The 105,813-nt window shown below is 70.0% G+C and carries 63 protein-coding genes and 2 pseudogenes; 15 read left to right on the forward strand and 50 right to left on the reverse strand.

Features of this window, described 5'->3' with window-relative positions; all coding sequences use genetic code 11:
• Window positions 1-167: 167 nt before the first annotated feature.
• The 4 genes from DKT69_RS15160 to DKT69_RS15175 form a co-directional block, all read right to left on the reverse strand.
• Window positions 168-611: an SRPBCC family protein gene (locus DKT69_RS15160; RefSeq protein ID WP_109802201.1), complete on the reverse strand. Its 444-nt coding sequence runs from the start codon at window positions 609-611 to the stop codon at window positions 168-170.
• A 14-nt stretch (window positions 612-625) separates the two neighbouring features.
• The gene (locus DKT69_RS15165) at window positions 626-988 is read right to left on the reverse strand and encodes an ArsR/SmtB family transcription factor (RefSeq protein WP_109802202.1); all 363 of its coding nucleotides are present in this window, start codon (window positions 986-988) and stop codon (window positions 626-628) included.
• The gene (locus DKT69_RS15170) at window positions 985-1,446 is read right to left on the reverse strand and encodes an SRPBCC domain-containing protein (protein WP_109802203.1); all 462 of its coding nucleotides are present in this window, start codon (window positions 1,444-1,446) and stop codon (window positions 985-987) included. The genes DKT69_RS15165 and DKT69_RS15170 overlap by 4 nt, the downstream gene beginning before the upstream one ends.
• A gap of 647 nt (window positions 1,447-2,093) precedes the next feature.
• On the reverse strand, window positions 2,094-4,070 hold the full coding sequence (locus DKT69_RS15175; protein WP_438361838.1) for a heavy metal translocating P-type ATPase: 1,977 nt from the start codon (window positions 4,068-4,070) through the stop codon (window positions 2,094-2,096).
• An 82-nt stretch (window positions 4,071-4,152) separates the two neighbouring features.
• Here DKT69_RS15175 and DKT69_RS15180 point away from each other — a divergent pair, with 82 nt between their 5' ends.
• Complete coding sequence (locus tag DKT69_RS15180; protein WP_109802205.1) at window positions 4,153-4,539, forward strand: ArsR/SmtB family transcription factor; 387 nt, start codon at window positions 4,153-4,155, stop codon at window positions 4,537-4,539.
• 496 nt (window positions 4,540-5,035) lie between these two features.
• On the opposite strand, the gene DKT69_RS15185 is transcribed toward DKT69_RS15180, so the two are convergent.
• The 9 genes from DKT69_RS15185 to DKT69_RS15225 all read right to left on the reverse strand — a co-directional run bounded on the left by DKT69_RS15185 (window position 5,036) and on the right by DKT69_RS15225 (window position 25,439).
• On the reverse strand, window positions 5,036-6,205 hold the full coding sequence (locus tag DKT69_RS15185; RefSeq protein ID WP_161557845.1) for an LVIVD repeat-containing protein: 1,170 nt from the start codon (window positions 6,203-6,205) through the stop codon (window positions 5,036-5,038).
• Window positions 6,206-6,845: 640 nt separating this feature from the next.
• Complete coding sequence (locus DKT69_RS15190; protein WP_109802207.1) at window positions 6,846-7,469, reverse strand: LutC/YkgG family protein; 624 nt, start codon at window positions 7,467-7,469, stop codon at window positions 6,846-6,848.
• Window positions 7,466-8,908, reverse strand: coding sequence for a LutB/LldF family L-lactate oxidation iron-sulfur protein (locus DKT69_RS15195; protein ID WP_109802208.1), 1,443 nt, complete (start codon window positions 8,906-8,908; stop codon window positions 7,466-7,468). The genes DKT69_RS15190 and DKT69_RS15195 overlap by 4 nt, the downstream gene beginning before the upstream one ends.
• Window positions 8,905-9,639, reverse strand: a complete 735-nt coding sequence (locus DKT69_RS15200; protein WP_109802209.1) for a (Fe-S)-binding protein — start codon at window positions 9,637-9,639, stop codon at window positions 8,905-8,907. Before DKT69_RS15200 ends, DKT69_RS15195 begins: the two co-directional genes overlap by 4 nt.
• A gap of 2 nt (window positions 9,640-9,641) precedes the next feature.
• A complete protein-coding gene (locus DKT69_RS15205) occupies window positions 9,642-11,120 on the reverse strand; it encodes a rhamnulokinase (protein ID WP_236647933.1) in 1,479 nt (492 codons plus the stop codon).
• A 94-nt stretch (window positions 11,121-11,214) separates the two neighbouring features.
• Window positions 11,215-15,345, reverse strand: a complete 4,131-nt coding sequence (locus tag DKT69_RS15210; RefSeq protein ID WP_109802210.1) for a glycosylhydrolase-like jelly roll fold domain-containing protein — start codon at window positions 15,343-15,345, stop codon at window positions 11,215-11,217.
• Window positions 15,346-15,349: 4 nt separating this feature from the next.
• Window positions 15,350-17,887: an alpha-L-rhamnosidase-related protein gene (locus DKT69_RS15215; RefSeq protein WP_161557846.1), complete on the reverse strand. Its 2,538-nt coding sequence runs from the start codon at window positions 17,885-17,887 to the stop codon at window positions 15,350-15,352.
• A 44-nt stretch (window positions 17,888-17,931) separates the two neighbouring features.
• Window positions 17,932-21,120, reverse strand: coding sequence for a family 78 glycoside hydrolase catalytic domain (locus DKT69_RS15220; RefSeq protein ID WP_109802212.1), 3,189 nt, complete (start codon window positions 21,118-21,120; stop codon window positions 17,932-17,934).
• Entirely contained in the window at window positions 21,117-25,439 is a 4,323-nt protein-coding gene (locus DKT69_RS15225; RefSeq protein WP_109802213.1) for a glycosyl hydrolase, read from the reverse strand. The genes DKT69_RS15220 and DKT69_RS15225 overlap by 4 nt, the downstream gene beginning before the upstream one ends.
• Window positions 25,440-25,547: 108 nt before the next feature.
• Between DKT69_RS15225 and DKT69_RS15230 the strand changes: the two genes are divergently transcribed.
• Both DKT69_RS15230 and DKT69_RS15235 read left to right on the forward strand, forming a co-directional pair.
• Complete coding sequence (locus DKT69_RS15230) at window positions 25,548-25,895, forward strand: transposase (RefSeq protein WP_236647934.1); 348 nt, start codon at window positions 25,548-25,550, stop codon at window positions 25,893-25,895.
• The gene (locus DKT69_RS15235) at window positions 25,892-27,070 is read left to right on the forward strand and encodes an RNA-guided endonuclease InsQ/TnpB family protein (protein WP_109802215.1); all 1,179 of its coding nucleotides are present in this window, start codon (window positions 25,892-25,894) and stop codon (window positions 27,068-27,070) included. Before DKT69_RS15230 ends, DKT69_RS15235 begins: the two co-directional genes overlap by 4 nt.
• Before the next feature lie 134 nt (window positions 27,071-27,204).
• Here DKT69_RS15235 and DKT69_RS15240 read toward each other — a convergent pair whose 3' ends face one another.
• From DKT69_RS15240 to DKT69_RS15325, 18 genes are all read right to left on the reverse strand, one after another.
• Complete coding sequence (locus DKT69_RS15240; protein ID WP_109802216.1) at window positions 27,205-31,935, reverse strand: family 78 glycoside hydrolase catalytic domain; 4,731 nt, start codon at window positions 31,933-31,935, stop codon at window positions 27,205-27,207.
• Entirely contained in the window at window positions 31,932-35,894 is a 3,963-nt protein-coding gene (locus tag DKT69_RS15245; protein ID WP_161557847.1) for a family 78 glycoside hydrolase catalytic domain, read from the reverse strand. The genes DKT69_RS15240 and DKT69_RS15245 overlap by 4 nt, the downstream gene beginning before the upstream one ends.
• A gap of 161 nt (window positions 35,895-36,055) precedes the next feature.
• Complete coding sequence (locus DKT69_RS15250) at window positions 36,056-40,030, reverse strand: glycoside hydrolase family 78 protein (RefSeq protein ID WP_109802218.1); 3,975 nt, start codon at window positions 40,028-40,030, stop codon at window positions 36,056-36,058.
• A gap of 111 nt (window positions 40,031-40,141) precedes the next feature.
• Window positions 40,142-42,022: a LamG-like jellyroll fold domain-containing protein gene (locus DKT69_RS15255; RefSeq protein ID WP_146231089.1), complete on the reverse strand. Its 1,881-nt coding sequence runs from the start codon at window positions 42,020-42,022 to the stop codon at window positions 40,142-40,144.
• A complete protein-coding gene (locus tag DKT69_RS15260; RefSeq protein WP_146231090.1) occupies window positions 42,019-42,996 on the reverse strand; it encodes a family 43 glycosylhydrolase in 978 nt (325 codons plus the stop codon). Before DKT69_RS15260 ends, DKT69_RS15255 begins: the two co-directional genes overlap by 4 nt.
• Window positions 42,997-43,114: 118 nt before the next feature.
• Window positions 43,115-43,330 (reverse strand): helix-turn-helix domain-containing protein, encoded by a 216-nt coding sequence (locus DKT69_RS15265; protein ID WP_109802221.1) that lies wholly within the window; start codon window positions 43,328-43,330, stop codon window positions 43,115-43,117.
• A gap of 18 nt (window positions 43,331-43,348) precedes the next feature.
• The gene (locus tag DKT69_RS15270) at window positions 43,349-44,803 is read right to left on the reverse strand and encodes an L-fucose/L-arabinose isomerase family protein (RefSeq protein ID WP_109802222.1); all 1,455 of its coding nucleotides are present in this window, start codon (window positions 44,801-44,803) and stop codon (window positions 43,349-43,351) included.
• A gap of 134 nt (window positions 44,804-44,937) precedes the next feature.
• Window positions 44,938-46,989 carry a bifunctional aldolase/short-chain dehydrogenase gene (locus tag DKT69_RS15275; protein ID WP_109802223.1) on the reverse strand — a complete coding sequence of 684 codons (2,052 nt, stop codon included), beginning with the start codon at window positions 46,987-46,989 and terminating at the stop codon, window positions 44,938-44,940.
• Between the two features lie 61 nt (window positions 46,990-47,050).
• Entirely contained in the window at window positions 47,051-48,217 is a 1,167-nt protein-coding gene (rhaI, locus tag DKT69_RS15280; protein ID WP_109802224.1) for an L-rhamnose isomerase, read from the reverse strand.
• 94 nt (window positions 48,218-48,311) lie between these two features.
• The gene (locus DKT69_RS39000) at window positions 48,312-50,456 is read right to left on the reverse strand and encodes a family 43 glycosylhydrolase (RefSeq protein WP_201749681.1); all 2,145 of its coding nucleotides are present in this window, start codon (window positions 50,454-50,456) and stop codon (window positions 48,312-48,314) included.
• A complete protein-coding gene (locus tag DKT69_RS15290; protein ID WP_109802225.1) occupies window positions 50,453-51,088 on the reverse strand; it encodes an NPCBM/NEW2 domain-containing protein in 636 nt (211 codons plus the stop codon). Before DKT69_RS15290 ends, DKT69_RS39000 begins: the two co-directional genes overlap by 4 nt.
• A gap of 1 nt (window position 51,089) precedes the next feature.
• Window positions 51,090-52,427 carry a glycosyltransferase WbsX family protein gene (locus tag DKT69_RS15295; RefSeq protein WP_109802226.1) on the reverse strand — a complete coding sequence of 446 codons (1,338 nt, stop codon included), beginning with the start codon at window positions 52,425-52,427 and terminating at the stop codon, window positions 51,090-51,092.
• A gap of 73 nt (window positions 52,428-52,500) precedes the next feature.
• On the reverse strand, window positions 52,501-54,687 hold the full coding sequence (locus tag DKT69_RS15300; RefSeq protein ID WP_109802227.1) for a family 43 glycosylhydrolase: 2,187 nt from the start codon (window positions 54,685-54,687) through the stop codon (window positions 52,501-52,503).
• Entirely contained in the window at window positions 54,684-55,922 is a 1,239-nt protein-coding gene (locus tag DKT69_RS15305; protein WP_109802228.1) for a glycosyltransferase WbsX family protein, read from the reverse strand. The genes DKT69_RS15300 and DKT69_RS15305 overlap by 4 nt, the downstream gene beginning before the upstream one ends.
• A gap of 175 nt (window positions 55,923-56,097) precedes the next feature.
• On the reverse strand, window positions 56,098-57,087 hold the full coding sequence (locus DKT69_RS15310) for a substrate-binding domain-containing protein (RefSeq protein WP_109802229.1): 990 nt from the start codon (window positions 57,085-57,087) through the stop codon (window positions 56,098-56,100).
• 114 nt (window positions 57,088-57,201) lie between these two features.
• Window positions 57,202-58,287: an ABC transporter permease gene (locus DKT69_RS15315; protein ID WP_109802230.1), complete on the reverse strand. Its 1,086-nt coding sequence runs from the start codon at window positions 58,285-58,287 to the stop codon at window positions 57,202-57,204.
• Complete coding sequence (locus tag DKT69_RS15320; RefSeq protein ID WP_109802231.1) at window positions 58,277-59,278, reverse strand: ABC transporter permease; 1,002 nt, start codon at window positions 59,276-59,278, stop codon at window positions 58,277-58,279. The genes DKT69_RS15315 and DKT69_RS15320 overlap by 11 nt, the downstream gene beginning before the upstream one ends.
• Entirely contained in the window at window positions 59,275-60,801 is a 1,527-nt protein-coding gene (locus tag DKT69_RS15325) for a sugar ABC transporter ATP-binding protein (protein ID WP_161557848.1), read from the reverse strand. Before DKT69_RS15325 ends, DKT69_RS15320 begins: the two co-directional genes overlap by 4 nt.
• 224 nt (window positions 60,802-61,025) lie before the next feature.
• On the opposite strand from DKT69_RS15325, the gene DKT69_RS15330 reads away from it, so the two are divergent.
• The 4 genes from DKT69_RS15330 (at window position 61,026) to DKT69_RS15345 (ending at window position 73,400) form a co-directional block, all read left to right on the forward strand.
• A complete protein-coding gene (locus DKT69_RS15330; RefSeq protein WP_236647935.1) occupies window positions 61,026-62,108 on the forward strand; it encodes a LacI family DNA-binding transcriptional regulator in 1,083 nt (360 codons plus the stop codon).
• Between the two features lie 203 nt (window positions 62,109-62,311).
• Window positions 62,312-66,001 (forward strand): alpha-glucuronidase family glycosyl hydrolase, encoded by a 3,690-nt coding sequence (locus DKT69_RS39005; RefSeq protein WP_109802233.1) that lies wholly within the window; start codon window positions 62,312-62,314, stop codon window positions 65,999-66,001.
• Between the two features lie 100 nt (window positions 66,002-66,101).
• Window positions 66,102-69,701 (forward strand): alpha-glucuronidase family glycosyl hydrolase, encoded by a 3,600-nt coding sequence (locus DKT69_RS15340; protein ID WP_109802234.1) that lies wholly within the window; start codon window positions 66,102-66,104, stop codon window positions 69,699-69,701.
• Between the two features lie 204 nt (window positions 69,702-69,905).
• A complete protein-coding gene (locus DKT69_RS15345; RefSeq protein ID WP_161557849.1) occupies window positions 69,906-73,400 on the forward strand; it encodes a glycosylhydrolase-like jelly roll fold domain-containing protein in 3,495 nt (1,164 codons plus the stop codon).
• Window positions 73,401-73,629: 229 nt separating this feature from the next.
• Here DKT69_RS15345 and DKT69_RS15350 read toward each other — a convergent pair whose 3' ends face one another.
• Window positions 73,630-73,905 (reverse strand): hypothetical protein, encoded by a 276-nt coding sequence (locus DKT69_RS15350; RefSeq protein ID WP_109802236.1) that lies wholly within the window; start codon window positions 73,903-73,905, stop codon window positions 73,630-73,632.
• 138 nt (window positions 73,906-74,043) lie between these two features.
• On the opposite strand from DKT69_RS15350, the gene DKT69_RS15355 reads away from it, so the two are divergent.
• Window positions 74,044-74,436 (forward strand): MmcQ/YjbR family DNA-binding protein, encoded by a 393-nt coding sequence (locus tag DKT69_RS15355; protein ID WP_109802237.1) that lies wholly within the window; start codon window positions 74,044-74,046, stop codon window positions 74,434-74,436.
• 465 nt (window positions 74,437-74,901) lie between these two features.
• On the opposite strand, the pseudogene DKT69_RS15360 reads toward DKT69_RS15355, so the two are convergent.
• Window positions 74,902-76,267, reverse strand: a pseudogene (locus tag DKT69_RS15360) (pyridoxal phosphate-dependent decarboxylase family protein).
• A gap of 386 nt (window positions 76,268-76,653) precedes the next feature.
• On the opposite strand from DKT69_RS15360, the gene DKT69_RS15365 reads away from it, so the two are divergent.
• On the forward strand, window positions 76,654-77,109 hold the full coding sequence (locus DKT69_RS15365) for a hypothetical protein (protein WP_109802238.1): 456 nt from the start codon (window positions 76,654-76,656) through the stop codon (window positions 77,107-77,109).
• A gap of 53 nt (window positions 77,110-77,162) precedes the next feature.
• Here the strand turns inward: DKT69_RS15365 and DKT69_RS15370 are convergent, their stop codons facing one another.
• Window positions 77,163-77,792, reverse strand: a complete 630-nt coding sequence (locus DKT69_RS15370; protein ID WP_236647936.1) for a class I SAM-dependent methyltransferase — start codon at window positions 77,790-77,792, stop codon at window positions 77,163-77,165.
• 567 nt (window positions 77,793-78,359) lie between these two features.
• On the opposite strand from DKT69_RS15370, the gene DKT69_RS15375 reads away from it, so the two are divergent.
• The 3 genes from DKT69_RS15375 to DKT69_RS15385 are packed head-to-tail and all read left to right on the forward strand — an operon-like array spanning window position 78,360 to window position 83,417.
• Window positions 78,360-79,301 (forward strand): ABC transporter ATP-binding protein, encoded by a 942-nt coding sequence (locus DKT69_RS15375; RefSeq protein ID WP_109802239.1) that lies wholly within the window; start codon window positions 78,360-78,362, stop codon window positions 79,299-79,301.
• Window positions 79,298-80,656, forward strand: coding sequence for an ABC-2 transporter permease family protein (locus tag DKT69_RS15380; protein ID WP_109802240.1), 1,359 nt, complete (start codon window positions 79,298-79,300; stop codon window positions 80,654-80,656). Before DKT69_RS15375 ends, DKT69_RS15380 begins: the two co-directional genes overlap by 4 nt.
• A gap of 4 nt (window positions 80,657-80,660) precedes the next feature.
• On the forward strand, window positions 80,661-83,417 hold the full coding sequence (locus DKT69_RS15385) for an alkaline phosphatase family protein (RefSeq protein WP_109802241.1): 2,757 nt from the start codon (window positions 80,661-80,663) through the stop codon (window positions 83,415-83,417).
• Window positions 83,418-83,600: 183 nt separating this feature from the next.
• Here the strand turns inward: DKT69_RS15385 and DKT69_RS15390 are convergent, their stop codons facing one another.
• Entirely contained in the window at window positions 83,601-84,305 is a 705-nt protein-coding gene (locus tag DKT69_RS15390; RefSeq protein WP_236647937.1) for a TetR/AcrR family transcriptional regulator, read from the reverse strand.
• Window positions 84,306-84,507: 202 nt separating this feature from the next.
• Between DKT69_RS15390 and DKT69_RS15395 the strand changes: the two genes are divergently transcribed.
• Window positions 84,508-85,146, forward strand: a complete 639-nt coding sequence (locus DKT69_RS15395) for a DUF2306 domain-containing protein (protein WP_109802259.1) — start codon at window positions 84,508-84,510, stop codon at window positions 85,144-85,146.
• 272 nt (window positions 85,147-85,418) lie between these two features.
• Here the strand turns inward: DKT69_RS15395 and DKT69_RS38335 are convergent, their stop codons facing one another.
• Together DKT69_RS38335 and DKT69_RS15400 are read right to left on the reverse strand one after the other, a co-directional pair.
• The gene (locus tag DKT69_RS38335) at window positions 85,419-85,595 is read right to left on the reverse strand and encodes a hypothetical protein (RefSeq protein WP_161557850.1); all 177 of its coding nucleotides are present in this window, start codon (window positions 85,593-85,595) and stop codon (window positions 85,419-85,421) included.
• A gap of 209 nt (window positions 85,596-85,804) precedes the next feature.
• Entirely contained in the window at window positions 85,805-87,085 is a 1,281-nt protein-coding gene (locus DKT69_RS15400; protein WP_201749682.1) for a phospholipase D-like domain-containing protein, read from the reverse strand.
• Between the two features lie 153 nt (window positions 87,086-87,238).
• Between DKT69_RS15400 and DKT69_RS39795 the strand changes: the two genes are divergently transcribed.
• A complete protein-coding gene (locus DKT69_RS39795) occupies window positions 87,239-88,660 on the forward strand; it encodes a hypothetical protein (protein ID WP_236647939.1) in 1,422 nt (473 codons plus the stop codon).
• Window positions 88,657-89,697 carry an ABC transporter ATP-binding protein gene (locus DKT69_RS15410; RefSeq protein ID WP_109802243.1) on the forward strand — a complete coding sequence of 347 codons (1,041 nt, stop codon included), beginning with the start codon at window positions 88,657-88,659 and terminating at the stop codon, window positions 89,695-89,697. Before DKT69_RS39795 ends, DKT69_RS15410 begins: the two co-directional genes overlap by 4 nt.
• A gap of 277 nt (window positions 89,698-89,974) precedes the next feature.
• Here the strand turns inward: DKT69_RS15410 and DKT69_RS15415 are convergent, their stop codons facing one another.
• The 13 genes and pseudogenes from DKT69_RS15415 to DKT69_RS15470 form a co-directional block, all read right to left on the reverse strand.
• Window positions 89,975-90,247: a hypothetical protein gene (locus DKT69_RS15415; protein WP_109802244.1), complete on the reverse strand. Its 273-nt coding sequence runs from the start codon at window positions 90,245-90,247 to the stop codon at window positions 89,975-89,977.
• Between the two features lie 135 nt (window positions 90,248-90,382).
• Window positions 90,383-90,625, reverse strand: coding sequence for a type 1 glutamine amidotransferase family protein (locus tag DKT69_RS15420; RefSeq protein WP_109802245.1), 243 nt, complete (start codon window positions 90,623-90,625; stop codon window positions 90,383-90,385).
• Window positions 90,626-90,870: 245 nt separating this feature from the next.
• On the reverse strand, window positions 90,871-91,242 hold the full coding sequence (locus tag DKT69_RS15425; protein ID WP_109802246.1) for a hypothetical protein: 372 nt from the start codon (window positions 91,240-91,242) through the stop codon (window positions 90,871-90,873).
• Between the two features lie 448 nt (window positions 91,243-91,690).
• Entirely contained in the window at window positions 91,691-92,014 is a 324-nt protein-coding gene (locus tag DKT69_RS15430) for an STAS domain-containing protein (protein WP_109802247.1), read from the reverse strand.
• A 6-nt stretch (window positions 92,015-92,020) separates the two neighbouring features.
• Window positions 92,021-92,521, reverse strand: coding sequence for an ATP-binding protein (locus DKT69_RS15435; protein ID WP_109802248.1), 501 nt, complete (start codon window positions 92,519-92,521; stop codon window positions 92,021-92,023).
• A gap of 249 nt (window positions 92,522-92,770) precedes the next feature.
• On the reverse strand, window positions 92,771-95,926 hold the full coding sequence (locus DKT69_RS15440; protein ID WP_109802249.1) for a M36 family metallopeptidase: 3,156 nt from the start codon (window positions 95,924-95,926) through the stop codon (window positions 92,771-92,773).
• A 362-nt stretch (window positions 95,927-96,288) separates the two neighbouring features.
• Window positions 96,289-97,791, reverse strand: a complete 1,503-nt coding sequence (locus tag DKT69_RS15445; protein WP_109802250.1) for a CocE/NonD family hydrolase C-terminal non-catalytic domain-containing protein — start codon at window positions 97,789-97,791, stop codon at window positions 96,289-96,291.
• The gene (locus tag DKT69_RS37760; RefSeq protein ID WP_146231092.1) at window positions 97,763-98,305 is read right to left on the reverse strand and encodes an alpha/beta hydrolase family protein; all 543 of its coding nucleotides are present in this window, start codon (window positions 98,303-98,305) and stop codon (window positions 97,763-97,765) included. Before DKT69_RS37760 ends, DKT69_RS15445 begins: the two co-directional genes overlap by 29 nt.
• Window positions 98,306-98,623: 318 nt before the next feature.
• Window positions 98,624-102,388: a carbohydrate-binding domain-containing protein gene (locus DKT69_RS15450; RefSeq protein ID WP_146231093.1), complete on the reverse strand. Its 3,765-nt coding sequence runs from the start codon at window positions 102,386-102,388 to the stop codon at window positions 98,624-98,626.
• Window positions 102,389-102,618: 230 nt separating this feature from the next.
• Window positions 102,619-103,713, reverse strand: a complete 1,095-nt coding sequence (locus tag DKT69_RS15455; protein ID WP_109802252.1) for a LacI family DNA-binding transcriptional regulator — start codon at window positions 103,711-103,713, stop codon at window positions 102,619-102,621.
• A gap of 165 nt (window positions 103,714-103,878) precedes the next feature.
• Window positions 103,879-104,652, reverse strand: coding sequence for an SDR family oxidoreductase (locus DKT69_RS15460; protein ID WP_109802253.1), 774 nt, complete (start codon window positions 104,650-104,652; stop codon window positions 103,879-103,881).
• A 58-nt stretch (window positions 104,653-104,710) separates the two neighbouring features.
• Window positions 104,711-105,577, reverse strand: a complete 867-nt coding sequence (locus tag DKT69_RS15465) for an NAD(P)-dependent oxidoreductase (protein WP_255420202.1) — start codon at window positions 105,575-105,577, stop codon at window positions 104,711-104,713.
• A 9-nt stretch (window positions 105,578-105,586) separates the two neighbouring features.
• A pseudogene (locus DKT69_RS15470) lies at window positions 105,587-105,813 on the reverse strand (IS982 family transposase); the annotation flags it as partial.

Raw genomic sequence — 105,813 nt, forward strand, 5'->3', positions numbered from 1 at the left:
CACCCACCCCGCCCATGTCGACCAGGTCCAGGTCATCGCGGTCGAGAATCGCGGCGGCCAACTCGGCGGACAGGCCGTACGCCCCGACGGGCACGCCTCCGCCGATGGCCTTGCCGATGGTGACGACGTCCGGCACCGGGCCGTGGCCGTGCTTGGGCGTCGCCGGGTCAGTGCCAGTCGCTGATCTTCACGTCGCGCGGCTCGGGGGCACCTTCCCCGGTCTCGAGGAACTGCTTGAGGCTCATCAGGAAGGTGCCCCACTTGGTGCTGCAGTGGTGCATGAACTCGACCGGCTCACGCCAGCCCTCGTGCTTGAACAGCACGATCGTGTAGTCGCCGTCCTGACGGAGGTCCCACTGCACGCTGGTGCCGATCCACTCCTGCGGTCCGTCCACGACGTCCCAGCGGACGAGCCGGCCCGGATCCAGCTCGGCGACCTTCATGTCGAACCCGCCCGGCCCGAACCGGAACTCGATCACGCCGCCGAGGTCGGTCTCCCCCGACGTCTTCTCGGTCCACCAGCCGGACAAGCCGTCCAGGGTGGTGAGCGCGTCGTACACCTGCTCCGGCGAGGACTGCTCGACGCCGATGCGGTGAAGGATGTCTGCCATGCCCGTGTTCCTCTCTACTGCTTCTTCTCGGTCTCGTTGTTGGTGTCCTTGCCGCGCTGGATCGTCTCCGCGATGCGCTTGATGCGCTGGAGACGGGAGTCCCAAGCAGCGCCGACGTCGGCGAGCTGGGCGACCGCGCGGGCGAGCTGGGCCTGATCGACGCGGAACTGCTTCTCGCGGCCGGCGGTGGTGGCGTGCACCAGGCCGACCCGGTCGAGGACGACGAGGTGCTTCGTCACCGCCTGACGGGTCACGGGCAGGTGCTCGCTCAGGCTGGTCGCCGTCCCGCTGCCTTCGCTCAGCAGCAGGTCGAGCATCCGGCGCCGGGTCGGGTCGCCGACCGCCGACCAGAGGTCGTCGTCCACCATCACGCTCATGCGCCCGCTCCGACCTTCGCGGAGTACGCCGGCAGCCGCGGCAGGTAGAAGTCCCAGCCGGTGACGTGCGCGGCGTACTCGGCGGCGACCTTCGCCTCGTCCCAGCCGCGCTCACGGAAGCCGCTCTCGGTCATCCGCAGGAGCGTCCCGCTCCCGTCGGGCTCGAGCTCGAAGACGACCAGGAACGAGTTGCCCGGGCCGGCGGACTCCTCCTCCGCGTGGGTCCACCGGAAGGAGAAGAGCCGCGGCGGCACGGCGTCGACGACCGCGAGCTGCACCCAGGTGCCGCCCTGCGAGCAGTCCCCGAAGCCGATCCGCCCCGCTCCCCCGGGCACGGCCGGGAACTCCGCCTCGTCCGGCCACCACTCGCGCAGGTGCTCGGGACTGCTCACCACGTCGAAGACGACCTCGGGTGAGGCGTCGATGTGGATCTCCCGCTCGATCGTTCCGAATTCCATGCTCGCCACCTTCTGCAACGTTTGGTTGCGCATCACGCTAGCCGACCTGCCGGACATGCGCAACCGTTAGTTGCATGACGACGTGACCCGGCTCGGCGAGATCGTTGGCACAGAGAGGCGCGGGTCACCGGAGGTGTCCATGGCCCGTCGTCCCGCCGCAGTGCTGGCTGCCGATCGCCGGCGTCGCCGCGGTTCTCCCCTCCGCGCCGCCGGCTTTCGCAGCCGGGACCAGAGCCTCGTCCCGTACTACGCTCCCCCTCTCGCCGACCGGTGCACGGTGCACTCCTTCGGTGAGGGCGAGGCGCCGGAACTGACCGCCTACCCGGCCGACTCCAGGCCTCCGGGGTGCCGCGGTGTTCGGAGCCGTTGGGTGCAGTTGGCTGCCGTTCGGTACACGCGGCTGCTCCCACCCCGCTCCCCCGATACCGGCCCCGCCATCAGTAGATCCGGAGCAGTCCCGTCAGTCCGGTTCCCGCAGGCAAGGCCTGCGTGGATCACGCGTTCGTTGCCCCCATCGGCTTCGCCGCGGCCGGCCCTTCGCCCATGCAATGTGGCCCAGTGCGCCCGAACCGCTCCCGGGTGCCCGAATCAGCGCACGGCCAACGTGCAGGGCGTGGCCGCCGGTCTCGCCTGTCCGGCGCGGCGGCTCATCTACCGTCCCGTGCCCTACGCCAGGCGCGGGAGTGCAGCAGCCGCAGACCGTTGAGGCCGACGATGACGGTGGAACCCTCGTGTCCGGCGACGCCGAGCGGGAGTGGGAGGTGGCCGAACAGGTCCCAGGCGACGAGCACGGTGATGAACGTGCCGGCGATGACAAGGTTGGTGGTGACCAGGCGGCGGGCGCGGCGGGACAGGGCGATGACGGCGGGCAGTGTGGTCAGGTCGTCGCGGACCAGGACCGCGTCGGCGGTCTGCAGGGCGAGGTCGGAGCCGTGCCGGCCCATCGCCACGCCGGTGTCGGCGGCGGCGAGGGCGGGGGCGTCGTTGACGCCGTCGCCGACCAGCAGAACTCGCTGGCCGTCGCGCTGCAGGGCGCGTACCCGATCGACCTTGCCGGCGGGTAGCAGACCGGCGTGCACCTCGGTGATACCGGTTTCGGCGGCGAGCCGGCCGGCCGCTCCTGGATTGTCGCCGGTGAGCAGTACCGGCGTCGCGCCGGTCAACGTGGTCAGTGCGGTGACGGTGGCTGCGGCGTGCGGGCGGACCCGGTCGGCGAGGGCAAGGACCCCGGAGGGCACGTCGTCGACGATCACCACCACTGCGGTACGCCCGGCGGCCTGCGTGGTGCTGACGACCGTGTGCACAGGCGGATCCACGTGCGGGAGGTCGTTCAGAAGGGCGGGGCTGCCGACGCGTACGCGGCGCCCGTCGACGGTGGCGGTGACGCCTCGGCCGGGCGTGGAGGTGAAGTCGTGGACCGCGGGTACGGTCAGCGCCCGTTCGCGGGCGGCGGCAAGCACGGCGGCAGCCAGGGGATGTTCGCTGGGGTGTTCGGCGGCGGCGGCCAGCCGCAGCAGGGTGTCCTGGGTGTAACCGCCGCCGGGGACGAGGTGGATTTCCGCGATTCGGGGGGTGCCCTCGGTGAGGGTGCCGGTCTTGTCGAACGCGACCACGTCGGTGTCGGCGAGCTGTTCCATGACCACGGCGGACTTGACCAGGACGCCGTGCCGGCCGGCGAGGGCGATGGCCGACAGCAGCGGTGGCATGGTGGCCAGTACCACCGCGCACGGCGAGGCGACGATCATGAAGGCCATCGCTCGCAGCAGTGTCGGCTGCAGGGCCGCGCCGAGCGCCAAGGGGACGGTGAACAGGGCGAGGGTCGCCAGGACCACGCCGACGGAGTAGCGCTGCTCGACTTTCTCGATGAACAGCTGGGTGCGGGCCTTGGTGGCCGAGGCCTCCTCGACCAGGGCGACGATGCGGGCGATCACCGATTCGGCGGCCGGGCGGTGCACCCGGGCCAGCAGTGCGCCGGCACCGTTGACGGTGCCCGCATACACCTCGTCCCCGGGGTGTTTGGCTACCGGCAGCGGTTCGCCGGTGATGCTGGCCTGGTCGACGTCGCTAGCCCCGTCGATGACCAGGGCGTCGGCGCCGATCCGCTCGCCTGGCCGTACCCAGATGACGTCGCCGATGGTGATGTCCGTGGTGTCGACGGCTTCCTCGTTGCCGTCGTTGCGGACCCGGGTGGCCCGCTCGGGGGCGAGGTTGAGCAGCGCGCGGACCGAGTCAGCGGTCCGGGCTGTCGCGAACGCCTCCAGCGCGCCGGAGGTGGCGAAGATGACGATCAGCAGCGCGCCGTCGAAGACCTGCCCGATGCCGGCCGCGCCGAGCGCGGCCACGATCATCAGCAGATCCACGTCCAGGGTCTTCTCGCGCAGCGCCCGCAGCCCAGCCAGCGCCGGCTCCCATCCGCCGACGGCATAGCAGGTCAGGTACAGGGTCCACCACAGCGGTGCCGGGGCGTGCGCAAGCTGCGCGATGCCGCCGAGGGCGAACAGTACGGTGGCCGCCATCGCCCAGCGGACCTCGGCGAGGACCCACAGTCGGGTGCCCCATCGTCTGGGGGCGTGGATCGCTCTGGTCGCTGGCGGCGCGGGAGTGGTGTCGGCCGTGAGGGTCACGACGAACAACCTTACCTGCGTCACTTCGAAGGTACGAAGGCAGCTAGGCAGGCAGTCAGCGAAGGAACGCTAGGCTGGATGGGTGCACACCTCGTTGCCGGACTTCCAGATGCCCAACGACGAGCAGGTCCACCTGGCCGCCGAGGGATTCCGGCTGCTCGCCGACCCGACCCGGATCAAGATCCTCTGGGCGTTGCTGCAGGGCGAGTCGTCGGTCGCCTGCCTCGCCGACCTGGTGGGCGCCGCGCCCACCGCCGTCAGCCAGCACCTGGCCAAGCTGCGCCTGGCCGGGCTGGTGCGCGGGCGCCGGGAGGGCACCTTCGTCTACTACTCCGCCGCCGACGTGCACGTCCAGGCGCTGCTCGCCGAGGCGTTGTTTCACGCCGACCACACCGACCGCGACCTGCCCGACCACCCGCGCGGCGACCTGCTCCCCCATACCCGGCCCACCGCGCATCCAGCAAGCTGAGCCGTAGCGCGGGAAGGGCGGGGACCCGGCAGCCCTCCGGCCCGTGGGGCACGAGCTCCTCGAGACCCGATGACCCCGCGGGTGTTCGGGCGGCGGGTTGGTCCGGCTGGCGCGGCGTCAACCGCCTGCCGTCCGCGTGACCTCCTGCCCTCGTCAGCACCCTGAGGTTCACCCTGGTCCCGAGGCACTGCTGGTCGGGAAGGTCCGGCAACTCACTCATCAGCCGGGTTTGCTCTACGCCCACGTCATCACGATCCACCGCCACCCGGTCCCCCGTTTCGCCGGGCGTTTCCGCCGCAGCAGGAGGACGAGGGCGCCGAGGACGGAGACTTCCGTCGCGGTGAGGGTGTCGCGCGGGTCGGGGGACAGGTAGGGCCGCGACGTGCCGCGCTCCTCCGAGCGGCTCGCTGCCGCAGAAGTGCCTGTTGCTCTGCACGTGAACCAGCCGACGCCGGGCGGGCGGGAGCGACGCTCCCGCCCGCCCCTCGGAGCGCGGTCAGTTGAGCAGGAACGTCTGCGTCTGCGGGTTGAGCATCGGCAGTTGCTTTGCGCTGGCGGTCTCGCGCGTGCTCAAGCGCAGCACGTCGACCCCTCGGGAGATGTCGTTGGCGATGATCAGGCCGTTGTACCAGTAGGTGGACCACTGGTTGGACTGCATGTCGTAATAGCCGATCTCCTTCGGGCTGGTGGGGTCGGTCAGGTCGACCACCGAGGTGCCCGAGCCGTACGCGGAGGAGACCAGGATGTTGCGTCCGGCCACCGGTACGTAGTTGAAGTTGTGGTAGGTGCTGGGTTGATCGCGCGGGATCCGCAGGTGGCTCAGCGGCGTGGCGAGGTTGTCCACGGCGTACGTCCAGATCGCCCCGAAGGGTTCCTGCGCCGGCCCGAAGTACTCGTCGCCGAACGTCACGTACTTCCCGTCGTGGGTGAACGCGGCGCTGTGCCAGATGTCCACGTCGGGCGTGTCGATGTTGGCGGTGACCTGGGGTGCCAGCGGGTTGCTGATGTCCCACAGCTGCCCCTGGGACAGGCAGGCGGCGGCGGCGAGTTTGCGGGGGGTCAGCACTTGGATGTCGTGGCAGGCGAAGAAGTCGCCGGACGACCCGCTGAAGAGGTCGACCCCCTTGATGGTGGGCTCCGCGGCCACCCTCGCGGCGAGGCCAGCCGCGCGGTCCTTGCCCGGCACGTCGATGACCGAGATCCGCTCGAACGGGGCCTGGCAGTCGGGGCCGATGTTGCTGGCGCTCAGCGGGTACGAGGCGACGTAGATGTAGGTGCCGCCGTCCTCCCTGGGCACCAGCGTGTGGGTGTGCGAGCCGCAGTCGGTGCGGATCGCCTGCAGGAACTGCGGCGCGCTGGGGTCGCTGACATCGAAGACGCGCACCCCTTCCCAGGCGCCCGGGGTCGACGCGGTGACGTTGCGGGACCCCTCGCAGCCCGGCGTGCTCTGCGGGGTGTCCACCGACAGGAACAGCAGGTCCCCCCACACGGAGACGTCGCCCTGCGGTCCGTTGCAGTGCACATCGGCCAACTCGACCGGCTCGCCGGGCTCGGAGATGTCGATGATCCGGAAGCCACCGTAGTGACCTGCGTAGACAAGGTTGCCGGAGAAGGCCAGGTCGGAGTTGACACCGCCGGTGTGGGCCGCTGTGGAAAGCAGGTGCATGTTGCGGCTGTAGCCGTCAGCCGGGCTGCTCGGCGGCGGCGGCGGAACGGAACCGTCGTCCCAGGGCTCATGGGCCAGCACAGGGGAAGGCGCAGCGGCAAGCAGGGCTGCCACCCCCGCGACGACAAGCGATCGGACTTTGGTTGATCTCCGCATCGGACGCCCCCTCAAAGCAAATGTGTCCCTGATGTGTCATGGGACACCGTTCGGCGTCACATTGCCAGACATTTGCACAGGTCGCTACCCCGCGAGGGCGGCGCCATGTCGCAGCACCTGAGCGCAGGTACGGCAACGGGCTGTCAGGACTGGCTCCTGCCTACCGGGCTGCACGCCGCCGGTCCCGAGCAAGCCCTCAGCCTGCGCCTGCGGCCTCTACCTCGACGACCCCACGGCTTGGGGATACCAGCCCCGACGAATTAACGGCGAGCGGCGCTTAGCCCGGCCCGGGTGACGGTGACGAGGCGGTGGACGGCGTCCTGGCTGGGGATGGCGCCGGCCGCCGTAGCAGCGCCGACGTGGTGGTGGGATAGCAATTCAGCACACCCCGTTGCTCCCAGCCCGCTCCACCGCCCTTCATCGGTAGGCCGTGGACTCATGCGCCTACTTCCGCGGCCGCATCGCGCTGCCTACTCGTGACTCATCAAGCGCCGGGCGGGAGGTCGCCGCGAGGAACGATAACGACATGCAGGTTCCGGGGCCCGTGGACGCCCTCGACCCGGTTGAGTTCGATGTCGCTGGTGGCGGAGGGTCCGCTGATCCAGGTCTGCGGCCGGCGCGGGTCGAGCTGGTCGAGGGCGTCCGGCACGCCTGCCACGACCTGGTCGGTCCGCAGCACGCAGACATGCACGTCGGGCAGGAGCGTGATGACCCGGCGGCCCTGGTCCGGGGCTGCGTCAAGGACGACGGTACCGGTTTCGGCGATGGCCACGGCGACCGCGGTCACGACCCCGTCGCAGGCGGCGATTTGCTCCGTGGTGAGGTTCTCGTCGGTCACCGCGGCGACGGTGGCGGGCAGCCAATGCCGTGGCAGTCCGGGCGGGACCACGACGCGCCGGCCACCGAGGATCGCTTCGACTACCTGTGCGACCTGGCCGTCGGTGCATCGGTGCACGGTGGCCCGGTAGTCGGTGAGCCGGTGCACCAGCAGGTCGAGTTCCACTTCGGCACCGGCGGGCCGGTAGTCCCGTGGCACCTCGGCCGGTGCGGCCGCCCGGTCGCCGAGGGCAGCGCGGATTCGGCCGAGGACCCGGTGGCGTGAGTTCACAGCTCGGCCCACCACTCGCGGAAGGTCTGCGGTGGCGGCTGCGGCAGGTCGCGGCTGACGGTCCAGCCGGACAGCGGTGGTGGTAGGCCGCGACCGCGCCTGCCAACGACCTTGCCGAGCCGCGCAGCGCGCTGCGCCGCCGCGTACAGCGCCGGGTGGTCCATGGTGTACGCGGCGGCGGCCATCGCGATGGACTCGGCGGTGGGTCGCCGTCGGTCGGTGACGTGTTCGGCGCGTAGGTGGACCAGCAGCTCGGGAATGTTGATCATCACGGGGCAGGCGTCGAAGCACGCGCCGCAGAGCGACGACGCGAACGGCAGGGAGGCATTGTCGGCGACCCCGGTCAGCTGCGGGGAGAGCACCGCCCCGATCGGCCCCGGATAGACCGACCCGTACGCGTGCCCGCCGGTGCGCTCGTACACCGGGCAGACGTTGAGGCACGCCGAGCAGCGGATGCAGTGCAGCACCTGCCGGCCCACCTCGTCGGCGAGCACCGCGCTGCGGCCGTTGTCCAGCAGCACCAGGTGCACCTGTTGCGGCCCGTCGCCCGGGGTGACCCCGGTCCACATCGAGGTGTACGGGTTCATCCGCTCCCCGGTCGACGCCCGGGGCAGCAACTGGAGGAACACCTCGAGGTCCCGCCAGGTGGGCACCACCTTCTCGATGCCCATCACGGTGATCAGGGTGTCGGGCAGGGTGAGGCACATCCGCCCGTTGCCCTCGGATTCAACGACGGCGAGGGTGCCGGTCTCGGCGACGGCGAAGTTCGCCCCCGAGATGGCCACCGGGGTGTGCAGGAACGTCTGCCGCAGGTAACGGCGCGCGGCGGCGGCCAGGGCCGCCGGGTCGTCGGTGAGCGCCGGGTCCACCCCCGGCATCGCGCGCAGGAAGATCTCCCGGATCTCGGCGCGGTTGCGGTGGATGGCGGGCACCAGGATGTGGCTGGGCCGGTCGTCGCCGAGCTGGACGATCAGCTCCGCGAGGTCGGTCTCCACCGGGGTGATCCCGGCGGCTTCGAGGGCCTCGTTGAGGCCGATCTCCTGGGTGGCCATCGACTTGACCTTGATGACCCGGTCGCTGCCGGTCCCGGCGACCAGCTCGGTCACGATCCTGTTGGCCTCCACCGCGTCGGCCGCCCAGTGCACGGTCCCGCCGGCCCGGGTGACAGCGGCCTCGAGCTGTTCGAGCAGCTCGGGTAGCCGGCTCATGACGTCGGCTTTGATCGCCGCTCCGGCGTCGCGCAGCTGTTGCCAGTCAGGGGCTTCGGCGATGACCGCGGCGGACTTGGCCCGGATCGTGGTTGTGGCGTGCCGCAGGTTTCGGCGTAGCTGCGGGTCGGCGAGGCTGCGCCGGGCGGCCGCGGGGAAGGGCTGGTCGCCGCGCAGGTGCCCGACGCCACGGGGGGCCGTGGCCGGCATTCCGAGGAAGGTGCTGGTCATGACGCCTCCGTACTGGCCAGGATCTCGGCGAGGTGCACGGTGCTTACTCCTGCACGCAGCCGGGACAGGCCCCCACCGATGTGCATAAGGCAGGAGACGTCCCCAGCGGTGCAGACGTCCGCGCCGGTGGCGAGGACGTGGCGCATCTTGTCCGCCATCATCGCCGTGGAGGTGTCGGCGTTCTTCACGGCGAAGGTGCCACCGAAGCCGCAGCACTGCTCCGCCGCGGGCAGCTCCACCAGCGTCAAGCCGCGGACCCGCCGCAGCAACCGCAGCGGCCGGTCCCCCACCCGCAACATGCGCAGGGAATGGCAGGTCGGGTGGTAGGTGACCCGGTGCGGGTAGTAGGCGCCCACGTCCTCGATCCCGAGCACGTCGGTGAGCAGCTCCGACAGTTCGTAGGTGCGTGCCGACACGGCCTCGGCCTGGCTGGCGAGCCGCTCGTCGCCGGCCCGCCGGGCGACCATGGCGTGCTGGTGGCGCACCGACCCGACGCACGAGCCGGACGGGGCGACCACCACGTCGTACGGGTCGAAGGTGCGTACGTGCCGGCGCACCAGCGGCAGCGCTTCGTCCAGGTAGCCGGTGTTGACGTGCATCTGCCCGCAGCAGGTCTGGCCTTCGGGGAAAACGACCTCGTGGCCGAGGCGTTCGAGCAGCCGTACGGTGGCCTTTGCCGCCTCGGGGAACATGGTGTCCGCCAGGCAGGTGACGAACAAGGCGATGCGCATCCTTACCTCCCGATCCGTGCGGCGGCGGCCCGCCACGGCTCGTCGTTGCCCTGCGGCTCGTACACGGTCAGCTGTTGCGTGCTGCGCAGCAGCTGACGCAGCGCGCGCAGGTCCCCGTGCACCACGCCGGCGGCCCGGGCCTGCACAAGCAGGTTGCCGAGGGCCGCGGCCTCGACCGGCCCGGCCACGACGGGCCGGCGGCAGGCGTCCGCGGTGAGCTGGCACAGCAGCCCGTTACGGGCGCCGCCGCCGACGATGTGCACGGCGTCGACGCCGCGTCCCGACAGCCGTACCGCGTCGTGGACGGCGGTCCGGTAGGCGAGGGCGAGGCTGTCCAGGATGCAGCGGACCGTCTCGGCCTGGCTCTGCGGTGGTGTCTGGCCGGTGCGCCGGCATGCGGCGGCGATACGCGCCGGCATGTCGCCCGGCGGAAGGAACGCCGGATCGTTGGCGTCCACGACCGCCGAGAAGGCCGGTACGCGGGCGGCGTCGTGCAGCAGCGACGCCAGGTCGGCGGGGAGCCCGGCCGCGTTCCACGTGCGGATTGATTCCTGCAGCAGCCACAGGCCCATGACGTTGCGCAGGTAGCGGGTGGTGCCGTCGACGCCGCCTTCGTTGCTGAAGTTGGCGCGCCGGCTGTCCTCGGTCAGCACCGGCGTATCGAGCTCGACCCCGACGAGTGACCAGGTGCCGCACGACACGTACGCGAACCGCTCACCGGCCGCCGGCACGCCGACCACCGCGGAGGCCGTGTCGTGCGACCCGACGGCGGTGACCGGCACCGGACCGGTCAGACCGGTTTCGTCGAGGACGTCGGGCAGTAGTTCTCCCGCCCCGTCGCCGGGCTGGCGCAGCGGCGGGAAGAGGCCGGCCGACACGCCGGCCGCGGCGAGAAGCCGGTCGGACCAGGTGCGGGTCCGGACGTCGAGAAGCTGGGTGGTGGAGGCGTTCGTGACCTCGGTGCCGGCGATGCCGGTGAGCCAGTAGCTCAGCAGGTCGGGGACGAGGAGCAGGTTCCGCGCCGCGGCGAGCTGCGGTGACTCCGCGCACGCCGCGAGCTGGTAGAGCGTGTTGAACGGCAGGAACTGCAGCCCGGTGATCCGGTAGATCTCCTCTGCCGGCACGGCGGCGAGCACCTTGTCCATGGCACCGTCGGTGCGCCCGTCGCGGTAGTGCACCGGGTTGCCGAGCAGGGAGCCCCCCGCGTCGAGCAGACCGTAGTCGACCGCCCATGAGTCGATCCCGATGGAGGTGATCCGGCCGGCGTCCCGTCCCGCCGCCCGCAGCCCCTCCAGGACGCCCCGGTACAGCGCGAGGACGTCCCAGTGCAGGGTCCCTGCGACCCGTACCGGCACGTTGGGAAACCGGTTGACCTCGACGAGGTCCAGCCGATCTGGCGCCACCCGGCCAAGCATCACCCGCCCGCTGGACGCGCCGAGATCAACCGCGGCGATCGTCGCCGTGCCATCCACAACTGTCACGCCGTCACCTCGGTCCCGAGCCGGTCCGGTACCGCCGGACAGGGAGCGACCATGCCGACCACGCCGAGCGGGAACGTCGGTGCTGGATGCGGGCTCACTGCGGGTATCCCTCCAGCTCGACAATGCGGGAGTAGGCGTTGTCGTTGGCGGACCGGACGATAACGCGCAGCGCGGTCGCGGTGACCGGCTCGAAGGTTCGGCGCACCAGCCCGTCGGTGTTGCCGCGGATCTGCGCGACGGTACGCCACTGGCCACCGACCAGCGCCTGCACGTCGGCGTCGCGTACCCCCCACCCGCTTGCGGGGAACTGCGAGGAATCGATCGTGTACAGGTCGACCCGACCGACCGGCGCCCCCGCGGTGAAGTCGACGGTCAGTGTGTCGGGGAAAGCGCCCTGCGTCGCGTCGTTCCAGCCGTTCCCCTGGCCCCACCGCTGCGAGCTGCGGTCCCCGTCGATCGCCCCCTCAGGGCGGAAGGAGGGGTGGGTGGATGAGGCGCTGGCCTGGCCGAGCCGCGTCGCAAGGTCGACGGTCACCGGCACGTCCCGTCGCTCACCGCCGACCGTCACGGTGAGAGCACCGGTGCCGGGCACCGTCGCGTCCACCGGAGCAGTCAGCGTGACCTGGAGGGTCGCCTCGCCGGCGCGGTCGAACTTCACGTCGGTTCGGGCCGGCGTGACGGTCAGCCCACCGCTGGCGGCGAGCTCGACCGTTGCGGTGTCTTGGGAGCCGCCGAAGCGGCGTACCCGAACCTGCAGCTCACGGGATTGGCCCGGCGACACGCTCGGCGCCGCTGGCAGGCCGACGTCGTACACCGGCTCGTCCCCGACCGGTGCGAGCTCGGCGGAGACGGGCCGCTGCGGGCGCAGCGCCACCGGGCCGAGCAGGCCTGCCGGGCGGTGGTCGCCGTGCCGGTTGGCGAGGGTGTTCGTGACCCTCACCTGGATCTCGTTGCGTCCCGCGCGCAGCGCCGCAGTGATGTCCTGCCGGTACGGCTTCCACAGCAGCGGGTCGAACGCCTGCCCGTTGACCGTGACCTCCGCGACATCTCGCACATCGCCCAGGTCAAGGACGAATCGGCGCCCGTCGAGGGTGGCCGCGTCCAGGTCGACCGCTCGGGAGTACGTGGCCGATCCGGAGTACGCCGGGTCGATCGCGGTCCACGACCCGAGCGGCCGGTCCTGCGGCTGCGCGCCGGGTTTGTCCAGCCGCACCGTCCAGTCGCCGTTCAGCAGTACCGGGGTGAGCGGGTCGTCGGTGGCGAGCGTGCCGCCGAACAGCTGGCCGTCCCAGGCGCCGACCACCCGGTGGCTGCCCGGTGCGTCGAGCAGGGCGTCGACCCGCAGTGTGCCGGACGTGCCTGGGCTCACGGCCGTGGCGGTGATGTCGCCGGAGATCAGGTGCGGCACCGCGGCCGGCGGCCGCGCCGCGGACCGGAAGGCGACCACCACGGTCTGGTAGGGCTGCAGTTCCAGCGGTACGGCGGTGCCCAGGCGGCCGGGCGCGTTCCGGAAGGTCGTGGCGGTCGCCGTCCGTCCGGTTTCCGGTTGCCACAGCTCCGGAGTGCCCTTCGCGGGGAACGTCGCGGTGGAGCGGACGACCACCCCGCTCTCGTTGGTGACCAGGAACGCCTGATCCTTGCCGGTCTCGAGCCGGAGCACCCGCACCGCACGCTGAGCCGGTTCGAGCACGGCCGCGGCGACCCCCGCCGAGCGGGTCACCTCCCCGAGCCCGCCCGGGGCGGCCAGGCGCACGATGCGGCCGGCGCCGTATGCGCGCTCGCCCGGCGCGGTGCCGTCTCCGAACAGGGCCGTGAGTGCGTCGCGGAGTTCACCATCGCGGCCGGCGGCTTCCTCCCCTGGGAGGTCGCCGACCGCGACGAGCGTGCCGCCGGTGCGGACGAACTCGGTCAGCGTCCGGACGGTTGCCACATCCAGGGTCGGGGCCTGCGGGAGCACTGCGAGGCGATAGGACTGCTCCCCCACATGCAGCCGCCCGCCGCGCGCCTGCGCGCGGGCGCGGATCGCCGGGTCGCCGGCGAGCGCGCCCTCGTCGAGCAGGTCGAAGTCGACCTGCGCGTCCTCCAGCGCGTATGCGGCGGCGGTGAAGTCGCGGTCGATCGCATCCTGGGTGGGTGTGCCCTGCCAGGCCTCGGCGGCGCGCTGCGGCTGGATGAGCACGGTCTGGGCGGCGGCCCGGCCGCGGGCGACCTCCATCACCCGGCCGATCCAGTCCGTGAGTGGTTTGGCGGTGCGCCACCACGGGTTGCCTGAGCCGAACGGCGGTGGGTAGACGATGTTGTTCTCGTCGGTCCACATCGCGTGCATCACGGTCAGGTTGATTCCCCGGGCGGCGAACGCGCCGAGCAGCGCGTGCGAGAACTCGGGCGACACCTGCCAGCCCATCGCGCCGAACGCCTCCAGCAGGACGCGTTCCTGGCCGTTCTGGTGGGCGTCGCTCGCCGCGTACCGGGGCAGCATCGTGCGCCCGCCGGCCGCGTAGTGGTCGAACACGACGTCGGTGCCGGGCACCTGCGCCCACTGGTTCTCCTTGTGCAGGTCGCCGGTGCTCGCGATCTGCTCGGCGGGGCCGTACTCGTCCCAGAGCGGGTTGGAGATGTAGCCGACGTCGTGGTCGGCCATCCAGCGCGCCTGCTGGGCGTAGTACGCCTCGCCGAAGCGGTCGGCGACGGCGCGCCAGTACCGTCCGCGCTCGGTCCGCCCGTCGCGGCCGAGGTCGTCGAAGAGGGCCGCGTACGCCACACCGGGCTTGGTGCCGACGTCCTTCAGCGCGGCGTGCAGGCTCGGCGACCACGGTTTCTGTTGGAAGTGGGCGTCGGCGGAGGCGATGAACGGTTCGTCGTCCCAGAAGCCGCGCAGCACGGTGCCGAACGCCCAGGGGAACCGCCGGTAGTACTCGCCGGGCACGGCGTCCAGCATGCGGGCCACGGCATCGTCGTCCAGCAGGTCGAGGTAGTTCCGGCGGAACGACCACGAGTTGTCGTCGGCCAGCGGCTTCGCGGTGAAGGTGTCCACCCGCCACTGCCCGGCGGGCGCCGGCCAGGCCCGCCCGGCCGTCACGTAGTCGGTCAGGTCGACGAAGTCGCCGACGTCGTTCGAGCCGGCCGGTCGGGCGACCGCGGAGACCACCTTCGCCGCGGACTGCCGGGGTCGGAAATCGGTGAGGGCGGCCGTTCCGTCGAACGTCTGCCGGTACAGCGGCTGCCCACCGGGTCCGGTCACGGAGAACTCGTCGTACGTCGAACGCTGGTCGGCGACCGCGCGGACCCCGACGGTGCCGCGCGGGAAGGCGCCGTCGGTGGCCGATGGCTGGGCCTTGCCGTCCACGTACGGGGTGATCGTGTTCCCGGCGACCACCACCTTGATCTCGTGCTCGGCGGCTGGGTCCCAGCCGGGCACCCCGCCGGGGTTGCTGAGCAGGGTGAATGACCCGTTCTGCTGGCGCCAGATGTCGACGCCGCCGTCGTCGCGGCGGGTGTCGACGAGGTATCCGTTGCGCTCGTCGGTGGCGCGGACGACGATGCCGGCGGTGCCGCGGTCCAGGCGGGCCTGGGCGGTGAGCGTGTAGTCGCTCCACTCCGCTCCGGTCTTCAGCACCGCGACGCCGTTCAACGTGGTTGCGTCGACGACGAGGCGGCCGCCCACGACGTCCAGCCCGGTTGTGTCGCCGCCGAGGTCGACCTGTGCGGGGCCGGTCACGGTCCTGCTGGTACGTCCGAGCCCCGTCGGGCGCAGCTCGGGGTGCGGCTCGTAGGTCCGGTCGCCGACCTTGCCCCCGTTGATGACGAGGCCGCCGCCGCGGCCGCTGGGAAAGAAGTCGTCGTTGAACAGCCACAGGTGCATGCCGGTGCGCTGCGCCTCGCGCAGCGTGTGCTCGATGATGGCGAACCATTCCTCGCTGAAGAACGCCGGCTTCAGCGCGGTGGTGTCGAACGGGAACACGATCGCCTCGTACACGCCCTGCGCCCGCAGCTCGCCGAGCTGCCGGTCGACCAGCGCCGGCGTCACGGTGCCGTTCCAGAACCAGAGCACGCTCGGCCGGCTGTCCGGGCGCGGCTCGGCGAACCGCGCCGCGTCCAGGCCGCTCAGCGGCTGAGCGATCCCGTCCGGCTGGGCGACCGCGGCTGACTGGGGAACGGTGACGGTGGCGACCGAGCACAGCACGGCGAGCGCGGCCGCGGCGACTCGTCCGGCGAACGGCTGCATGGCGTTACTCCTCATCGGCGGGGTGAGCGCTGATCGTGTGGGCGCCGGCGGGCAGGCCGCTGAGGTAGACGTACCGGCCGTCGGTGTGGGCGCCGTACGCCTTGGCCTTGTCGCCGTTCCAGGCGAGCCGCCCGTCGACGATGACCGTCGTCGGGCCGTCGGCCGGGACGGCGATCGTGCCGGTGGTGCCCTGCGGGGTGGTCAGGTCCATGACAAAGCGGTCGCGTCCGCGGTCCTGGCGCCAGGACACCCAGATCGCGCCGTGCGGGGTCGGCACCCGGCCCTGCGCCCACTCCAGGTCTCCCGGATGCGGCTTCACCGTGTACGTGGCGAACCCGGGGCCGGCCGGCCGGACGCCGAGGACCTCGTTGGTGAGCAGTGCGGTGCCGCCGGCGGACCACGGGTGGGACATGCTGCCGTCGCCGTGCCGGTAGGGGCTGCCATCGAGGTTGATGTGTTCCCAGGCGCCGGTCGCCGGCGGTTCCTCGACCCCGTTGATCGGCTTGCGCTGGGCGAACTGGTAGACCCAGACGGTGCGCAGCAGGTGCCAGGCCTCGGCGTCGCGTCCTTCGTCGAACCGGGCGAGCGCCTCCCAGTAGTTCATGAACGGACCGACCAGTTGCGGCATCGACCCGGTTCCGGACTTCGAGCCGTACGCGGTCCAGAGCTGGTCCTTAAGGGTGTCCAGGGCCCGGGCGGCACGGTCGGCGGGAGCGACCCCGGAGAGGACCGCGAACACGTTGCCGTCCTGGGCGATGTTGCCGGGCTGGCCGGTGGACTGCCGGTAAGCCCCTGCGGTCTCGTTCCACAGCTGGTCGTTGACCCCGCGCACCACCTCGGGGATCAGCTCCCGCCAGTGGGTGGCCTTAGGGTTGTCGTTCTGCAGCTCGGCGAACGCCGCCGCGTCGCGCAGCACCTCGACGTACAGGGCGTTGACCTCGGTCTCCTTGCCGGAGTCGCCGTAGATCCAGTGCCCGCCCTGGTCGTAGAGGTCGAGCAGCCGGGTCCGGTCGTCGCTGACCGTCGCGATCCGCAGGGTGCGGTCGCCGGCGATCGGCTTCCCGTCGGTCAGGGCGGTGCCCTGCGGGTACGCGTCGGTGGAGTTGGTCCACCAGGCGACGGTGCCCGAGGGGTCGGACTGCTCGAGGTAGTAGGCGCCGGGGGCGGCCGCCTCCGGCAGGTCGATCATGAGCCACGCGTTGTCCACCACGTCCTCGAACCGCTTGCTCGCGACGAGTTGACCCGCGCCGGGTTGCCCGCGGTAGAGCGACAGCGTCATGTCCGCACCCGTGGTGTTGTACGTCGGGAACCTGCCACCGGCGGCGGTGAACGGCGACGTGGCGGTGAACGTCTGGCCCTGGGTGTGGCCGGGCAGCAGCTTCGGCGCCGAATCCTGCGCCTCGGTGCCCTCGAAACCCTCGGCGGTCAGCCGGGTCTCCAGGAACGCCATGGCTCTGGTGAACGTCGGCCACATCTCGGCGACGAATGCTGTGTCACCGGTGTAGAGGTAGTACTCCTGAAGCCCGCGCAGCCACCACAGGTGGTATTCGAGGAAGCCCTGGCAGACCGGGGCGCCCAGCCCGTTGGGCGAGCAGGCCGAGAGGTAGCCGTCGCCGCGCTGGGTGCGGGCGATGCTGCGCAACGAGTCACGCATGGCCTGCCGGTCGTCCGTGGAGACGTACGCGATGCGCCCGGTGATCGCGAGGTCACCGTTCCACACCAGCCGGTCGCGCTTGGCGCCGTCGACGATAACCCGCTCGCCCACACCGATCGTCTCGGTGCCGTTCTCGATGCCCTGGGTCGGGTCGATCGTGCCGTTGACGATCGTGTGCGCGCCCCCGTACCAGATCTTGTTCAACGCGTCGTCGGAGGAGAGGAACCAGCCGGGCAGCAGCGCGTCGCGGTCGGCCAGGTTGATGCCGGGCGCGGCCGTGTACCGGACACGGACGGCGTCGACGCTCACGCTGGACCCGGCGGGCGCTTCGGGCGCGAGCCGAATCATCAGGTAGCGGAACCCGCCGCGCAGCTCCGGGTCTTGCCAGGTGCCGGCACCGGCCGGTGCCTGCTCGTGCGGGCTTTCGAACCGGCGCTCGCGCTGTGGCTTGGACGCGTCGCCGTTGGCGATCCAGCTCGTCGTGCCGAAGGTGTCGCCCCAGTCGCCCAGGTAGCCGAGCGTCTCGCTGAATGCGAAGAGGGTTGTCGGTGCGGCGCCGGCGAAGTCGACGCTGAGGTAGCCGGAGACTTCGCGTCCGAAGTCGACGATCAACCGGGGGTCGGCGCCGGCACCGGTCTTGGTGATCTTCATCGGTTGTCCGTCGGCGGCCAGCACCCCGGCCGGGTTGGTGATCTCCCCGCCGCGGCTGTCCGCCGAGACCACCCGGAGCGGCGCGACGCCGCGGGTCTGCGGGGTGAGCACGTATCGCTGCCAGTCCCCGGGCGCCGGGGCGGCGAGACCACCAGATTCGGCGCTGGCCACACCCGTGCTGGCAACGAGTACGGCCGCGGTGGTCAGCGAGATGGCGGCGAAGCGGGTACGTCTCATGGTGGTCACCTCGTCGATCGCTTGCGGGAAGATGCGGTGGTCTGTCATCCGTTAGCGGCGGACTCGCGGCGCTGGTCGAGGAACACGGTCGTGCGTCCCGGTGCCACGCCGCTCAGTACGACGTGACCGTCGACGACGGTGCGGTCCGGGTGCGGGCCCGCGCCGATGACGCGGAAGGCCTGCGGCGGCGAGCCGTCGAGCGGCACCAGGATGCGGCCACGGACGTTCGGCGGCAGGTCGACGTCGAGCCGGTAGCCGTCGCGGTGGTCGATGCGCACCCCGACCGGTCCCCGGATCGTCGGCACCCGGCCCTGCGCCCACTCCAGCGGACCGGGCTGTGGTCGTACCTCCACCTGTGCCGCCCCCGGCGCCGTGACGGTGACCCCGAGGAGGCGACGCATCACCACGTTGGCGGGCGCCGAACCCCAGGCGTGCGAGAACGTCATGTTCGGCTTGAGCGCCGGGTCCCATGCCTCCCCGACGATCGTCGCGCCGAGATCGTCCATCAGGTGCAGCCAGCTCTCCCGGGCGCGGCTGGTCATGAGCGCGTACCCGGCATCGCCCCGCCCACCGAGGTAGAGCGCGTCGAGGAGGAACTGGGCGCCGTACACGCTCATCCGCATCCCGCCGGCGGCCAGCGCGGCGGCCAGCGCGGACACCTCGGCCTCGTCGGCCACACCCAGCGCGATCGGGAACGCGGTGGCGTGCTGGGCCCGGTGCGCGGTGCTGAGCCCGTCCCGGTAGGCCGCGGCCGGCCGATCGAGCAGCTGGTCGTTGACCGCCTGCCGGAGCCGTCCCGCCAGGTCGGCGAACCGGCGTTCCTCCTCGGCCTTGCCCAGGACCCGCGCCACCTCGGCGCACGTCGCGAACGCGGCGCACTGGAAGGCGTTGACCACCGTGTTGACGGTGGTGAGCACGTATCCGTCGCGGTTGCTGACCGGCCAGTCGACGAGGTCTGAGACACCGCCGATGGACGTCGGCTTGTCCAGCAGGCCGTCCGCGGCAAGGAACTCGTCGAAGTTCTTCGCGACGTACAGCGGCCAGTCGCGGGCCAGCTGATCCGCGTCGCCGGTGTGCAGGTAGTCCTGCCACGCCGACAGCACCGACATCAGCCGGTACTCGGATGGCCACGTCGGGCGCCGCGCGAGGTAGGAGTTCGACCAGCGGGCGAGCGCGTACGAGCGCTGTGTCGCGTACTCGGAGAGTTCGTTGACGTACGCGTCGCCCTCGTACGGCCCGCGCTCCCTGGTGGGGGTGTCCTGGTAGAGGTCCAGCCGGGTCGCCTCGATGGAGTAGCGACACATCTCCCAGACCCGGTTGAGGTCGTCGTCGGAGCAGCGGAAGGCGGCATCGTCCGCCCGCCACGGCAGCCGGATCGCGACTCCCCGTACCGCGCCGGTGAGATCCAGCGTCGGGTCCGTGATCAGCTCGGCGTAGCGGAAGCCCCGGTAGCCCCAGTGCTCCAGGTGCTGGGCGCCGTCCCGCAGGGTCCACACCTCGCGGTAGACGTTGCCGCCGCGCAACTGGTAGCGGACCGTGTCCGGCCCGGACAGCTCCTCCCCCAGCCGCACCTCCACGGTCTGGCCGGCGCGTGCCTCGGTGAGGTCGAGCGCGAGGCCGCCGACGATCTCCCGCCCGAGGTCGACGATCCATCGGCCGTCGCCGACCGGTCGTACCGCGGCCGGGGCGACCGTCTCGCGCAGCAGGTTCGGCGTCTGGGCCGGCAGTAGCCCCTCGATCGGCGCCCGCTCGGCTGCCGGCGTCCAGGACGAGTCGTCGAAGCCGGGGGACAGCCAGCCGACCGGCTCCTCCCGGGCGTCGATGAACTCCTGCGGGGCGGTGTAGTAGCCGCCGCGAAGGTCACCGGCGGGTGGGAGCCAGCGATCGCCGGTCCGGGCCCGCCAGCCCGCGCCGGTGCCCAAGGTGAGGCGGGAGCCGTCGGCGTATCGGATCTCCAGTTGGGCGAGGAAGCGCTTGTCGGTCGGTGTGTAGCAGAGGGCTGCGAGCGCGTTGGTCTCGCCGCGGCGCAGCAACGCGGTCACCTCGTAGGTGTGGTACCGGGGTTCGCTGGCCGGCGCACGCGTCGGGCCCGAACCGACGAACGCGCCGTTGACCCAGGCGGAGTAGACGTACTGCCGGATGGGATCCGGGGACTGTCCGGTCACGTAGAGGACCGCCGACTCGATCGGCTTGTCGGCCAGCCGCACCTCGGTGCGCAGCGCGGCCCAGTGCTCCGGTGCCGGGCCGGCCAGGAGTTGCTGGCTGCGGCCGACGGCCAGCGCGCCGTTCTGCACGGTCCCGCCGGGGAAAGCGCCAGGTCCGCGGGAGAAGTCCTCGGCGAGCAGCACCGTGCCGGACGGGTCGGTGAATGTGATGTCGTCGTACGTCTGTGACTCCGAGCCGCCGTTGCGGAAGCCGACGGTGCCGCTCGCGTACGTCGCGTCGTCGATCGTGTCGACCAGGTCGCCGTCGACGTAGGTGCGGATGCGCGTGCCTGCGAGCTCGATGTCGACCCGCACCGGGGTGCCGAGTGGGACGGCGCGGCCGATCGGGCGCTCGGCCAGCACCCGGTAGGCCCCGTTGACCTGCACGTGGGTCTTCAGCACACCGGCCGGTCCGGCGAGGAGCTGCCACAGGTAGTTGTTGCGGTCGTCGGCCGCCCGGAACACCAGGCCCGCCGACTTCTCCTTGATCACTGTCCTGACCGCGAACCGCCCGTCGCGCAGGACCGGCGGGGGCGGCGGCGCGGGGGCCCACACCGGGGTGGCCGCCCAGTCGGGGCCGATTCCGGTGGCGACGCGCTGCGGCTGCGACCACCCCGACGGCTTGTCGCCGTTGGTCCAGGTGCGCACCCGCCACCAGTACACGCCGCGTGGCTCCAGCGGCGGGCCCCCGAGCGACACGGCTGTCGACTCGGCCGAGGCGACCCGCTCACTGTCCCAGAGCAGGTCTTCGTCGAGCAGGCGGCCACGAGTGCGGGCGACCTGAACCTGGTAGGCGCTCTGCAACGCCTGCGGCCCGTTGGCGGGAACAACCCAGGACAGCCGCGGGTGGGGGTCGCCCACGCCCAGTGGGTCGTCGAGGAGCGCGGTGAGCAGCCCGCTGGGGACATCCGCGGGCGCCTGCGCCACGGCCGCCAGTGACATCAGCGGGTTGAGCCCGCCGAGCGCGGCGGCGGCGCCGCCGGCAACCCCGGTCTGCATGAACCGGCGGCGACTCATCGACGGGCTCATGCGCCACCTCCCGGGAGGATCCTGATCGCCTCGATGCGGATGTCGCCCTGGGTCGTCGTGGGATCGAGCCGCAGGCCGGTGAGCCGGGTGCCCTGGGCAGGAATCGTGATGGTGTAGGTGCGGGTGGGCCCGCCGGTCACGACGAACCTGGCGCTCTTGTCCTCGGAGAACCCGCCCTGCGCGGCGGTCGTCCAGAAGACCTGCCCCTGGCTGCTCACGGACGTTGACATGGTCACCTCGACGATGAGGCCTTGTGCCAGGTCCTGCGAGAGCGGTTGGCTCTGGACCAGGAACGGATCACCGCCGGTGGCGGAGGTGGCGAGCACGCCGCCGGAGACGGTGAACGGCGTCAGCTGGTTGGCTGCCGTCCAGCCCTCGGCGTCCCCGTCCCTGGCGAACTCCCACGCCACCAGAGAATGCGTCACCACCACCTGCACCGTCGCGGTCGCCGTGCGCCCGTCGTCGCCGGTCGCGGTCAGCCTCACCTCGTAGGTGCCGTCCGCGGTTGACTTCCCGGCGGTGACTGTCACGGTGGGCCGCAGCGTCACCGGCGTTCCTGACGAGGCGACGTCGTAGCGTTGCGATGCCGGTTGGACCGTCCAGCCGTCGGGCGCGGAGACGGCGAGCGCGCCGGAGAGCCGGTCCGGGGCTATCCCGTCGATCACCGCGGTGACCTGCACGCTGCCGCCGGGGAGCACTCGCGCCGACGCGGGCGCCGCCGCCAGGGCGAGCGACCGGACCTGCTCCCCCGCGCCGAGCGTGACGTCGAGGACGCGCTGCGGACGCAGGACCACCGGCCCGAGCAGGCCGGACGGATTGGCCCGGCCCTCGAACGCGTTGGTCTGGGTGTTGGTCACCCGCACCTCGACCGTGTTCGTGCCCTCCCTGAGCAGGTCGGTCACGTCCAGCGTGTACGGCTGCCAGTCGACGTGCCGCGGCGGCGATCCGTTAACCGAGACCGCGGCCAGGTCCCGCACCGAGCCCAGGTCGAGGAGCACGCGCAGCCCGTCGGTGCGGAAGCCGTCGGGGATGTCGACGTCGCGGCGGTATACGCCGGTGCCGGAGAACGCCGGGTCGAGCGCGGTCCACGACCCGAGCGGCCGGGCCACGGTCTGCGCGCCCTCCCGGTCGAACCGGAACTGCCACGGACCGTCGAGCGCGATCGGGGTGAGCGGGTCGTCGACCGTCACGGTCCCCCCGTACGTCTCCCCGCGGTACCGTCCGGTCACGTAGACGTCGCCGGGCTGGTCCACGGCGACCCGCGCCCGCAACGCCTCGCCGTCGACGGCGATCCCGGAAACGGGGGCGTTGCTGGCCGTGGCGTGCGGCGTCTGGCCGATCGGATGCGCCCCAGGCCGCAAGACCAGCCAGGTGGCCTGGTACGGCCGCAACTGCATCGCCACCGTCACCCGGTCGTCGGCGAGCCGGAACACGGGCGCGACGTCCGTGCGGCCCGTCTCCGGGTCCCAGATCTCGGGCACCTGCGGCACGCTGACCGTCACGTCGGTGCGTACGGTCGCGGCCGAGAGGTTGGTGACGAGCACCGCGTCGTCCGCCGCCCGCTTCACATGCCGTACCCGGATGTCGGGGCTGGCCGGCGAGAGGGTGACGCCGGGGTCGATCCGCTCCTTCAGCGTCGCGGCGAGGTCGGCGCGGGACGGCAGGTAGACGGCGAGGCCGCCGGCGCCGCTGGTCCTACGGGCGGCCGACGGCGCGGCGGGGTCGGTGCCGAACAGGGCCGCCAGCCGCTGGCGCAACTCGGCGTCCCGGCCCTCCGCCTCCCGCGTCGGCAGGCCGTCGACGGCCACGAGCGTGCCGCCCTGGGCGACCAGCCGCTCCGCAGCGGCGAGCGCCTCCAGCGACAGCACGGTCGTCTTCGGCATGACCAGGGCCTGGAAGGTCTGGTCGTGCAGCCGCAACCGGCCCTCGTCGACGGTGAGCCCGACGTTGAGGTCCGGGTCCCCGGCCAGCGCGAGTTCGTCGAGATAGTCGAAGTCCAGCTGCGCGGCGAGCAGTGCCTTGGACGTGCCCTTCCACGAGCCGTCGACCTCGCTCAGGCCGGGACCGTTGCCGGCGAAGCCGCGGACCGTCCACGGCGTTCCTTCGGCCATCACCGATGAGCTGGGATAGAGCAGGCCGACCGGGTTGACCGGTGTGGCTCCCCGGGCCGGCTCGACGAGCCGGCCGGTGAACGATGCGTACGCGCCGAAGCGCGGCCAGAACGTGTTCTGGAAGAACTCGCTCGGCTGCGACTCGTAGCGCCGCTGCCCGTCGATCGAGTAGTAGAAGGCGTGGTTGTCGATGAGGTCGACACCGCCGGCCACCTCCCAGGCGACCGTACGCTTCATCTCCTCCATCGACAGGTCCCACCCGAACGCGCCGAAGGTCTCCGCGAGGTTGCGCTTGCGGTCGAACAGGTGCGCCACCGACGAGTTCAGCTTCGGCGTGATGACGTTGGTGTCCAGGCCGCTGATCAGGTCCATGCCGGGTAGCTGGTAGTGCTTGCTCATCTCGAACCAGCTGCCGCCCTCGATCAGCCGGTGGCTGCCGAGGTCCTCCTCGACGAGCGGGTTGGAGATCAGCGCGATGTGGTGCCCCTCCGCCCAGTCGGCCAGCGGCTTGGTGTGCGCCTCGTTGTAGCGGTCGGACAGCGCGTCGTAGTAGTCGATCCTGGTCTTCGTGGTCGCCGCGCCGGTGTCGTACCAGAGCGCAGCAAGCCGCCCGGTGAGGTCGTAACCCGCGTTGCCGGTCAGGTATTCGCGGAACCCGGGCGTCCACGGGATGGAGCCGAGCGAGTCGGCGCCTCCCCGGTTGTCCGGGAAGTTGTTGTAGAAGCCCGGCTCGTCGTTGAAGATGCCCTGGATCGTCGAGCCGAAGTCGTCGCCGAACCGGCGCGCGTACGTCTCGTGGGTGATGTCGATGAACTTCTGGGTCGCCTGGGGGTTGAGCATGTCGACGTACGGCTGGTCGGGCTCGAGGTCCGGGTGGTAGTTGACCAGCGGCCGCTGCACGAGGTGCAGCAGGCACCAGTGGCCTTCCGGCACGTCCCAGCGCAGCCGGCCGTCGGCGCCCACCTTGCCGGTCAGCTCGACGGCCGAGTCGCCGTCAAGGGCGCTGCCGCGGGCCTGCCCGCTGGTCACGCAGCTGCCGTCGCCGCGCTTGCGCAGGGCGACGGCGGCGACGAGCGAGGACGCCGGCGACTGGGTGACGTCCCAGCGGGCGAGGCCGGCGGAAAAGTCGTCCGCCAGCAGGGTGGCTCCGCCGTCGAGCGCGGTGACCTTCAGGTTGTCGAAGCGGGCCCGTTCGTCCTGGCCGGAGCGCAGGCCGACGCGACCCTTGGCGAGCGCGCCGATGCGGGGGTCGCTGCGGCTGCCGACCTCGCGGCCGTCGAGGAAGAGCGTCACCGTGTCGCCGCGGACGTCGGTCGCGACGTGGTGCCGCTCGCCGTCGCGCATCGTCCTTCCGGCCGGGATGCGGGCGCCGACGAGCTGGTACGCCCCGTTCACCCGGACATGCACGCCGAACGTCGAGGCGGCCTCCGGGTTGTACGGGGAGGTCGTGGTCAGGTTGACCATGACGAGGTTGGCGGCGCCGCGGCTGTGCATGGTCCACCCGCCAGAAAGCGCGTCAACGGTCAGGTCGAACTCCATCCGGTAGCCCGACCAGTCGGCCCCGTCCTTGGCCAGGCCGACCTCTCCGCCGTTGACGGTGAGGACCCCTTCGCTGACTGACCAGCCGCTCGGCACCGACACCGGTACCGGCTGGTCGTAGTCGACCGGGCCGGTGACGTCCTTGGCGACCGGGGTGAGATACCACGGCAGGTAGTCGGGATCGGCGGGCACGGTCCTTCCGTCGACGTCGCCGCCGGAGACCGTGCGGCCGCCGGCGAAGCCGCTCGGCCAGTTGAGGTCGTCGTAGAGCCAGGCCTTCATGCCGCGGCGCTTGGCCTCCGCGAGGGCGAAACCGACCTTGTCGAAGTAGTCCTTCGACAGGTAGTAGCTGTTCTCGGTGACGCCGAAATCCCCGCCCAGCCCCTGCCGCGGATGGATGAAGAACTCCTCGATGCCCTTGGCCTTCATCTCGTCGAGCTGCCGGGACAACTCGTCCTCGGTGAGCTTGCCGTTCCAGAACCAGAAGGCATGCGGCCGATCCGTCGCCGGCGGGTTTGTGAACGTGGCCGGATCCAGCCGCCCGGTCTTCGCGTCCCACCCGGCCTGCCCGGTGCCGCTAGGGCTGGCCGCCGCGGCCAACGGAACGGTAGCTGCGAGCAGCAGCGCCGCCACGCCACCCGCCGTCCAGCTGATGAACCGTCGCGCCATCAGGATCGCGCGGAGGGGACCGGCGCCTTCAGGTGTCGGGTGGATCCGCGCTCCCTCCCTTCACTGCTAGTTGTGGACTGTCGGTACCTTGGTGGTGTGGTTCGTGGGGTGCGGGCTTCCGCCGGGGGTGGGTACGACCACGGGTACCACGTGGTGTGGTGCCCGGGGTACCGTCGAGTGCTGACCGGCCTGGTCGCGGTCCGCCGTGAGGAACTGATCCGCGCCAGGTGCGACGAGCACGGCTGGCGGGACTTACCGTCGTACATCGCGAGCCAGCTGAAGGGCTTCACGTCCCGGACGTTGGGGGAGGAGATTCCGTCGCTGCGGTCCCGGCTGCCGACCCTGTGGTTCGGGTCGTTGTTCGTGGCGACCGTCGGCGCGGTGTCCGCCGCGACGGCACGGCGGTACCTCGACACGCAGTACGAACGCCCCTGGCTTAAGGGCGGGCCGTCGTGAGGCGGGCGTACAAGTTCCTGTTGCGTCCTACCGTCAAGCAGGCCGCCGCCATCGCGGCCTGCTTGAACGATCACCGGCACCTGTACAACGCCGCCCTGGAGGAACGTCGCGAGGCGTACCGGCGAGCCCGCACCACGATCCGCTACGGCCACCAGTCCGGACAGCTCAAGGACATCCGCCGGACCGACCCGGACGGGCAGGGCCGTTGGTCGTTCTCGTCCCAGCAGGCCACCCTTCGCCGGCTCGACAAGGCGTTCGCGGCGTTCTTCCGCCGCGTCGAAGCCGGACAGACCCCGGGATATCCGCGCTACAAGGGCGTCGGCTGGTTCGACACCGTCGAATGGCCGAAAGACCGCGACGGGTGCCGGTGGAACTCTGCTCCCGACTCCGGACAAACCCGCGTCTACCTGCAAGGCGTCGGGCACGTCCGGGTCCACACCCACCGCAAGGTCGACGGCACCGTCAAGACGATCAGCGTGAAACGCGACGGGCGCCGCTGGTATCTCATCCTGTCCTGTGACCAGGTGCCAGTCGAACCGCTGCCCGCCACCGGCAGGGCGGTCGGTGTCGACATGGGTGTCGCCTCGTTCCTCACCACCTCCGACGAGATTGAGGTCGTCAACCCCCGACTCCTCGCCGCTTCGGCCGCCCGGCTCGCGGCCGGCCAGCAGGCGTTGGCCAGGTGCAAGCGTGGCTCCGGCAGGCGCCGTAAAGCCCGTGAGCGGGTCGCCGCCCTGCACGGCACGGTGCGCCGGCAGCGCCTCGACCACGCCCACAAGACAGCCCGGTGGCTGGTGCGCCACCACGACCTGATCTGCCACGAAGCGCTGCAGATCCGCAACATGACCCGCTCCGCCGCCGGCACCGTCGACACACCCGGTGTCAACGTGGCCGCGAAATCCGGGCTGAACCGTTCGATCCTCGACGCGGGTTGGGGGGTGTTCCTCACCGTGCTGCACGCCAAGGCTGAAAGCGCCGGACGTACCGTCGTCGAGGTCGACCCCCGCAACACCTCCCGCACCTGCCATGAGTGCGGACACTGCGCCCGGGAGAACCGCGTCACCCAAGCCGAGTTCCGATGCGTCGCCTGCGGGCATACCGCGCACGCAGACGTGAACGCGGCCAGGAACATCTTGCGGGCAGGGCTTGCCCGTCAGACCGCCGCGGCGGTCTGAGAAGCCGGTGCCTTCAAGCATCGGAGGAGTCACGACATCCCCTCTGGTCACTCGGACACTGTCGGCTGATCGGGTCCGTCGCCACCGGCTGCGGCGGTGCGGCGCCGACGAGCTCCCCGGCTGAACTCGGGCGCTCATGGTTTGACCTGCGCCCCGTACGCCTCGAGCTCGGCGAGTTGGAGCCGGTACAGGCCCCGCTGGGCGTCGTCGCCCGCCGGCTCGCCGAGCACCGTCACGTACACGCGGACGTAGCGTGCGGTCACGGCGCCGTCGAACGTGTACGCCTGCGGTGTCGTGCCCTGCTGCACGTGATCCGTTACGGTCCGGACGGCTTTCCACGTCGACCCGTCGTCGGACGTCTGGATCTGGAACGTGCGCGGGAAGGCGGCCCCGTCCGCCGGCACACCGTTGTCGTTCGGTGTCTGCGTGCGCGGATGGAGCACGACCCGGTCCAGGGAGGTCGGCGCACCGAGGTCGACCGAAAGCCACTCGACGGTGTCGCGGCTGTTCGCGGGCGGGTCGCTGGTGTAGCCCTTCGCCGAGTCCTCGCTGCGGCGTTTACCGTCCACGAGCAGGCTCTTGGACCAGTTGGCGACCTCCAGGCTGTGCGCGGCGGCGACCGGCCGGCCACGGGCCAGGTTTCCCAGCCTTACCGTGGCCGGCAGGCGCAGCTCATCCGTACGCCCCTCGGGCTGCAACGTCAGGGACAGGGCAATGTCCGCGCTCGCCGGTACGGCGGCCCCGGTTGGCGTCAGCCGGAGCTGCACGTCTGCTGCGCCGCCGGCCGGGACGCGCAGCTGCGCTGTCGCCGGTGACACCGTCCAGCCTTGGGGGGCGCTCGCCTCCGCCGTGCCCGCCAGTGCCACGTCGGCCGCGTTGGCCACCGGCACGTCGACGGTCACCGGCGTGCCGGGTTGATCGGGCCAGGCGCCGGCGCGGGGAGTCCCGACCGTGACGGCGGGCCGCACGGCGAGGAACTCGTCGTATGCGGTGTCCGCGGTGCCGCCGCCGGCGGTCCAGCCCAGCGTGAGATGCAGCGGGACGCTGTCGGCGGACGCGGACAGCGGCGCGGTCACGTCCAGCGGCACGGAGAAGGCGTCCCCGGGGCGGATGGCACCGGTGCCGGTGTCACCGCCGGCCCGGACCGTCCAGCCGTCCGGTGCGCCCGCCGCCACGCCCACGTCGCGCACCGGCGCCGCGCCGCTGTTGCGTACGACCGCGGTGAGCCGCGTCGTGCTGCCCGCGACGAGCGGCTCGTCGACCCCGGTCAGCTCGACGGTGATGCCGAGCAGCACAGCGGACGCCTCCGACAGCGCCTTGTGCAGCGCGGTGAGCGTCTGGCCCAGGCGCTGCCGATCCGCGTCGGGCAGCCCGTCCTGGCGGTCGAGCCACCGGGACATGTGCGCCTCGGCGGCCAGAGTCTGCTGCACGAGCTGGCCGGCCACGTCGATGTCGCCCCGCGCGGTCTTCTCCAGCGACTGGCGCAGCGCGTCGGCAATGCTGCGCGTGCGCGCGTCGGCGTAGCCGCGCTGACCCGGGTTGAGCTGCGCGTCGGTGACGGCGTCGCCCAGCGCCGAGGCGGCATCGGTCGCCGCGCCGATCCGGGCAGCCTGGGGGCCGGTTCGGAAGGCGTACGTGCCGGAGCCGACGGAGAACACCGCTCGCCCGCCTGCGAACTTGACGAACGTGACGCCGGGCGAGTCCGCCGCGGGCCGTCCGCTCTCGATCACGGCCCAGCGGTTGGCGGCGGGGACGGAGACCGTCGCGGTGGCCCCCACCGGCACGGTCACGTCCAGGTCGAGAGCGCCACCATCGCGCTTGCGCCAGCCGCTCGCCACCACGCCGCGTACCGTGTTGAGACGCGCCGACGCGGAGGTGAGGTCGCCGACCAGCTGGGGCGCCACGTCGAAGCGCTCGTAGCCGGGCGCGGTCGGCCGGATGCCCGCCAGGTCTTCGTAGAACCACTCGCCGATGGCGCCGCCGAGGAAGGCGTGGTCACGAGAGCGCGCACCGAGGTCCCACCGTTCCCACAGCGACGTCGCGCCGTTGTCGATCCAGTAGCCCCAGGAGGGGTAGGTGCGCTGCGTGGCGATCCGGTAGGCCAGGTCGCCGTAGCCGCGGCGGGTCAGCTCGGTGAGCAGGAACTTCGTTCCCAACGCGCCGGTGTCGAGATGGTCGCCCTTGACGCCGATCTCACGCACGAGACGGGCCACGACGGCGTCCACCTCGTCCGCCGGCACCATGTCGAAGGCGAGCGGCAGGAGGTTGTTCGTCTGCCGGTAGCCCGGGTCGGAGGACGTCACGTACGCGTCTCCGCGCAGGAACGCCGCGTTGAAAGCGTCCCGGATCTTCGCCGCCGCTGCCCGGTAGCGCCCGGCATCGGCGTCCTTGCCGAGGGCGTCCGCGATCTGAGCCATCGCCGAGACGTTCGCGTAGGCGTACGCGGTGCCGGCCAGGGTCGGGTCCTCGGGGCTGTTCCCGCCGTAGCCGGGAGCGAGGTAGTCGTTGAGCGAGCTCGAGTGCAGACCAGCCGGCGCGCGCCCGATCTCGTACTCGATGTACTCGCGAATGTCGGGGTAGTGCGCCGCGAGGATGTCCCGGTCGCCGTAGCGCTCGTACATCGCCCACGGGATCAGCACGTACGCCGCATCCCAGGGCGGCGCCTGGCCGGGCCACCCCAGCCCCCAACCATTGTCCGGCGCGATGCCCGGCACCAGGCCGTCCGCGCCCTGACTGTCCCGGATGTCGCCCAGCCACTTCTCGTAGAGCCGCCGCATGTCGAACTCGAACATGTCGGTCTCGGCCATGAGCTGCGCGTCGCCGGCCCAGCCGTTCTTCTCGTACATCGGGGTATCGGTGGGGATGCCGTGGGTGTTGTTGAGAACCGTGTGCCGGGTCAGCTCACGCACCGTCTCGAACAGCGGCTGGGAGCTCGACCAGTCTCCGACCGAGGCGAGGTCGCTGTGCACGACCCGGGCGTCGAGGTCTTCGATGGTCGGGGTGCCGGGCCAGCCGGTCACCTCGACGTACTGGAAGCCCTTGTAGGTGTAGCGGGACTCCCATTGCTCCGGCTCGGCGCGCCCGGCGAGCACGTACTCGTCGGTCTGGAAGCGGCCGGTGACGAGACCGTTGGCGGACACGAGGTTGCCGCCGGCGTCGAGCATTTCGCCGTAGCGCAAGGTGACCTTGGTGCCGCCCGCGCCTTGCACGCGGACGCGCGCCCAGCCCGCGACGTTGCGCGGCAGGTGGAACACGTACACACCGGAGCGCGGTGAGGTGACCTTGGTCGGGCGCAGCGTCTCGGTGACCCGGATCGGCTCCTGGCTCTCGGCGACGAGTCGCCCGGCCGGGGCGGTGACCACCACGGCCGGCCGCCAGGCGCCGGCGTCGAAGCCCGGCGCGTCCCAGCCCGGCTGCTCGGTGCGGGCGTCGTAGGTCTCGCCACCGTAGAGCGAGTCGTACCGCACCGGCCCCTCGGCCGTGCGCCAGGACCCGTCGGTGGCGATCACCTGCCGCGTGCCGTCGGTGTACTCGATCTCCAGTTGGCCGAGCACCCGCGGTTCGCCCGTCCACTGCGTGGTGTGCCAGTTCCAGACGTTGGCCTGGGTCATGCCGTAGAAGCCGCGGCCGAGCCGTACGCCCAGCGCGTTCGTCCCCGGCCGCAGGTTGCCGGTGACGTCCCGGGTGACGTACTGGACGGTGCGGTCGTAGCGGGTGAAGCCCGGTTCGAGCACGGTGTCGGTGGTCGGCCGGCCGTTGAGCGTGGCCTCGGCGTACGCGACGCCGCTGAGGTAGAGGCGCGCCCGGCGTACGGGCGTGTCACGGACGGCGAACTCCTTGCGCAGCAACGGCTCCGGAGCCGTCGGGGCCGCCGGCGAAACCTGGCCCCACGGGCTGCCGCCCCAGGCGGTGATCACCTTCGCGGCCGGCCACGCCGTGTCGTCGAATCCCACCTGCTGCCAGCCGTCGGTCGGCCCGGTGGCCGACCGCCACGTCCCGTCCGTGTCCACCCGGGTCGTCGTTCCGTCGGCGTAGCGCAGCTCCAGCCGGCCGAGCAGCCCGGCGGGGCTGACCCGGCCGTTGGTCGCGGCCACCGCGAGCACGTTCGCACCGTCGCGGACCGCGGAGGTGACGTCGGTGACGACGGGGCTACGCCAGCTTTCCAGCTCCGGACGCGGGTCGGCGCTGGCCACCTGGGTGCCGTCGATCCAGGCGGTGAAGCCGTCGTCGCCGGTCATGACCAGCCGGGCCGAGGTCAGCTCCGCGACCGAGGGCACCGAGAAGCCGCGCCGGAATACGCGGGTGGCCGCGGGCGCGGAATTTCCCGGCTCGCCCTCCGGATACCAGATCCAGGACGCGCCCTGCAGGTTCGGCTTGTCGGCGGTGGCTACCGGGGCGCCGATCCACGAGCCGGTCCACTGGTTCGCGTCGAGGAAGGCGGTCTCGAACGAGGCCGGAGGGCTGAAGCCGGAGGCGCGGCCCTGCGCGTCCCAGGAGCGGACCCGCCACCAGTAGCGGGTCCGCGACGCGAGGTCCGGCCCGGCGTAGCGCACGTCGAACGTGGCACTTGAGCTGACGCGACCGCTGTCCCAGACGTCCGCCTCGCCCGGCTCGAGCCGGCCCGGCGAGGTGGCGACGAGGATCTCGTAGCCGGTCTGGCGCTGACCGCGCTCGGACGATGACAGGGTCCAGCCGAGCCGTGGGCGGGCCGCGTCGATGCCGAGCGGGTTGTGGGCGTGCTCGGTCTCCAGGGCAGTCACGCTCAGCGCGGGAGCGCTCGCGGCGACCGCTGGGGGCGGTGCCAGTGAGACGACCAGGGCGACGAGCGACAAGGCGAGGAAGGCGTTTCGGGGGCGTGAGCTCATGACGAGTAGGCCTCCAGCTCCAGGATGCGGCTGTACGTGTGGTCGTTGGAGTCCGTAACGACGAGCCGCAGCGCGGTCGCCTGGACCGGTGCAAAGGTGCGCTCGAGAAGCCCGGCCGTGTTGCTGGCGATCGTCGCGACCGGGCGCCAGGTGCCGTCAACCAGCGCCTCCACCGTGCCGTCGCGCACCCCGACGCGCTCCGCTGGGTACTGGGCGCTGTCGAGGGTGAACAGTCGAACGCGGGACAACGTCACCGGGTGGCTCCACGTGGCGGTGAGCGCGTCCGGGAATACCGTGGGGGTGTCGTCGTTCCAGCCGCCGACGCCGTTGCTCCAGGCCGCAGAATCGGTGATCCCGTCGTTGGTGAACGCCGGCGACGATCCTGAGTGGACGCTGGATGCGCTCATCGTCGCGCCCCGCACCCAGTTTTCGGTGGCGATGATGGAGGCGGTGGCCGCGTCGTCCCCGGCTGTCAGGTCCACCCGCCCGGACAGCGCCGAAGCATCTGTCCGCTCTACCCGGACCGGCACGGGCACCGTCGTGTGCGGCGGGACCGTAAGGGTTCTCGCCTCGGCCGTTGCGACGAAGCCGGTGCTGGCTTCGACGCCGAGTCGTACGGTGGCCGGATCGTCCATGAGGTTGTGCACGGAGAACGTGGCGGTGGCCGCCTCGCCGGGAACCAGGGCAACCTCCGCGGCGGGAGCGTCGACCGCTAGTTGCTCGCGATCCGCGGGCACAGCACCGTCGGTGTGCGCAACGAAAGACCACGTCCCCGAGCCGACCTCGTAGGTCGCGCGGTCCTCGGTGGTCTGCACCGGCTGGGCGCCGGCGGTCGCGCTCGCACCCCCGTGGCCCGCCCAGAGGGGCACCTCAACCCTCGCCGTCGTGCCGGGTGGCACCGCGACGTCAAGCTGGAATGTGCTGCCCGTTCGCCGCCACGCGGTACGCACCTCGCCGTACGGCGTGCGGACGGAGGACTGGGCGTGGGTGAGGCGCCCGACCACGCTCGGACGTATCTCCAGGCGGCGGAAGCCGACCGAGTCCTCGGCCTGCCGGATGCCCCCGATGCCCGCCGTGAACCATTCGTCGAGCGCCCCGAGCATGAAATGGTTCTGCGAGCCGTAGCCGGTCGGGCCGTCCCAGTACTCGGCGAGCGCGGTGGCCCCGTGGACCACCTGGTAGCCGTAGCTCGGGTTCGAGGTCTGGCTGGCGATGTCGTAGACGACGTCGTCGCGCCCGGCTGCGGAGAGGACCCGCAGCAACGAAGGCAGCGCCACCTCGCCGACCGTGACGTGGTTGCCGGCGGCGCGGATGCTGTCGACGAGGTGCGCCAGGACGGGACCCCGCAGCCCCTCGGGCACGACGCCCATGTCCAGGGCGAGCGCGTCACTGGCCTGGCTACCGGTGGCGTAGGTGCCGGTGTTCGAGTGCAGGAAAGCGGCGTTGAACGCTGCCGCGACCCGCTCGGCAACCGCCTCGTAACGGGCCGCATCGCTGTCGTGGCCGAGCAGGCGGGCGATCGCCGCGAGCGTGACGGCGTCGCGGTGGTAGGCAAATGTCGCCGTCACGCCGTCGGGCGTGCTCTTGTCAATCGCGGCCCAGTCGCCCAGCCCGTAGTCGAGCAGGCCGCCCTTCATCTTGCTGGACAGGTAGTCGAAGTACCGCTGCATCGCGCCGTAGGCGAAGCGCAGGGTGTCGATGTCATCGTACGCGCGGTACATCTGCCAGGGCGCCAGGATGAGGGCGCTGCCCCAGTTCGGCTCGTCGTGGACGTCGCCGGAGAACATCACGTACTGCGGAGCGATGTCGGGGACCACCCCGCTCGGTTCCTGCGCCTCGACCATGTTTCGCACGAGCTCGCGGTAGTAGGCCGCCACGTCGTAGTTGCGGCTCACCGCGCCGAGGACGAGATGGGTCTCCTCCAGCCAGCCGAGCTTTTCCCGGTCTGGGCAGTCGGTCAGGATGCTGTACATGTTGCCCTGGATGGCCCGGTTGATGATCCGCTGGATGCCGTCCAGCAGGGCGCTGGACGAGGAAAACGATCCGGACTCTTCGTTGGCGGCGCGCAGGATGATGCCGCTCACCGTCTCCCGGGTGGGTGGCGACGGTAGGCCGGTGATCTGCAGGTAGCGGAACCCGTGGTAGACGAAGTTCGGGTGCCAGACCTCATCCCCCCGACCCGCCAGGGTGTAGTGGTCGAGGATCGGCGGATAGGTGGCTCCGCCCCGGATCATCGTGGACTGGTCGACCAGGCCGTCGACGCCGAGCCGCTCGCCCGGCTGCAGCGTCACCGTGGTGCCGGCCGGGCCACTGACGTGCAGCTCCGGCCAGCCGGCAATGTTGACTCCGAGGTCGAACAGGTACGTGCCGGGTTCCGGCTCGGTGACCTTCACGGTGGAAACCCGTCCCACCGGTTGGATCGGCGGTGCCATCTGCGCGGCAAGCCGCACGCCGGACGTCGGTGCGTCGGTTTCTCCGGCCGCCCTCCACCGGGAGAGGTCGGCGTGGGGCAGGTCCCAGCCGGGCTGCTCCAGTCGGGCGTCGGCGTCCTCGCCGCCGTACCACTGGGTGAAGGTCGTCGGGCCGAGCGCGGTGCGCCAGGAATGGTCGGAGGCGATCCGCTCGACGCGGCCGTCCGCGTAGGTAAGTTCGAGCTGGGCGAGGAGCTTCGGCGGTCCCAGCACTCCAGACCACTTCGTGTAGCGATCCGGGCTGTCCGGGACGATCGAAGTACCGGCTCCGAGTCGGACCGACAACGCGTTCTCGCCCTCCCGCAGCAGGCCGGTGACATCGGCCGTCGAGTAGACCAGGCGCGCGTGGTAGTCGGTGTTCGGCGGCTGCAGCACCGCTTGGCTCACCGTTCGGCCGTTGAGCCGCGCGTCGTAGATGCCGAGGCCGGTGGCGTAGAGGCGGGCGCTGCGAACCGGGGCGTCGAGCGTGAACTGCTTCGCGAACAGCGGCATCGCCGGGAAGTCGAGATTGAACGGGGGCGGCGCCACCTGACCCGACACGGTAGCCCCGGTGGCATAGCCCGTCCCGTCCGCGCCCGCCGTCGCCACGGCGAAGTCGACCGGGAAGTTCGGAGTGCGTCCGTCGTCGGTCACGGTGTCGGTCCGCGGGTAGAGCAGCACGCGGTCCAGGTGGCGGACCTGGCCGAGGTCGACGGTCATGCTGATCGGTTTGGTCGGCACCGGCCCGGAGTAGCCGGCACTGGAATATCCGAAAGGCTGCTGGTTGGTGGTGAGCACGCCGTCGGTGGCGAACCTGGGCTCCCACTTGCCGGGGTAGGTCTTCGGGTCGCTGGAGCTGATCGCCGCGCCCTGCGCCAGGTTGGCACCGTGCGCACCGTCCTGAACGACCACCTCGGCGAGCTGAAGCCGGTAGAGCAGCGAGCTGCCCTCCTTGAGGGGCAGGCCGAGCTTGGTCGTGGTGATGCGGACGTACCGGGCGTCCTGCGGTGGCAGCGTGACCACCACCGGCTTGGGCTTGCGGTCGAGCCAGTCGGGGTTGCCGATCCAGCGCGCCGACCAGTCGTTCGCATCGAGCAGTCCCATCTCCCAGGACGCCGGCTCGCTCCACCGCGACACCCGGCCGGCGGAGTCCCAGATCCGCGCCTGCCAAACCACGCGCTGACGCGAGCGCAGCTGCGCGCCCGCCCAGGGCACGCCGGTCGACTGGTCGGAATCGACCCGGCCGGACTCCCACAGATCCGGGTCGTCGAGCCGCTCCGCCGATGTGGCGGCGCGGACTTCGTAGGCGGTCTGCGTCACGGACCGCCCGGACGAGACCAGTTCCCAACTCAGGTGGGGGCTGGTGTCGTCGATCCCGATCGGCTCGGTGAGCGCGTCGACCCGCAGTCGCTCGACGGTGGTGTTCGCCGCGGTAGCCGCCGCCGAAGGCACCGGGCACCAGACGGCGAGCAGGAGGCCGGCGACCGGCGCGCCGAGGACTCTGGCCATGAGTGTGCCTGGCCGGCGCACCGGATCCCCTCGGCGCAGCCTTGGGATGTGCCGCACCTGCTGGCGCCGGGCGCGCCGCAGCGATCGGGATGCCATCGGGAAACACCTCCTCGGAGTTGGACCGGTCGAAGGGACGTGGAGAGCGAGGGCCGTCGTGGTCCTCACGCGGGGGGCCCGGAGGTGCCCGGGGCGTACGCCTCGAGTTCGATCACCCGGCTGAACTGGCCGTCGTTGCTGCCGAGCGCGACCAGCCGAAGTGCCGTCGTGCTGATGGCGGCGAACGTGGTGTCCACCCGGCCCGCGGTGTTGCCGCGCACCGACGCCACCGTTCGCCACTGGCCGTCGGCGAACGCCTGGACGTCGAAGTCCCGCAGTGAGTAGCGGGCGTCGGGGTGGGTGTGGAGCCGGGCCCGGTCGAGGGTGACCGGACGGCTCCACGTCGCGGTAAGCGTGTCCGGGAAGCTTTGGAAGGTGCCGTCGTTCCAGCCGGCGCCACCGTCCCAGCGCGCCGCGGAGGTGTCGCCGTCGTTCGCCTTGGCGGCCGAGAAGCCGGGCCAGGTGCTGGAGGCGGTCATCGTCGCGACGCGGGTGAGGTTGCCACTCGCCACGAGCGGCACGCTCGCCGTGCTCGTGCCCACGGCGAGACTCACCGTGCCGCTCGTCGAGCCCTGGTCGGTCCGCTCGACCGCGACGGGAACCTCCACGCCCTGCCCGGCGGGCACGGTGACCGAGTCGGCGTCCATGGTCGCGGTGAAGCCGGCGGACGCCGTGACGTGTGGCCGCGCGGTCACCTCGGCGTCGCCGAGGTTGACCAGCCGGAAGGTCGCGGTCGAGGGCCAGCCCGGTACGACCGCGGCCTGGCCGGTGGACGCCTCGACGACCACCGGGCTCGTCTGCGGCGCCGTGTCAGGGGTGCGGGTGATGAACGACCACCGGCCCGAGCCGACCCGGTAGAGCGCGCGGTCGCCCTCGATGCCGACGAACGTGGCGCCCGCTGTCGCCGAGGCACGCCAGCGAGCGGAGCCCTCCCCGAACAGTGGCACCGATACAGTGGCGCTGCTGTTGACCGGCACCTCGACGTCGAGGTGCAGACTCTTCCCGTCGCGGCGCCACTCGCTGACGATCCGGCCGTACGGCGAGCGCTGCTCGGCTCGTACGTGGGACATGCCGCCGGTGATCTCCGGCTGCACCAGGAAGGTCTGGTAGCCGGGTGCCGTGGAGCGGATGCCGCCGAGGTACCGGTAGTACCAGCCATCGATGGCGCCGAGCATGAAGTGGTTCTGCGAGGCGCCCGCCGTCGGTCCGTCCCACAGTTCGGTGAGCGTGGTCGCGCCGTGCAGCACCTGGTAGGCGTAGCTCGGGCTGCTCGGATTGTTGGCCAGCGCCTGGACCAGGTCGGCGTGACCGCCGTCGGCGAGCACGTCCAGCAGGGCGGGCAGTCCTATCTCGCCCGTGGACAGATGGTTGCCGCGCGCCTTGACGTCGTCGACGACGTGCTGGAGGACGGCCGCCTGGGCGTCGGCGGGAACCATGCCGGCCCAGAGCGGCAGCGCGTTACTGGCCTGGCTACCGGAGGCGTAGCTGTTCGTCTCGGCGTGGAAGTACTTGGCGTTGAACGCGCCGCGGATCTGTTCGGCCCGCTCTGCGTACGCAGCCTTGCCCGCCGTGTCGCCGACCGCCTCGGCGATCTGCGTCATGGCGGTGGCGAAGCGGTAGTACGCGGTGGTCGCGGTGACAGCAAGCGGGGTGCTCGTGTCGAAGGCGACCCAGTCGCCGAGCCCGTAGGAGAGGATGTGCCCATTCGCCTTGGTGGCGAGGTAGTCCAGGTAGCGTTTCATCGCCGGGTAGTGCTCGCGCAGCACCCGCGCGTCGCCGTACGAGCGGTACATCTGCCACGGCACCAGGATGAGAGCACCGCCCCAGTTCGGGTCGTCGCGGAAACCGCCGGAGAAGACGGTGTATTCCGGTGCGATGTCCGGGACCATGCCGTTGGCGAGTTGGGCGTCCTCGACGTCCCGCACGATCTTGTTGTAGTACGCGCCGAGGTCGAAGTTGGCAGTGAGGGCGTCGCCGACCAGGTGCGACTCCTCCAGCCAGCCGAGCTTCTCCCGGTGGGGGCAGTCGGTGAGAACGGAGAACATGTTGCCGTCGATGGCGGTGTTCACGATGTCGTGGATCCGGTTGACCATCGGGTCGGATGTGTCGAGGCTGCCGGTGCGCTCATTGTCGGCCCGCAGCACGATCCCCTGCACGTCGGCGAGGGCGGGTGGGGTGTCCGCTCCGGAGATCTCGATATAGCGGAAGCCGTAATACATGAAGCGGGGGTGCCAGGTGAAGGCGGCATTCGTGGCGGGCGTGACGTCGAAATAGACCGGGGAGCCGACCTGACTCTGGTCGACCCGGCCGTTGGTCAGCGACTCCGCGGGACGCAGCCGCACCTTTGAGCCGGCGGCGCCGCGCAGCGTGACCTGCGGCCAACCGGCGATGTTGCGGCCGAGGTCGTAGAGCCAGGTGCCTGCGGTGACCTCGGTGCGGGAAACGGCGTTGAGGGTCGTCTGCGCACGGATCGGCGGTGCCGCGCGGGCGGTGAGGCGGCTGCCCGCCGTGGGCGCGGTGGTCTCCTCCGCCGGCACCCAGCCGGTTCGGTCACCGTCCGGACGGTCCCAACCGGCGGCCTCCCGCCGAGCATCGTAGTCCTCGCCGCCGTACCAGCTGGAGAAGGTGGTCGGGCCGGCAGCGGTCAGCCACGAGTCGTCGGAGGCGACCACCGCGTCGGTGCCGTCGGTGTACGTGATCTCCAGTTGGGCGACGAGCTTGGGCGCGCCCGTCGAGCCGGTGAACTTCTGGTACCGGCCCGGCGTCGATGGCACGTTGTAGATGCCGTTGCCCAGCTCGAAGCCGAGGGCATTCGCGCCCTGGCGGAGCTGGCCGGTCACGTCGTGGGTCGCGTACTCGACGCGGGTGCGGTAGTCGGTGTTGGCCGGCTCCAGCACCGCATCCCCGACCTTGGCGCCGTTGAGACGCGCCTCGTAGACGCCGAGGCCGGTGGCGTAGAGCCTGGCCCGCGCGATCGGCTTGTCCACGGTGAAGGTCTTCGCGAACAGCGGCATCGCGCCGGGCTTGGCCGGCGGCTTCGGTGCGGCCTGACCGGTCACGGCGGCCACGACGGTGGCCGCGGCCTCGTCGGCGGCCCGCACCTGCACCGTGTAGTTCTCCGGGAAGTTCGGCGTGGAGCCGTCCGCCGTGAGCGTGTCCGTGCGCGGGTACAGCACCAGCTTGTCGACGTCGGTGTCGCGGCCGAGGTCGAGTTCGAGCCAGATCGAGCCGTCCAGGTCCTGGTACTGCCGCTCGTAGCTGGTGTAGCCCATCGGTGGGCCGTCGGTGGTCAGCCGGCCGTCGTGGATGGCCTGCAGGGTCCAGCTGCCGGGGATCTCGAAGGACTCGGAGGCCTTCGCGACGGCGTCGCCGGAGAGCAGCTGACCGGCGCCGTACACCTGCATCTCCGCCAGTTGGAGCCGCGAGACGGGGTACGGCCAGCCTTCCTTGATCGGCTTTCCGAGCCGGGTGACGTCGAGCCGTACGTAACGCCCGTGTCGGGCGGGGAACGTGACGGTGACGGGGTTGGTGTGCGCGAGCCAGGCGGGGTTGGCGATCCAGTGGGCCGACCAGTCGGTGGGCTGGAGCAGCCCGGTCTCCCAGGAGCCGATACCGCTCCAGGGCGACGGACGGTCCTCGGCGTCCCAGGCGCGCACGCCCCAGTAGGCCCGCTGACGGGAGTGGAGCGGTCTGCCCTCGTAGCGGACGCCGACGGATCGGTTCGAGGCAACTTTTCCGCTGTCCCACACGTCCCCGTCGCCGGCGGCGAGCCGCTGCGGGCTGGACGCCACGAGCGTCTGGTAGGCGGTCTGGACGGCATCGCGCCGCGTGGCGGACAGCTGCCAGCTCAGCGAGGGTGTCGGGTCCTCGATGCCGAGCGGGTCGGCGAGTGAGTCCACCGTGAGCGCGCCGACCGAGAGGACCGACGCGGTGGCGGCGGGAGCCGCCGCGACGGGCACCGCCCACGCCACCGCGGCGGCGAAGACGCCGGCGGCGAAGACCGCCAGGGGGATGCGGATCCGGCCCGATGCAAGCCTCATACCCGCGGTCCTCTCACTCGATCCTCGAATTAGAACGTTTCAAAGTGACGCCGGTCACTTCTTAACCGACCGGAAACACGTAGCACAACCCCTTGTCCAGATCCGGCCACCTCAGGCGTAGCCCTCCAGCTCCACGACCCGGCTGTAGCCGCGGTCGTTGGAGGCGGTGACCACCAGACGAAGCGCACCGGCCACGACCTGGGGGAACACAACGTCCACAGTGGCCGATATGTTGCCGGAGACACGGCCGACCATCCGCCAGACCCCGTCGACCAGCGCGAGCACCGCGAAGTCGCGCACGCCGTACTGGTCCGCCGGCTGCTGGGGAGCGTCGATCGTGCGCACCCGCACGCTGCCCACCCGCACGGGCGAATCCCAGGCCGCGGTGAGGGTATCCGGGAAGATGCTCTTGTCGTCGTCGTTCCAGCCGCCGCCGCCGTTCCAGAGGGCGTACCCGTGCTGTGCCTGGATCTGGCCATCGTTGACGCGGCTCGGGTGCCAGCCGTCGTGGGTGCTCGATGCGCTCACCACCGCCGTACGCAGCAGGTTGTCGCTCGGGGTGACCGGTGCGGTGACCGACCCGGACCCGGCCCGGACCCGGATGACCCCGGCGGCAGGATCGGTAGCGGCCCGGCTCACCGCTACCGCCCCCGGCGCTGTCTCGCCCACCCCGATGTTGACGGTGCTGGTCTCCGGGGAGGCCGCATAACCGGCAGGCGGCTCGACCTCAACGGGTACGCGTATCGGGTCGTCGGTGAGGTTCGCGACCCGGAACACCGCTCGGGTCGGTTGTCCGGGCAGCACCGGTACGTCGGGGTGTGGGGCGAGCACCGTGGTCCCGGCAGCGGGGTCTAGCCGCACGGGCCGGACGGCGGGCGCGCCGATGGTTGTGCGGAATCTGACGTCCGAGCCCGCGACTGGCACGAGAGTCTGGTCGTCACCGACAAGCCCGGCACCACCCGCATACGGGTCGCCGGGATCGCGTTCGACTCCGTAACAACCCTGCGGGCTCGCCGTGGCCAGCACGAGCGCGAGACGCTGGCCCTCGACCACCTTGAGTCCCGGTTGGAGGACGAGTTGACGCGGCGACCAGCCGATCCGCTCCGGACGGACCGAGGCCGACCACAGTGTCCGGTCGGGCACACCGTCGGACGTGAGCGCGGTGAGGCGCACATCGAGCGGCGCCGTCGGCGGGTTGCGCAGGACCCGTCCGGCCTCCGTTCCGTCCTTGAAGACGGTCACGGCGATCGACGTCAGCGGGCCCGACCGGCCGACGCTGAACGTCTGCCCGTAGCGCGCGCCGAGCGCGACCGGGCACGCGTGGGAAAATGCACCTGACTCGCTGGACTGGTCCAGGCCGGGCACCGGATCGGCCTGACCGGGATGCCCGGAGGCCAAGGCCACGACGCTGTTGTCGCAGCGCAGCGGCTGGATCATGCCGTCCGCGTCGAAGCGCAGCGGCTCCCAGTGGTAGTTGGCGAGCGCCTCGTTGGTGTGAAAGTCCCAGAGGTCGCTGAAGTACATGTACACCGGCCGGCCGTCGACCCCGGTCAGCGGCGCGACGTGGGCGGGCTGGCCGCCACAGGAGTTGTCGCTGATCTTGTTGCCGGCGAGCGGCGGCACCCAGGACGCGAGGTCGGACGAGGAAAAGTCGTCGGCGAGCAGCACGCTGCCATCCGGCGCGACGACCTTCGCGTTGTCGAAGCGGGCCGACTCCAGGTTCGCGCCGTTCCATTCACGGAAGCCGACCCCGCCCGCCGGGTAGGTGCCGTCGGTGAAGCTGTCGACCTGGAGACCATTCAGCGTCGTGGTGATGCGCTGACCCGCGACCGTGACCGAGACGTGGTGCCACTCGCCGGGGTGGATCGGATACGGCAACGTCACCGCGTGGCTGTTCACGGTCGCGCCGGCACGCTCCAGCACCGTGAGCTTGCCCTTGGTCTCACCCGACCCGGACAGCAGGAACAGATACCCGTTGTCCGAGGTTTTCATCCGCACCGACCAGCCAGCCTGGGAGCCCGTTGCGTCCTTTTTCGCAGGGGCGCCGTGTCGAACGAAAAGGTGTAGTCCGTCCAGTCGTCGCTGCGCGCCGACAGCCCGTAGAGGCCGCCGCGGACGTCCAGCACCCCGTCCCGCACCGTCCACGCGTCCACGCCGGTCCACGGACCGAGCGGGGTCGGCGCGGTGAGGTACGACGTGCCGGTCCCGGTGCAGTAGCCGCAGTTCGGGTCGGACATCGTGAGGTAGTAGGTGCCGTTGCGCGCGAACAACGCGGGCGCCTCAACCTTGGTCACGCCGACCACGCTGTAGGTGTCGGTCGGCTGAAGGTAATCGGCGGCGAGCCGGAGGACGGCGACGTGCCAGCCCGCGTTGCTACACGTGAGGTAGCCGGTGTCGTCGCGATCGACAAACAGCCCGAGGTCGGCGGTACAAGGGGTCATCGACGGCAGGTCGGGCTCGGGCTGCTCGGCGAACGGTCCGGTCGGACTGTCAGCGGTGAAAACCCGGAAGTTGTCCAGGGCGTCCTGGTCATTCACCCACATCACGTAGCGGCGGCTGGCGCGGTTGAAGACCACGTGCGGACGGAAGCAGAAGGTGCAGTCCCGGGGCGGTACCACGTAGCCGCGGTCGGTCCAGTTCCGCAGGTCGGGCGAGGAGTAGACCTTGAACCCGCAGAAGTCGTGGTTGAACCGCCACTGGTAGCCGCAGTCGTAGCTGGTGCCGTAGAGGTAGTAGGTGCCGCCGAACTGGGCGATCTGGCCGTCGTGTGCGTCGACGGCGTTGCCCGCGGTGTCGAAGCGGGTCTGCTGGCGACCATCCGGGGTGAAGTTGCCCAGGCTCGCCGTGACTTCGGCCCGGGCCGGCTGGGACGGCGTGGCCAGGAATCCTGCCGCCAGCACGAGCACCGCCGTCCAGGCCGCCACGGTCGCTCGCGCGGTACGCGTGCTCCAAATCCGGTGATGCATGGCCACATCTCCAGGTGTCTGAATCGTTTCAAGCAGCCTACGAGCTGGCTGCCCGGCTGTGAAGAAGCTGCGGATGTCCACAAGCGGCCAGGTTGGCCCGGGCTCGGACGCAGCCCGGTCAGACCAGATGGCGGCGCGCCGCCCAGACCACCGCCTCGATCGGCGTGGTCACGCCCAGTCGGTCGCAGATCATCCGAGTGCGCCGGCGCACCGTCCGCTCCGACATGTCGAGGCGCCGGGCCACGGCGTCCAGCGACAGTCCTCGCGCGAGCAGCGCGAGGAGCGCCACGTCGTCCTGGGACAGATCAGGACGTGGCACGCCCGCGGCGTCCACGTGCCGGCCTCCCTCCGGTCATACCCGCAGGTCGCGGAACTCGACGTCGAGCAGCTCCGCGACCGCCCTCAGCTCGGCCACCCGGTGCCCGGTCCCGAGCGCCCAGTGATGCCCCACACCGCTCGCGCTCCACGCGTCGGTCCACTCACCCGGGTCGCATCCGAAGTCCACCCGCGAGGTGGTGTTCCCGATCTGCAGCAGCGGCCCGGCGACGACCGTGCCCTCGGACGCCAGGAACGTGTACCGCCCGTCGCGGGTCTGCCCGACGCCGAAGGCGGTCACCGGGCCGTGCTTCACGTCGAACTCGACCGATACGCCCCAGCCCCGCTTACCGTGGTACACGCCCAGCCCCCGCAGCAGCGGCTTGCCGTCGCTGATCGCGAGATGCGCCGGGCCGTCATGGCCCATCTCCACCACGTTGTCGAAGAAGTTCAGTGCCTGCAGCTCGGTGAACGACCCGCCGGCGCCGAGCCGGTCCATGACGAGCATCGCCAAAGACGTGCGCAGCTCGTACTCCCCGGCCGCGGGGATGCCACGCGCGGTGAGCAGGGATGCCCCGAGGATCATGCCGGCGCCGAGCCGCTCGTGCAGCTCGCCCTCAAGGCCCCGGTGGTAGTAGGCGAGGCTGTCCAGCTCGAAGTCCTCGACCAGCCGGTCGAGCCCGACCGACACGCGCGCGGCCCACTGGAAGTCCTCGTCGACGACAGAGTCGTCGACGGCGAAGATCTCCCGCGCCTGCTCCATCTTGGCCCGGACCTGCTCCTCGGTCGCGTCGTTGACGCGTGCGCGCAGGTCGTCGAACTCGACGACCTCCATGTGCCCCCCGAAGTTGGCCGGCACCATGGTCAGGTCGGTGGACACGTCCAGCATGCCGGGATAGAGATGCCCCATCAGGCCGTGGCGGCCGTGCCGCAGGGCAGCGCGTACGCCGGCCGCCTTCACCCAGCGGGCGATCCGCGTCCAGGCTCGTTCGTCCTCGAGGTAACCGGAGACGGAGCGGAACGGGATGCCGCAGCGGGTGAACGTGTTGGCCATTTCCGGCAGTGGGCAAACGCCGCAGTAGGCCAGCCACTGCCCGGTGTCGAAGGTCGCATGGTCCATCGCCTCGGTCGGCTGCAGGTTGATGAGCAGCACCGGCGCATCGCTGCGCTGGGCGATCGGCAGGAGCATCGTCGCGGTCATGTAGGTGGTGAGGAAGCCGACGATGATGTCGCAGCCGGCGAACCGCAGCTTTTCCGCCGCTGCCGCACCCTCCTGCGCATCGGAGATGAAGCCGACATCGACGACGTCCGCGCCGAGGGCATGCATCTTCTCGCTCACCCGAGCCGCCGACTTCTGCAGTTGCGGCAGCAGATCGGGAAACTGTGGCCAGTACGCCCCGAGCCCGCCGGCGACGAGCCCGACCTTGACGCGGCGGTGCGGGATACGGGCCAGCGTGGGGCTGGCGGCGACCGGCTCGGTCGTGGTGGTCATGTCCGTGGTCCTTTCGGGTCAGGGTGTCGGGGTGCCGCGTCCAGGAGCCCCGCGACCAGCCCGGTCGCCAGGACCAGACGCAGCGGGTTGCGTAACCGGGACAGGGCCACAGGAGCTCCTTTCTGGACGGACGATCAGCGGAGGAACGCCGCCGCCACGCCGGCGTCGACGGGGATGTGCAGACCGGTGGTCAGGGACAGGTCGCCACCGGTCAGCGCGAAGACCGCCGCGGCCACATGCTCGGGCAGCACCTCCCGCTTGAGCAGCGTGCGCCCCGCGTAGTACTCACCGAGCTTCTCCTCGGGCACCCCGTAGACCGCGGCGCGCCGAGCGCCCCAGCCGCCGGCGAAGATCCCCGAACCGCGCACCACGCCGTCCGGGTTGACGCCGTTGACCCGGATGCGGTGGGCGCCCAACTCGGCCGCGAGGAGCCGCACCTGGTGCGCCTGGTCGGCCTTTGCCGCACCGTACGCGACGTTGTTGGGGCCGGCGAAGACCGCGTTCTTGCTGGCGATGTAGACGATGTCGCCGCCCATCCCCTGATCGACCATGATCTTCGCGGCTGCCTTGGCGACCAGGAACGAACCGCGGGCCATGACCCGGTGCTGCAGGTCCCAATCGGCCTCGTCGGTCTCCAACAGCGGTTTGGAGATCGACAGACCGGCGTTGTTCACGACCAGGTCGACCCCGCCGAACGCCAGCGCGGCGGCCGCGAACGCCACGTCGATCTGCTCGGCTTCGGTGACGTCCATGCGCACCGGCACGGCGACGTCCGCGCCCACGTCGTGCCGAATCTCGCCGGCGACCGCCGACGCGGCATCCTCGTTCAGGTCGGCGACCACGACGCAGGCGCCCTCCGCGGCCAGCCGCGTCGCGATCGCCTTGCCGATGCCCGAACCTGCCCCGGTGACGAGCGCGACACGCGTCGCCAGCGGCTTCGGCGCGGGCAACCGGCGGAGCTTGGCCTCCTCCAACTCCCAGTACTCGATCCGGAACTTCTCCGACTCAGGGATCGGGGCGTACGTCGAGATCGCCTCGGCGCCGCGCATCACGTTGATCGCGTTGAGGTAGAACTCGCCGGCGACCCGCGCCGTCTGCTTGTCCTTGCCGAAGGAGAACATGCCGACGCCGGGCACGAGGACGATTGCCGGGTCGGCACCGCGCATCGGCGGCGAATCCGCCGTCGCGTGCCGGGAGTAGTACGCCTGGTACTCCTCCCGGTAGCCGGTGTGCAGCTCACGCAGGCGCGCGATCACATCCTCGAGCGGCGCGGTCGCCGGCAGGTCGACCACGAGCGGGCGCACTTTGGTCCGCAGGAAGTGATCCGGGCAGGAGGTGCCGAGCTCGACCATCGCCGGATGCCTTTCCCGGGCCAGGAAATCGAGCACCCCGTCGGTGTCGGTGAAGTGCCCCACCTGGGCCGCGTCGGTCGAGGCGAGCCCCCGGATGACCGGCGCGAGCGCAGCCGCCCGGGCCCGCCGCTCCGCCTCGGGCAGTGGCCCGTACCCCTCCAGCGGCGCACCGAACGGCTCGGCCGCTCCCCGGGTGTCGATGAACGCCTGCGCGCTGCGGATGATCTCCAGCGACCTGGCCTCGCACTCCTGCGAGGTGTCGCCCCACGCGGTGATGCCGTGCCCGCCCAGGATCACGCCGATCGCCTGCGGGTTCTCCGCCTTGATCTTCGCGATGTCGAGCCCGAGCTGGAACCCCGGACGGCGCCACGGTACCCAAACCACCCGGTCGCCGAAGCACTCCTTGACGAGCGCCTCGCCCTCGGCGGCGGTGGCGAACGCGATGCCAGCGTCTGGGTGCAGGTGGTCGACGTGAGCGGTGTCGACCAGGCCGTGCATGGCGGTGTCGATCGACGGGGCCGCGCCACCCTTTCCGTGCAGGCAGTAGTCGAAGGCCGACACCATCTCGTCCTCCCGGTCGACGCCGGGGTAGACGTCGACGAGCGCGCGCAGGCGATCCAGCCGCAGGACGGCCAGGCCCGCCTCGGTGAGCGTGCCGAGGTCACCGCCGGACCCCTTCACCCACATCAGCTCGGCGTCCTCCCGGGTGACCGGGTCGTTCGCGGTCGCCTTGCAGGAGGCGTTGCCGCCGGCGTAGTTCGTGTTCCTCGGATCGGCACCGAGTCGGTGCGCGCGATCGAGCAGAGCGGCGACGGTCGGGTGGGTCGTACTCATGGTGGCCCTTCTCCGGTCTTCTCTTACGGCGGCTGCCTGGTAGTGGACGTGCGGACGACTGTCAGGCGCCCCAGCCCGCCTGCGAGCCGCCCTGCCGCTCGGCGACGAGCCGCTCATGGTGACCGGACCGGCGGTAGGCGGCGATCGGGTCGGGGTCGATGCCCATCTCCTCGCGCAGCTCTGCGAGGATCGGCCGGACGTCGGTGTTGAACGCGTCCATCAGCACGGCGTTGGCGTCGAGCACGTCACCGCTGTCCTGGGCGGCCCGCAGCGCGTCGGAGTCGACCAGCAGCGCCTTCGCGGTGGCCTCCTGCACGTTGAGCACCGACCGGATCATCGCGGGGATCTTCGGCTCGATGTTGTGGCACTGGTCGAGCATGAACGCCACGTCCGCGGCGGGGTCCAGAGCACCGGCCTGCACGATCTCGTGCATGATCCGGAACAGCTGGAACGGGTCCGCGGCGCCGACCATGAGGTCATCGTCGGCGTAGAAGCGGCTGTTGAAGTGGAAGCCGCCGAGCCGGCCGGCGCGCAGCAGCAGCGCCACGATGAACTCGATGTTGGTGCCCGGCGCGTGGTGGCCGGTGTCGACGAGCACCTGGGCCCGGTCCCCGAGCTGCAGGCAATGCGCATACGACGTTCCCCAGTCGGGGACGTCCATCGTGTAGAACGATGGCTCGAAGAGCTTGTACTCCAGCAGCATCCGCATCCCCGCGGGCATCGCGGCGTACGTCGCCTCGAGCGCCTCGGCCAGGCGGTCCTGACGGGCCCGGATGCTGTCCTGCCCGGGGTAGTTCGTGCCGTCGGCGAACCACAGGCTGAGGATCGTCGAGCCGGCGGCAGCGCCGACCTCCACGCACTCCAGCAGGTGCTCCAGCGCCTTTCGGCGGACGATCGGGTCGGGGTTGCAGACGCTGCCGAGTCGGTAGTCGTCCTCCTGGAAGACGTTCGGGTTGATCGCGCCGATCCGGATCCCGGCATCGCCCGCGTGCTTGGCAAGCTCGGCGTAGTCGTCGACGCGATCCCACGGGATGTGCAGGGCGATGCTGGGCGCCACGCCGGTGAAGCGGTGCACGGTCGCGGCGTCGTCGACCTTCTCGTACGCGTTACGCGGCACCCCTTCCTGCGCGAATACCTTGAAGCGGGTACCGGAGTTGCCGTAGGCCCACGACGGTGTCTCGATCCGCTGCGCCCTCAGGGCGGCCTTTGCCGTTGCTGTGTCAGTCATCAGTCGTGCTCCTGGTCCATTACTCTCCGTCGTGGGCTCACTTGTCGCGATCGGTGTGTCAGTCAGTCATTGCCGTCTCCCGCCCATCGCCCGATCACGGGGCGGCCACCACCGTCGTATCGATGCGCAGGTCGCGGCCGGTCTCCTCGCGCCAGGTGGTGCCACCGTCATTGCTGTAGAGGCCCCCGCCGCCCGTCGGGTAGGGGTCGGCGTCGTTGTAGGCCATGCCGTAGCAACCGCGGCTGGCGGCCGAGCGGACGACGAGCGCGAACCGGTCCCCCGCCGCCACGTCGAGGCCGACCTCGACGGCGACCCTGGACGGCGACCAGCTCACCCCGGCGGCTGGCACCTCCCGCCGTGTGAGCGGCTCGCCCGGCCGTCGGTCCGTGCCGAGCCGGGAGACCTCGAGAACCAACGGCCCGTCGGGATGACCGGCCCGGAACGTCGTGTACGAGACGCGCTGAAGCCGTCCATCCCGTCCCGCGGTGAAGGTCTGTGCCCGCTGGATCCGCCCGGTCACGTCGCAGAACGCTCGGAAGCCGAGGTCACCGGTCGTCACGTCGGTGCCGGCGGGCAGCGCCGGGCCGGCGGTGTCGCGTAGCCCGGCGAGCGGCAGGTCGTACCTGCGGCCGCAGGTGATCGGTTCGATCGACCCGTCGGCCCGGAAGCGCAGCGGCTCCCAGTGGTGCCGGGCCAGCGCCTCGTTCGGCGCACCGTTCGCCCACAGGTCGCTCTGGTACAGGTAGACCTTGCCCTGTCGGGCGGGCAGCGCCGCGACGTCAGCGGGCTGGCCACCGCACGAGTCGTTGCTGATCTTGTTGCCAACGGGCGGCAGGGTGGGCCGGTCCCAGGCCGCGAGGTCGCCGGAGAAGTCGTCGGCGAACAGGACGGTGCCGTCCGGCGCGGTGACCTTGACGTCGTCGAAGCGGGCGCTCTCGTGGTCCGAGCCCCCGCTCTCGCGGAAGCCGATCCGTCCCGTGCGGTATGTGCTGTCGGTCGTCTCGTCGATCAGTACCCCGTCTACCCAGGTGCGGATCGTGTTGCCGCTCACCTGGGTGCGCACGGCGTAAGATCGCCCGCCCTCGATGGCCATCGGGGTCTTGACCGTCGCCACGCTCGCGATGCCGCCGCCCCGCCACACGATCTTGGTGAGGTTGCCGCCGGTGGCCCCCGCGTGCGGGTAGTTGCCGAGCAGCCAGGAATGGCCGCTGCCCGGATCGGACGCCCGGAAGACCCAGCCGGCCTGGGCGTACGAGTGGCCGCCCTGCGAGGCGGTCTGCAGCGGTGTCGTGGTGAACGTGAGGTCGTAGTCGGTCCATTGCGCGCCCGCCTTGGACAGACCGATACCGCCGCCATCGACCCGCAGGGCATCGCCGTCGACCTGCCAGCTGTCCTGGGCGGGGGCGCCGGTCCACGGGCCGAGCGGCGTCGGCGCGGTGAAGTAGGAGGTGCCGGTGGTGCAGTAGCCGCAGTTCGGGTCGGACAGGGTGAGGTAATAGCGCCCGTCACGTTCGAACATCGACGGCGCCTCGACCCGGGTCAGGCCCAGCCGGGTGTATTCGCCCGTGCCCGTGCGGTAGGTCGGATCGAGCTTCTCGACCACGATGTCGCCGCCCCGGCGCCAATCGGTGAAGACGAGGTAGGCGGTGCCGTCGCCGTCGACGAACAGATCGTGGTCGCCGTTGTTCAGACCGGGCGGGATGCCGTCGGTCACGACGAGGCGCGGGAACGGCTGCTCGATGAACGGGCCGGTCGGTAGATCACTGGTGAAGACGTGGTAACCGACGCCGATGTCGTAGGAGTTGACCCAGAGGACGTACTTCCCGGTCGCCTCGTTGAAGGCCACATGCGGGCGGTAGCAGCCGTAGGTGTTGCCGTTGCAGCGCTGCTGCCACTGGGTGGTCGAGGCGTCGAAGAGAAGACCCTCGTCGCGCCATTGCACCAGATCGGTCGAACTGTAGGAGGCGAAACCGCAGAACGGCGCGCCGGGGCGCTGCCACTCGTAACCGCACCCGTAGCGGGTGCCGTAGAGGTAGTAGCGGTCGCCGAAGCGGCGGATCTCACCGTCGTGCGCGTCGACCGCGTCCCCGTCCGTGGCGAACCGGATGGTCGACCCGGCCGCGTCGCCGTTCACCACGGTCGTCACCGGTTGCGGCGACTGGGCCGCAGCGGGTGGCGTGGCGACCACGATCGCCAAGGCGGCCGCCACGCTCAGCAGAAGTAGGCGCTGGCGGCTCACGGTCGCTCCCCACAACCCACGCGGGCGTCGGCCCAGTCGGCGTGGTCATTGCTGAAGCCGTCCAGCCACGGCGTCGTGACCAGCTCGAGCGTCTCCACCCCGGTGACGTCGAGATCGACCTCGAGCGAACCCGTCGTGGTGGACAGGACGGTCGGGCTCCACTGGACGCCGTACCGGACTCCGCTGTCGAAGACCTTCTTGCCGTCGGCGACGACCTGGAAAACCACGCTGCCGCCGTTGCCGCGCTGGTCCACCTCGTCATCGACGCCGACGACAGCCCGGAACCTGCTACACCGACCGTCGAGGTCGTACCCGATCTTGGAGCTCGGGACGAGCCCCAGGCCCTTCTGGTAGACCTTGCCGTCCAGCGTGATCGGGCTACCGTCGCCGGCGCCGTTCTCCCCGTTGGACATGTCGCGCTCGACCGGGCCCCACGAGCCAGTCGCGGAGACCCAGTCGAGGTCACTGAGCCAGTAGCTCGACGGGGCGGTCGACGCCTCGGCCTGGACGGCCGCCTGCTGGGCGCCGGCCGCCATCGCCTCGTGCACCTGCCGGGCCGCGGCCGGGAGAACAAGCAGCAGCCCGGTGGCGCCGGCGGCGAGCAGGACGGGTGCGCCTCGGAACAGCTTCATCTCAGGCCCCCTTCCGTACGGCGAAGACCCGCCGGATCGCGTTCAGATACCCGTTGCCGTGCTGCTCGTCGGGCTCGAGATAGCTGCCCTCGGTCCACTCGTTCCAGGCGTTGACGGTGACGATCGGTGGACTGGCGTTGGCGAGGGCGAAGTCCCGCGCCGACCGGAGCGCCGTCTCGAACTCCTGGGGAGTGTTGCCGCCGAGGACCGGCGTCCACGGATAGCCGAGGTTCTCCCAGACGTCGCTCTGCACCGTCCGCGGCGAGGAGTCCCACCCCATCGTCACGTTGGGGAAGTACGGGCGGTCCAGGCCGCGGGTCAGGGTGTCCCACACCGTCGCCGCGTGGGCGCGCATCTCCGGGTACGCCGTCTCCGGGAACCGGGTGAACGGCGAGTGGTGGATCCAGACGTACGTGGTGTGACTGTCCATGCCCAGCTGGGCGACCAGCTTGTTGCGGTTGGCCATCGACCGCGGGTGGCTGTCGGGCACGAACGGCTCGCAGTCGACGGTCATGCAGTTGAGGTGCAGTTCGCCGACACCGGCCGCCCTGGCCTTCGCGCGGAACGCGTCGAGGGCGGCGCGGGCGGCGCCGACGTCGCGACCGAATCCGTCGAGGAACTTCTCGATCTGGTAGATGGAGAAGTAGGCGCCGCCACCGACCCGCCAGTACGACGGATGCGTCATGTATTTCTCGACGACGTACGTCGTGAGCGCGTCGAAGGACGCCGGGACCTGGGCCCCGAACAGGGTGGTGTTGCCGACCTTCAATGTGTTGACGGGGTTCGCCCGGTGCACCGGAAAGAGGTTGTTCCAGTCGTGGTTGGCCCACATCAGGGCAAACTTGATCCGGCTGACGTTCGGCGCGCGCAGCAAGCCTTCCTCGAGACACCGGTGCAGGTAGGGCCCCCAGCTGCCGGTGCCGGTGGTGTACCAGTACCAGTCGAACATGAACGCGTCCACGCCGTGATCGGCAGCCGCGTCGATCTTCCTGGCCATCACCGACGGCTGCGCCTCGTCCTGCATGCCCCAGGCCGGCACCTTCGGCTGCTGGTGCCCGGCGTAGCGCGGCTGCGCCCGCTTGACCAGCTCCCACTCGCTCCACCCGCGGCCGAACCAGTACTCGTTGAGTGGGTCGACGTGCCACTGCGGGAAATAGAAGGCAGCCACCTCCGGCCTCGCCTGCGGCCCGGCTGCGACCGCCGCGTCCGGCTGCAGAAGACCGCCGCCTCCCGCGAACGCCGCCGTCGTCGCAGCGCCGGTCAGCTGCAGGAAACGCTTGCGCGACATGGGCGCCCCACCGAGCTGCGCCGCCTGGCCACCTGTCAGGTCGTGCGTCATCCCACCGTTCCTTCCATCAGGTGGTTGCCTGCTTCGGGCGTTCGAGGAGCCCTGATACGCCCGCACCGGGGGGTCATGGCGCGGCCGCCGACACGGCTTCGGTGGCCGATCCGGCCCGCACCGAGGTCTCGAGCTTGAGGTCCCGACCCTGCTCGACCCGCCACGACGTGCCGCCGTCCGTACTGACCAGAGCGGCGCCGCCGGCGTACGGGTCGTCGGGCGCGTACGCCATCCCGTAGCAGCCCCTCGTAACCGTCGGGGCGCTGACCACCACGGCGTACGACGTTCCGGCCGTGACCGCGATGTCGGGCTCCACGGCCACCTCCGCGGGAGCCCAGCTCAGGTCGCCAACCTCGCGGGCACCGGTCCAGAGCACGCCGCCGCGGGTGCCGTCCGGGCGCATCGTCGTGATCGACACCGTCAGCGGGCCGTTCGGGTGGTTGTCCTGGAACGAGGTGTAGGCGACGCGGCTGAGCACACCGGAGCGGCCGGCGATGAAGGTCTGCGCCCGCCGGAGCGCGCCCTTGGTGTCGCAGAAGGCGCGGAAGCCGGCTGAGCCGGTGCTCTGGTCGAGGTCGGCCGGGCTGCGGTCATTGCCCTGCTTGAGTCCCGCGAGCGTCAGATTGTACGCCGCGCCGCAGGTCAGGGGCTCGATCGAGCCGTCGGCGCGGAACCGCAGCGGTTCCCAGTAGTGCGTGGCGAGCGCCTCGTTCTGGTCGCCATTGTTCCAACGGTCTGATTGGAAGAGGTACCTGCGACCACCCGGTGCGGGAAGGACAGCGACATCGGCCGGCTGTCCGCCGCAGGAGTCCTCGCTGATCGGGAAGCCGCGCTTGCGCGGCTCCAACCCGATCCATTGCGCGGTGTCGCCGGCGAAGGCCTCCTGGAACAGGAGGGTGCCGTCGGCAGCGGCAACGCTGACGTTGTCGAACAGGCCGCTCTCGCCGGTCGTCTCACGCAGCCCTACCCGGCCGGTGGCGTAGGTGGAGTCCGTGGTTGTGTCCACGAGAACTCCATCCACCCAGGTGCGGAAGGTCGAGCCGAGCACCTCGGTGCGCACCTGGTAGCGCTGGCCCCCGACGATCGGGAACGGCAGCTTGAGCACGGTGACCTTGGCCGGCTGTCCGTTGACGTAGACGACCTTGGTGAGGTTGCCGCCGGTCGCTCCCGAGTGCGGGTAGTTGCCGATGAGCCAGGCGTAGCCGTTGCGGGTGTCCTGGGCGCGGAAGAACCACCCGGCCTGGGCGTACGCTCCGCCGCCGCCGGTCTGCAGTGGCGTGACGGACAAGTCGAGGGTGTAGTCGGTCCAGTCGAGGCCGGGCTTGCTCACCGTGCCGAGATTGGCCAGCTTCAGCTGCCCGTCGATGATCGGTGCGTCACCGCGCATCGCTCCGGTCCACGGGCCGAGCGGCGACGGAGCGGTGAGGTACGAGGCGCCGGTGCCGGAGCAGTACGCGCAGTTCGGATCGGAGAGCGTCAGGTAGTAGGTCTCGGCGCGTCGGAACAGCGACGGTGCCTCGGTGTTGCGGACTTCGAGCCTCGTGTACGCGCCGCTCCCGGTCGTGTAGGTCTCGTCCAGCCGCTCGACGGCGATGTCGTAGCCGGCGCCGGTGAGCGTGTACGCCAGATAGGCCGACCCGTCGTCGTCGACGAACAGGTCCATGTCGCCGCCGCCGTTGAGCGCCAGCTTCGGCAGGTCCCGCTGTTCCTGAAAGGGCCCGTTCGGAGAGTCGCTGGTCAGCACGTGGAAGTGCACAGGCACCTCGTACGTGTTGACCCACAGGACGTACTTTCGGCTGGCAGCGTTGTATGCGACGTGCGGGCGGTAGCAGGACAGCGTCGAGCTGTTGCACCGCGTCTGCCAGGCGGCCGTGGTGGCGTCGAAGAGCGGGCCTTCGTCGGTCCAGTGGGCGAGGTCCGGCGAGGAGTAGACCCGGTAGCCGCACCACGGGGTGGCGGGGCGCTCGAGCCGCACGTAGCCGCAGCCGTAGCTGGTGCCGTAGAGGTAGTAGCGGCTGCCGAACCGCTGAATCTCCCCGTCGTGCGCGTCGATCGCATTCCCGTTCACGTCGAAGCGAATGGTTCCGCCATGCGCATCGCCGTTGATCACCGTCGTGCTCATCGTGGAGCCGTCGGCGGCCGTGCCGGGCGAGGCGGCTGCGGAGGTCGCGACCGCGGCCAGTGACAGCCCGAGCGCGGCCGCGACGCCAAGCTTCCTCGTACGGGCGAGGGCATGCCGGGCTCTGGTGCGGGCGCTCATCGGGCCCTCGGTGCGCGGGCGACCGCACGAAGTGCGTCGAGATACGCCATTCCGTGCTCGACGTCGGGCTCGAGGTAGCTGCCCTCCGTCCACTCGTTCCAGGCGTTGATCGCCACGATCTTCAGCTCATGCTCCGGCTTGGACACGAATTCGCGCCCAGCCCGCAACGCCTCCCGGAATTCATTCGGGGTGTTCTTGGTGAAGACCGGTGTGAAGGGGTAGCCGATGTGCTCGTACACGTCGGACTGGGCCGTCCGGGGGCTGGGGTCCCAGCCCATGCTCACCACCGGGAAGTACGGCGCCTCGAAGTCGCCGTCGAACCGCTCCCAACTGCGCGCGGCGGATTCGCGGACGGTGTCGTACGGCGTGGCGATCTGGGTGAGCAGATCGTACTCGTGGTGAATCCAGGTGTAATGGGTGACGCTGTCGAAGCCAAGCTCCGCCACCATCGCATTGATGTCTGGCAGCCACTGGTTGACGACGACGTTCAGGTGCAGTTCTCCGACGCCGGCGCGAGCCGCTCGGGCCCGCAGGTCATCGAGCGCTGCGCGGGTTGCGGGGCGTCCGCCGAGCCCGTTCTGCAGGGTTCCGATGTCGTAGATCGAGAAGTAGGCCTTACCGCCGACGCGCCAGTAGCGCGGGTGGCGCATGTAGTTGGCGATGACGTGATCCGTGGCGCGCTCGAACGCCGCGCGATCGGTCGCCCCGGGCATCAGGGTGTCGTACAGGGTGCGGCGCTTGGCCGGGTACAGGTCCCACCAGTCGTGGTTGGCCCACATGAGCGCGAACTTGAGGTCGTCCGCGTTGTCGGCCTTGAGGAAGCCACGGTCCAGGGCACCGTTGAGGAAGGGTCCGTCGTACCAGTACCAGTCGAAGATGAAGGCGTTGAGGCCGTGGCTGGAGGCGGCGTCGATGCGCCGAGCCATCTGCTCGGGGTCGCTTTCGTCGGTGTAGCCCCAGAGGGGCCGCTTCGGTTGGTCGTGGCCGTCGAAGCGGGGGCGGGCCGACTTGAGCACCTCCCACTCGCTCCACCCCGGCCCGAACCACTGCTCGTTGCGGGGATCGGCGTGCCACTGAGGGAAGTAGTAGGCGACGAACTCGACGCCGGGCTCCGGGGCCCGTTCGGTCGGGGTCTGTGCGGCGGCCGGGCTGCCGACCACGCCGTCGACGGCGAGGGCGCCGACGCTCGCGCCCGCCAGGCGGAGAAAGTTCTTGCGGGAGATGGGCGTGCTCATGGGGCACCTACCTCGGGGGCGAGAAGAGGAGGGAGGGGATCACCCGGCGACCGGGGCGGCGCGCCAGCAGCGCCATCAGGGTCTGGGGGCGGTTGAGCAGCAGGGCGAGATCGAATGCGCGCTCGTTTGGGTGCCGTCCCGGAGCGGGTGGGTCCGGCCCCGGGACGGCGCTGGCTCAGCCCGCGAACTGGGCGACGTTGTCCTTGGTCACGAGCGTGACCTTCTGGAACACCTCGCGGTTGCTCTCGTCGTCGTATGTCAGCTTTCCGCCGTTGATGGCCTGCGCCGCGAGTTCCACGGTCTTCGCGCCCATGCCCGCGGGGTCCTGCGCGATGGTGGCCGACAGCCCGCCCTTGCCGATCGCGGTGATCGCCTCGGGGTCGGCGTTGAAGCCGACGGTCACGATGCCCTTGACGGGATCCTTGCCCGCGTCCTTGATCGCGTTGGCGGCGGCGACGCCCATCGGGTCGTTGCAGGCGAAGACGCCCGCGACGTCCGGGTCCTTGGCGAGGGCGTCCTTCATGATCTTGTACGCCTCTTCCGCCTTGGAGTTGCCGGAGAGCTCGGTGACGACCTGGAAGCCCTTGTCCTTGATCTGCTGGTCGAACGCCTGGTTACGCCGGGCCGCGTACACCGCGGAGGGCTCGCAGGTGATCGAGACGACCTTCTTGCTCTTGGCGCCGTTGGCCGCGACCTGCTGGGCCATGTAGTCCGCGGCCTGCTTACCGCCGTCCGCGTTGTCGGAGATCACGATGGCGTCGTACGGGGTGCCACCCCCGCCGATGTCGTCGATGATGACCGGAATCTTCTTCTGCTTGGCCTTGGCGACGATCGGGCCGAGCGCGTCGGGCTTGAACGGGCTGATGATGAGGACGTCTACGCCCTGGTCGAGCAGCGCCTGGGCGCCGGTCACCATCTCGTTCTCGTCGCTCTTCTCGTCGTGGAGCTTGAACTTCCAGCCCTTTGCCTCGACGGCTTCGCGAGTGCCCTTCTCCATCTTCTGGAAGAACTCGTACTGCATGTCGTAGACGGAGAAGCCGACGGTGACATCGCCGCTGGCTTTGCCGGAGGGCTTGCCGCCCTCGGCGGTCGTTGAGTCCGAACACGCGCTCAGCCCAAGGGCGAGCACCCCGGCGAGGGCCAGAGTGGAGAGGGTGGTGCGCACGGTTCCTCCTTTGAAGGTTCCCGCTTGCGTCCCCGCAGCGGGCGGTGAAAGCTGAGACGTTTCAACTGCTGGTAGCGCGTTCTCTTCTGATGTGGACAGGGACGGGAGACGTGGTCAGGGAGCCGGTGCCTCCCGGCGCCGGCGGGGCAGCATTCGGGCGAACGATCCGGGCGCGGCGAACCGCGTCCGGAGCCCGTCGATGGCGAGTGCGGTGATGAGCACGCAGCCGAGCACGACCCGCTGATAGGAGGCGTCGACACCGCGACTGACCAGCAGATCGTTGAGGACGCCGACCAGCAGCACCGCGGAAAACGTGCCGATCAGTGTGCCCTTGCCGCCCTTGAGGCTGGTGCCGCCGAGGACGACCGCCGCGATGACGCGTAGCTCGAACCCGTCCTGCGCGGAGCCGTCGGCGGTCCATACCCGACTGATGTAGGTCAGTGCTGCGATGCCGACACTGACTCCGATGACGACGAAGATGAGCATGCGGATGCGATGCACGGAGATGCCGCAGAACCGTGCGGCCTCCGGCGAGGAGCCGAACGCCACGATCCGGCGCCCGGTGGCGGTGCGACGCAACAGCACCCAGACCGCGCCGTAGCAGGCCAACATGATGAGAAACGGCAACGGGATACCGGCGATGTTGAGCCCGCCGATCTTCACGAAGGGCGACCCGATCTCGCTGTAGGGCAACGTCTTTGGGCCGTCCTGGGTGAGGACGTACGCGACGCCGCGGAAGACGAAGAGCATGCCGAGTGTGGCAACGAACGGCGGCACCCGCATGGCCGTCACCAGCGCGCCGTTCACCGCTCCACAGACCATCCCGGTGAGCACCGCGACCAGGGCGGCGAGCCCGGTGCCGCCAGCCGCGTAGCCCATCAGGGTCGTCACCGAGACGAGCGCAAGCTGACCACCGACCGACAGGTCGAAGGTGCCGTTCATCACCGCGAGCGTCATCGCCGCGGCGACGATCCCCAGGTAGGCGCTTTCACGCAGCACCGATTGGAGGTTGGCGACGGTCAGGAAGTCCGACGACAGCAGCGGCGAGGCGGCCAGCAGAACGACGAGGACCGCGGTGATCCCCCAGGTCTCCCAGAGCGTGCCGATGCTGTGCTGCCGGGCCCAACGGCGCTGGGTCTCGGTGGTCGGGGCGGGGGCCTGGGCGCCGGGAGCCGGCGGCAGGGCGGTGTCAGACGTCATCGAGGGCCTCCGCGGGGGCGTTGCGGCGCAGGGCCTGGATCGTCAGGGCGACGACGAGCAGCAGGCCGATGCTGATGCGCTGGTAGGCGGGTGGGGTGTTGAGCAGGTTGAGACCGTTGCGAATCGTCTCGATGAGCACCGCCCCGAGCAGCGTGCCGACGACCGACGCGCGTCCGCCGAGCAGGCTGGTGCCGCCGATCACCACGATCGTGATCGCGTCGAGTTCGAATCCGAGGCCGAGCTGCCCCGAACCCTTCTGCAACTGGCTCGAGATGAGCAGGCCCCAGATGCCCCCGGCGACGCCGACGATCACGTAGACGGTGGTCCGTATCCGGTCGACGGGCAGGCCGGACATGCGCGCGGCCTCCCGGTTCGAGCCGATCGCGCACACCCACCGTCCGAAGCGGGTGCGGTTGACCACCCACCATGCGGCGAGCGCCGTCACCGCGGTGAGTACCACCGGCATCGGTACGCCGAAGACACGTCCGGCGGCGAGGAACTTCAGGGTGGACGAGCTGACGATGGCGTCCCGGCCGCCGGTGTAGGCGAGGGAGACACCACGGACGATGACCAGCGTCGCCAGGGTCGCGATGAACGGGGTCACGCCGAGCTTCGTCACGACGAGGCCGTTGAGCAGTCCCACCGCCGCGCCGACGAGCAGGCCGACCACCATGGCCAGGCCCGCGGGGTGGCCGCCCACGATCCAGGTGCACGTGACCGCGCCGGTCAGCGACACCGTCGAGCCGACGGACAGGTCGAACTCTCCCATCGCGATGCACAGCGTCATCGCCAACCCGGGAATCGCAACGATCCCGGCGGCGACCACCACGTTGGTGAGGTTGTCGACGCTGAGGAACCGGTCAGTCGCCACGGTGAGGACGACAGCGATGAGCACGAGCGGCACCGCCAGCGGTGCATTCTCGATCGCCCGGCTGAGGCGGGCCCGCGGATCGGCCGCGCGGACGGCCCGCTCGGGGGCGGCGGTGGTCATGCGGCCACTCCGATCCGGCGACCCGTGGTCGCGCAGACGACGACATTTTCCTCGGTGCGGTCCTGGCCCTCGAGCACCCCCACGACGCGTCCTCTGGAGAGCACCACGACACGGTCGCTCGTACCGAGCAGCTCCGGCAGGTCGCTGCTGACCATGATGACCGCCGCACCCGCGGCGGTGAGCTCGTTGATGAGCGCGTGGATCTCGGCCTTGGCGCCGATGTCCACGCCGCGGGTGGGCTCGTTGAGGACGAGGACCCGCCCGCCCGGCGCGAGGGCCCGGGCCAGCAGTACCTTTTGCTGGTTGCCACCGGAGAGCTCGCTGATGAGCTGCTCGGGCCCGGTCGCGCGCACTCGCAGCCGGCTGCCGTACTCGGTGTAGGTGCGCTCCTCCGCCTGTCGGGAGAGTAGGCGGGCAAACCCGTGGCGGAGCCGGTCCAGCACCGTCACCGTGAGGTTCTGGCGCACCGACAGGTCGGGCAGGATGCCCGCATGCTTGCGGTCCTCATGGAGGAAGCCGACACCCGCCGCCAGCGCATCCGCCGGGGTCGACGGAGCGAAGCGCTGACCGTCGAGTTCCATGTGCCCCGCGCGGAGCGGCAGCGCGCCGAAGACCGCCTGCGTGAGCTCGGCCTGACCGGCACCCGCCACGCCCCCGATGCCGACGACCTCCCCCGCCCGTACGTCGAGGCTGACATCGCGCAGGTGCCGGCCGGCGCTCACGCTGTCGAGGCGCAGGACGACCCTTCCCTCCGCCACCGCCTCACGGTGGAAGACCGAATCGATGTCCCGCCCGACCATGAGTCGGACCAGCTTGTCCTCGTCGGTGGCCGCGATGGCGAGGGTGCGGACGAGGCGCCCGTCGCGAAGGATCGTCGCTCGGTCGGCAACGGCGAACACTTCCTCCAGCCGGTGGCTCACGTAGACCACCGAGCGGCCCTCGTCGCGGAGACGGCGGACCACATCGAGCAGCCGCTCGACTTCCTCCTTGGACAGTGCTGCGGTCGGTTCGTCCATGACGATGACCTGACCGTCGGCGCCGAGTGCCTTGGCGATTTCGACGAGCTGCTGCTCGGAGACGCTGAGATCGGCGACCCGGGCATCGGGGTCGATGTTGACCCCGAGGATGCCGAACAGTTCCCGGCAGCCGGCACGCATCTGGCCGTACCGGATCCCGCGGGACCAGCGGGAGTGCGGCTCGCGTCCCGCGTAAACGTTCTCCGCGACCGTGAGATCGGGGAAGAGGGTGAACTCCTGGTAGATCACGGCGATGCCGTGGGCGTGCGCATCACTGGGCCGTCGCGGCGCGTACACCTCGCCGCGTAGCCGCACGGTGCCGGCGCTGGGTGTGTAGACCCCGCCGAGGACCTTCAACAGGGTCGACTTGCCGGCGCCGTTCTCCCCGACCAGGGCATGCACTTCGCCGGCGCGGATGTCGAGGTCGACTCCGTCGAGCGCGCGCACCCCCGGAAACTCGACGGTGAGGCCGGAGACCTCCAGCACGGGAGCCTGGGCGGTATCCACTGAAGGGCTCATTCGGCGGGCTCCAACCAACGATGTGGAGTGGTGGTGAATCGTTTCAACGACCGCTACGCTGTGAAGCTAGAGCCGACCTCCGGCACGTGTCAAGAGTCACAACGTCATCGCTCTGACATCGACTCGAAACGGGGGCGTCACTTGATCAGCACATTTGAATCAACGCCAAGGGTCGGCCCGGCAACGGCAGGCGCCGACGAGACGAGGACGACGTGAACCGACCGCCAGTGAGCATCCGTGACGTCGCGAGCATGGCCGGCGTCTCCGTCGGCACGGTCTCCAACGTCCTCAACCGTCCCGACATCGTCGCCGACGTCACCCGCCGGCGGGTGCTCGACGCGATCCGCGATCTCGGTTTCGTCCGCAACGAGTCCGCCCGACACCTGCGCGCCGGTCACAGCCGCACGATAGGGCTTGTCGTCCTCGACGTCGCCAACCCGTTCTTCACCGACGTCGCACGCGGTGTGGAAGACAGCGCCAACGACGCGGGTCTCGCGGTCATCCTCTGCAACAGCGACGACGACCCCGCCAAGGAGTCCCGCTACCTGGACCTGCTCGAAGAGCAGCGGGTGCAGGGAATCCTGATCACCCCCGTGACCACGACCACTCACCGGTTGGAGCATCTACGCGAGCGCGGCACTCCCATCGTGCTGCTCGACCGCCGGGCGACCGACGACACGCAATGCTCCGTCGCCGTCAACGACGTCCTCGGCGGCGAACTCGCGGTGAGACACCTGCTCGCGCAGGGGCACAAGCACCTCGCGTTCGTCGGCGGACCCTTCACGATCCGCCAGGTACAGGAGCGGCAACAGGGCGCCCTCCAGGCGATGCGGGCCGCCGGCCGGGACCCGGGCGAGCTGCACATCGTCGAAACCAGCGCCCTCAACGTCGCCGCCGGCCGGGACGCCGCCGCCCGCCTCGCCGGGGCGATGCCCAGACCGACCGCGGTGTTCTGCGCCAACGACCTGCTCGCTCTCGGCGTACTTCAGGAGATGACCCGCCGCGGCGTGCGGATTCCGCACGACGTGGCGATCGTCGGCTACGACGACATCGACTTCGCCGCCGCCGCCGCAGTGCCACTCACCTCGGTTCGCCAGCCCCGGCATCTGCTTGGACGGACCGCCGCGGAGTTGCTCATCGAGGAGGCGACCGAGGACAGCAGCCACCAGCACCGGCAGGTTGTCTTCGATCCGGAACTGGTCGTACGGGATTCGAGCGACCGGACGATCGGCCGGCGGCCGCGGCACCGCCGGCCCAGCCCCGAGGGCGCGGCTGCCACTCCGCACCCCGCCTGACGGCCAAGAGTGCGGTGGCACCGGCCACGTGCTATCCGGCCGCCCGCGCCGCGGCGTATCGACGACGACTGAAACAAGTTTCAGCTACGAAACACATTGACCCTCTGCCACGCGTCTGATGTGGTCTGAACATCGCAAACGGTTTCAGACTGCTTGCAGTAGCTCTTCCTCTCCCCTGCCAGCACCTGCTGAAGGAGGGCCGCATGCCGGGCATATCGCGTCGGGCGCTGTTGAAGGCCGGCGGCGGAGGCGTCCTCAGCGCCTACCTGTTGGCCGCGGAGGCGCAGACGAGACCCGCCTACGCCAGCCCCGTCGAGGACCAGTTGCCACTCGAGGACGGCTATCGGTTATGGCTGCGGTATCAGCCCGTCGCTCATCGTGAACGCCGACTCGAGTACGAGCGGGCGTTCACTCAGATCGTCCGCCAGGGCGAAACACCGGTGCTGCGGGCTGCGGAATCGGAGCTGGTTCGCGGCCTGGCGGGGCTGCTGGCCCGGAGCGTCCCGGCAACATCCGCACCAACCCGGCCGGGGACCGTCGTGCTGGGTACGCCGGAGAGCTCGCCGCTGATCCGGTCCGCGATACCCGCCGATGAGCTGGCCGAGCTGGGCCCTGAGGGATATGTGCTGCGGCGGATCGGCCTGGGCGGCGAGGATGTCACCGTCGTGGCCAGCGCCGGCGAGCGTGGCGTTCTGTACGGAGCCTTCCATCTCTTGCGGCTGCTCCAGACCGAGCAGCCGATCGGCCGGCTGGACGTGCGGGATCGCCCAGCGAGCCCGCTACGCCTGATCAACCACTGGGACAACCTGAACCGGTCGGTGGAGCGCGGGTACGCCGGCCGCTCGATCTTCAACTGGGACGGGCTCCCGACGCTGGATCCGCGCTACACCGACTACGCGCGAGCGCTCGCCTCGGTCGGGATCAACGGCACGGTCGTCAACAACGTCAACGCGGACGCGCGGTTCCTGGCCTCGAACCGCCTTCCGGGCCTGGCAGCCCTGGCCGGGCTGCTCCGCGAGTGGGGCATCACCTTCTACCTCTCCGCCAACTACGCGAGCCCCATCATCTTCACGGCGGACGACGCTGACCCGATCAGGACCGCCGACCCCGCTGACGCCCGCGTCCAGGCATGGTGGCGGGCCAAGGTGGCCGAGATCTACGACGCGATACCCGACTTCGGCGGGTTCCTGGTCAAGGCCAACTCCGAAGGTCAGCCCGGCCCGCTGGACTACGGACGCACCCACGCCGAAGGCGCCAACATGCTCGCCGGCCTCGTTGCGCCACACCGCGGCATCATCATCTGGCGGTCGTTCGTCCACGAGGGGTTCGGCGACTGGGCCGAGTACCAGCACCGGGTCTTCGCACCGCTGGACGGCGACTTCGCCGACAACGTCGCGGTCCAGACCAAGAACGGGCCGATCGACTTCCAGGTCCGAGAACCGGTGAATCCGCTGTTCGGTGCGCTACCGAAGACGAACCAGATGATCGAGCTGCAGATCACCCAGGAGTACACGGGCCACGCCACTCATCTGTGTTACCTGGTTCCGCAGTGGAAGGAGGTCCTCGACTTCGACACCCGCATGCAGGGGCCCGGCAGCACCGTGGCCCGGATCGTCGACGGCAGCGCGTACGGCCAGACGAACGTCGGCTTCGCCGGGGTGGTGAACTTCGGTGACGACCGGGACTGGACCGGCTATCAACTGGGGGCCGCCAATACCCACGGCTACGCCCGACTCGCCTGGAACCCGCGGCTCGACGCGAAGGAGATCGCGCGGGAGTGGGTGCGGATGACCTTCGGGACGTACCCGCCCCTGGTCGCGGCTCTCACCGACATGCTGCTCGGGTCGTGGCGCACGTACGAGGAATACACGTCGCCGCTCGGCATCGGCTATCTCACCTACCCGCTGGGCGCGCACTTCGATCCGGACCCCCGGTCGACGCTCAACCTGTCCCACTACACCGACGCGACCGGCACCGGCTTCGACCGGACGACGGCGACCGGCACCGGGTACACCGCCCTCTACCACAAACACTGGGCCGACACCTACGAGTCGCTGGCCTCGGTCCCGGACGAACTCCTGCTCTTCATGCACAAGGTTCCGTACACGCACAAGCTGCAGTCCGGCAGGACGGTGATTCAGCACATCTACGACAGCCACTTCGATGGTCTCCGTCGAGCCCTCAGGCAGCGGGATACCTGGCTGCGGATCGCCCCCTACGTCGACCCGCAGCGACACGCCGACGTACGGAAGACGTTCGACGACCAGATGGCACATGCGAGGCTCTGGCGCGATACCGTCGTGTCGTTCTTCTTCAGCTACAGCAGGATCCTCGACGAGCGCCGCGGCTGGCTGCAGGCGGATCTCAGCGGAGCGTCGGCCGTGCTCTTCGGCGGGTGGCCCAACCGGTTGCCCGTCGAGATCGGCAACGCGACCGGCCAACACCTCACCGTCCGCTCAACCGTGGTGGTTCCAGGCGACGACTGGAAAGCGTCGTCCGGCGAGCGGGTCGTCCCGTCCACCGACTTCGCGACGCTGAAGCTGCCGGTGCAGCCGCCCCTCACCCCGGACCTCCTCACCCTGGACCTCGCCGTCGAGCCCACCGCACTGGAAACGCTCGGCAACACGGGCAAGCTCTTCGTGGTGACTCCGGCGGCCAGGCGATGCCTGCTTGCGCTCGACGCCGGCTCGTCCAGCAGCCCGCTTGTCCGCGACTACCAGCGGCTGACGCCGGCAACCGCGTGGGATCCGAAGCGTGGGTTTGGCTGGGTCGGGGGCGCTCCCCAGGATCGTGACCGGGGAGGAGCGTGGGACGCGCTGCGGCGCGACTTCTGCGGCGACTACCCGGCCCGTACGCTCAGGATCGCGATCCCGGCCGGGCGGCACGACGTCGCAGTCCTCGTCGGGGACGGCGGGCCCGACTCCTACCCGACCTTCATCGCTGCCGACGGACAGCGGGTGGCCGAGAGCCGGCAACTCCCCGGCGGGTCGTTCGCCTGGGTCCGGTTCCCGCTGGACGGCGGCGCGAGCGGTCGCACTGTCGACCTGACGTTCGACAGCGTTCCCGACCAGTTCTGGCATCTGTGTGCGCTCGTCATCGTCGATCCCGCCTCGGTCCTGCCCCCGGCCGTGCTGACCGACGTCGAGGCCGAACTGGCCTGGCTGGGTGGCCGGCCGGCAGAGGTCGCCGTGTCGGTGGCCAACACCGGCAACGAGCCCGTTCCGGTCACGATCGAGATCGACGTGCCGGATGGTTGGGCCACCGAACCGCTGTCCTGTGTGCTGCCCGCCGGCACGGAGGAGACCGTGCGGGTCACGGTCACGCCGCCACTGGTCCCCACGATCGCGACCATACGCGTCCGGGTGACCTCCGAGGCAGAGGTAGGAGACGGCGAGCGGTCCCTGTCCGTGGTCGCGGTGCCACCCGGCGACGCGGTACCACTCGCGCTGGACGCCGGCAGTTCGGCGAGCCCCGTACTGGCCACGTACCAGCGCCTGGCACCCGACGACGCCTGGGACCCGGCCCGCGGATACGGCTGGGTCGGCCGGACGCCTGACTTCCGCGACCGCAATCTCCTCGACGATCTCCGGCGCGACCTCACGCTCGGACGGGACGCACCGTACGTGCTACGGGTCGCGGTGCCGCCCGGCGTACACCAGGTGCACGTGCTGACGGGCGATGCGTTCGCGCCTTCGGGAACGACGACGATCCGCGAGAACTCCCAGGATCTCGGCTCCTCCGGCGCGGAGATCATCCCGCAGGGGCAGTTCCGCTGGTTCACGTTCCGGCTGGACGGCGGCGCGGACGGCCGGACCGCCGACCTGGAACTAATCGGCTCCCAGCGGGACGGCTACTGGCGGCTGGTGGCGCTCGTCCTGCAGCGGGCCGAGTGATGAGGACGACCGGTCGCCGGCTCAACGCCTGCCCATCGCATCCAGCCGCGTCAGAGCGCCCGACGACGGCCTTGAGGAAGGACCTAGACGAGGAGAGGCGATGTCGGGACTGACCAGGCGACAGCTGTTGACGGCAGGCGCCGGCGCCGTGGCCGGCGCGTGGCTGCTGCCCTCGCAGGCGCTGGCGGCGCAAGCCCAGCCGGCGGCGAAACTGCCCCAGCTCGATCCGGCCGAGGACGGGTACGAGCTTTGGTTGCGGTATCGGCCGGTGGGAAACCCGGGCCGACGTACGGAATACACCCTGGCGTTCACGCACGTCGTACGGCAGGGCAAGTCGCCAGTGCTGCAATCCGCGGCGGCGGAGCTGACGCGGGGCCTCAGCGGACTGCTGGACCGCGACATCCCGACCGCGGACCAGCCGTCCGAGCGGGGTGCCGTGGTGCTGGGCACCCCGAGCAGCTCCGCCCTGGTACGCGATCTGCTGCCCGCCGGGGAGCTTGACGAGTTCGGTCCGGAGGGCTTCGTGCTGCGTCGGGTCCGCGGCGGCGGCAAGGACATCGTGGTGGTGGCGAGCACGGGAGACCGCGGCGTGCTCTACGGCGCATTCCACCTTCTGCGGCTGCTGCAGACCGAGCAGCCGGTCGAGCGGCTGGACGTCCGGGACCGGCCGACGAACCCACTGCGGCTGCTCAGTCACTGGGACAACATCAACGACACCGTCGAGCGCGGGTACTCCGGCGGGTCGATCTTCCAGTGGTCCGTGCCCGGCCTGTCACCGCTGGTCGGCGACTATGCGCGGTATCTGGCGTCGCTGGGAATCAACCGGACGGTGGTCAACAACGTCAACGCGAACCCGCAGTTCCTGACGGCGAAAATGCTGGACGAGGTGGCCGCAGTGGCCGACGCAATGCGGCCGTGGGGCGTGACCCTGATGCTCTCGGCCAACTTCGCCAGCCCGATCGTCCTCGACCGGCTGCCGACCGCCGACCCGCTCGAGCCCCGCGTCAAGGCCTGGTGGCGCGACAAGGCCGCGGAGGTGTACGGGAAGATCCCGGACTTCGGCGGGTTCCTCGTGAAGGCCAACTCCGAGGGGCAGCCGGGTCCGGCCGAGTACGGCCGCACGCACGCGGACGGCGCCAACGTGATAGCCGAAGCCGTCGCACCGCACGGCGGCTTGGTCATCTGGCGGGCGTTCGTGTACGACCTGAGCGACGGCGACGTCTCCACCGACGCCTACCGCACCTTCCTCCCCCTGGACGGCCGCTTCGCAGACAACGCCGTGGTGCAGGCGAAGTACGGCCCGGTCGACTTCCACGTCCGCGAGCCCGTGCACCCGCTCTTCGGGGCCATGCCCCGCACCAACATGACCCTTGAGCTGCAGGTCACCCAGGAGCACACCGGCCACGCCACCCACCTGTGCTACCTCGTGCCGTGGTGGAAGAGCGTCCTGACCTTCGACACGTACGCCAAGGGGGCGGGGACGACGGTGGCGCGCGTCGTAGGCGGGTCGGTCCACGGCGGGCTGGCCGGCGTCTCCAACTTCGGCGACGACCGGAACTGGACGGGCCACCACCTCGCGGGCGCAAACGCGTACGGCTATGGGCGCCTCGCCTGGGATCCCAGCCTCTCCGCGGAACAGATCACCGACGAGTGGATCCGGATGACGTTCGGCTCGCACCCGCAGTTGGTCAAGCCGCTGACCGCGATGCTGTTCGGGTCGTGGGCGACGTTCGAGGACTACACGTCGCCGCTGGGCATCGGGAACCTGGTCGCCGGCAACGGCGACCACTACAACCCCGACCCGGCGAGCGCGCAGATCGCCGACGGTACTTCTGTGGGGTTTGACCGGACGGTCGCGACCGGCACCGGGTTCACCGGCCTCTACCGCGAGCCGTGGAACCAGATCTACGAGTCCCTCGAGTCCGTGCCCGACGAGTTGCTGCTGTTCATGCACCGCGTGCCGTACGCCCACCGGCTGCACTCGGGCAAGACCGTGGCCCAACACATCTACGACACCCACTTCGAGGGGCTCGCGGCAGCCGCTGGCGAACACCGCGCGTGGGACGGCGTCGAACCATGGGTGGGCAGCCGGCGGCACGCGGAGGTGGCGGAGCGTTTCGTCGCGCAGATCGCCCATGCCACGCTGTGGCGGGACACCATCGTCGCCTACTTCTTCCGGCTGAGCCGGTTGCTCGACGAACGCCGTTCGTGGGTGCAGGTCAAGCTCGCCGATCCCGGCGCGGAGCTGGTTCTGGGCGGGTGGCCGAACCGCCTTCCGGTGGAGATCGGCAATGCATCGCCGGGCCCGCTCGAGGTCACGGCGCGGGTGAGCACCCCCGCCGGCTGGACAGCCCAAGCGGCGACCAGGGCGATCGAGTCCCGGCAGTTCGAGGTGGTCGATTTGCCGGTGATCCCACCCATGGTCGGGGCGATCGTCTCCGTCAGCGCCGACGTGCAGGCGGGTGGTCTGCCCGTCCTCGGAGGTACTAACACGTCCCTGGTCGTGGCGCCGGTCGGCCGGAGGTGCGTACGCGCCCTCGACGCCGGCTCCAAGTCCAGCCCACTGCTGCCCGGCTACGCCGGGTTGAGCCCGGAGACAGCCTGGGACGCGCAGCGCGGCTTCGGCTGGGTGGGCATCCCACCTCAGCAGCGCGACCGCGGATCGGCCCTCGACGCGTTGCGGCGCGACTTCTGCGCCGACGTCCCCACCCGCACCCTGCGCATCGCCGTCCCGCCGGGCTCGTATCCGACGTACCTGCTCGTCGGCGATGTCGTCCGCTCACAGCCGACCATCGTCAGCGTCAACGGGGTTGAGCTGGCCCGCAGCCGGGTGCTCGCGGGCAACGAGTTCGATTGGTTGACCTTCACACTCGACGGCGGGCCGTCCGGCAAGACGGTGGACCTCCGCCTGTCCGGCATCCCCGGCGAGTACTGGCACCTGAACGCGCTCGCCATGGTGGATCCGGATTCGGTCCTGCCCCCGGTCGTGGTGGCGGGTGCCTCCGCGCACGACGTGCTCACGCTGCCCGCGGAGCCGGCCTCGGTGGTGTTCACCTTGCAGAACATCACCGACGCCGACTCGGTCGTCCGGCCGGCGGTGAGCGCCAGCCAGGGCTATCGGGTGACGGTGCAGTCCGAGCAGGCGACCGTGCCCGCCGGCGGTTCGCTCGAGGTCCCGGTGACGGTCGTGCGGGATCGCGGCGCGCCGGACGGCACGCTGACCTTCGAGGTGGGCGGCGAGTCCCTGACGGTGGCCCTGCTGGCGACCGACAACTGGGTGCGGGTCGCCACGATGTCCGCGTCGAGCACGCACGCGAGTTCCTCGCCGTCGCTGGCGAACAACGGGAACACCGACTCCGAACAGTGGAACAACGGTGCGGGCGGCTGGAACGACGGCACGGCCGGCGAGTTCCCCGATTCGCTCACCGCCACGTGGGAGCGTCCGGTGCGGCTCGGGCGGGTAAAGGTCTTCACGCTGGACAGCCGGCAGTACCCGGCGGCCAGCTGGGGCCTGCGTGACTACGAGGTTCAGCTGCAGGTCGATGGGGTCTGGCAGACGGCGGCGGAGGTGCGGGGCAACACGGCGGGCGTCGTCGAGTCGACGTTCGCGGCAACGACGGCGAGCGCAGTGCGAATCATCGTTCACGACACCAATGACCACGGGTACAGCAGGATCATGGAGCTCGAAGCGTACGAGTGAGTGCGGCGATCGGCGCGTCACGTGGCAGAGCACGAAGGATGTGACTCTTGACCCGCACTGAAGCTCGGACCCACTTTCACGAGGCAACCACTGTTGAAACGATTCAGCTCGCAGCGCGAAGTGGTAGCCCTTTGCGCAATTCGCCACCGTGCGTGGCGCCTTCGATTACCGTCGCGCGCAACTCGATCATGAGGAGGGGTCGGCGTGGCCGGTCCACACAACAGTAAGCATTTCGCTCATCGAGGCAGGCATCTGTCGAAAGTGGTGGGCGTCCTCACGGCGCTGCTCATCGTGGCCGCGTCCCCCCTGCAGGCACTCGCCCGCAGCGACCAGCCGGCGCAAGTGGGGACGCGGCAAGCGGAAACCGAAGCGGGAGCCGCACTGTCGGCGGCCCGCTTCGAGAATCCAGCGGGCGACAGCAAGCCCACGATGCTCTGGTTCTGGAACGGGACCATCACCGAGGACCTCGTCGACCGTCAACTGGCCGACATGCGCAGCGAAGGCCTCAGCGAGGTCGTGATCTTCCCCGACGCGACCTCGTCCCTGAACCCCGCCTTCTTCACCGAGGGCTGGTTCGCGATGGTCGGGCACGCCCTGCGCGAGGCGCAGCGGACGGGCATGAAGGTGTGGCTGTACAACGACCGCAGCTTCCCCAGCGGCCGCGCCGCTGGCTATGTGGTGAACGGCGGCACGATCGGCGACCGCGTCTACGAACCGCATCCCGAGCTGCGCGCGCAGAGCATCGCGCGGAGCGAGCTCGAGGCTTCAGGACCGAGATCGTTCGACGTCCGCGGGCGGTTTCCCGGGCTGATCCCCGCCGCGCTCAGCGTGTCCGACGGCCGCCTGAAGGTGGACGGGGGCTACGTCACGCTACTGGGCCGCGGCAGCGACTGGACCGACTACACGTTCTCCTTCGACGCGCAGCCACTCCAGACGGCATCGCTTGGTGGCCGCAGCTATGCGCAGGCCGGCTGGGTCTACCGCGCCCAGGACACCGCGAACGGCTACATGTACCTGCTCGGCAACTATCCCCACGCGGGGGCCGCGGGGGGAAACCTGACGAAGATCATCTACAAGAATGGCGCGTACGTCTCAACCCGGGTGATGCGGCTGCCGTTCAACGTGGTGAGCGGCCGTTCGTACCACGTCGAGACGCGCGTCGAGGGCGACCACGTCGTCACCTCGATCGACGGCATGGTCGTCGACGAGACCACCGACGCAACCTACGCGCACGGCACGATCGGCTTCCGGGAAGCAACCACCCAGCACGAGTCGGCCACCTTCGACAACCTGCGCGTGACCGCACCGGACGGCACGACCCTGCACTCGCAGACCTTCGACTCGGAGTCGGCGTTGAGCGACTTCGCCACTCCGGCGCCGGCCGACAACGTCGTCGCCGTGGCTGCGCTGCCGGTGCGCGACGGCAAGCCGGACCTCGCCGGACTCGTCGACCTCACCGACCGCTTCCGCGCAGGCACGCCGTGGAGCGTCCCGGAGGGCGACTATCAAGTTGAGTACTACCTCCACCACGCCCGCACAGACTTCGGCGGGGACGGGTACCTGAACCTGTTCGACGAGGAGGCGATCAGGCGCTACATCCAGGTGGTCCACGACGAGTACTACCGGCGCTTCGCCTGGGCGTTCGACGCGGGTGTGGTCCGCGGGCTCTGGGACGACGAGCCGCGGATCGCCACCGGGTACGGCGCGGAGCCCTCGTGGTCCGACCTGGTCGGGCGCAACCTCGCCCACGCCGGTGCGACGCCGGCTCAGGCGCTGGCCGCCACCTTCGGCGACTACGGCCCTGCCGGCAGCCGCCTGCGGGGCGTGCTCTCGAACGCCGCCAGTGACGCGCTCGCGCAGGCGTACTACAAGCAGCAGGGCGACTGGGCTCGCGCGCACGGCACGCAGATCATCTCCAACCCCCTGTCCGACGATCGCCCACCAGCCTGGATGCTCCGCGAGACGGGCGACATCCACAAGGACAACCAGTGGATCCAGGTGCCCGGCGGCGATGCCATCAGCGGGAGGGTGGCGCCAGGGCTGCGCAACCTGGTCCCGCGCTACATCACCAGCGACGGGCATCAACAGGGCGCAAGCCGAATCCTGCACGAGAACCTCGGCGCCTACGGCTGGGGCGTCACCCCGCAGCTGGCGCGCTACGTCAACGGCGCGATGGGCGTGCGGGGCGTCAACCTGACGGTGCTGCACGCGTACTGGTCCAACCCGGACAGCGTGCGCTATCCCCCGTCGCTTCAGCCCACGAACCCATGGTGGAACTCCATGGACGGCGTCGTCGACTGGACTGGCCGGGTGATGGAGCTGACGCGGGGGCAGGCGAACGCGCCCACCGCCCTGCTGCATCCCCAGACCGCGGCACAGGCCTGGCAGCGAACCGAGACGGGCGACGCGCTCGACAACGAGTTCCGCACCGTCACGTACGCGATGGAGGACGCGCAGGTCGACTTCGACATCCTCGACGAGGCCTACCTCAACGGGGACCCCGCGATGAATCGCCAGGCAGTTGTCAGCGACCGTGCGCTGACGGTGGGCCAGCAGTCCTATCGGGTCGTGGTGGTGCCGCCGGCGCCAACGATGAGCGTGAAGGCCGTCGCCCGCCTCGACGAGCTCGCCCGTGCCGGAGGCACGGTCATCGCCTACGGGGAACTCCCTGTTCATGAGGCCGACGGCCAGGACGAGGCCCTGCGGACGGCGCTCATCCGCCTGTTCGGCACCGACCCCGCCCGCCCGCAGCCGACCGACCATCGGGTCGGGTCCGGCCACGCGGAGTTCGTCTCCACCACGACGGACCTCCGGCGGGCGCTCGACGGGGCCCGTGCACCCGCCGCGCAGCTCCAGCCCGCCAGCCCCGACACCCGCGTGCTGCGGGTGAAGCACGGACCGGACCAGGTGTTCATCCTCATGAACGAGGGCACCAAGGCGGTGGACACCACCGCCGCCTTCCCGATCATGGGTACGCCGGAGATTTGGGATCCCGACGACGGCTCCCACCGCGTCGCGACCCGGTTCGACGCGACACCCGGCAGCCAGGCCACCTCCGTGCCGCTGCACCTCGAGCCGACGAAGGCCCTGGCCGTGGTGTTCCGGGGCCAGCCGCCGGCGCCACATCTGGTGCAGTCCCCGTTCGAAGCCAGCTCAGTCAGCACGACTGATCGGGACACGCTCCAGGCCACCGTCATCGCCGACCGGCCAGGCGACTTCACGCTGGTAGGCGCCGAGGGCCCGCGGAGGTACACGGGCAGCCTGCACGTCGAGGGATCCTTTGCGCCGATCGCGCTCGACGGTCCCTGGCGCTTCCGCTTCGACCAGCCCGATGCGCAATGGACCGAGCGGCCCCTGGGGTCGTGGACGCAAGTCGACCGCTCCTACTCCGGGGACGCAACGTACGAGAAGAACGTCAGTCTCTCGGCACAGGATCTGGCCTCGGGGCGGCGTCTGATCCTCGACCTCGGGAGCGTCCGGGACGTCGCCCACGTCGCCGTGAACGGTACGCAGGCCGGCCGCCTGATGTGGGAGCCCTACCGGCTCGACGTCACCGACCTCCTGCACGTGGGGGAGAACCGGATCGACGTCACGGTGGCCAACACGCCGGCCAACGCCCACGGCGCGGGACAGCAGTCGGGACTCCTCGGACCGGTCGTGCTGCGCCCCCAGCAGGAGACGACCGTCCAGCTCAATTGATGACCGATGCTCGTCGTGATGCCGGCGCTGCCGCACGGTACACCGTGACAGCAGTGCCGGCATGTCCCGCTCGGATGACCCCGGAGCCTCACCAGATGATCGCGGGGACTACCGCACTGACGACGAGTCTGTGATCACAGGCAGGAACAAACTTGCGGCCGGACACCCCGCAGAAGGTCGCAACGGCGATCAGCGACGACCAGATGACCAGCGTGCCGCCTCCGGTCCCCTATGCGCCGTTTCGCGCGATGGCGGCAAGCGTGGCGGTGTCGACTCCGGCGTGAGGGCTGAGCGCCTCCGACAGGGAGCCGATGAGCGGCAGCCCTGCCCAACCTGATCCCCCGACAGTCATGCCGGCGAGCAGGACGGCGAGCATGATGACGATCGGATTGTTCGGGATGTGCCCCTCGACACCGCGGATCGCGTCAAACAGGAATCCTGGCGCCGTCGCGCCGTCTGCCAGCCCCAGCCGCCTGAACGCCCGACCCGTCCGCCTTTGGATCACCGCGTACGCCCGAACTCCATGGCGAGCGACAGGTAGCTCTGTCGGTGCCGGCCGGTCGTCTCGCTGTCGAGCGCCGGCGGCGCGGCGTCGGCGGTTAGGCTGTACGGATGCAGGGGGCGGTGTCCTGGAGCGACCTCGATGGCTGACGCCGACGATGTCCGTCAGCTGGCGGTGGCGCTGCCTCACGTGGTCGAGATCGACAGTGACGGCTTCGACTTCCGAGTCGCCGACAAAGGGTTTGTCTGGTCCTACCCGGAGCGCAGAGCTGGTACGTCGCGCCTCATCCGGACCGATATCGCAGTTCTATACGTCGGCGACGAAGCGGAGAAGCAGGCGTTACTCCTCGGCGAGCCCGAGGTTTTCTTCACCACGCCCGCGTATGACGGGTTGCCCCTGGTCATGCTGCGGTTGACGCAGGTGAGCGTCGACCGTCTACGGGAGCTCATCACCGACGCGTGGCGCATGCGGGCCCCGGACTCACTCGTCGGTGACCTCGATTTGGCCCCAGATCTGAGCAGAGCTGATCAGTAGGTAGAGGTAGCGCTCCCCGTGACCGCAGCCCGGCCAGGCTTGGTCGAGGTGACCGGCGGGATCGCTCTCTCATCGGCTCAAGATCACAAATGGTGATCGCAACTGATCATCTGCCGGACTCATCCGGACGCGCCGCATGAACTCGACCGACGTGACGATTCGAGAAAGTTGACCGATCGGTGCGAGGCGGCCAAGAGCCAACAACACCCGGAACGATTACGGGCGGTCTGCAAGAGGCGCCAGCACGGGCAGGACGCGCAGTCCATGCGGAGCGGCCGGTGGACGCCACCGCGGGTCAGCCATGGCTGAAGCCGCAGCTGCAGGAACAGGAGTAGTAGACGTGTAATTCAAACTGCAGCTACGTCGCCGGTAGGCCCTGCTAAAACGTCGGCACAGCTCGCTCCGAAGGCCCCCTCGCCGGCCTGGTATCCACCGGGATCGGTGCTGGATAGAGCGTGGTCGACGTTAGGCGGCGAGGCGGGTGATCGCGGCGACCGACCGGTCCACGTCCGCCACCGTCGTGGTGGCGTTCGACACCGAGAGCCGCATCAGTCGCCGCCCCCGCCACGTCGTACCGCCAGCCCAGCAGGTGCCGTCCGCCTGCACCGCCGCCACCACTTGGTCGGTGCGCGCGTCGCCGCCGAAGCCCACCAGCACCTGGTTGAGGACTACCTCATTCGCCACCTCGAACCCGGCCGCGGTCAGGCCCTCGGCGAACCGGCGGGCCAGCGCGCAGCAGCGATCGACCAGCGCCGCGACCCCGTCGCGGCCCAGCTCCCGCAGCCCGGCCCAGACGGCGAACGCCCGCGCCCGGCGCGAGGACTCGGCGGTGAGGTCCGCTCCCACCGGCGCGCCGCCGGAACCGACCAGGTACGCCGCGGCGTAAGACATTGTCGCCGCATGCACATCGGGCCGGCGGCAGAACGCGAATGCCGAGTCGTACGGGAGGTTCAGCCATTTGTGGCCGTCACAGGCCCACGAGTCCGCCAGTTCCAGCCCGGCCACCAGATGCCGCGTGGCGGAGCTCGCCGCGGCCCACAGTCCGAATGCTCCGTCCACATGCACCCACCCATCGTGCTGGTGGACCAGCTCGCACGCTTCCCGCAGCTCGTCGCAGGCGCCGGTATTCACGTTGCCGGCCTGGAGACACGATGGTGGGCGCCGGGGAGCCAGCTTGCAGCACAGCCCGCAGCGCTCCGAGGTCGATGGCGCCGTTCGGCCCGGTGGGCACCGGCTCCACCACGTCCAACCCGAGGCCCAGCAGACGCAGCGACCGGTCGATGGTGCCGTGCCGCTCGTCCCCGGTGATCACGCGGATCGGCGGCGCCCCGGGCAGCCCGCGCCGTTCTACGTCCCAACCCGCGTCGGCCAGCACCTGGTGCCGGGCGGCGGCGAGCCCGGCGGTGTTCGCCGCCTGGGCGCCAGTGACGAAACCCACCGACGCCGACGCAGGGATCCCCAGCAGCTCCTTCAGCCAGCTGCCGGCAGCAGCCTCGGCGGCGATGGCAGCCGGCGACGTGACGGCGTTGAACGCAAGCTGGTCCCAACCGGCAGCGAGCATGTCGGCCGCGGTTGCCGCCGGCAGCCCGCCGCCAACCACGAACCCGAATTACCGCGGACCGGCGCTGGCGACCAGGCCGGGCTCGGCCGCGGCGAGCAGGTCAGCCAACACCTGCTCAGGCGGGCAGGGGGCGGAGGGCAACGGGCCCGAGAACGCGTCGGTCAACACAGCCTGGTCGATCGGCACGCCGACCGGCCGGTCCGGCAACGACCGCCGGTATTGCGCCGCGTGGTCAGCGGCCAGACGAAACAGGCGTGTCAGTTCCTCCACCGACGCACCCTATCCCCCGGACCCGATGGGCTACGTCCTCGATCGTCGACCGTCACTGAGGGAAATCACCTCTAACCTGCGTTGCCACGGCTCTCGTATGCACCTGCTGCCGCCCACCGAGGTTGCCTATCAGTGCGACCACGCGTGGCATGGGCCAAGGCGCAGCTCTTCCGGAGTTCATGGTGCTTGGCGTTCGGGGTGAGCTGTTGCCCTGCGTTGACGTCCCTCCGGGGCCTGACCGCTGGCGAGGCCGTCGGATTGATCGTCGGCCAGCATCATCCAGAGCTGGTTGGTGGACCGTTTCTGGTGTATCTGATGGCGAAGGTCGACAACTTCGGTGGTTGGAGCCTGCCAGGCAGGATGAGCCGTTCGACTCACTCGACCCGTTGAACACCAACTTGCGCCTGCGGCAGGACCGGAATCCGACCGGGGCTCGGCACCTCAACTGGGTCAAGGTCGTGGCTCTGCTCAACGGGGCTGCCACGAACGGTGGAGCGGGCAACGCCGCCTTCGACCTGCTGAAGCTCAGCCTGTCCGCGACGGCGAGCAGGATCGACCAGCGCCGGCGTGACCGGACGTCGCATCTGAGCGAGGAAGATGCGGTCGCCATTGCCACCTCGTGCGCCTGCCTGACGGTAGGCATCGATGATCCGGCCCGGCTCCGGCTGCGCCACACGAGCGTCCTCCGACACTGGCAGCGGGTACGCCTGGAGTCGTGGCGGGTGGCCCTCACCGACAGACCGAAGCAGTTCGACATGGTGATTGTCGGGCTGAAGGTCCTCCCGGACCGGCTGGAAGGCTCCCAGGTGCTGGTCGAGGCCCAACGACCCCTGGCCCGTTGAGGTAGAAGGGCGCAGGCTGACACGTCGGGCTTCTCCAGGAGGGCCGCGTCACCTCACTCGGCCATGCGACGCGCGAAGAGGACGGCACCTGGAACGCTCTGGTCCAGGTCGAGCAGCGTTTGAGCCTCGACCGTGAATCCGGCGTCGCGCAGCCAGGCTGCCACCTGGCTGGGTTGGCGGCGGTGGACGTAGACCTTCATGGGATGGCCGCCGTAGCCCTGTGTCTTCAGCCGTGCTTCGTCGCCGACGTGGAAGCCGAGCAGCAGCAGCCCGCCGGGGCGCAGCACCCGCCGGAAATGTGCCAGAACTCGGCGCACCGCGTCGTCGGGAACGTGGATCAGTGACCACCAGGCAAGAAGCCCGGCCAGCGAGGCGTCGGCGAGGTCCAGATCCGTCATCGAGCCGACCTCGAACCGCATGCCGGGGTGGTCACGCCGAGCCACCGCAACCATCGACGGTGAGAGGTCGATGCCAAAGGCGTCGATGCCCAACTCGCGTAGGTGGGCGGTGACGTGTCCTGGTCCGCAGCCCACGTCGGCCACCGGCCCACCGCCGGCGTCGTGAATCATGTCGGCGAACGTCGCCAGGCTCCCCCGCAGGTAGGGCTCGCCACCGAGAGCTTCACGCACCTGGGCGGCATAGCTGACCGCGACCGTGTCATAGGAGGTTCGGGTGTCAGCCAACCAGGCATGATCGCTCACCCGGGACAGGGTAGTGACGGCGATTAGGTGGCAGCTGGCCCGGGTGCCATCGACAGTAAGCCGGAAGCCAGGCCGCAACGTTCGTCCGCACGACAAGGGCGAACGCCAGCGCGAGCCGGGACGTACAGGCGCAGGGGCTCAGGCCCGACATGCGACGCGAGGCCCGCAACTTGATGCTGCCGGTTTGCGAGCCCCTGCGCAGGACAAGCTCGAGGACTGGATTCCTGCAGATCCCCTTGGGCGCTAACCGGTCGTGACCCCTCGCACGCCGAGCACCCCATTGAGTCGGTCGACGGGTAGAGACGAAGTCCCTCGGGTCGCTGAAGAGGTCACCAAGCTGGACGCCTTGGCTCCCGCGGCACCGGCCACTGCGGGCAGATTGGCCGCTTCCCAGGTACGGCCCTCACGCTCTAAATATCGACGGCCATCGGCGGGGCCTCGGCGCGGCGGATGCCCCGTCGTCTCCCGTTCCATGAACGTTCAGCCAACTGTCCCTGCCCGCGTTGTCTGCCGTCCCTAAGTTGCTTAAGGCTACGAAAGAAGGGGCTCATGGACGCACTCCTCGCAATCCGGGCTCGCGGGATCACCAAGTCTTTCGGCGACGTCGTCGCACTCGACGGCATCGATCTGGAGGTAACCCAGGGGCAGATCCACGGGTTGGTCGGGCCGAACGGCGCCGGCAAGACCACATTGCTCGGCCTCCTGCTGGGCCTGGCCGTCGCCGACAGCGGCCACCTCGAGATCCTGGGTACGCCGATCGCGCGGGCGCTCGCCGCTCCCGACGGTGTCGCCGGTTTCGTAGACGGTCCCGGCCTCTACCCCTCGCTCACCGCCAGGCAGAACCTCGCCGCCCTGGCCGCTCTCCGCGGCCACAGCGTGCGGACAACGGGAATCGACGACGTGCTCGACCAGGTCGGGCTCACCGACGTCGCCGACGACCGGGCGAGCGGCTTCTCCCTCGGCATGCGTCAGCGGCTCGGGCTCGCCGCCGCCCTGCTCACCAAGCCCCGGCTGCTCGTGCTCGACGAACCTTCCAACGGCCTCGACCCGGCCGGCAAAACACACGTACACAGTGTCCTCACCCGGCTCGCGACCGACGGAACCAGCGTCGTGCTCTCAAGCCACCGCATGGACGATCTCGAGGCACTGTGCTCCGAGGTCACCATCCTCGCCACCGGACGGGTCGTCTTCTCCGGCCCGCTGAGCAAGCTGGCCGCCGAGAGCCGTGAACTCGACTACCGGCTACGCACCTCGGACCCCCAGGCCGCCCGCCGGCTGGCCGCCGACACGGCCGGAGTCCACGTCGACGACGACGCCGGGGCACGGCACGACACGCAGGTGCTCGTCGTACGCGCGCTGGTGCCCGCCCTCGACGAACTGGTGGTGCGGCTCGTGCACGCGGGCATCGCGGTGCGCGAGCTCGCACCCGTGGTGTCGCCGCTCGAGGCCGCGTTCCTCGCCCTCACCGAGCAGCAGGAGGCCATTCGATGACCGCGACCATCGCCGACGCCCACGCTGCCGGTACCCGCCGCGTCTCGGTGGCGCGCGGCTACCGCTTCGAGCTGGTCAAGCTGGTCTCGCAATGGCGGATCCGCTTGCTGGTCCTCACCTGCTGGATCGCGCCGGCGCTCTTCGTCGCGGCGGTGAGCCAGCAGAGCTCGCTGCCCGTCGACACCCTCTTCGGTCGCTGGATGCACGCCACCGGGTGGGCCGGAACGCTCGTGATGCTCGGTTTCGCGGGCACCTGGGCGCTCCCGCTGCTGACCTCGGTGGTCGCCGGCGACGTGTTCGCCTCCGAGGACCGGCTCGGCACCTGGCGTCACCTGCTCGTGGCGGTCCGGTCGCCTCGCCGGATCTTCGCAGCGAAGGCATTGTCCAGCCTCACCGTCATCCTGCTGCTCGTGGCCGGGCTGGCCTGTTCCAGCGCGGCCGGCGGGGTCGTGGCGGTCGGCAACCAGCCACTTGTCGGCCTCGACGGCCACCTGTTGACGCCGGCGGACGCCGCCGGGAAGAGCCTGCTCGCCTGGGTCTGCGTACTCGCCCCGACCCTGGCCCTCGCCGCGATCGGATTACTCGGGTCCGTCGCGCTGGGGCGGTCCCCGATGGGACTGCTGCTGCCCGCGCTCGTCGCGCTCGCGATGCAGCTCGCCCAGATGCTGCCGCTGCCCGTCGCCGTACGCGTCGCGCTGCCCGGCTATGCCTTCATCGCCTGGAGCGGTCTGTTCACCAGCCCGGCACAGCTCGGCCCGCTCCTGATCGGCATCGTGGTCAGCCTGGTGTGGGCCGTGACCGCGACAGCGTTGGCTTACGTGCTTTTCCTGCGACGCGACTTCACCAACCTGACCGACGACGGTTCAGGGCGCCGCGCGGTCACTGCGGGAGTCCTGCCGCTCGTCGGGCTGGTCGCCGTGACGGTCGCGGTCGTCGCCGCGGCGACCCCGGCGACGGGCTCCGGGATCGAGCAGGACAGAGTGCAGCGCTCGGTCGCCACGGCATTCGCCCACCTCTACCGCATGCAGGCCCAGCAGCTCAACCGCCCCGACGTCACCGAAGCGCAGCTGCAGGCCACGGCGACGTGCAACAAGGGCGGCGGCAATCTCGCCGCCCAGGGGCCGGGCAACGACTGGCGTTGCGTCATCTCCTGGCATCTCCCCGACGTCGAGGCCGCAGGGACGGCCATCTACCAGCTCGACGTCACCGCAGACGGGCGGTTCGTGGCCGATGGCGACGGACCGAAGGAAGTGAACGGCTACTTCCTGGTGCGCACCCCGACCGGGGACGCACCGAACCCGCTCTGGCAGTTCGACGGCAACGTCGAACTGCTCCCCACCACCCGGAAGGGATAACTCAATGCAGGTAACACGCCGTCGGCGTGTCGAGAAGGACCATTCCAGCCTTCTCGGTCGAAGCATCGGCCGCCGGATACCCCTCGTCACGGCAGGCACCACCGCTGTCGTCGTCGCCGCGGGCAGCGGCATCGGTTTCGCCCAGACGCACCAGTTCGGCACCGACCAGGTCGGCCAGACCACCGACCAGGGCCTGGTCGTGTCCGACGACCAGTACATCAACCCGATCGGCGAGCGCCTCGTCGTCAACAACGGCAAGATCATGTCGTCGTCGGTCAGCCCGGACGGCACCCACATCGCGGCTTCGGTGGCCGACGGTGGGATGGCCCTGGCCATCGTGGACCTGAAGAACTGGAAGGTGCAGCAGCTCGTCGGCAACAACGCGGCGGCGAATGTGCGCATCAGCGGCAACGACGTGGGCCAGGAAGGCCCCACGTACTCCCCCGACGGTTCGCAGCTGTGGCTGGGCCAGGCCGACGGCTACCGCAAGTTCACCGTGAACCCGGACGGCACCCTCGCCAACCCGACGTTCATCCGGATCCCGCAGGACGGGGTCAAGCGCGCGTTGGTGGGTGAGGCGGTGTTCTCGCCCGACGGTTCCACCGTGTACTCCGCCGTCAACGGCCAGAACCGGGTGGTCGCCATCAACGCGGCGACCGGGGCCGTCCAGCAGAGCTGGGCCGTGGGCAACGCCCCACGCGACGTGATCACGGTCGGCAGCAAGCTCTACGTCAGCAACGAGGGCGGGAGTCCGGCGAAGCCCGGCGACACCACGATCAACTCCTACAACACGCAGGTTCCGGCCGACCCGGTGACCGCTGCCACCACCACCGGCACGGTCAGCGTCATCGATCTGGCGAACCCGGCTGCCGCCGTCACGAGCATCGACGTCGGTCTGCACCCGACCGCCCTGTACGCCAAGAACGGGGCAGTGTTCGTCACCAACACCGCCACCAACGACGTGTCGGTCATCGACACCGCGAGCAACAAGGTCGTGCAGACCATCGCCACCCAGCCGTGGCCGGAGGCGACGGTGGGCTACGAGCCCGACGCGGTGACGCTCACCGACGACGGTCACCTGCTGGTGACGCTCGGCCGCGCCAACGCGGTCGCCGTCTACCGGTACACGACCCCGCTGGAGCCGGTCAGCTACGTCGGCCTGCTCCCGACGGACTACTTCCCCGCGGAGATCACCACCGTCGGCAACGACGTGCTGGTCTCCAACACCCGCGGTATCGGCGCCCGCCGCGCCACCAACAGCGCCGCGCACGGCACCCACGACACGACGTCGAGCCTGCAGCGGTTCACGCTGCCGAGCGACGATGTCATCAAGTCCGAGACCGGCAAGGTTTTCAGCCAGAACGGCTGGCACGGCGGCTCGGTCACGCTGACCGAGGGCAAGGGCGACGCGAAGCCGGTGCCGGTCCCGCTGCGGCTCGGTGACCCCTCGACGATCAGCCACGTCTTCCTGATCGTCAAGGAGAACCGGACCTACGACCAGGTGTTCGGTGACGACACGCGTGGGAACGGCGATCCGACGCTGGCGCAGTTCGGCGAGAACGTGACGCCGAACCAGCACGCGATGGCACAGCAGTTCGGGCTGTACGACAACACGTACGACATCGGCACGAACTCGGCCGAGGGTCACAACTGGCTGATGCAGGCCGACAACCCGGAGTACACCGAGTCCACGGCCGGTGAGTACATCCGCAGCTACGACACCGAGGACGACGCTCTCGGCCACCAGCGGACCGGCTTCATCTGGACCGGTGCGCAGGCGGCCGGGAAGACCGTGCGGGACTTCGGCGAGTTCCACCAGTTCCTGACCAAGCCGGCCGGGGCGAGCTGGCAGAACCTGTACTGCGACACCAGGAACATGGCGGCGACCGGGCAGGACACCGCCTACTCCATGGTCTCGTCCTCGCCGATCCCGTCGCTCAACGACGTGTCGGTGCCCGGCTTCCCGAAGTTCGACACCGGTGTCCCGGACATCTACCGGTACGAGATCTGGAAGCGTGACTTCGAGAAGAACGGGCCGGCGAGCCTGAACATGTTCTGGCTCTCCAGCGACCACACCGGTGGTCCGCCGAACGCGGCCGCTCAGGTCGCGGACAACGACCTCGCGGTCGGCAGGATCGTCGACACGATCTCGCACAGCCCGTACTGGAAGGACTCGGCGATCTTCGTGGTCGAGGACGACTCCCAGGCCGGCCTTGACCACGTCGACGGCCACCGTGCCCCGATCCAGATCATCAGTCCCTGGGCCAGGCGCGGCGTCGTCGACAGCCACTACTACACGCAGATCACGATGATCCGGACCATCGAGCAGATCCTCGGGATCCACCCGATGAACCAGAAGGACAGCGCGGCCAGCCCGATGCGTGGGGCGTTCACCCACAACGCGGACTTCACGCCGTTCACCGCGCTGCCCAATCGGACCTCGCTGACCGCAGGTCTGAAGACCCCGCCTGCCTGCGGCTTGGACACTCCGGCGCCGCAGAACCCCAGTGCCGCGGCCGCTCCGTCGGCGAAGGTGCCAGCGGACAAGCAGGAGGTCGCGGCGAAGTGGGAGGACTGGAAGTCGCAGCAGCGGCTGACCGGGCCCGACGCCAAGCCCGACTTCGCGAACCCCGCGCAGATGAACCACTTCACGTGGTACCAGACGCACGAGTGGACGAAGCCGTACCCCGGCGAGGACAAGATCTTCGCGCCGGAGGACGTGCCGGGCGCCTACATCCCGTCGTCGGAGTCCGACGGCTGACGTAGGCCGCTCGCGTCAAGGGGCCCCTGGGCTTGGCGTCACCGCCGGCCAGGGGCCCCTTCTGCCCCTGTGTGGGCAAATACAGGATGTGGACCATCGATGTCCGCCCCAAGCAAGGGACTGCCTACCGTGCCGGGCGCCGAGGGCACCGGCACCGACCACACGCGGGCGTCTGTCGTCGGGTCAGGACTGGTTGCTGCGGGAAGTCCATCCCTGCCGGTGGAGCGTGTCGAACCCGTCGAGCAGCAGGTCGAGCGCGAACTCGAACTCAGACTGGTCGTCGCAGCCCTGGCCCACGACCGACCCCTCGTCGTGGGCGGCGGACATCGTTATCTCCGCGATGTGGGGATACCTGCCGGCCAGTTCGCGGAACATGGCGGCCTGCAACTGCGGGTCCGCAGGCAGCGGTGAGGCGGGAAACAGTTCCTGGGTGAACCCCCACACCCGGCTGCCGAGAGCGTGCATCACGTGGTGAGTGAGGTCGACGGAGAAGCCTCCGGCCCGGAACATGCCGACGACCGAGTTCAGGTAGTCCAGGACGACCAGGGTGGGCCGCGGACGGGACTCGATCACGCGCGACGCCCAAGGGTGGCGCAGCAGGGCACGTCGCGCCGAAAGGATGCGCTGTCGGATCGCCGGCTTCCACTCGGTGCCGCCGACCGGCGGATCGATCTCGCCGACGACGATGTCGACCATGCCGTCGAAGAGCGCCTCCTTGTTGGCCACGTGCTTGTAGAGCGCCATCGGCACGACGCCCAACTCCTGGGCGAGGTTGCGCATGCTCACCGAGTCGACGCCGGTGTGGTCGGCGAGTTCGACGGCGGCGCGCAGCACCCGGTCCCGGTTGAGGGGGGCCCGGCGCGCGGCGTTCATCTGCTGCTGGGCCATGTCCGTCGCCTTCCCTTGAAGCGGATGCAAAGGCTAGCGCGTCTTGACAGTGTACGGCGTACACCTTACCCTACCGACAGGTGTACGCCGTACACTTCCGCGCCGTGGTCAAGTGGCGGCTGGACGGATGACCAGAAGATGAAGGGATGTCCTCGTGACCTCCTCCGCCAAGCGAAAATGGCTGGTACCCGTCGGCCTGATCATGCTCAGCGCCGTTCCCGTGATCGCCGGCGCCGCCCGGGTCACCGAGCTCACCGCCGGTGCGGCGGTCACACCGGACAATGCCCGGTTCTTCGCCTCGCCCGTACCCGTGCTGGTGCACATCGTCGGAGCCAGCCTCTACTGCCTCCTGGGGGCGTTCCAATTCGCCCCCGGCCTCCGCCGCCGCCGACCCGGCTGGCACCGCATCGCCGGGCGGCTGCTGATCCCAAGCGGGCTCGCCGCCGCACTGTCGGGCCTCTGGATGACGCTGTTCTATCCGCGCCCGCCCATCGATGACGTGCTCCTCACCCCGATCCGGCTCCTCTTCGGCTCGGCCATGGTCGGCTGCATCGTCCTCGGCTTCGCCGCCATCCGGCGTCGGGACATACCCCGTCACAGAGCCTGGATGGCTCGCGGCTACGCGATCGGCCTCGGCGCGGGTACCCAGGTCCTGACCCACCTGCCCTGGATCCTGCTGGCTGGCCAGCCGCGCGGACTCGTCCGGGTGCTGCTGATGCTCGCCGGCTGGGTGATCAACCTGGCTGTGACCGAGTGGGCGCTGCACAGGCGGCCGACCAAGGGTGCCCGGCCCGCGAGAGACCTTACCGACGCTCCCGCCAGCGTTCTTGCCAGTCAATGAGGTGATACGCCATGTCCGGCACCAATGAGGCTCTCGCCGCCGGCCATGACCTCGATGGCGACTGAGCGCCTGGGCGGTCAAGGTGAAGCGGGCGTTCACCCGGCAGCATCGTGTACGGGGTAGTCCCGGCTTATCTTGGGCGAACAGACTCTTCCACGCGGTGGAGGCCGCCCGATGCTCCCGGCGGCCTCCACAGTCAGCTCCCGCAGTGGATGTTGTCGTCGATCAGCCCAGCAGCGACAGGATCCGGTTGAGCAGGGCGACGATGCCGTTCACAGCGCCGCCTGCGCCACCGGTATTGTCGAGCAGACCGGCGATGGCGCACTGGAGGTGTCGCGCTCCACCGCCGGGACCGCGCCGGTGCCGGCCGGGCCCGCGCTGCAGTGGTCCGGGGTGAACCGGGCGTACGCGCCGATCGCGAGCAGGTTGAGCAGGATGAACGTTGCCACTGCCGCCAGTGCCCAGCGACGGCCGTCACGTCGGTGCTGTCGCCGCTCTCCTGGGGTCGGGGCGGGCAGCGGGGACGATCGCACGATCTCGCCCGTGCCGCCCACCCGCTGGCGGCCGTGCCGGACGCCCATCAGGCCGGCGACCCGAACAGGTCCACACCCTGCACTCCCCGGAACGCGGGGATCAACAGGAAGAGAGCGCCAACCGGTCAGGATCGGCACGGGAAGCTGCTCTTCGAGCAGGTCACCCCGTAGTTGTACGCATCGTTGAAGTGTGTGTAGTAGGCGTCGTAGAGCGGGTGCGTGGTGCCGCTCTCCGGGGCCATCTTGACGAAGATCTCGTCGTTTTCGTTGAGAGCGTCCTGGGTCCAGTTCTGAGAGCCGGTGTAGACGCGGTACTGGTAGGCGCTGCCGTACTTGCCGTAGGCCACGAAGAACTTGTCGTGCACCTTGTCTTGGCGGCGGATGGCCACGCCAGCGTCGAGCAGCTCGTTGTAGACCGACTGGCTCATCGCGATGCCGCCGTCGGCGTTCGTGCCGATCACCATCCAGACCTTGCACGTGGCGGCGCGGAACCGGGTGACGAGATCAACGATCTCCGGACGCCCGGTGGTCACCGACGCCATGGCCACCCGCAGCCGGCAGTTGGTGTCGGGGGTCAGGTCGTTGAGCCGGGTGACGATGGTGTCGGTCTGCCCGACCCCTTCCGGAGACGCGTACGCGTCGGCCGCGGCCGCCTGGTAGTAGCCCCGGCCGGAGGCGGCGTCGTAGTAGTCGTTGCCGCTGTAGTGCCGGCGGTTCCACATGTCGGTGAAGTTGGCGTTGAGCCCGGCGGCGAGCGCCGCGTCGCCGTAGACGGTGATGGCGTTGTTGAAAGCGTCCGGGCCGGTGGCGTAGGTGAGGTTGCTCGACCCGGACCAGACGACATTGTTGCGGGCGACGCCGTTCGGATCGGTGGTGCTGGTGAAGGTGAACAGCTTGGTGTGCATGTCGCCGGCGGCACTGGTGCTGATGCAGCCGTGGCCGCCGCTGCTGTTCAGGCAGAACTGGTAGTTGCTCAGCTGCTTGATCGTCGCGACGGCCGAGTCCGTCGAGGCCGCGTTCTTGCCGTCGAGGATCACCGTCACGGTGACGCCGCGGCTCTGCGCGCGCAGCAGGGCGTCGGCAATCGAATCCACGCTGAGGGAGTGGATTGCTCCCCGGATGGTGGAGCCGGCGGGCGCCGCGTCGATCAGCCGCTGCAGCTCCGTGAGGATGGTGTAGTCGCGCCCGGCGGTCGGATCGGTGAAGTGCGCCCACACCGGGTAGCCGGCCAGGGTGGCCGACGCGGCGGAGACGCTCACCGTTGCCGTCGCGGCCGGTGCCACTCGGGGCGGCGATACCAGCGGGCTCAACCCGCCCGCGACAAGACAGCACGCCAGCGTACGGCGGATCGCGGCACCCACACGGCCCATGGTCATAGATACGCGTCGTTCGAAGAAAAGTTCCACATGTCAATCGTTGGCGGCGAGATGCGGTTCACCGGCGCACTCAATACAAGTCGCAATTTTGCTGTTTGTGCGGTATTGGCTGCCAGCCGGCTGCTTGTCTGTGACCCTGTCCGCGTGGGCACAGGACCTGCATGTGACGCCGTTGAGTTGAGGGTGCACGGGGTATCCGGCGGCACGGCGGAGAAGATTCTCGATCACCCGATCGTGGTGCGGGTGGCCGGGGATCGTCATGCCGGTTTCTACCGGCCGCGGCCGGGAAGCGGCGCGGCCGGCGGTTCCACTGACGGTGTCGCGGTGGAGGCGTACCGCTGGGGTGCCCTGACCGCCGGCGCGGCGGTGCGGACCGCTTCGATGGTGCTGTTGTTGCCGTTCATGCTGGGCAACCTCGCGGTCTGGCTGCGCCCGACGCCGACCGACCGGTTCGGGCTGCTCGGTGCGCTGTGCCGACTGCTCGCCGGCACGCTCACCGCCGCCTTCGTGCTCTCTGTCATCGGCGTCACGCTGGACCTCGTCGGCTGGCAGTGCGTGCCGTACGACCGGTGCCGGGAGGGCCGCCCCTACCTGTCCTGGCTCGATGAGCTGCCGATGGGTCCGCGTCTGGCCCTGCTGTCGCTCATCCCGCTGCTCGCGCTGCGGCTGATCTGGGGGATCGGCGTGCGGTCCGCGCGGGCATTCGAGGCTTTCGGACCGCCAGCACCACGTCCGGAGACCTCCGAGCTGCCCGAGAGCCTCAACACGCGGGGGTTCTGGGACGACGAGCGGACAACGGCCTGGCTGCGTCAGATTCACGTCGGAGTCGGCGCCGGCACGCTCGATGCCAGCCTGCTCGCCGGGATCGCCGACCCGGAGGCTCCCGTAGACAGGTTGCTGGTCGTCGCCGCGATCGGCCTGCTGGGGTTCTGTGCGGTGCTGCTGTGCCTGCCCGTACCGGCGACCCGCGCGGGGGTTCGTCGCCTTCTGCGCCCCCTGCGGGCTGCCACGGTCGCGGTGACCGTCCTGGCCCTCGGCTACGCCGCCCTGCGCGCCGGCGATCCCGCCGTGGTCGGACAGCTGCCTGGGTACGAAGGCACCACCAGCGGCCTGATCACGGGACAGGGTGTCCTGCTCGTCCTGCTCGCGCTGGTCACCATTCTGGTGTTCTTCGGCATCCACGTGGCGTACCCGCTCTACCAGACCACGTGGCTGCTGGCGCTGGCCTACGCCGCGCTCTTCCTCCCCCTCGCCGTCGGTGCCGTCGCCGCGGCCGCCGCCCAGTCGCCACCCGGTCTGGAGGAGATCGCCCGGTCACTGGGACGCGGGCCGGTGACGGTGCTGCGCACGGTCACCGTGCCACTCAACCTGCCGGGCATCGGCGCCGGGGCGGCACTGGTGTTCCTGACCTGCATGAAGGAGCTGCCGGCGACCCTGCTGCTGCGCCCCACCGACACCGACACCCTGGCCACGGAGCTGTGGACGCACACCTCCGTGGCCGCATACGCCGCCGGGGCTCCGTACGCCGGGCTGCTCGTGCTGCTGTCCGCAGGCCCCGCCCTGATCCTGGCCCGGCGCACCCTCACCGCGAAGGACCGACCATGACCACACTCACCGTCCGGGCCGCGAGCAAGAGCTACGGGGCGGTCCACGCGCTCCGCGCAGCCGACCTGACGGTGGCGGCCGGAACCCTGACCGCGGTGCTCGGCCCGTCCGGCTGCGGCAAGACCACCCTGCTGCGCACCATCGCCGGGTTCGAGCGCCTCGACGGCGGAGAGATCCGTGTCGGTGACAGGCCGGTGGCCGGACCCGGCCTGCACGTCGCCCCGCACCGGCGACGCGTCGCCGTGGTGGCGCAGGACGGCGCGCTCTTCCCGCACATGGATGTGGCCGGCAACGTCGGATACGGCCTCGACCGGGCGGCCCGGCGTGACGGCCGGATCGAGGAGGTGCTCAGCCTCGTCGGTCTCGCCGGGTACGGCAAGCGGATGCCCCACCAGCTGTCCGGTGGGCAGCAACAGCGGGTGGCCGTTGCCCGCGCCCTGGCACCACGCCCACCGCTGATCCTGCTCGACGAACCGTTCACCGCACTCGACGCAAGCCTGCGCGCGGAACTACGCACCGACCTGCGCGCCGCGCTGCGCGCAGACAACGCCACCGCCGTCCTGGTCACGCACGACCAGACCGAGGCACTCTCCATCGCCGACCAGGTCGCCGTCATGCACGACGGCAGGGTCAGGCAGACCGCGAGCCCTTCCGACCTCTACAACCGGCCCGCCGACCAATGGGGCGCCGCCTTCGTGGGCGACGCCAACCTCGTGGACGCCACCGCCCACGGCAGCACGGCCCAGACGCGGCTTGGCACCCTGCCCCTCTCCAGCTCGCACCACGGGGACGTAACCCTCCTGATACGGCCTGAGCAGCTGCGCCTGAACGACGCTGACACTTCGGGTGTACCCGCAACCGTCCGTCACTACTTGTTCCACGGCCACGACGCCCTCCTCGACCTCCAGCTACACGACGGAACACGGGTGACCGCACGGATCCTGGATCAGCCAACCCACTATCCGTCAGGGACACATGTCAGGCTCACCGTCCGCGGGGCCGCCTACGTGCTACCTAGACCCGCCCCTTCCCGTTGACGGCCTCGACGGAACGACCACGTCGACGAGGTGCACCGACTGGAACGCCGCTGCGAAGGCCGCCGACCGTAGCCAGCGGTCGGTCGGCCGTACAGCCGGTTCACCCGCAGCAGCCCAGCCGATCGTCCTGCCGGTCATGGAGCACGTCACCAAGAACATCGTCGAGGCCCGCAGACGCCTCGGCGGTGGCCTCGTTCCCAGGGGAGTGGCCACCGCCGTCCAGAGCGCCGGGCGCAGCATGTATGGGCTTGTCGGGCGACGGGCGGGACGCCCCACCTCACTCGCGGCGGTCCTCGTCGATCGGTTCGACCAGCTGGCGTTGCTCCAGAGCATCAGCTGCGTTGGCATCGGCCGGCAGGGTTGTCGCCGGCAGCCGGTGCTCGCCGATCACCGACTCGCCCTGCTCGACCAGGTCGGCTTCCGTCGCGCTCTCCGGCTGGGCCGCCGGCGTCTCGTCGGGCTGCCCATCGTCCACGAGCGGTTGCCGCTGCTCGACCGCGTCGGCTTCGGGCGGCAGCTCCAGCGGGTTGTCGTCCCTACCGATGGTCATCCCCAGCTCCTTCCGCTCGACGGGTCCTGGTCAGTTCCCTGATCCTGGCGTGAGGCAGCGAATCCACGCGGGTCCCCGAGCACGGACGCGATCCGGAACTGGTCACCCCGGCGAAGAACACCCCGGTAGCCCCCGTCAGCGCCCCCGCGCATGGGCCGGATTGGCCTGTTCCCGGTCCTTTAGGCGCAGCGCACAGACGTGCTGCACACCCAGCGCGTCGAAGACCTCGAGGTACTCCGACTCCACCCGGCGCGGCTCACCACTGGCCGTGGTGATCACCACAATCCGCGCCCGCGGCCCTCCTGACAGGTCCACGAAGCGCTCGAGTATGCCCGTGCCGTCCGAAGCTCTCTGCTCACCTCCACCGGTGACGACCATCCGGCGGCTCTCCGCTCCAGCAACTCTCCGGGGAACACCCTCCGCCATCGACCACCTCACCGAACCAACACGCGGGAGGCACCCAGGAAGCGGGCGCCCAAGTGCAGGCGCCAGGAGCGACGAAGCGACCCGGCACCTCTGAGCGTGCCGGGTTACCCCTCGCGGCGGCGCATAGTCTCGACAGCCGCCCCTGACACGAAAATGCGAGCAACCTCGCCCGCGTTCCTGTCCGCCGGCAATTCAGCTCACTGCCGTGCGGCGCGTCGCTCCAACCAGTAGCCGCCGAGCGCGAGCGCGATCAGGGCGTCCTGGGTGACCAACGAGGCCGGCAGTCCGAGCAGCCGCAGAGGGGGCCCGCCCTCTTCGTAAGGAGACGTTCCAGGCACGGCGAGGGTCACGTTGAAGGCGCCATAGCGCAGCAGCGGCAGCAGCGCAGCCACCCCGGTCGCAAGCCCCCGCTCCCGCTGTCCATCGCGGGCGAGCAGCCAGAGCATCATCAGGCCGGACCAGCTTGCGCCGACCACCTCCGCGGTACCGTGCCAGCGGGCGTGCGGGCCGTAACCCGGCCCGAAGGTGTGACGGCGGTTCCAGTCGGCTATCCACGGCACCAGCGTCATCGCTGCCCCACTCGCAAGGAGCAGGTACCGACCCCACCTTGATCGCATGGGTTCTCCCTCACGCGCGACTGGTCGACAGGTCCCTTCCATCGTCGGCCCGGTGACCGTCAACACCCACACATTTCGGCAAGCTCCCGCTGTCTTCGCACCTCCGCCCGCGTCTGCGGGTGAGGCCTTGGACGAGTGCCATGGCGTGGGCGAGGATGCGTCCCGTACCCACGACGAGCGGCTGTGGGGCGGCGGCGCCGCCCGAACCGGCCACGACGATCGTGTGGCCGGCGAGGGCCGGCGGAGCTCCGGCCTGGTTCAAGCAAGCCAGTTCGAGGCCGGCGGGACCAGCGGCAGTGTTGACGTTACCGTGCTCGTATCTCGGATGCACCGTTTGCACCATGGCGCGGTATCGCCACGTGTCCGCAAGATAGGGTGCTCCCCTGGCCGATCGTGGCCGTCACCGGGTGCCGGATGTCAGGGCGTTCAAGACCCCGGTGACAGCGAGTACCCGATGCACCTGGGCGGCGGGATTGACCACAGCGAAACGGCGACCTGCAACCCTGGCCGAGTTCCGCGACTTGATGAGCGCGGTGATGACGGTGGAGTCGATGAATGTCACCTGGGCGAGGTCGACCTGCACCCGGGTGCCTGCATCAACCGCCTCCTGCAGCAGCGTGTGCAACTCCTCGGCACCGTTGATGTCGATCTCGCCGGACAGCGCGACAGTCCTCGCGTCACCGTCGGCACGGACCCGATATCGCCAGGTCGGCTCTGGACTCACGCCTACTCACCCTTCATCGGCAGATAAGTCGACCCTATCCCTTTCAGGGGGCGAACTGTCCAGAGTGACGGGTGTCGATTGGGGGGTAAGGCAGACGCTCACTGAGGCAGCGACTCCGGCGGGCCCTCCAGTCACCGTCAGCGTGCCGGTTAGCTGGTGCGCCAACCACAGCCCTCGGCCGCCCGGCACGTCCGCCGCCGGCATCTCGACGAGCAGGTCACCTATGCCGGCACCGTGATCGGTCACCTCACACACCAGCACATCAGCGCGCAGGTAGAGATCCGCCTGCCCTGCCCCGCCGCCGTGGCGCACCGCGTTGGTCACCAGTTCATGAACGGCCAGCACGAAGTCGTCTCCGGCTTCGCCGGGCAAGCCGACCGCCGCGACCTGCGCGGCAAGCAGATGCCGTACCTGCGTCACCGTGGCGCCCGTGAACGGCTGCGACAGCAGCACGACCGGTGGACTCCCGTCCACGCCCACGCTCACCAGGTCACCGCCGTCGCTCATACCGGCAGGCTAACCACCAACGGCGGATCCGCGACCGTTGCTCTCCGGCAAGCACACTGCCAGTGACGCAAGGGTATCAAAACCTGCACAACTGGCCTCCACAAGGACGCCCGGGAGATTCAGCGCGTCGGGAGGGGTCGGACGCCGGCAGGGGCAGGAGGTGGTGGCTGCCGGGCGTCCAGCAGCCACCACGCAACATACGGCACGGACAGGTTCAGGAGAAACTGCTCCAGCACCCCACGCTCTGCGTCACCTCGTGTCGGTCGCGGTGAGGGTGAACGGCACTGCGGCGCCCAGCCACAGCTGGGTGAGGACGTAGTGGGCCCCGCTCGGGATGGTGCCGGACTCGTCCGCGGCCGACGAGGCCGCCGAGCCGAGCAGGGTGCATGACTCGTCGTAGAAGTACAGGTCGAAGTCGTACGGCGTGACGGTGTCGCTGTGAACCTGCGCCTCGTGTGCCCCGTCGCCGAAGCTGTCCGGCAGCTTGGTGACCCAACCGTCCGCGCCCTGCGCCGGCGCGGCCGGCACCGCACAGGCCGTCTTGAACGCGGTGGCGGTCACGCCGGTGGCGTCATCGGCCGTGCCGGTGGACGGGTTACCCGCGACGATGAGCCCGCTGTCGGTCACCGGTGCGTCCGGCGGGGACGGCGGCAGCGGCTCCACCCCGATAGCGGTCTGCGAGAAGACCTGCAGCTCGGCGGTTTGCACGTCGCTCTTCGTCTCGCCCAGCGAGGCGTCGGTCCAGAACCGCACGTACTGCGCCTGCACCGCCTTCGGCAGAGTGAACTGCTTGTAGTGCAGGTCGGGTGCGGTGGGGCGGGGCGTCTGGTAGCCGAACGCCTCCGGCTTGGTCAGGACGGTCTGCCAGTTCGCCCCGTCGGTGGAGGTCTGCAGGGTGAACGAGCGCAGCCCCTCGAATCGGGCGGTGGTGAAGGCGCTGACCTGGACCGACGAGATCTGCGCAGGAGCGGCCAGTTTGATCACCGCGTTGCCGGTCTCCCGGCTGGCTTTCCAACTGCTGGCCTCGGTGTCGTCGATCAGCCGTGCGGCGCCGGTCGCCGTGGCCGAGACAACGGTGGCGCCGTTGGCGGCAGACGCCAGGTTGGGCGCCAGAGCGAACCGCAACGCGGAGGTGGTGCCGGCGGTGACCTTCACACCAGAAAAGGTCCGAGAGCCGAAACCCTCAGCCGTGATGGTCACCGGGTAGGTGCCGGCGGTCACCGGCGCGGAGAACCCGCCGTCCGCGGACGAGGTCCGCAGCGGGGTGACCCTGGCTTCGAAGACGCCCAGGCTGATGCGGGCGCCGGGGATCGGCTTGCCGGTGGCGGCATTCACGACGGTGCCGGTCAGGGTGCCGTTGCGGGCCGGATTGACGTGCTCGTAGGACGGGGTGGGGTCGGTGTCGTCGCCGCCGTCGGTGGCGGCGTGCAGGCCCAGGCCCCGCTTGGCGAAGGCACCGTAGACGGTGTCCACCAGCGCGGCATAGTCGGATCTGCCGTGGTAGCGGTTGTCCAGTGCGGTGCGGATCGCGTCACGCATGTCGATGAACGAGGGGTCCGCCGGGGACAGCGGCATCGCGTCGGTGACCAACCGCGCGGCCATCTCACCGCCCGCCGCCTCGCCGTAGCGAGCGACGAGGGCCTTACGCATGTCCCAAAGCGTGGCCGTCCAGATCTCCCCGTCGGAGTGGACCTCGGCGCCGCCAAGGTCGTATCCGATGTCACCGAAGCCGGTGGGGTTCTTGTCGTAGCTCCAGTTCCGGATGCCCCGGTCGGTGTTGCCGGTGGCGTGCTGGCCGACCACGGCCGTGGTGGCGAGCTTCTTGCCGTAGAGATAGTTCAGCGCATACCAGTCGCCCCAGCCCTCACCCATGGAGCCGGACTGGTGGGTGTTGAGGGCGTTGTCCTCACCACTGACGTACCGGTTGGACAGCCCGTGTGCGTATTCGTGCTCGATGACGGAGGCGTCGAAGTTGCCGTCCGAGTACGGCCCCTCGAAGCTGTCGTTGACCGGCTCCCACAGGAACATGCCGCTCCAGGCCGGGATACCGTCGGGCAGAGTGAGCATGTAGGCGTTGTCCCGGCCGGTGTACGTCGGTGCGCCGCCGCTGGTCGCGCCGGCGTGCACCAGCCCGAGGACCGGGTCTCCACCCGAACCGCCGTTGGCGCCGTTGCTCACCTGGAAGTTGCCCCCGGACTCGGTGAAGCCCAGCGCCCGGAACTCGTCGTGGATGCGGTTGTGGTGCCAGAACAGGTTCGTCGCCGCCGGATCGAGATCCAGGACATAGCTCGGCGGTACCGCCTGGCCCTTGCTGCGCGCCCAGTTCGCGGAGTACGCGTAGTTGAACTGCGCGGTCGGGCTCACCGGCCGCGGTCCCTGGTCCGCGGGGACCAGGAAGTTCGAGTAGTTGGCGTACGTGTTCGCGTTGTTGCCGAAGGTCGTCGGCCCGGCCACGCCCACCAGCCCGGTCGGGTCGACGTAACCCGACGGCGACTGGGCGGTCGGTCCGAACGACTTGACGACGGGTGCGCCGCCGGCCGGCGCGCCCGGGTAGTTCTCGTAGACGGTGCCCTCGGCGTCGCGCGCCACCAGGGACGCCTGGTACAGCGTCTCCCCGGTGGACGCGTCGACCACGGTGTCCCACGCCTGATCCAGGGCCTTGATAAACAGCACGCGGTAGGCCGGCCGGGCGCCGTCGCGTGTCGGGAACGCCGCCTTCTGCACATACGACTCACCGGCGAAGGGGCCCTTCGCGAAGACCTGGAATCCTGCACGGTCTGCGGTCGGCTGCGCCGTGTAGGCCACGCCGGGGGCGAGCTTGCTGGCCACACCTTCCAACACCTGGCCGGCGGACAGCTTGTGCCCAGCGGTGAGCCCGCCGCCGCGGGCGGAGTTGCCGGCGTAGGAGAGGACCTTCCCGTCGCTGGTCACCGCCACGCCGAGGCGCCCCCCGCGGACCGCAGGAACCCCGGCGAACGTCTGCGCGAAGTTCACCACGTGCGTGCCGGTGCCGACGAGTTCGTGATCCCGCAAGACCGTCAGCGCCGCGACGTCCGCCGCCGTCAGGCCGAACGCGTCACGATGGGCGTCGATGAAGGACCGGGCCACCTCGATCGCGTTCCCCGAACGCGGGCCGGTGAGCCAGCCACCGTCTTTGCGGATCGTCCGAGGCGTGCCGAACCGCCCGTCCCAGCTGACCCGCGTGCCGGCGCCCGCGGCGCCCACCAACTCGCGCACCGCAGACAGTTGAGCGTCGGTAGGTCGTACGGACTCCGACGTACGGCGGACATCGAGCCGCTCGACGCCCGGTGACCCGACATCGACGACGGCCGAAGCGGCCGATGGAGTGAGTGTCAAGACCAGGGCGAAGGCCGCCCCGACGGCCAGCGGTGGACGGATACGCATGGAAGCTCCTCTGAAGGTCGGATCATGCCTGCGTCGTGCCGGAGGTAGTAGCCCCTCGTGATGGACATCGACGTCAACGGCTGAAGCGCAACAACCATCGGCCAAGCGCCGGCCGGCCGCCGATCACCACCCCGTCCCAGGACTGAGGGATGACCGACACCTCCTTGCCGTCGAGCCGACCCGGCGACCGGTGGGAACCGGTACGCGCGGGCTAAGACGCAGGCAGCGTGGCCGGTAGGTACCGGCGGGCGTATCGGCCGTGGCTGCCAGAGCCGGGCATGTGCTGCGGTTTCACCGGAGCGCCCGTCACAGTCGGTGGCAGGGGGGCACCAGCCTTGAGGTCGCCGCCCCGGTGCCGTTGACTACTGCATGGTGATCTCGGCGTCCTGCCGGACCGGCAGCACGAGGCGGGTGGCGGACAGGTCCAGTGTCGCCGTCACCGCGGCGTTCGGTGCCCGGTAGGTCGGGTGGTCGACCTGGGCCAGGTCCAATCGGATCCGGTGGCCGGCAGCGAACGTCCAGTGGTTGCCGTACAGCGGCACCTGGACAATCCCGCTGTGGGCGTCGTACCCGTTGAAGTCGAACCGGTAGACACCTCGGGTTACCAGCACGGCAGTGCCGTCGGGCGAGACGTCCCATACCCGCGCGATCAACACGGCGCCGGCCGCGCCCGGCGTCGCGGCGTACCGGGCCTGAACGTGGCCGACGCCGACGAAGGTCTGCCCTGCGGGCAGCGGCCGCGACAGCGACGTGTACCCGCCGCCGGTCGGCGTGGCCAGTCGTGCGGACATGCGGCAGGCCGGGCCGCTCGCGGTGTTGCCGCCCGCGACTGCGTCGGTGGCGGGGCCGTCCGGGTCGCTGGCGCCGGCCGTCGCTGGCAGGAGGGCCTCGCCCTTGTATTCCACGATCAGCCTGCCGTTAGCGAGGGCGGCGGGGCTGGGTGCGCTGATCGCGTCGGCGGCAGTCGCAGTGCCCTCGCACCACGTGGGGTAGCTGGAAACGGCGGTGCGCGCGGGTCGGCCACCGGCTATGTTCGCCTGCAGGAACGTCCACGCCCCTTGGTTGATCGCCTGCCACACCGTCGGCGGGTTCTGCGCCCGGGAGTGCCCGACGTCGCCCACCATCACGGCGACCGGCCAGTCCCGGTCGAGGCTCTTGAGATAGGTGAACATCCGAAACGACTCGACCGGCGGGAAGAGGTCGTCGGTCCAGCCGGAGATGGACAAGACCGCCGGCTCGCGGCCCGCGTTCCGGCCGATGCGCCACCCAGGCTGGTAGTACGCGGAGTGCCAGGCGCTGAAGGCGGTTCTCACCTGGGCCATCATCGGGTCGTCCACGCGGCCCGGGCCGCCGTACGGCTCCCCCGCGTTGACCCTGCCAAGCCAGGCAGTGAACGGCTCCGGTCCGTTGCTCTGCGGCGACAGGGACCCCTCGTCGAAGACGCCGTTGGCGGTACCCAGGCCATAGAGGCCACCGATGTAGCTGGTCTTGGCGACGCCAATCGGGTTGCCGACCCCGAGGCTGTCCGGCTCACCCTGTGAGGACGAGTACTCATCTGTCCCGCGGTACGGCTCGCCGGGAGCCGCTCCGGAAGGGCCGCCGGGGTGGCCGTTGGGCATCAGCGAATACGCCAAATCGGTCCACGGGTACTTGGGCACGGCAACCTGCAGGCGCAGTCGTGGCAGGCCAGGGAAATCGCTCCAGTACTCGCTACCCGCCTGGGCAGCGGCCTGCAGCCAGCTCTCTCCGCCACCGTAGGAGCCGCCGCTGACCGCAACCTGATCCGGGTTGACGTCGGGGTACGCCAGCGCGGCCAGGCTGGCCAACCATTGGGTGTCACGGATCTCGACGTCTTTGTTCTTCACGCGTATCGTGCCCGTGGGCGGGCAGGCCGAGCCGCCAGGCGGCAGGCACGTCGGGGCCTCGCCAGCCGGAGTCGCCGGTTGGTAGCTCGCACGTGGACCGTTGTCGCGGAACCCCGCGAGCGGTGTAGGTGACGACGTAGTAGCCGTGCCTGGCAAACCAGTGGTTGTTCCAGTGGTACTTGTCCGCCCCATCGGCGACGTCCGAGGTGGACTCCCACTCGTGCTTGTCGTTGCCGAATCCGTGCAGCAACACGATCATCGGATGGCGGTCACCGGTGCCGGGCATGGGACGCGTTACGTCCACGTCAAGGGGCGAACCATCGAAGCTGGGTACCTGGGCTGAGCATACGGTGATATCACCGTACTCCGCGCAATTGGCCCTCAGCTCCTCGGCATCCGTTGGCCCACTGAGCCCGGCGCCCGACGCAAGCGCCGTTGTGGGCATAGCGCCGGACAGCACTGCCAGCAGAACGACGCTGACGGCAAGGGTGATCCGGCCGGACGCCATACGCATTCGTGTCACAGCAACTCCCGCCCCTCCACTGGCCGCCCGCCCAACTCCGGCCACTACCGATGTTCATCGCTCCCGGCGGCCAAGCCGCAACAGCAAGCTGATTCCCATCGACACCGACGCCACCAGCCGCCGTCGTAGATATGGGAAGGTCACTGGGTCGGCGCGTTGGTGGTAGTCGGATCAGTTGGGCCGGCGGAGGCCAGCCCCCACCACCCAGGGTGGAAGTCGCTCGACCGAAGGGCGAGGATCTACAACACCCACCGGCAACCCGGTGAAGTTGGTGGACACCGCCTTAGGTGTGCAGTCGCGCGAGGCTCGTCAACCTGCTTGTCCGCCGGCCACCTTCGTGAGCTTGATGTAGTCGACGACGATCGACCCGGGTCTCACGGCCTCAAAGCGGACCGGATGCCTTCCGGCGTCCGCGAAGGTCACTCGCCCCAGGCTCACCGGGATGTACTGGTTGGCCGTCGAGCTGTTCTGGTCGACCGCCGCCCCTTTCGCGACGCCGTCCACGTACGCCTGGACCGTCGCCCTCCCGGACGTGTTCGTCTTGTACTGGTATGAGACGTCATAGGTGCCCGCGACGGGAACACCGACGTCGAACTGGATCCATTCCCCGACCGGCACCGAGTTGGTCTGCAGGTACGTCGCCCCGTTCGTCGAGGAGGTGGAAAGAGTGATGCCGGGGACACTCCGCTCGACCGTCTCGAGCTGCGACTCTCCCTCGATCACCAGGTCAGGTGAGACGACGATCCGGTACTCCGCTTCCGTCGTGCCGTCTTCCGCCGTGATGACCAGGGTGTCCCCCGTGTCGAGCAACTCGCCCGCGCTCCTCGGCCGACCGTCGGGAGCAGCGACCGCATACGTCTGGGCGGTGCCGTCCGTCGACTCGATCTGCGTGGTCAGGCCGGCCGCGGTGGACCCTAGCACCGTCGTGACGATCCTCGATTCAGTATCCAAGCCCGTCACGTTCTCGTGCCCGCCCCGCTTGAGCTGGATGGCGGTGTTGTGCGGGTCCTTCACGATCGGCGGGTAGGCCTGGGCGTCCGACACCGTCACATTGGTGAGGTCTTGGAGAGGAGTCAGTTTGTTGCCCCAGGCGCCGTCGTAGAAGGCGGAGTCACGGAGGGTGATGTTGCTGGCGTTCTTCAGTTCGATGACGCTGGGGTTGTTCCTTCCCCGCACCATTGTCAGACCGTCGAGCTTCGCGTTCTTGACGTCGTCGAGCACGAAGGCATAGCGGTCGTCGTTGCTCTCGAAGTTCGTCGTCACGTTCTTGAAGCTCAACCCTTGTACGTGCCTCGCCCAGAACCCGTAGGAAGGCTGCACCCCGAAGTCGGCGACGTTGTACTTGCCCACGCCCAGCTCCGGAGGGCTGATCTGCGAGTCCTCGTAGCTGTTGCCGCCCTTCACCAGCAGGTTCACATTCTCGAACGTGACGTTTTCGACGTAGCCAATGGTGCGACCGTCCGGGAGGGCCGGTCCGCCCTCGCCGACCTTGTAGCCGGCGATGATCGGCGTCGCCTTGCTCTGGTTGGTGTAGGGGACCCATCGCTTCGAGGGGTCGCTGTACTGACTGCCCCCGTAGACCTCCTCGATGTTGACGTCCTTGACGTGAACGTTGCGGACATGGCCGATGTTGACGTTGATGCTGAGCAGCTCGTCCCGCTGCACGCCGTTTTCCATGAATTTCGTTCGCTCCGCCTGTCCGCCGATCACACGGCCGCGGTTGGAGATCGAAATGAAGAAGGGTGCCCGCGTGCGTCGCATCTGCGCCTGGTGGTGGACCGGTCCCGTCTTACCCGAGTTCAGGTAGATGTTCTCGACGGTCGCGCCGTCGTTCGTGGAGATGGAGAAACCGGCCTTGTTGCCAGCTAGCACATAGATATTGTCGACGTAGGCGTTCCTGATGTCGTCGGCTGTCTCGCTGCCGATCTGGAAGAGGTTGCAGTTCGTGTCGCCGATGATGTTCCGGACGTAGAAGTCGGTCGCCGGCCTGGTGAACCCGAGGGAGGAGTCGCTGCCCGGTTTGACGATGTCGTCGGACGTCCCCTTGGCGTAGATGTTCTTGACGGTGACGTAGCTGCTCTGCATGAAGTCGAAGACGTCCCGCGCTTGACCGCCCTTGCCCTTGTCGTAGTAGAAGTCGTGCGTGTTGATGTGGTCCGTGCCGGTGGCCAGCAGTGCGAAGTGTCCGGCGTTGTCGACCTTCAGCATGTTGCTGATGTCTGTCTGCTTCGACTCGGTCGTGCCGTCCTTGGCCAGGCTCTTGATGTAGTACGGCTGGTCGGTCGTGGGTGAGTCGGTCTCCTCGTACCAGAGGTCCAAGCCGTTGTCGAGCCCGCCGAACTCGAAGTTGGTGCTGAGCTTCAGGGTCACCATCTTGTCGGCCCTGAGGTCCGGAGCGTTGTCCATGACCTTGTCGGTGGTCACGATGTTGCCGTTGCCCGAGATCCGGCCGTTCCCGATGATCTTGATGTTGTCGACCCTCTCGCCAAAGAACATGCTGTTCCTGAAGTAGGTGTGGCCGACGTCCTGCTTGGTCGTGTAGTTCTCGGGGTCCTCGTAGGGCCCCGGGTCGGTCGGGGACGTACCCGAGCGATAGGCCTTGTCGGAAAAGTACAAGGCCTCGGGCGCGTCGGCGCCCTTGATCGCGGAGATGGTCGCGTCCTTGTTGACGTACAGGTAGACGTTGCTGAGCAGGTGGACGGTCCTGACGTTGAACGTGCCGTTCTCGAACAGCAACGTCCCGCCGCCAATCTCGTTGAGGTAGCGGATCGCCCGATTGATCGCTTCCGTGTCGTCGGCAAGCCCGTCGCCCTTGGCCCCCATCAGCTTGGCGTTCAGCTTGCCGGCGTAGAACGATGCGACGTTCGACTGGCCGTGGTTCTCACCGCCTCTGACGTCCAGCTTGAAGTCGTACTCGGTGTTCGGTGCCAGGCCCACGACCTCGACCTCGACTTCGCCGGTGCGGGCGTCGACCGTGGCCTTGCTCTGCGTCCAGGTCGCGCCCCGGTCCGTCGACTGCAGCAACCTGACGGAGGCCGCGTGCTGAGGCGTCGTCCACCGGAATCGCGCCTTCCTGTAGGTGTCCGGGGTTTCCCTGTAGCTCAGGCTCTTGTCCAGCACCCGGCGGAAGTCGCTAACGGTCTTGACGACCTGGAGGCTGGCCATGGCTGCCGGGCTCGTCAGTTTCTCGGGCTCCGAGGTGGTGTAGGAAGCCTCGAACGAGTAGCTGCCCTGCTCGACCGAGACGTGCGTGAACCGGATCTGCAGGTCGGTACCGTTCGACGGCCTGAGGTCGAGCCCGTGGAACGTGATGACCTGGCCGCCGTCTCGTGCGTTCTCAATCTTGACCGTTCCCACCATCGGGAACCGGTAGCCTGCTCCGACCCTGCCGACCGACTGCGTCGCGAGCCCGGACAGTTTGACCTCTCCGCGACCGATGACGTTGGCAGTCGTGTTGTCCATCGTGGCGTGGATTCCTCGTGGCACCTTCACGCGCACGTCGGTGGCGGGGCTTCTCATACCGGCTGTGAAGTTTACGACCACGTCCGAGCTGGTGTTCGCGGTGATCTCGCCGTGCTGCAGCTCCAGCCGGCCGCGCACAGCGCCCTTGACGATGTCGATCGTGTAGTGGCGTGTCTTGTCTCCTGCGGTCACGGTGAGGACGTCGCCCGGCACGACCCGGTCAGTAGCTTGCTTCTGAGTACCCTGCGAGTCCTCGACCGTGTAGGTCTGGGCGGAACCGTCCTTGGAGGTGATCTCCTTCAGCAGCTGGTCTACCGTCTCGACCTCGAGCGGGGTGCGGCCCTGACCCTCGGGGGTGTCCACGGTGTAGATGAAAGTGACACCGGAAGCCAGGGTGATCGTGTTGCTCGAAATGTCAAGGACGTGGATGCCCTCTGCCGAGGGGACGACGGACACGGAATCTGGGACAGTGGTGCGGCTGACCGGTGCGGGCGCCGCGGCTGGTGCCGCCTCAGGCACCCGCCCGCCTGCGGCCAGGGCGGGTGGGGCGATGGAGAGCACCAGCGCCGTCAAAGCGCTTCCCAGGAATGTCATGCGGGTGGCGTTCGTCATCGTTCCACGACCTCTACCTTCGATCTGCCCGGCAGCGTGGGTTCGCCGACCCCGGGAAGGAGTCGCAGTGACCGTAGTTCCGGTGCAGGCCCGCAGACCATCAGTTGCCGTGAGTTGCCCTGGCGCGTGGTAAGAGGCCAGGGGGTGGCGACGCTGCCGTGCCCCCGGGCGGATGACGCACTCAGTTGCTACCCGGGCCGGCGGCGGTCCGCTCCGGGGTCCGACCTGGCCTATCCGGTGGTGATCCCGGCTGATGGGGTCTGCAGCAGGTCGGAGAGTTCCGCCTGTTCGGCGAGGGCAGCGATCCGGGTCGGGCGCCGTTGATCCGTGGAGGCGCGGACCACCAGGCGGGTCGGAATCGTGACCGGCTTGTCGACCGGACGCTGGGTGCCGGAGATGAGAGCGAGCAGGCCTTGCACGGCGGTGCGTCCGAGGAGGTGCAGCGGCGCGGCGAGGGTGGTCAGGCCGGGCGTGACCAGGTCGGTACCGAAGATGTTGTCGAACCCCACGACGCTGACGTCCTGCGGCACCCGGACGCCGACGGCCGAGAGACCGCGCAGCAGTCCCAGGGCCAGCAGGTCGTTGTAGGCGATGACCGCGCTGGTCGGTCGTCGGCAGAAGTCGTCAGCGGCGGCGACGCCGCCGAGCACGGTGGGCGGATACGGGCCGAGACGGTGCAGTCGCAGGCCCAGTTCGACTGCGGCCTCACGTAATGCCTGCCAGCGCATCCCGTCCGACCACGCCGCCTCCGGCCCAGCCAGATAGGTGATGTGGCTGTGACCAAGGGCGTGCAGGTGATCCACGGCCTGCCGAATGCCGTGATGGTGATCGGTAACCACCGACGGCACACCCGCGACGGCCCGGTTGAGCACGATCAGCGGCCGGAGCTTGGCCGTCATCCGTATCGAGGTGTCGGACATCCGGGTACTGGCCAGCACGATGCCCTCCACCGTCTGGACGGCCCGGTCCAACGCCTCTCGCTCGAGCCGGTCGGACTCCTGTGCGTCGGCGAGCAGCATCGTGTAGCCGGCCTCCATCGCCGCCGCCTGAGCACCACGGATGATCTCGAAGTAATACGGGTTGGTGATGTCGGAGATGGCCAGCGCGATCATCGAGGAACGCCCGCTGAGCAGCGCGCGGGCGACGGGATTGGTGCGGTAGCCCATCTCCACCGCGATCCTGCGGATCCGCCCGGCGGTGTCGGCGTTGACCCGGCCCGGGCGGGCGAATGCGCGGGACACCGTCGACGCGGCAACGCCCGCCGCCCGCGCCACATCGTAGATGGTTGGCGCCGCCTGTTCGTCGCTGCCGGTCGAACCTGCCACCGGGCCTCCTCGAGGTTACGGGGACGTTTCCCAACCTAGATCCTGCGACTACAGGCGACAACGGCGTGCCACCTTCGAGGCGGCTATGGCTCAATGGCTGCAATCAAGTCCTGCGGGCCTGACAGGGTCAATCCGGAGCCTCACGGCACCCGGCGGCGTCCCCGATCACGTTCCGGCGGCCCAGACCCGGGACTCGAAGTCCTTGTCCTGCTGGAGGCTGGCCGCGGGACGCACGGTCCGGTACGGGTGATGGTCGGCGGGAATCACCTCGACCATGGCGTCGACCATCTCCTGCGGGTCGTACTGGTTGTCGAGGTAGTCGCGGAAGTCCGGCGGGTCCAGCAGCGCGGTCGCCGGCTCCCACCACTGGTACATCGCCTCGACGCCCGTATCGTTGTAGCCGGTGCGGAACGGCCCCGGGTTGATGACGGCCACCCGGATGCCGCGCGGTTCCATCTCGTTCTTCATGGCCCACGCCAGCGCCTCGATCGCGTGCTTGGTAGCGGCATAGACGCCGAGCCACGGCCGGGTGCGGATGCCCGCCGCCGAGGACACCCAGACCACCTTGCCGCTGCCCCGGCGCAGCAGCTGCGGGGCGAAGCCCTGCACGAGGTGCAGGTGTCCGAAGACGTTCACCTCGAAGGACCGGCGGACGCGTTCCATGGGGATCTCCACCACAGCGCCGGCCTCCTGGATGCCGGCGTTGAGCACCAGGATGTCGACGTCGTGACCAAAGGCGTGCCGGCGGTCGAGGTCGTCGGTGACGTCGAGCTTGACCGCCTCGAGGGTGACCTCCTGCCGCTGCGCCTCAGCGCGCAGGTCCCGCACCTGGGACCAGATCTCCGCGCCGGCGACGACGTGGTGTCCGGCGCGGGCCAACCCCAGGGCGGCGCCCCGCCCCAATCCGGTGCCGGCACCGGTGATCAGGATGTTCGCCACGCCTCGACCTCCCGCCTGCGTACACCGCGAACGGCAACCGACCGGCGCCGCGGGTGCGTCACACCACCTCGCCCAGTCGGGACAGGGCACGGGTGACCACCGTCAGATCCTCGGCACCGAAACCCTGGTCGACCACCCACTGCCACTCCTTGGCGAGGCTCTCCGCGGCCGGGAAGCGACCGACCCCCACCTCGCGCAGCGCCAGGTTGACGTCCTTGAGCGCCAGCGCGAGGGGGTACTGCGTGCTGTAGTCGTCCCGACCGATCCGCTCCAGCTTCTCCGCCGCCCAGGGCGAGACCAGCGGGCTGCCCTGCAGGGCGCCCAGGACCGCCGGGCGATCCATGCCGAGCGCGTCGCCGAACGCGACCGCCGCGGCGAGCCCTTCGGCGACGAAGGCGAGCAACAGGTTGTTGACCAACTTCAGCCGCGAGCCGGCCCCGGCCGGGCCGACCCAGACCGTACGCTGCCCGACCGCGTCGAAGACCGGCGCGACCCGCTCCCGGGCCTGCTCCGGCCCGGAGGCCAGGACGACGAGTTTGCCCTGCTCGGCCGGGCCCCGGCTGCCCGCCACCGGGGCGTCCACCAGGACGACGTCGGGCCGCTCCGCAGCGACCAGGCGGGCCAGGCGCTCGGTCTCGGTGACGCCGATGGTGCTCATCTGCGCCCAGACCGCGCCCTCGGCCATCGCGGCCAGCATCCCCTGGTCGGTGGCGATGGACCGGACCGCGTCCGCGTCGGTCACCATGGTGACCACCACGTCGGCCCGGCGTACCGCGTCGGCCGGGCTGTCGGCCACCTCCGCGCCCTGGTCGCCGAGCCCGCGGGCCGGCTCCGGATGGCGGTTCCAGACCACCGTCGGCAGTCCGGCCCGGAGGATGTTGCCGGCCATCGGCGTCCCCATGCCGCCGAGCCCTAGATGATCGATTCCAAGGGGTCAGTGGTCGTAGGCGGTCAGGGATCGCATGGTCGGTTGGCCGGTGTGCCAGTTGTGCCAGATCGCGGCGGTCAGGGCCAGGACGCGTTGCAGGATCCGGACGGTGACGCCTGTGATGGTGCGGCCGCCGTGTTGTTCGAGGTCGAGTTGGCTCTTGAGGGTCTGGTTGACCGATTCAATGCTCTGCCGCACCGCCCGCAGCAGGCCACGACCGGGGCGCGCCGGTT

Origin of the sequence: Micromonospora sicca (assembly GCF_003172935.1) — a bacterium.
GTDB lineage: Bacteria > Actinomycetota > Actinomycetes > Mycobacteriales > Micromonosporaceae > Micromonospora > Micromonospora sicca.

Bases quoted from the DNA above. Each gene is read 5' to 3' on its own strand.
- DKT69_RS15450 (WP_146231093.1), bottom strand. From the start codon at position 102,388: ATGACGAACGCCACCCGCATGACATTCCTGGGAAGCGCTTTGACGGCG.
- DKT69_RS15395 (WP_109802259.1), top strand. From the start codon at position 84,508: ATGCTCAGCGCCGTTCCCGTGATCGCCGGCGCCGCCCGGGTCACCGAG.
- DKT69_RS15165 (WP_109802202.1), bottom strand. From the start codon at position 988: ATGAGCGTGATGGTGGACGACGACCTCTGGTCGGCGGTCGGCGACCCG.
- DKT69_RS15425 (WP_109802246.1), bottom strand. From the start codon at position 91,242: ATGACGCTGGTGCCGTGGATAGCCGACTGGAACCGCCGTCACACCTTC.
- DKT69_RS15295 (WP_109802226.1), bottom strand. From the start codon at position 52,427: ATGACGCACGACCTGACAGGTGGCCAGGCGGCGCAGCTCGGTGGGGCG.
- DKT69_RS15225 (WP_109802213.1), bottom strand. From the start codon at position 25,439: ATGGCGCGACGGTTCATCAGCTGGACGGCGGGTGGCGTGGCGGCGCTG.
- DKT69_RS15305 (WP_109802228.1), bottom strand. From the start codon at position 55,922: ATGAGCACGCCCATCTCCCGCAAGAACTTTCTCCGCCTGGCGGGCGCG.
- DKT69_RS15290 (WP_109802225.1), bottom strand. From the start codon at position 51,088: ATGAAGCTGTTCCGAGGCGCACCCGTCCTGCTCGCCGCCGGCGCCACC.
- DKT69_RS15385 (WP_109802241.1), top strand. From the start codon at position 80,661: ATGCAGGTAACACGCCGTCGGCGTGTCGAGAAGGACCATTCCAGCCTT.
- DKT69_RS15270 (WP_109802222.1), bottom strand. From the start codon at position 44,803: ATGACCACCACGACCGAGCCGGTCGCCGCCAGCCCCACGCTGGCCCGT.
- DKT69_RS37760 (WP_146231092.1), bottom strand. From the start codon at position 98,305: ATGCGTATGGCGTCCGGCCGGATCACCCTTGCCGTCAGCGTCGTTCTG.
- DKT69_RS15435 (WP_109802248.1), bottom strand. From the start codon at position 92,521: ATGAGCGACGGCGGTGACCTGGTGAGCGTGGGCGTGGACGGGAGTCCA.
- DKT69_RS15240 (WP_109802216.1), bottom strand. From the start codon at position 31,935: ATGAGCTCACGCCCCCGAAACGCCTTCCTCGCCTTGTCGCTCGTCGCC.
- DKT69_RS15210 (WP_109802210.1), bottom strand. From the start codon at position 15,345: ATGCAGCCGTTCGCCGGACGAGTCGCCGCGGCCGCGCTCGCCGTGCTG.
- DKT69_RS15300 (WP_109802227.1), bottom strand. From the start codon at position 54,687: ATGAGCGCCCGCACCAGAGCCCGGCATGCCCTCGCCCGTACGAGGAAG.
- DKT69_RS15255 (WP_146231089.1), bottom strand. From the start codon at position 42,022: ATGAAAACCTCGGACAACGGGTATCTGTTCCTGCTGTCCGGGTCGGGT.
- DKT69_RS39005 (WP_109802233.1), top strand. From the start codon at position 62,312: ATGCCGGGCATATCGCGTCGGGCGCTGTTGAAGGCCGGCGGCGGAGGC.
- DKT69_RS15315 (WP_109802230.1), bottom strand. From the start codon at position 58,287: ATGACGTCTGACACCGCCCTGCCGCCGGCTCCCGGCGCCCAGGCCCCC.
- DKT69_RS15380 (WP_109802240.1), top strand. From the start codon at position 79,298: ATGACCGCGACCATCGCCGACGCCCACGCTGCCGGTACCCGCCGCGTC.
- DKT69_RS15215 (WP_161557846.1), bottom strand. From the start codon at position 17,887: ATGAGACGTACCCGCTTCGCCGCCATCTCGCTGACCACCGCGGCCGTA.
- DKT69_RS15440 (WP_109802249.1), bottom strand. From the start codon at position 95,926: ATGCGTATCCGTCCACCGCTGGCCGTCGGGGCGGCCTTCGCCCTGGTC.
- DKT69_RS15320 (WP_109802231.1), bottom strand. From the start codon at position 59,278: ATGACCACCGCCGCCCCCGAGCGGGCCGTCCGCGCGGCCGATCCGCGG.
- DKT69_RS15260 (WP_146231090.1), bottom strand. From the start codon at position 42,996: ATGCATCACCGGATTTGGAGCACGCGTACCGCGCGAGCGACCGTGGCG.
- DKT69_RS15340 (WP_109802234.1), top strand. From the start codon at position 66,102: ATGTCGGGACTGACCAGGCGACAGCTGTTGACGGCAGGCGCCGGCGCC.
- DKT69_RS15415 (WP_109802244.1), bottom strand. From the start codon at position 90,247: ATGACCATCGGTAGGGACGACAACCCGCTGGAGCTGCCGCCCGAAGCC.
- DKT69_RS15275 (WP_109802223.1), bottom strand. From the start codon at position 46,989: ATGAGTACGACCCACCCGACCGTCGCCGCTCTGCTCGATCGCGCGCAC.
- DKT69_RS15375 (WP_109802239.1), top strand. From the start codon at position 78,360: ATGGACGCACTCCTCGCAATCCGGGCTCGCGGGATCACCAAGTCTTTC.
- DKT69_RS15245 (WP_161557847.1), bottom strand. From the start codon at position 35,894: ATGGCCAGAGTCCTCGGCGCGCCGGTCGCCGGCCTCCTGCTCGCCGTC.
- DKT69_RS15250 (WP_109802218.1), bottom strand. From the start codon at position 40,030: ATGAGGCTTGCATCGGGCCGGATCCGCATCCCCCTGGCGGTCTTCGCC.
- DKT69_RS15410 (WP_109802243.1), top strand. From the start codon at position 88,657: ATGACCACACTCACCGTCCGGGCCGCGAGCAAGAGCTACGGGGCGGTC.
- DKT69_RS15420 (WP_109802245.1), bottom strand. From the start codon at position 90,625: ATGGTCGTCACCGGTGGAGGTGAGCAGAGAGCTTCGGACGGCACGGGC.
- DKT69_RS15220 (WP_109802212.1), bottom strand. From the start codon at position 21,120: ATGAGCCCGTCGATGAGTCGCCGCCGGTTCATGCAGACCGGGGTTGCC.
- DKT69_RS15355 (WP_109802237.1), top strand. From the start codon at position 74,044: ATGGCTGACGCCGACGATGTCCGTCAGCTGGCGGTGGCGCTGCCTCAC.
- rhaI (WP_109802224.1), bottom strand. From the start codon at position 48,217: ATGACTGACACAGCAACGGCAAAGGCCGCCCTGAGGGCGCAGCGGATC.
- DKT69_RS15200 (WP_109802209.1), bottom strand. From the start codon at position 9,639: ATGCGCATCGCCTTGTTCGTCACCTGCCTGGCGGACACCATGTTCCCC.
- DKT69_RS15170 (WP_109802203.1), bottom strand. From the start codon at position 1,446: ATGGAATTCGGAACGATCGAGCGGGAGATCCACATCGACGCCTCACCC.
- DKT69_RS15195 (WP_109802208.1), bottom strand. From the start codon at position 8,908: ATGACCAGCACCTTCCTCGGAATGCCGGCCACGGCCCCCCGTGGCGTC.
- DKT69_RS15185 (WP_161557845.1), bottom strand. From the start codon at position 6,205: ATGCACCTGCTTTCCACAGCGGCCCACACCGGCGGTGTCAACTCCGAC.
- DKT69_RS15390 (WP_236647937.1), bottom strand. From the start codon at position 84,305: ATGGCCCAGCAGCAGATGAACGCCGCGCGCCGGGCCCCCCTCAACCGG.
- DKT69_RS15160 (WP_109802201.1), bottom strand. From the start codon at position 611: ATGGCAGACATCCTTCACCGCATCGGCGTCGAGCAGTCCTCGCCGGAG.